Source organism: Reichenbachiella sp. (assembly GCF_039969095.1).
In the GTDB taxonomy this organism is placed as follows: Bacteria; Bacteroidota; Bacteroidia; order Cytophagales; family Cyclobacteriaceae; genus Reichenbachiella.
In genome coordinates, this window is sequence record NZ_JBDVOL010000015.1 from 230686 (window position 1) to 346028 (window position 115343).

Annotated in this window: 99 protein-coding genes and 1 tRNA gene (2 of these 100 only partly in view); 48 read left to right on the forward strand and 52 right to left on the reverse strand. The window is 38.6% G+C overall.

All coding sequences use genetic code 11. The features are described 5' to 3' along the window. Positions 1-509, forward strand: partial view of a phosphatidylserine decarboxylase family protein gene (locus tag ABJH98_RS16360; RefSeq protein WP_348308779.1) — the 3' portion only. Its footprint begins 151 nt before the window's first position; only the last 509 of its 660 coding nucleotides appear in the window; the start codon falls outside the window, past its left edge; it ends in the stop codon at positions 507-509. A 510-nt stretch (positions 510-1019) separates the two neighbouring features. On the opposite strand, the gene ABJH98_RS16365 is transcribed toward ABJH98_RS16360, so the two are convergent. From ABJH98_RS16365 to ABJH98_RS16375, 3 genes are all read right to left on the reverse strand, one after another. Then, positions 1020-1793 carry a pseudouridine synthase gene (locus ABJH98_RS16365; RefSeq protein WP_348308780.1) on the reverse strand — a complete coding sequence of 258 codons (774 nt, stop codon included), beginning with the start codon at positions 1791-1793 and terminating at the stop codon, positions 1020-1022. Positions 1794-2020: 227 nt separating this feature from the next. Further along, complete coding sequence (gene scpB / locus ABJH98_RS16370; RefSeq protein WP_348308781.1) at positions 2021-2581, reverse strand: SMC-Scp complex subunit ScpB; 561 nt, start codon at positions 2579-2581, stop codon at positions 2021-2023. Then, positions 2582-2968 carry a TraR/DksA C4-type zinc finger protein gene (locus ABJH98_RS16375; RefSeq protein WP_348308782.1) on the reverse strand — a complete coding sequence of 129 codons (387 nt, stop codon included), beginning with the start codon at positions 2966-2968 and terminating at the stop codon, positions 2582-2584. A gap of 145 nt (positions 2969-3113) precedes the next feature. Here ABJH98_RS16375 and ABJH98_RS16380 point away from each other — a divergent pair, with 145 nt between their 5' ends. Beyond that, positions 3114-4139, forward strand: coding sequence for an isoaspartyl peptidase/L-asparaginase (locus ABJH98_RS16380; protein ID WP_348309100.1), 1026 nt, complete (start codon positions 3114-3116; stop codon positions 4137-4139). Here the strand turns inward: ABJH98_RS16380 and ABJH98_RS16385 are convergent. Then, positions 4136-5674, reverse strand: coding sequence for a YifB family Mg chelatase-like AAA ATPase (locus ABJH98_RS16385; protein WP_348308783.1), 1539 nt, complete (start codon positions 5672-5674; stop codon positions 4136-4138). The genes ABJH98_RS16380 and ABJH98_RS16385 overlap by 4 nt on opposite strands. Positions 5675-5712: 38 nt before the next feature. Then, positions 5713-6084: a hypothetical protein gene (locus ABJH98_RS16390; protein ID WP_348308784.1), complete on the reverse strand. Its 372-nt coding sequence runs from the start codon at positions 6082-6084 to the stop codon at positions 5713-5715. Positions 6085-6421: 337 nt separating this feature from the next. On the opposite strand from ABJH98_RS16390, the gene ABJH98_RS16395 reads away from it, so the two are divergent. After that, a complete protein-coding gene (locus ABJH98_RS16395; RefSeq protein ID WP_348308785.1) occupies positions 6422-7927 on the forward strand; it encodes a hypothetical protein in 1506 nt (501 codons plus the stop codon). On the opposite strand, the gene nth is transcribed toward ABJH98_RS16395, so the two are convergent. The 3 genes from nth to ABJH98_RS16410 are packed head-to-tail and all read right to left on the reverse strand — an operon-like array spanning position 7917 to position 9431. After that, the gene (gene nth / locus ABJH98_RS16400) at positions 7917-8570 is read right to left on the reverse strand and encodes an endonuclease III (RefSeq protein WP_348308786.1); all 654 of its coding nucleotides are present in this window, start codon (positions 8568-8570) and stop codon (positions 7917-7919) included. The genes ABJH98_RS16395 and nth overlap by 11 nt on opposite strands. A 56-nt stretch (positions 8571-8626) precedes the next feature. Continuing rightward, the gene (locus ABJH98_RS16405; protein WP_348308787.1) at positions 8627-8857 is read right to left on the reverse strand and encodes a hypothetical protein; all 231 of its coding nucleotides are present in this window, start codon (positions 8855-8857) and stop codon (positions 8627-8629) included. Next, on the reverse strand, positions 8832-9431 hold the full coding sequence (locus tag ABJH98_RS16410) for a sigma-70 family RNA polymerase sigma factor (protein WP_084372589.1): 600 nt from the start codon (positions 9429-9431) through the stop codon (positions 8832-8834). The genes ABJH98_RS16405 and ABJH98_RS16410 overlap by 26 nt, the downstream gene beginning before the upstream one ends. A 260-nt stretch (positions 9432-9691) precedes the next feature. Here ABJH98_RS16410 and ABJH98_RS16415 point away from each other — a divergent pair, with 260 nt between their 5' ends. The 3 genes from ABJH98_RS16415 to ABJH98_RS16425 all read left to right on the forward strand — a co-directional run bounded on the left by ABJH98_RS16415 (position 9692) and on the right by ABJH98_RS16425 (position 11756). Next, positions 9692-9973 (forward strand): DUF427 domain-containing protein, encoded by a 282-nt coding sequence (locus ABJH98_RS16415; protein ID WP_348308788.1) that lies wholly within the window; start codon positions 9692-9694, stop codon positions 9971-9973. A gap of 176 nt (positions 9974-10149) precedes the next feature. Beyond that, the gene (locus ABJH98_RS16420; protein WP_348308789.1) at positions 10150-11262 is read left to right on the forward strand and encodes a DEAD/DEAH box helicase; all 1113 of its coding nucleotides are present in this window, start codon (positions 10150-10152) and stop codon (positions 11260-11262) included. After that, positions 11262-11756 (forward strand): cupin domain-containing protein, encoded by a 495-nt coding sequence (locus ABJH98_RS16425; protein ID WP_348308790.1) that lies wholly within the window; start codon positions 11262-11264, stop codon positions 11754-11756. The genes ABJH98_RS16420 and ABJH98_RS16425 overlap by 1 nt, the downstream gene beginning before the upstream one ends. Before the next feature lie 227 nt (positions 11757-11983). Here the strand turns inward: ABJH98_RS16425 and ABJH98_RS16430 are convergent, their stop codons facing one another. After that, positions 11984-12673: a DUF2461 domain-containing protein gene (locus ABJH98_RS16430; protein ID WP_348308791.1), complete on the reverse strand. Its 690-nt coding sequence runs from the start codon at positions 12671-12673 to the stop codon at positions 11984-11986. A gap of 216 nt (positions 12674-12889) precedes the next feature. Here ABJH98_RS16430 and ABJH98_RS16435 point away from each other — a divergent pair, with 216 nt between their 5' ends. From ABJH98_RS16435 to ABJH98_RS16445, 3 genes are all read left to right on the forward strand, one after another. Beyond that, entirely contained in the window at positions 12890-13231 is a 342-nt protein-coding gene (locus ABJH98_RS16435; RefSeq protein WP_348308792.1) for a UBP-type zinc finger domain-containing protein, read from the forward strand. Positions 13232-13381: 150 nt separating this feature from the next. Then, positions 13382-13747, forward strand: coding sequence for a hypothetical protein (locus ABJH98_RS16440; protein ID WP_348308793.1), 366 nt, complete (start codon positions 13382-13384; stop codon positions 13745-13747). Further along, positions 13747-15654, forward strand: a complete 1908-nt coding sequence (locus tag ABJH98_RS16445; RefSeq protein ID WP_348308794.1) for a tetratricopeptide repeat-containing sensor histidine kinase — start codon at positions 13747-13749, stop codon at positions 15652-15654. The genes ABJH98_RS16440 and ABJH98_RS16445 overlap by 1 nt, the downstream gene beginning before the upstream one ends. Before the next feature lie 42 nt (positions 15655-15696). Here ABJH98_RS16445 and ABJH98_RS16450 read toward each other — a convergent pair. The 7 genes from ABJH98_RS16450 to ABJH98_RS16480 all read right to left on the reverse strand — a co-directional run bounded on the left by ABJH98_RS16450 (position 15697) and on the right by ABJH98_RS16480 (position 23707). Continuing rightward, positions 15697-15770 (reverse strand) — tRNA-Ala (locus ABJH98_RS16450). Between the two features lie 64 nt (positions 15771-15834). Continuing rightward, on the reverse strand, positions 15835-17355 hold the full coding sequence (gene gpmI / locus ABJH98_RS16455; protein ID WP_348308795.1) for a 2,3-bisphosphoglycerate-independent phosphoglycerate mutase: 1521 nt from the start codon (positions 17353-17355) through the stop codon (positions 15835-15837). Positions 17356-17505: 150 nt separating this feature from the next. Then, positions 17506-18714 carry a peptidoglycan DD-metalloendopeptidase family protein gene (locus ABJH98_RS16460; protein ID WP_348308796.1) on the reverse strand — a complete coding sequence of 403 codons (1209 nt, stop codon included), beginning with the start codon at positions 18712-18714 and terminating at the stop codon, positions 17506-17508. Beyond that, positions 18701-19450 carry a DUF4292 domain-containing protein gene (locus ABJH98_RS16465; protein ID WP_348308797.1) on the reverse strand — a complete coding sequence of 250 codons (750 nt, stop codon included), beginning with the start codon at positions 19448-19450 and terminating at the stop codon, positions 18701-18703. The genes ABJH98_RS16460 and ABJH98_RS16465 overlap by 14 nt, the downstream gene beginning before the upstream one ends. After that, on the reverse strand, positions 19443-21188 hold the full coding sequence (locus ABJH98_RS16470; protein WP_348308798.1) for a tetratricopeptide repeat protein: 1746 nt from the start codon (positions 21186-21188) through the stop codon (positions 19443-19445). The genes ABJH98_RS16465 and ABJH98_RS16470 overlap by 8 nt, the downstream gene beginning before the upstream one ends. 175 nt (positions 21189-21363) lie before the next feature. Further along, positions 21364-22884 (reverse strand): polysaccharide biosynthesis C-terminal domain-containing protein, encoded by a 1521-nt coding sequence (locus ABJH98_RS16475; protein WP_348308799.1) that lies wholly within the window; start codon positions 22882-22884, stop codon positions 21364-21366. A gap of 37 nt (positions 22885-22921) precedes the next feature. Next, entirely contained in the window at positions 22922-23707 is a 786-nt protein-coding gene (locus ABJH98_RS16480; protein WP_348308800.1) for an enoyl-CoA hydratase-related protein, read from the reverse strand. Between the two features lie 78 nt (positions 23708-23785). On the opposite strand from ABJH98_RS16480, the gene ABJH98_RS16485 reads away from it, so the two are divergent. The 5 genes from ABJH98_RS16485 to ABJH98_RS16505 are packed head-to-tail and all read left to right on the forward strand — an operon-like array spanning position 23786 to position 28364. Further along, the gene (locus ABJH98_RS16485; RefSeq protein ID WP_348308801.1) at positions 23786-24118 is read left to right on the forward strand and encodes a hypothetical protein; all 333 of its coding nucleotides are present in this window, start codon (positions 23786-23788) and stop codon (positions 24116-24118) included. Between the two features lie 6 nt (positions 24119-24124). After that, entirely contained in the window at positions 24125-25312 is a 1188-nt protein-coding gene (gene kbl / locus ABJH98_RS16490) for a glycine C-acetyltransferase (protein ID WP_348308802.1), read from the forward strand. 6 nt (positions 25313-25318) lie between these two features. Beyond that, positions 25319-26062 carry a tRNA pseudouridine(38-40) synthase TruA gene (gene truA, locus ABJH98_RS16495; RefSeq protein ID WP_348308803.1) on the forward strand — a complete coding sequence of 248 codons (744 nt, stop codon included), beginning with the start codon at positions 25319-25321 and terminating at the stop codon, positions 26060-26062. A 17-nt stretch (positions 26063-26079) separates the two neighbouring features. Continuing rightward, the gene (locus ABJH98_RS16500; RefSeq protein WP_348309101.1) at positions 26080-27858 is read left to right on the forward strand and encodes an ABC transporter ATP-binding protein; all 1779 of its coding nucleotides are present in this window, start codon (positions 26080-26082) and stop codon (positions 27856-27858) included. Beyond that, a complete protein-coding gene (locus ABJH98_RS16505; RefSeq protein ID WP_348308804.1) occupies positions 27855-28364 on the forward strand; it encodes a shikimate kinase in 510 nt (169 codons plus the stop codon). Before ABJH98_RS16500 ends, ABJH98_RS16505 begins: the two co-directional genes overlap by 4 nt. Here the strand turns inward: ABJH98_RS16505 and ABJH98_RS16510 are convergent. Then, on the reverse strand, positions 28361-29944 hold the full coding sequence (locus tag ABJH98_RS16510) for a hypothetical protein (RefSeq protein WP_348308805.1): 1584 nt from the start codon (positions 29942-29944) through the stop codon (positions 28361-28363). The two genes, ABJH98_RS16505 and ABJH98_RS16510, sit on opposite strands and share 4 nt — an antisense overlap. 17 nt (positions 29945-29961) lie before the next feature. After that, entirely contained in the window at positions 29962-31284 is a 1323-nt protein-coding gene (locus ABJH98_RS16515) for a hypothetical protein (protein WP_348308806.1), read from the reverse strand. Between the two features lie 117 nt (positions 31285-31401). On the opposite strand from ABJH98_RS16515, the gene proS reads away from it, so the two are divergent. From proS to ABJH98_RS16535, 4 genes are all read left to right on the forward strand, one after another. After that, positions 31402-32886, forward strand: a complete 1485-nt coding sequence (proS, locus tag ABJH98_RS16520; RefSeq protein ID WP_348308807.1) for a proline--tRNA ligase — start codon at positions 31402-31404, stop codon at positions 32884-32886. 70 nt (positions 32887-32956) lie between these two features. Then, positions 32957-33427, forward strand: coding sequence for an NfeD family protein (locus ABJH98_RS16525; protein ID WP_348308808.1), 471 nt, complete (start codon positions 32957-32959; stop codon positions 33425-33427). Positions 33428-33435: 8 nt separating this feature from the next. Beyond that, the gene (gene floA / locus ABJH98_RS16530) at positions 33436-34425 is read left to right on the forward strand and encodes a flotillin-like protein FloA (RefSeq protein ID WP_348308809.1); all 990 of its coding nucleotides are present in this window, start codon (positions 33436-33438) and stop codon (positions 34423-34425) included. 101 nt (positions 34426-34526) lie between these two features. Continuing rightward, positions 34527-35282: a carboxypeptidase-like regulatory domain-containing protein gene (locus ABJH98_RS16535; protein WP_348308810.1), complete on the forward strand. Its 756-nt coding sequence runs from the start codon at positions 34527-34529 to the stop codon at positions 35280-35282. Between the two features lie 54 nt (positions 35283-35336). Here the strand turns inward: ABJH98_RS16535 and ABJH98_RS16540 are convergent, their stop codons facing one another. From ABJH98_RS16540 to ABJH98_RS16550, 3 genes are all read right to left on the reverse strand, one after another. Beyond that, positions 35337-35486 (reverse strand): hypothetical protein, encoded by a 150-nt coding sequence (locus ABJH98_RS16540; RefSeq protein ID WP_348308811.1) that lies wholly within the window; start codon positions 35484-35486, stop codon positions 35337-35339. Between the two features lie 131 nt (positions 35487-35617). Next, a complete protein-coding gene (locus tag ABJH98_RS16545; protein WP_348308812.1) occupies positions 35618-40954 on the reverse strand; it encodes a lamin tail domain-containing protein in 5337 nt (1778 codons plus the stop codon). A gap of 77 nt (positions 40955-41031) precedes the next feature. Beyond that, a complete protein-coding gene (locus ABJH98_RS16550; protein ID WP_348308813.1) occupies positions 41032-41460 on the reverse strand; it encodes a DUF1801 domain-containing protein in 429 nt (142 codons plus the stop codon). Positions 41461-41478: 18 nt separating this feature from the next. Here ABJH98_RS16550 and ABJH98_RS16555 point away from each other — a divergent pair, with 18 nt between their 5' ends. From ABJH98_RS16555 to ABJH98_RS16575, 5 genes are all read left to right on the forward strand, one after another. Continuing rightward, positions 41479-43884: an ABC transporter permease gene (locus ABJH98_RS16555; RefSeq protein WP_348308814.1), complete on the forward strand. Its 2406-nt coding sequence runs from the start codon at positions 41479-41481 to the stop codon at positions 43882-43884. Positions 43885-43950: 66 nt separating this feature from the next. Further along, positions 43951-45978 carry a choice-of-anchor B family protein gene (locus ABJH98_RS16560; protein WP_348308815.1) on the forward strand — a complete coding sequence of 676 codons (2028 nt, stop codon included), beginning with the start codon at positions 43951-43953 and terminating at the stop codon, positions 45976-45978. Positions 45979-46140: 162 nt separating this feature from the next. After that, positions 46141-47133, forward strand: coding sequence for an aspartate-semialdehyde dehydrogenase (locus ABJH98_RS16565; RefSeq protein WP_348308816.1), 993 nt, complete (start codon positions 46141-46143; stop codon positions 47131-47133). A gap of 91 nt (positions 47134-47224) precedes the next feature. After that, positions 47225-48424, forward strand: a complete 1200-nt coding sequence (locus ABJH98_RS16570) for an SAM-dependent methyltransferase (protein ID WP_348308817.1) — start codon at positions 47225-47227, stop codon at positions 48422-48424. Positions 48425-48742: 318 nt separating this feature from the next. Then, positions 48743-52477 (forward strand): M4 family metallopeptidase, encoded by a 3735-nt coding sequence (locus ABJH98_RS16575; protein ID WP_348308818.1) that lies wholly within the window; start codon positions 48743-48745, stop codon positions 52475-52477. A 90-nt stretch (positions 52478-52567) separates the two neighbouring features. On the opposite strand, the gene ABJH98_RS16580 is transcribed toward ABJH98_RS16575, so the two are convergent. Continuing rightward, positions 52568-53332: a hypothetical protein gene (locus ABJH98_RS16580; RefSeq protein ID WP_348308819.1), complete on the reverse strand. Its 765-nt coding sequence runs from the start codon at positions 53330-53332 to the stop codon at positions 52568-52570. A gap of 173 nt (positions 53333-53505) precedes the next feature. Here ABJH98_RS16580 and ABJH98_RS16585 point away from each other — a divergent pair, with 173 nt between their 5' ends. After that, positions 53506-54567, forward strand: coding sequence for a histidine kinase (locus ABJH98_RS16585; RefSeq protein WP_348308820.1), 1062 nt, complete (start codon positions 53506-53508; stop codon positions 54565-54567). Further along, complete coding sequence (locus tag ABJH98_RS16590) at positions 54564-55265, forward strand: LytTR family DNA-binding domain-containing protein (protein ID WP_348308821.1); 702 nt, start codon at positions 54564-54566, stop codon at positions 55263-55265. Before ABJH98_RS16585 ends, ABJH98_RS16590 begins: the two co-directional genes overlap by 4 nt. Here the strand turns inward: ABJH98_RS16590 and lipB are convergent. Then, positions 55262-55984, reverse strand: a complete 723-nt coding sequence (lipB, locus tag ABJH98_RS16595) for a lipoyl(octanoyl) transferase LipB (protein ID WP_348309102.1) — start codon at positions 55982-55984, stop codon at positions 55262-55264. The genes ABJH98_RS16590 and lipB overlap by 4 nt on opposite strands. 42 nt (positions 55985-56026) lie before the next feature. Then, positions 56027-57709 (reverse strand): AMP-binding protein, encoded by a 1683-nt coding sequence (locus ABJH98_RS16600; protein WP_348308822.1) that lies wholly within the window; start codon positions 57707-57709, stop codon positions 56027-56029. A gap of 262 nt (positions 57710-57971) precedes the next feature. Here ABJH98_RS16600 and ABJH98_RS16605 point away from each other — a divergent pair, with 262 nt between their 5' ends. Continuing rightward, positions 57972-58298, forward strand: a complete 327-nt coding sequence (locus ABJH98_RS16605; protein ID WP_348308823.1) for a hypothetical protein — start codon at positions 57972-57974, stop codon at positions 58296-58298. 55 nt (positions 58299-58353) lie between these two features. Here ABJH98_RS16605 and ABJH98_RS16610 read toward each other — a convergent pair whose 3' ends face one another. Then, on the reverse strand, positions 58354-58980 hold the full coding sequence (locus ABJH98_RS16610; RefSeq protein WP_348308824.1) for a carboxypeptidase-like regulatory domain-containing protein: 627 nt from the start codon (positions 58978-58980) through the stop codon (positions 58354-58356). 126 nt (positions 58981-59106) lie between these two features. Here ABJH98_RS16610 and ABJH98_RS16615 point away from each other — a divergent pair, with 126 nt between their 5' ends. From ABJH98_RS16615 to ABJH98_RS16635, 5 genes are all read left to right on the forward strand, one after another. Next, the gene (locus ABJH98_RS16615) at positions 59107-59481 is read left to right on the forward strand and encodes a metalloregulator ArsR/SmtB family transcription factor (protein ID WP_348308825.1); all 375 of its coding nucleotides are present in this window, start codon (positions 59107-59109) and stop codon (positions 59479-59481) included. Beyond that, on the forward strand, positions 59478-60197 hold the full coding sequence (locus ABJH98_RS16620) for a YjjG family noncanonical pyrimidine nucleotidase (RefSeq protein WP_348308826.1): 720 nt from the start codon (positions 59478-59480) through the stop codon (positions 60195-60197). The genes ABJH98_RS16615 and ABJH98_RS16620 overlap by 4 nt, the downstream gene beginning before the upstream one ends. A 62-nt stretch (positions 60198-60259) precedes the next feature. Further along, positions 60260-61864, forward strand: a complete 1605-nt coding sequence (locus ABJH98_RS16625) for a HAMP domain-containing sensor histidine kinase (RefSeq protein ID WP_348308827.1) — start codon at positions 60260-60262, stop codon at positions 61862-61864. 4 nt (positions 61865-61868) lie between these two features. Further along, entirely contained in the window at positions 61869-62561 is a 693-nt protein-coding gene (locus ABJH98_RS16630) for a response regulator transcription factor (protein WP_348308828.1), read from the forward strand. 150 nt (positions 62562-62711) lie between these two features. After that, entirely contained in the window at positions 62712-63440 is a 729-nt protein-coding gene (locus tag ABJH98_RS16635; RefSeq protein WP_348308829.1) for a 1-(5-phosphoribosyl)-5-[(5-phosphoribosylamino)methylideneamino] imidazole-4-carboxamide isomerase, read from the forward strand. On the opposite strand, the gene ABJH98_RS16640 is transcribed toward ABJH98_RS16635, so the two are convergent. From ABJH98_RS16640 to ABJH98_RS16670, 7 genes are all read right to left on the reverse strand, one after another. Next, positions 63437-64915: a DUF5723 family protein gene (locus ABJH98_RS16640; protein WP_348308830.1), complete on the reverse strand. Its 1479-nt coding sequence runs from the start codon at positions 64913-64915 to the stop codon at positions 63437-63439. The two genes, ABJH98_RS16635 and ABJH98_RS16640, sit on opposite strands and share 4 nt — an antisense overlap. Beyond that, positions 64905-66533, reverse strand: coding sequence for a hypothetical protein (locus ABJH98_RS16645; RefSeq protein WP_348308831.1), 1629 nt, complete (start codon positions 66531-66533; stop codon positions 64905-64907). Before ABJH98_RS16645 ends, ABJH98_RS16640 begins: the two co-directional genes overlap by 11 nt. A gap of 151 nt (positions 66534-66684) precedes the next feature. Further along, entirely contained in the window at positions 66685-67167 is a 483-nt protein-coding gene (gene purE / locus ABJH98_RS16650; RefSeq protein WP_348308832.1) for a 5-(carboxyamino)imidazole ribonucleotide mutase, read from the reverse strand. Beyond that, positions 67168-68304: a 5-(carboxyamino)imidazole ribonucleotide synthase gene (locus ABJH98_RS16655; RefSeq protein WP_348308833.1), complete on the reverse strand. Its 1137-nt coding sequence runs from the start codon at positions 68302-68304 to the stop codon at positions 67168-67170. Between the two features lie 61 nt (positions 68305-68365). Next, the gene (locus ABJH98_RS16660; RefSeq protein WP_348308834.1) at positions 68366-70174 is read right to left on the reverse strand and encodes a hypothetical protein; all 1809 of its coding nucleotides are present in this window, start codon (positions 70172-70174) and stop codon (positions 68366-68368) included. Positions 70175-70177: 3 nt separating this feature from the next. After that, positions 70178-72289 (reverse strand): ferrous iron transport protein B, encoded by a 2112-nt coding sequence (gene feoB / locus ABJH98_RS16665; protein ID WP_348308836.1) that lies wholly within the window; start codon positions 72287-72289, stop codon positions 70178-70180. A gap of 6 nt (positions 72290-72295) precedes the next feature. After that, positions 72296-72514, reverse strand: coding sequence for a FeoA family protein (locus ABJH98_RS16670; protein ID WP_348308837.1), 219 nt, complete (start codon positions 72512-72514; stop codon positions 72296-72298). Between the two features lie 153 nt (positions 72515-72667). Here ABJH98_RS16670 and radA point away from each other — a divergent pair, with 153 nt between their 5' ends. Further along, positions 72668-74041: a DNA repair protein RadA gene (radA, locus tag ABJH98_RS16675; protein ID WP_348308839.1), complete on the forward strand. Its 1374-nt coding sequence runs from the start codon at positions 72668-72670 to the stop codon at positions 74039-74041. Positions 74042-74523: 482 nt separating this feature from the next. Here radA and ABJH98_RS16680 read toward each other — a convergent pair whose 3' ends face one another. The 5 genes from ABJH98_RS16680 to ABJH98_RS16700 form a co-directional block, all read right to left on the reverse strand. Further along, positions 74524-74949 carry a DUF1987 domain-containing protein gene (locus ABJH98_RS16680; RefSeq protein ID WP_348308841.1) on the reverse strand — a complete coding sequence of 142 codons (426 nt, stop codon included), beginning with the start codon at positions 74947-74949 and terminating at the stop codon, positions 74524-74526. A 351-nt stretch (positions 74950-75300) separates the two neighbouring features. Continuing rightward, positions 75301-77289, reverse strand: coding sequence for an OmpA family protein (locus ABJH98_RS16685; protein ID WP_348308842.1), 1989 nt, complete (start codon positions 77287-77289; stop codon positions 75301-75303). A gap of 53 nt (positions 77290-77342) precedes the next feature. After that, positions 77343-77828, reverse strand: coding sequence for a hypothetical protein (locus tag ABJH98_RS16690; RefSeq protein WP_348308844.1), 486 nt, complete (start codon positions 77826-77828; stop codon positions 77343-77345). Positions 77829-77889: 61 nt separating this feature from the next. Beyond that, on the reverse strand, positions 77890-78906 hold the full coding sequence (locus tag ABJH98_RS16695) for a TerC family protein (protein WP_348308846.1): 1017 nt from the start codon (positions 78904-78906) through the stop codon (positions 77890-77892). 112 nt (positions 78907-79018) lie between these two features. After that, positions 79019-80806, reverse strand: a complete 1788-nt coding sequence (locus ABJH98_RS16700; RefSeq protein ID WP_348309103.1) for an ABC transporter transmembrane domain-containing protein — start codon at positions 80804-80806, stop codon at positions 79019-79021. 127 nt (positions 80807-80933) lie between these two features. Between ABJH98_RS16700 and ABJH98_RS16705 the strand changes: the two genes are divergently transcribed. The 10 genes from ABJH98_RS16705 to ABJH98_RS16750 all read left to right on the forward strand — a co-directional run bounded on the left by ABJH98_RS16705 (position 80934) and on the right by ABJH98_RS16750 (position 90748). Next, complete coding sequence (locus ABJH98_RS16705; RefSeq protein WP_348308847.1) at positions 80934-81515, forward strand: TIGR00730 family Rossman fold protein; 582 nt, start codon at positions 80934-80936, stop codon at positions 81513-81515. A 72-nt stretch (positions 81516-81587) separates the two neighbouring features. Then, positions 81588-82862, forward strand: a complete 1275-nt coding sequence (locus tag ABJH98_RS16710; protein WP_348308849.1) for a DUF2851 family protein — start codon at positions 81588-81590, stop codon at positions 82860-82862. Between the two features lie 3 nt (positions 82863-82865). Then, positions 82866-84113, forward strand: a complete 1248-nt coding sequence (locus ABJH98_RS16715) for a hypothetical protein (protein ID WP_348308850.1) — start codon at positions 82866-82868, stop codon at positions 84111-84113. 9 nt (positions 84114-84122) lie between these two features. Further along, the gene (locus ABJH98_RS16720) at positions 84123-84761 is read left to right on the forward strand and encodes an acetyltransferase (RefSeq protein WP_348308852.1); all 639 of its coding nucleotides are present in this window, start codon (positions 84123-84125) and stop codon (positions 84759-84761) included. Between the two features lie 69 nt (positions 84762-84830). After that, positions 84831-85688 (forward strand): nucleoside phosphorylase, encoded by an 858-nt coding sequence (locus ABJH98_RS16725; RefSeq protein WP_348308853.1) that lies wholly within the window; start codon positions 84831-84833, stop codon positions 85686-85688. Then, the gene (locus ABJH98_RS16730; RefSeq protein WP_348308855.1) at positions 85685-86029 is read left to right on the forward strand and encodes a tRNA-binding protein; all 345 of its coding nucleotides are present in this window, start codon (positions 85685-85687) and stop codon (positions 86027-86029) included. Before ABJH98_RS16725 ends, ABJH98_RS16730 begins: the two co-directional genes overlap by 4 nt. Positions 86030-86055: 26 nt before the next feature. After that, positions 86056-86901, forward strand: a complete 846-nt coding sequence (locus ABJH98_RS16735) for a GNAT family N-acetyltransferase (protein ID WP_348308856.1) — start codon at positions 86056-86058, stop codon at positions 86899-86901. Then, positions 86894-87664, forward strand: coding sequence for an EcsC family protein (locus ABJH98_RS16740; RefSeq protein WP_348308858.1), 771 nt, complete (start codon positions 86894-86896; stop codon positions 87662-87664). The genes ABJH98_RS16735 and ABJH98_RS16740 overlap by 8 nt, the downstream gene beginning before the upstream one ends. A 29-nt stretch (positions 87665-87693) precedes the next feature. Continuing rightward, entirely contained in the window at positions 87694-89463 is a 1770-nt protein-coding gene (locus ABJH98_RS16745; RefSeq protein ID WP_348308859.1) for a long-chain fatty acid--CoA ligase, read from the forward strand. Positions 89464-89656: 193 nt separating this feature from the next. After that, positions 89657-90748: a hypothetical protein gene (locus ABJH98_RS16750; RefSeq protein ID WP_348308861.1), complete on the forward strand. Its 1092-nt coding sequence runs from the start codon at positions 89657-89659 to the stop codon at positions 90746-90748. 31 nt (positions 90749-90779) lie between these two features. On the opposite strand, the gene ABJH98_RS16755 is transcribed toward ABJH98_RS16750, so the two are convergent. Genes ABJH98_RS16755 through ABJH98_RS16765 form a run of 3 tightly spaced genes read right to left on the reverse strand, consistent with a single transcriptional unit; the run spans position 90780 to position 93906 of the window. After that, complete coding sequence (locus tag ABJH98_RS16755; RefSeq protein ID WP_348308863.1) at positions 90780-91241, reverse strand: doxx family protein; 462 nt, start codon at positions 91239-91241, stop codon at positions 90780-90782. 12 nt (positions 91242-91253) lie between these two features. Further along, positions 91254-92726: a vanadium-dependent haloperoxidase gene (locus tag ABJH98_RS16760; protein WP_348308864.1), complete on the reverse strand. Its 1473-nt coding sequence runs from the start codon at positions 92724-92726 to the stop codon at positions 91254-91256. A gap of 28 nt (positions 92727-92754) precedes the next feature. Next, the gene (locus ABJH98_RS16765) at positions 92755-93906 is read right to left on the reverse strand and encodes a transporter (RefSeq protein WP_348308866.1); all 1152 of its coding nucleotides are present in this window, start codon (positions 93904-93906) and stop codon (positions 92755-92757) included. 147 nt (positions 93907-94053) lie between these two features. Here ABJH98_RS16765 and ABJH98_RS16770 point away from each other — a divergent pair, with 147 nt between their 5' ends. Then, entirely contained in the window at positions 94054-94734 is a 681-nt protein-coding gene (locus tag ABJH98_RS16770) for a LytTR family DNA-binding domain-containing protein (protein WP_348308867.1), read from the forward strand. On the opposite strand, the gene ABJH98_RS16775 is transcribed toward ABJH98_RS16770, so the two are convergent. The 4 genes from ABJH98_RS16775 to ABJH98_RS16790 form a co-directional block, all read right to left on the reverse strand. Beyond that, positions 94723-97359, reverse strand: coding sequence for an ATP-binding protein (locus ABJH98_RS16775; protein ID WP_348308869.1), 2637 nt, complete (start codon positions 97357-97359; stop codon positions 94723-94725). The two genes, ABJH98_RS16770 and ABJH98_RS16775, sit on opposite strands and share 12 nt — an antisense overlap. A 54-nt stretch (positions 97360-97413) precedes the next feature. Further along, positions 97414-97935: an NAD(P)H-dependent oxidoreductase gene (locus ABJH98_RS16780; protein WP_348308870.1), complete on the reverse strand. Its 522-nt coding sequence runs from the start codon at positions 97933-97935 to the stop codon at positions 97414-97416. Continuing rightward, on the reverse strand, positions 97935-98411 hold the full coding sequence (locus tag ABJH98_RS16785) for a DUF3291 domain-containing protein (RefSeq protein ID WP_348308872.1): 477 nt from the start codon (positions 98409-98411) through the stop codon (positions 97935-97937). Before ABJH98_RS16785 ends, ABJH98_RS16780 begins: the two co-directional genes overlap by 1 nt. Positions 98412-98511: 100 nt before the next feature. Next, on the reverse strand, positions 98512-98859 hold the full coding sequence (locus ABJH98_RS16790; RefSeq protein ID WP_348308874.1) for a YraN family protein: 348 nt from the start codon (positions 98857-98859) through the stop codon (positions 98512-98514). A gap of 486 nt (positions 98860-99345) precedes the next feature. Between ABJH98_RS16790 and amt the strand changes: the two genes are divergently transcribed. The 3 genes from amt (at position 99346) to ABJH98_RS16805 (ending at position 103011) form a co-directional block, all read left to right on the forward strand. Beyond that, positions 99346-100686 (forward strand): ammonium transporter, encoded by a 1341-nt coding sequence (gene amt, locus ABJH98_RS16795; protein ID WP_348308876.1) that lies wholly within the window; start codon positions 99346-99348, stop codon positions 100684-100686. Positions 100687-100785: 99 nt separating this feature from the next. Next, positions 100786-101838: an outer membrane beta-barrel protein gene (locus tag ABJH98_RS16800; RefSeq protein ID WP_348308878.1), complete on the forward strand. Its 1053-nt coding sequence runs from the start codon at positions 100786-100788 to the stop codon at positions 101836-101838. Between the two features lie 144 nt (positions 101839-101982). Continuing rightward, positions 101983-103011 carry a glutamine synthetase beta-grasp domain-containing protein gene (locus ABJH98_RS16805; protein WP_348308879.1) on the forward strand — a complete coding sequence of 343 codons (1029 nt, stop codon included), beginning with the start codon at positions 101983-101985 and terminating at the stop codon, positions 103009-103011. 81 nt (positions 103012-103092) lie between these two features. Here ABJH98_RS16805 and ABJH98_RS16810 read toward each other — a convergent pair whose 3' ends face one another. From ABJH98_RS16810 to panD, 8 genes are all read right to left on the reverse strand, one after another. Beyond that, positions 103093-103371 carry a hypothetical protein gene (locus ABJH98_RS16810; RefSeq protein ID WP_348308881.1) on the reverse strand — a complete coding sequence of 93 codons (279 nt, stop codon included), beginning with the start codon at positions 103369-103371 and terminating at the stop codon, positions 103093-103095. A 170-nt stretch (positions 103372-103541) separates the two neighbouring features. Then, the gene (locus ABJH98_RS16815) at positions 103542-103832 is read right to left on the reverse strand and encodes a HigA family addiction module antitoxin (RefSeq protein WP_348308882.1); all 291 of its coding nucleotides are present in this window, start codon (positions 103830-103832) and stop codon (positions 103542-103544) included. Position 103833: 1 nt separating this feature from the next. Beyond that, entirely contained in the window at positions 103834-104115 is a 282-nt protein-coding gene (locus tag ABJH98_RS16820) for a type II toxin-antitoxin system RelE/ParE family toxin (RefSeq protein ID WP_348308884.1), read from the reverse strand. A 272-nt stretch (positions 104116-104387) separates the two neighbouring features. Beyond that, positions 104388-107840 (reverse strand): starch-binding protein, encoded by a 3453-nt coding sequence (locus tag ABJH98_RS16825; protein ID WP_348308886.1) that lies wholly within the window; start codon positions 107838-107840, stop codon positions 104388-104390. A gap of 338 nt (positions 107841-108178) precedes the next feature. Then, the gene (locus ABJH98_RS16830) at positions 108179-109963 is read right to left on the reverse strand and encodes a helix-turn-helix domain-containing protein (RefSeq protein ID WP_348308887.1); all 1785 of its coding nucleotides are present in this window, start codon (positions 109961-109963) and stop codon (positions 108179-108181) included. A 356-nt stretch (positions 109964-110319) separates the two neighbouring features. Next, entirely contained in the window at positions 110320-112881 is a 2562-nt protein-coding gene (locus ABJH98_RS16835; protein ID WP_348308888.1) for an FtsX-like permease family protein, read from the reverse strand. Position 112882: 1 nt separating this feature from the next. Next, positions 112883-113578, reverse strand: a complete 696-nt coding sequence (locus ABJH98_RS16840; RefSeq protein ID WP_348308889.1) for an ABC transporter ATP-binding protein — start codon at positions 113576-113578, stop codon at positions 112883-112885. Positions 113579-113767: 189 nt separating this feature from the next. Next, positions 113768-114136, reverse strand: coding sequence for an aspartate 1-decarboxylase (panD, locus tag ABJH98_RS16845; protein WP_348308891.1), 369 nt, complete (start codon positions 114134-114136; stop codon positions 113768-113770). A gap of 300 nt (positions 114137-114436) precedes the next feature. Between panD and ABJH98_RS16850 the strand changes: the two genes are divergently transcribed. Together ABJH98_RS16850 and ABJH98_RS16855 are read left to right on the forward strand one after the other, a co-directional pair. Beyond that, positions 114437-114844 carry a YciI family protein gene (locus tag ABJH98_RS16850; RefSeq protein ID WP_348308892.1) on the forward strand — a complete coding sequence of 136 codons (408 nt, stop codon included), beginning with the start codon at positions 114437-114439 and terminating at the stop codon, positions 114842-114844. Positions 114845-114880: 36 nt separating this feature from the next. Beyond that, positions 114881-115343: the 5' portion of an arylesterase gene (locus ABJH98_RS16855; protein ID WP_348308894.1), read on the forward strand. 209 nt of this gene lie beyond the right edge of the window; 463 of the gene's 672 nt are visible here — the first part of the coding sequence; it begins with the start codon at positions 114881-114883; the stop codon falls past the right edge of the window.

Genomic DNA, 115343 nt, shown 5'->3' on the forward strand with positions numbered 1-115343 from the left:
TACAATTTTTTAGAAACCCAAGGATTTCAGTTGAGCAGAACGAAAATGTGATCCTGGCACCCGCTGACGGCAAGGTAGTAGTGATTGAAAACACAGAGGAAGGGGAGTATTTCAAATCTGAGCGTAAGCAAATTTCGATTTTTATGTCTCCCCTCAATGTACACGTTTGTCGAACGCCTGCAGCTGGACTCGTGAAATTTTTCAAATACCACGCAGGTAAATATCTGGTGGCCTGGCATCCCAAGTCAAGCACCGAGAATGAGCGAACCACTATGGTAGTGGAACTAGCCAATGGAGTAGAAATTTTAGTGCGCCAAATCGCTGGAGCTGTTGCCCGAAGAATCAAATGGTACGTGTCTGAAGATCAAAAACTACAGCAAGGCCAAGAATACGGTTTCATCAAATTCGGTTCCAGGTTAGACGTTTTTCTTCCAGTAGACGCTGAGATCAATGTGAAGATCAATGATGTGACCAAAGGAGGAAAGACTGTGATTGCTACGCTGAAGTAGAAGTTCAGATTCCAAGTTTTGAAAAACCTACGAACCTATCTTGAATTCCAATTGAGTAAGCTTCGAAAGTCAGAAAGTTGGGTGTACTTAATAATCTTAATAGCTGGATTTTTAGCTGCATTGAGTAAGTACGGATTGATTTCCACATTACAAACGTTGTTTATATTCGTGTCTGCACTTGTATTAGCTATTGTAATTTCAGATTTGGCAATTAAAATATTCTGGAAGAGGAGGAGGCAAAGTAGCGACCTGGATATTGGGAAAAGAATGTTTTCAAATATATTATTATTTGCAATGACACTTACTCATATTGTACTGAATAACTTGTGGATCACCAAATATTCATTATCTATTGGGGTGTTTTTTGGAGCACTAATTGTGTTTTTATCAACTGTCATTTCGCAAGGAATTCGACGATAGTCGGATGACTGGAGAAATCTTATTAGTTTCTGGCAGTCTGCAAGTCGGTGAGGAGATTCCTTCGCAGAGCTACGGAATGACTTTTTTCCTTTAAGACATATTCTTCAAATTCACCACTTCCTTCGGAGTCAAGTTTCTCCATTTGCCTTTAGGTAGTTCTTTTTTGGTGAGTTGACCATACATGGTTCTGTCCAGCTTTACTACTTCGTATTCGAAGTGCTCAAATATTCTTCTCACGATTCTGTTTTTCCCAACATGGATTTGTACGCCGATCGATTTTTTGTCTGGCGTAAGGATGGCGATGTCATCCACTTTCACTTCTCCGTCTTCTAGTTTGATACCTTTGGCGATTTGCTCAAAATGATAAGCAGTGATAGGCTTGTCGAGTTCTACCTGGTAGATTTTTTTGATCTTATAAGAAGGATGCGTAAGTTTCTGCGAAAGATCACCATCGTTGGTGAAAAGGAGCAGACCTGTTGTATTTCTATCCAATCTACCCACAGGATAAATTCTAGACTCAGTCGAGCCTTTGATCAGCTGCATCACCGTCTTGCGATTTTCGGGATCATCCATAGTGGTGATGTAGTCCTTTGGCTTATTCAATAGAATGTAAGCGTAGTTCTGAGGTTTGATCACTTTGCCGTTGAATTTCACTTCGTCACCATGCTCTACTTTAGTGCCAAGCTCGGTCACTACTTTATCGTTGATTTTTATTTTGCCTTCTGCTATTAGGAGGTCAGCATCTCGTCGAGAGCAAATGCCTGCATTGGATATGAATTTATTTAACCTGGCTGGATAGCTAAGTGTTTCCGTTTTTGGTTCAGGTTTGTTTGGTCGGCCTTTGGGATTTGTTCTCTTTCGCATGATGATAATTCTTGGTGCAAAAGTAGGCAAAAGGGTTTAGAAAGGGTTCTTAGATTTCGGCGCAATCATTTCAACATTTCCAATGTTGCTGTTCTCTTAGCCGAAAGCGGCTGTGGACTTTGCTGCATTTTGAATTAAAACTTTGGAAAAGTTATATCCCCGTTGACCTGGCTTGAGACAACTCCATTAAAATTCTAAATTAGTAGACTATAATAGAAGGTGAAATGCTACTCTTTTTCGTCTCCGATTTCGTTTTCTTTATTTTCGAAATCCTTAAGTGTGGGTAATTCGCTTAGGTCATTGATGCCGAAATAATCAATGAAGTTTTGGCTGGTGCCATAAATGAGTGGTCGACCGACTGCATCTGACTTGCCCTTGATCTCAATCAATTCTTTTTCCAAAAGCTTATGCACAGAATAATCGCAGTTGACTCCGCGAATCTGCTCCATCTCCCCTTTTGTTATGGGCTGGCGATAAGCAATGATGGACAAAGTTTCGAGCGCAGAATTGGATAAACGTTTCTTGGATTGTTGTTTAAGGAGAATTCCAATGCTGGCTTGATAGGCTGGTTTGGTTAGAAATTGAAAACCACCGCCACTTTGTACAGGTTCGAAGGCATACTCATCACTTTTATACTTCTCTTGCAGTTTGGCTATCGCATCATGAATGTCTTTCAACGGCACCTCCGCTTCAAACATTTCAGTTAGGCAATCTTTTACTTCTTTGTCCGTAATGGGTTTCTGCGAACAAAAAATAAGTGCCTCGATATGATTAGCTAAAAAATCCAATTAACTGCTTTGCTTCAGTTTAGAATCTATTGACAAAGTGGTATGAGGGACTGCACGCAATCTCTCCTTGCTGATCAATTTTCCACTTTCTTTGCAGATCCCGTAAGTTCCATTTTTGATGCGAATCAAAGCATTTTCTAAGTTGGTCATGAATTTTTGCTGTCTTGCAGCTAATTGGTTCAGACTTTCTTTTTCTGCGGTATCTGCACCGTCTTCCAGTGTTTTGACATTGCCGAATGTACTGTCAGTACCTGAGTCTCCACTTCTAGTCAAAGACTCTTTGATGTATTTCAATTCGCTTTTTGCTTTGTCAAGTTTTCCAACGATCAGCTCTTCGAATTCAGCTAGTTCCTCTTTGGAATATCTTGTTTTCTCTCCATTGCTCATAGTTATAGCATTTTAATCCAAGGGTATTTTGCGCAATCTACTAGAACGTAATTAAAAACAAAAGGAAAAAATGTAGTCACTCAAAATAATTAATTCAGTGCCATTTTGGTTAGCTTAGCTCTTGGCTATTAAACGCAACCAAATGATGAAAAAGTGTATTTTATTTTTCTTATTACTATTAATTACAATCAGTGAATACTCCCACTTGATTGCTCAGAATGTTAGAGGTTCAGAGATGCCTACACTTGTTATCCATGGAGGCGCTGGCACTATCCTGAAAGAAAACTTAACATCTCAAGAAGAGCAGGCATACCATGACAAATTGAAAGAGGCATTAAATGCAGGCTATGAAATCCTGAACGTAGGGGGCACATCAGAGGAGGCCGTGATTACTGCTATCATGATTATGGAGGATTCTCCTTTGTTTAATGCGGGAAAAGGTGCGGTTTTCACCAATGAAGGTACCAACGAAATGGATGCTTCCATCATGAATGGTGGAAATGGCTCTGCGGGGGCTATTGCAGGTGTGAAAACAATCAAGAATCCTATTTTAGCAGCACAGGCTGTAAAGAACAATTCGGATCATGTGATGCTGTCTGGTGCAGGTGCTGAAAAATTTGCGAAAGATCAGAATCTTGACTTGGTTGATCCATCTTATTTTTTCACAGAAAGCAGAAAGCAACAATTAAAAAAACTACAAAAGGCCGAAAAATCTAAAGAAGAAGGAAGTATTCAAAAATGGAATGACTACAAGTATGGTACAGTGGGAGCTGTAGCCTTGGATAAAAATGGTAATATCTGTGCTGCAACTTCTACAGGAGGCATGACCAATAAAAAATATGGAAGAATTGGAGATTCTCCTGTCATTGGTGCAGGTACATTTGCCAATAAAATCTGTGGTGTTTCTGCTACAGGTCATGGCGAATATTTCATCAGAAATGTGGTAGCATATGATATTGCAGCCAAAATGGAGTATAAGAAAGTATCATTGGGAGCTGCTGCTGAGGAAGTAATTTTGGATAAACTAAAGGCCATAGGTGGCAGTGGAGGAGTGATCGCACTTGATGCCAAAGGCAATATATCAATGACCTTTAACACACCAGGTATGTATCGTGGTTATATTCAGAAAGAATCAAAACCTATGACATTTATCTACAAGCAAGAATACTAAGCTGCCCAGCCCTCACGGTCGAGGCTTCTATATTGTATAGCTTCCGCCAAATGCTCAATTTGGATTTCTTCTTTGCCAGCTAAGTCCGCAATAGTACGAGCTACTTTTAGAATTCGATCATAGGCACGAGCGGAGAGTCCCAATTTTTCCATGGCTGTTTTAAGTAAGTTTTTTCCAGCAGCATTGATTTGGCAAATCGACTTTACCATTTGTGAATTCATCATGGCATTGTTGAAGATTTCAGGATGCTCTTTGAAACGTTCCTGCTGAATCTTTCGAGCCTCAATCACTCTTTGGCGTATGACTTCACTGCTCTCCGTTTTGCGATCTTCAGTCAATTGATCAAAGGAAACTGGTGTGACTTCAACATGCAGATCAATTCGATCCAGCAAAGGGCCACTCACTTTGTTGAGATATTTTTGAACTACGCCAGGCGCGCAAACACATTCTTTTTCGGGATGATTGTAGTAGCCACATGGGCAAGGATTCATACTTGCTATGAGCATAAAGTTGGCTGGAAATTCAATAGAAATTTTTGCACGGGAAATAGTCACTTTCCGCTCTTCTAATGGCTGGCGCATCACTTCCAATACGGTTCGTTTGAATTCTGGCAATTCGTCCAAAAACAGTACGCCATTGTTAGCAAGAGAAATTTCTCCTGGCTGGGGAATTCCGCCACCGCCGACTAAAGCGACATCTGAAATGGTGTGGTGCGGAGACCTGAAAGGTCGAGTAGCAATCAACGAAGAGTTTTCTTGTAAGTGGCCTGAGACTGAATGAATTTTAGTTGTTTCCAGTGATTCTTGTAAAGACAGCGGAGGCAAAATAGACGGTAAGCGTTTGGCTAGCATGGTCTTGCCTGCTCCGGGAGGGCCGATCATGATGACGTTGTGACCTCCGGCTGCTGCTATTTCCAGTGACCTTTTGATGTTTTCTTGTCCTTGTACATTGGCAAAATCAGCTGCATATTCATTCACCTGTGCCTGGAACATATCTCGGGTGTCATACTGAAGCGCTTCAATAACTTTACTCCCAGATAGATGATCTATGGCCTCTTGCAAAGATTCGACGCCAATTATATCAAGGTTATCGACAATAGCCGCTTCAGATGCATTGTCTTTTGGTAATATGAATGATTTAAATCCTCTCTTACGAGCTTCTATTGCAATTGGCAGGGCTCCTTTAATTGGTCGAATAGTTCCATCAAGGGATAATTCTCCCATGATGATGTATTGGTCCAAATCATTCAGTTCTGTTTGACCCGATGCATTGAGAATGCCGATGGCGATCGGTAAGTCATAAGAAGAGCCTTCCTTCTTGATATCAGCTGGTGCCAGATTGACAATGACCTTTTGACGAGGCATGAAAAAGCCATTTTGCTTCAATGCAGATTCAACTCTATGCTCACTTTCTTTAACCGCAGAGTCAGGTAAGCCCACCATGAAAAATTTGGTGCCGGCTATGACATTGGCTTCTATCGTAATAATGTGAGCATCCACTCCATATACTGCACTCCCGAAAGTTTTGGCTAACATTTAGATTGGTTGTCCTGTAAAATTGATGTGTTAAATTCTTACTCCTCCGATGGCTTTTGTTGCTCTTCTTTTTTCTCTTCAGCTTTTGGAGTCTCCTCAATGCTTGGAGAAGAGGGTTGAGCGTTTGATTTGTCGTATAATTTGGCTTTCAGGTCTGTCACCTCATTTTCTAAAGCTTTGATCTTACTTCGCTTCGAAACCAAATGGATGTTTTCAACAATAATTTCCGTAATAAATAAAATAGTTCCAACTCCTCCCATTTGTAATACCAATCGAATTAGACCAGTCCAAGTACTAATCCAATCCCAATCCCAATGCAATACGATTTTTTCATAATTAAACGCAATAAAGGCTGAAAAGGCAAAATATAAGATGTAAATGCCGTAGAAAAAGGTTTTGAATTTTTTCATGCGTTTTTATGTTGTATAAACTATAGCTGATTAATAATTATTGCAAAATAACTTTTGTCACATGTGACAATGCCGTAATAGAGAGACTAATTTAAATATTAAATTAATTTATATCTATCAATGCGTCCTATTCCTTAAGGAGTTTTGAATTATTCTTTGATTTAATGACAACCTATTGATCTTATGTGGTAATTAATGCAAAAAGCGTAAAAAAAAGTAGTCAATAATTTATATTGCATATTGAGAAAAATAATATCCATTTGGTAAAGCCAATTAGTGTAAGGTGTCAGCAGCCGAAGACTAAGTTGGGAAGACCAAATCTAAACGTAATAGCAGCATGAAAGAGATTAATAAGTTAGTCGATCTAGTGACCTATGGCCTAAAAAGTAACTACGATGTAATCAACTTGACAGGTGATGTAGATAACCCTGGAAAGGAACAGTTACTCTACAATGGAGTTTTAAATGGTCAGTATCCGACAGATGAGAGTGCAGCTGAAGGGATGTATCAATCCGACATCTATGATCAGCGCTTTAGAATGCTCAAGTCAAGATTGAGACATAAACTTTACGACTTACTCTATCATATCAATTTTGAAGACCCAGGCTTTACTCATACCACCAAAGTGGAACTTGAATGTAAAGAATATCTTCACAAAGCTCATATACTTTTCAAGCTTGGTGAACATGCCATGTCTGATAAACAACTGAATAAGTGTATTACGCTGGCTGAAGAAAATCAAATCACTCAGGCATTGCTGGAGGCTCATGAATTAAAGAGTGACATATTATCACATGAATGCAAACCCACAGACTTTGAAATAACTCTCAAAGTAATAGATGGCTTGAGAATTTTGAATCAGCAGGAAAAGGAAAATCAGGATCTCTTTTTAAGAATTAGGATGTTGATGTCCAAATCTATTCATTCAAGAAATACTTGCCAGGATCACTTGAAGAAAGCCATTGTAAAAACCGAAAAGCTGTGGAATTCCATTAATTCCATCAATGTTTTTCTCAACTATTATCAATTGAAAACCTGGCTGTTTTTACTGGACCAGGATTATAACGGCTTGTATAAATTCACTGTAGAAGCAGCAAAAGTAGTTTCAAAGGCTAAAGTAGAGTCCGAGCGATTTGACCATGGTTATAATGGCTATCTAGCCAGTAGGGCATTGCTAGCGTCTGAAAAGTATAAGGAAGGATATGCTGAAGCAAAGGCTGCTTATAAATTCATGGATAAATCAACTGAAAGGTGGTTTGACCATTCAGAGACGTATTTCTTGCTTGCCATGCACAACCAAGACTACAAGTTGGCCAAGAAAATATTAGAAGATGTAATTAAAAATCCTAATTATTCAAGAGCACCAGAGATAACAGTTGGTCGATGGAAGATCTTCAGGATCTATCTCAATTTCGCCACACCTGGAAAGGATATGCTAAAGCGAGTTCGTTTTAGCGATGTGTTTGAGGCTGCTGAGCATTATTATGTAGAATCCAGCGGTTATTACTTCACATTACCGTTATTGGAATTTATCCATCATGTAAATAAGGATAGGCTGGATTTGGCAATGAACAAATTGGATGAAGTAGAACATTATTTCTTCAAGCACCTGAATGAGCCAGGAAAAAACCCAAGAGAAAAGCAGTTTTACAAAATGCTTAAAACTCTCAAAGCTTTAGACTTTGATGTAGAAAAGACGAAGCCAAAAACTGAAAAGTATTTATCTAAAATGATAGAAAAGCGCAGCTACGCTCCATTTTCTGACTTTGAAATAATACCTTATGAGCACTTGTGGGAAGTGGTGTTGGTCACTGTAAAGAAATTGAAATTGGCTACTTCATAGCTAATACGTTTTTATCGTAGTATCTACACATCAACGAGATTTTACATTGATCACATTTAGGTTTTCTGGCCAAACAGATGTATCTGCCATGTAAAATGAGCCAATGATGAGCCTTTGGAATATGTTCTTCGGGGATGTATTTGACTAATTGTTTTTCAACTTCTAACGGCGTTTTAGCAGTTTGAGTGACGAGTCCTAGTCGTTTCGAAACTCTGAATACATGAGTATCTACAGCCATCGTGGGTTGATTGAATACAACCGACGCGATGACGTTGGCTGTTTTTCTGCCTACTCCAGGTAACTTTTGTAAGTCTTTTAGGTCTTCAGGCACTTCCGAATTAAAATCTTCAACAAGCATCTTAGCCATACCAAGTAGATGTTTGGTCTTGTTGTTCGGGTAGGAAATACTACGGATATAAGGAAAAAGTTCATCAAAATTTGAGGCTGCAAGTGCTTCAGGAGTTGGGAAACTCTCAAAAATCGCTGGCGTTACCATGTTCACTCGCTTGTCCGTACATTGAGCACTTAATGCTACGGCAACGATGAGTTGGAATGGGTTTTCGTAATGAAGCTCTGTTTCAGCTTCAGGCTGGTGCTGACTGAAATACTCTATGAAAAATTGATAACGCTCTTTTTTGTTCATGATTCGAATCTACAAAAAGCAGCGACAATTTTTGTCTTTTTTAACCAATGGTCTACTTAAGAAGTAGATGGGTAATTGGATGAATAGTTAAAAATTTTATCAAGCGAAAAATCTGCAGGATCAAAAAGCAATCCATCAAGCAAAGTGCTATCTAATTTTAAATCAATAAATCTGGCTTCGAGTTCAGAGTCGCAAACTAATGCGTTTTCAATGTCGGTTTTTTCATTATCACTTGATTCGTTGTACAAATAACGGAGCAAGTCATTTTCGGTAAAAGTGGTGATCATAAGCGATGTTCAATTTTTGCATTTTTTTACGCAAATTAATCAAGGCATATCTCATCCGACCTAAAGCTGTATTGATACTGACGTTAGTGGACTCTGCAATGTCTTGAAAACTCATTTGCATATAGTGTCTCATTATTAAAACTTCCTTTTGTACTTCGGGTAATTCCTGTACAAGTTTTTTTAACAACGCATTAGTATCTTGTTTGATCTGGACTGATTCTACTGAATCCTCCGCAAAAGCCAGCGTATTAAATACACCGCTTCCATCTTCCATTACAATAGTCGGGTAACGTTTGTCTTTTCTGAAAAAGTCAATCGCCAAGTTGTGCGCTATGCGCAAAACCCAAGGCAGAAATTTGCCTTCCTCATTGTATTTACCTGATTTGACCGTCTTCACGACTTTGATAAATGTTTCCTGAAGGAGATCTTCAGCCACATATTTATCTTTTACAATCAAATAAATAGTAGTGAAAACACGAGACTTATGTCGAGCCACCAACTCTTCAAACGCCTCTTCGCTACCGTTTTTGTAATGTGATACTAATAAGCTATCACTAACACCAAAATTATTCATCTGTTTAACACTTTTGTTTAACGTACTTGTCTAATCCATATTGTCGAGTTTGGTTAAAGAATTGAGTTTTATTTGAAAGGCAGCATCTCAAATGTACCCAAACTCTGACGACTTACAAAAATTAAATCTTTTGAAAGTTCTATTTTATATAAGCATACTGCTATAAAATTCGATCAAAGTAGGAGTACTTTCGATTAATAAGACAATATTGGAACTGTACCACCCCTAATGTGGTTACTATCAAAAAATAAAAAAGAGATATGAAAGCAATCTGGAACGGACAAATAGTGGCTGAGAGTGAGGATACGTTGGTGGTAGAAAACAATCACTATTTCCCTGCCTCTTCAATCAAAAAGGAATTTTTTAAAACAAGTGATACGCACACGAACTGCCCTTGGAAGGGTGTGGCTAGTTATTACACCATAGAAGTAAATGGGGAAAGCAACAAAGATGCGGCTTGGTATTACCCTTCAGCTTCGGATCTTGCCAAAAATATTGAAGGTTTTGTGGCCTTTTGGAAAGGTGTAGAAGTAGTGAAGTAGAGCCATCCTGTTTAAAGAGCTTTTCCAAAGTTTTAGTTGGGAGTTCCCATGCTGAGAGACATCAACCTTGGAAAAGTTGAATAGTAGTTCGCCGATCACATAGAACTAACAGCTATTTTCGTGCTTGATCTGACATGAGCAACCTATCTTTGTCGCTCACATAAATTCAGCAAACCGTGTCTACATTTTCCGATTTAGGTATTTCCAAATCATTGATCAAGGGATTGAATGAAATGGGTATTAAAACACCTTCAGAGATTCAAGAAAGAACCATCCCTGTCCTTGTTCAAGGCCAAACAGACTTTGTGGGTCAAGCCCAAACCGGTACTGGAAAAACGGCTGCTTTTGGATTACCGCTTTTAGAAATTGTAGATCCAAATGAAAAACACATTCAGGCTTTGGTGCTAGCCCCAACGCGGGAGTTATGTCAGCAGATTGCCAAACAACTCTTTAAGTTCACGAAGTATTCTGAAAAAATATTTACTGAAGCTGTATTCGGTGGAGCTAAGATTGACGAGCAAATTAGTCGATTGCAACGCCCCACCCAGATATTAGTCGCAACGCCTGGTCGTTTGGTTGATCTGATTCAACGAAAAGCAGTGTCTCTTGATCATGTACAAACCGTAGTGCTGGATGAAGCAGATGAAATGCTAAGCATGGGGTTCAAACAAGATTTGAATAAAATATTGGATGAGACAGCTACCAAAAGCAATAAATGGTTGTTTTCTGCAACTATGCCTGAAGGTGTAAAAAAAATGATCCGAACCTACCTTTCACAAAATGCTCAACGGGTGGAGCTAAAGAAGAAAGGTGCAAATGAAAATATTGAGTACCAATATGTGGTTTGTAATCCTAAAGATAAAGTGAAAGTACTCTTGTCATTCCTTCAGTCTCAAAAGGAAAAAAGGGGGTTGATTTTTTGTAATACTAAAGCAGCTGCCCAAACATTGAGCAAACAGTTGCAATCCAAGAACATTGCTACTGATGCACTGGAAGGTGATATGAAGCAAAAGGAACGTGACAAGGTGATGCGAGCTTTTAAAAATGAAAGTTTGCAAATTTTGGTATCTACGGATGTAGCCGCTCGCGGCATTGATGTAAAAGGATTGTCCTATGTGGTGCACTATCAAGTTCCTGAGCATTTGGAATACTTCACACATCGTAGTGGAAGAACTGGGCGGGCAGGACTGAATGGATTGTCGCTATGTTTGGTTTCTGAAGCGGAGGTAAAACGCATAAGGTTTTATGAGCAAAACCTTAAAATCAAAATGACCAGAATAAAGGATTGATGAACAGGTCTGTGGAATACTGGGTCGATCGTTTGGCATTAGAACCACATCCTGAAGGCGGCTTCTTCAAAGAAACTTATCGCTCACCCATCAGCACCTCTTTCGAAGGGTTTTCATCAGACCGAAATGTATCTACTGGCATTTATTTTTTACTTACATCTGAAAATTTTTCTGCATTCCACAAAATCAAATCTGACGAAATGTGGCACTTCTATGCTGGAGATTCTCTTAGCATTTTCACTATTCATGCGGATGGTCGTTTAGAAGAAATCAGGCTTGGTCTTGACTTGGGTAATGGTGAGAAACCTCAAGCAGTGGTGCCGGCCAATTGTTGGTTTGCCTCTAAAGTAAGAGAAGGAGGAAGCTATGGGCTAGCCGGATGTACAGTAGCTCCTGGATTTGATTTCGAAGATTTTGAAATGGCTGAGCGAGAGCAACTGATCAAGCAATTTCCACAGCATAATGACCTAATTGCAGCACTCACTAGGGTATAAGGCACTTTTCTTCTAGGTATAATACCCATTTTAATTCACAGATTCCAGTTTTGGCACAGGAGTTGAATAATGTTTTCCGAGTTTAGATTTTGATTAATCACCACGATGAGTGGTACTGTTCAGACCAACAGCCTTGTTGGTGAGCAGCCTGGCAGAAGGCCAGGAGCAGATTAGTTGATTGGTTATGTTTTGAGTTTATCCCAGGGGTGGTTCCCTGGGATTTTTTGTTAAATAATGGACTCTCCATTCAAATCAGTCGTCAGTATTTCACTCATGTAATCAAAAAATGGTCGCATGTGATGGAATTGTTTGATGATACTCAAATGAAAATTTGGTTTCATTACGTCCTTCATATCAAATTCATGCCGCACCCAATATTGTTTATACCTTAATAAATCTATTGCTGGGTCATCTACATCAAATCCTTTAGGGGCACGCTTGAGTCGTTCGCCTCTCAATGATCCAAAATTCTTTTTGAAATCATTACTTTGAATAATTTCTCTTAACCTCTCAGGTTCTTGCTGCAGATGCTTTCGAATATGCATCATGTCTTGAGAATTGGGTCCCCAAAATCCACCACCAACATAGGTATTGCCAGGTTCTAAATGGAAATAGTAACCTCCTCTTCTTTCAGCTGTAGCTCGTCGATATCCTCCTCCAAAATAAAGACTGTATGGTGTTTTGTCTTTTGAGAATCTAACATCTCTGTAAATTCGATAGAGACTTTTTTTGCCTGTAGGAGTTTCTATTACATCTGTTTTGTTGAGTTCACTCAATAGCAAATCGGCAAATTCTATAATCTGCTGGTGTGCTTCGAGGTAGAGACCCTTGTTTTTGTTGAACCATTCCCGGTTGTTATTGTCTTCGAGTTTGTTTAGAAATTGGAATGGTTGATTGAGTAAAGATTGAGAAGACATAAGAGTGGTTTACATATAATAGCACCCATCCTTCGTGGGCAAAGAAGGGGGTGTTCAAGATATTGAAATATTCTTACTTCACTAGCTTTTTGTTTTTAATAAGGTTAAAAAAACAAGCCTGATATCAACGAGAAGCGCTTCAAGTATCCATCAGGCTTTAGGAAATAAGATTTTTGATTAGTTGTATCAAAGACTTAAATATCAAATGATGGTTGCATGGCAAGCGCATATGGATATTCAGAATTATTTGCTAACTTAAATCTAACACTCGCAAACTCAACTATGAACCCAAAGTCCTGTAATCATCTAGAAGCTCTTGATCAGATCAAATCTGGGGCAGGGGTATGCGAGGAATGTGTCAAAACTGGAGATGAGTGGGTACATTTGCGAACATGCCAAACTTGTGGAGTGACACTTTGCTGCGATTCGTCTAGGCACAAACATGCGCGTGCACATCATGAAAAAACTAAACATCCGGTCATTGCCTCTGCCGAACCCAACGAGTACTGGGCTTACTGTTACAATGATAATTTGTACAAGAAATTCAAGCCCGAATAGTGCTATTTTTTTCCTTTTATGTCATATATGAAAGGTCTATAATAATACTTTTGGGGTACTGATCAGGAATATTTTTCCATAATCCAATCGCTTTTAGTAATATTAATGTTTCACCTGTAGATATATATTTAATAATCTAAACATTGAATAATGAGCGTAAAAGAAAATGCTGTAGTAACGGTTTCTTTTAAAAATGGAGAAATAGTACTATGCGACAATGAGGGTAGCCACTTTGACCCAAAAAAACCTGAGTCATTTACAACTAAAGTAAGGGCGAATGGAAAAATAGGATGGGTGCCTGGAGAAGGAATTTCTGAGATAAAGTATATCAGGGTTGATTCTGGGTATGATATGTTTAAAAGAATGCCAAGAGAAAAAGATGGTCTCTGGTTCGCTAAAATCGATAGACGAAAATCTAATGATGCTAAATACACCATTGTGTATAAAGTGGATGGAGAGGATAAATTATTATCTTTAGACCCAGTTTTAAAAATTGAACCACCAACTGGAGGTTAATGAAAACAAAGAATAAGTTATTATTGGCCTATTTAATTATAGGCCTTTGTTTTTCTCTTAGTGCACAAAATAAATTGGCCAAAGATAGTTTGGTTAGCGTCTTGAATCAGACAGCCATGAATGATTCTGCGAAGTACAAATTGTTGATGAAGATTTCCTACTTATCTAGTAGTCCCGATGAGACTATTCATTATGGAAATAAAGCTCTTGAACTTGCAAATGCACTTAATAACTACAGGTGGAAAGCAGCTAGTCTTTTGAGTTTAGGTGATGGGTTTCGCTTAAAAGGGGATTTGTCTCAATCTACATCTTGCTACCTAGAATCGGCTAAGGTATATGAGTCCATTAATAATGTATTAGGTGTATCTACTGCTTATACAAATCTTGGAAATGTTTATCTAGCGCAAGGTAACTTTGAGAATTCGAATATTTATTTCCGAAAAGCAATTGAAATTTTCAGGCAAGAAAAAGACTCAACTCGTCTGGCAACTACACTTCTGAATACAGGCGAACTTTACAGAGAATACCAAATACTCGATTCTGCTTTAATTTTCTTTCAACGCTCAAAAGTAATTTTTAAAGAATTGGATTACCCGATCGGAACGGCTTATAACCTAGGAAATATAGGTCTAGTACTGGCGGAGAAAGGCCAGCATATACTGGCTGAGGAAAACATGAATAGGGCCATTTCCATTCTGGAAGAGCTTGGAGATCGTTATCCAATAGCAGTGTATCAAACTTCTTTAGCAGATATTTATGCACAGCGGGGAGACTATGATCGTGCGATAAAATACGCAGAAAGTGGTTTGAATATTGGCATCGAAGAGGGTCTGAAAGAACAAGTAAGAGACGCCAGTCTCAAACTTTCAGAAATACATAAATCAGCAAATCATTCAGATCGAGCCTATACTTATCTCAAACAATATATTACTTATAGAGATAGTATAAATAATGAGGAAACCATAAGAAAAATGGCTGATTTAAGGACTGAGTATGAAGTAAACAAAAAACAAATAGAAGTTGACCTGTTGAGCGAGCAGGCTAAACTCAATCGGATAGTTGCTTGGAGTGCAGTCTTTATTATTGCTTTGCTTTTAGTACTCACTATTTCTTTATTGAAAATTTATAGAATTAAGGATCGTGCTGTTCGCATCGTTCGTCAGCGCAGGCGTGTGATTGCCGCACAACGAAATAAGTTGGATGAAGTGAATAAAACAAAAGATCGGTTCTTCTCCATCATCTCTCATGACATCCGTGGCCCGATTAGCAACTTTCAAGGAATATCCGGGCTGATCAATATGTTGGCCGATAGCAATGATGCTGATGGATTAAAACAGCTTGGTAGTATGATGGAATCTTCAGCAAAAGAAGTTTCTGTATTGCTAGATAATTTGTTGGAATGGGCTTTGAGTCAAGAGGGTAGAATACCTAATAACCCTGAGGTGATTTCGCTAAAAGAAATCTGTCAATCCAATCTTAATATTATGCTCAATCTTGCTATAGCTAAAAAGATAGATTTGGAAGGCAAGTTGCCAAATGAAGTTATGATAATGGCAGACAAAAACAGTGTCTCTACTATTATTAGAAACTTAATCAGTAACGCGATTAAATTTACTCCAGAAGAAGGCCGTGTATCATTGAGTATTGATAAAGAAGGGGAGCTGGGAGTCATTGAGGTCAAAGATAGTGGCATTGGGATATCAAAAGAAAAACTAGAAAATCTCTTTTCTCTTAAAGGGACTCGAAGCCAATGGGGAACCAAAGGTGAAAAAGGAATAGGATTAGGTCTACTCCTAGTCCATGAGTTTGTGGAATTGAACAATGGCCGAATTGAAGTAGAAAGTGAAGAAGGGAAGGGAACTACCTTCAAGGTGTACTTACCATTGAATGGACCAACTAAATCATAAAGACTTCAAATAAAAAAAGGAAGCCAGATTGACTTCCTTTCGTGGAGCATATCGGATTCGAACCGATGACCCCCACGCTGCCAGCGTGGTGCTCTAGCCAGCTGAGCTAATGCCCCATTTTTATGAGGTGGGCAAATATATAAAAATAGCTCAGGGAACAAGCCCTGAGTGATCATAATTTTATACCAGAATGTTACCTGTCATATCTTCAGGAATAGCTATTCCCATAAGTGTAAGAATCGTAGGGGCAAGGTCTCCCAATTTCCCATCTTTCACAGGGTCTTTGATGTCTTCGTCAGCAAATATGCATGGTACCAAGTTGGTAGTGTGAGCAGTATTAGGTGATCCATCAGGATTCATCATAATGTCAGAGTTGCCATGATCTGCGATAATAATTGCAGTGTATCCGTTGGCTCTAGCTGCTTCTACCACAGACTGCGCACAACTATCTACAGTCTCACAGGCTTTTACAGCTGCTTCGAATACTCCGGTATGACCAACCATGTCAGGGTTCGCAAAATTTAAACACACAAAATCAACATCTCCGTTTTGAAGTTCAGGAATGATCGCATCGCGTATGTCTCCGGCACTCATTTCAGGTTGGAGATCATAAGTAGCCACTTTTGGTGATGGGCAAAGCAATCTTTTTTCACCTACAAACTCTTTTTCTCTTCCTCCAGAGAAAAAGAAAGTTACGTGTGGGTATTTCTCTGTTTCAGCAATTCTAATTTGGTTTTTCCCAGCAGATTCTAATACTTCGCCAAGTGTATTTCTCAGATTGTCTTTGTCGTACATGACTTTCACTCCTTTGAAAGTATTATCGTAGTTAGTCATGGTTACGTAGTTGAGTGCTAGTTTTTGCATCCCGTCTTCAGGGAAATCAAACTGCGTAAGTGCTTCTGTGATTTGTCTTCCACGATCTGTTCTGAAATTGAAACAAACGACTACGTCATTTTCTTTGATGGTGCCTAGTGGTTGTCCAGCGTCATCAGTTTGTACGATAGGCATAATGAATTCGTCAGTTACTTTTTCAGCATAAGATGATTCTATTGCACCAATGATGTCAGTAGTTTTTTTACCTTCTCCTTTGGTCATGGCGTCATAAGCAAGTTTTACTCTAGCCCATCGTTTGTCCCTGTCCATGGCATAATATCTACCTGTCACCGAAGCAATTTTACCAGTGGTTTGATCTAAATGATTTTGAAGATCTTCTAGGTATTTTTTACCTGCTTTTGGATCAGTATCACGGCCATCAGTGAAAGCATGGATCATAACGTCTTCAAGCCCTTGTGAGGCAGCTCCGTCACAAAGTGCCTTTAAGTGATTGATGTGAGAATGGATACCCCCATCAGAAACCAACCCTATGAAGTGAACCGTTTTATTATTTGATTTGGCATAGTCGAAGGCTTCAAGGAGTGTTTCGTTTTTAGCCAAAGTACCATCAGCAGCAGCGTTATTAAGTTTTACAAGATCTTGGTATACTACTCTTCCAGCTCCGATATTCATATGCCCCACCTCGGAATTTCCCATTTGACCTTCAGGAAGGCCTACTGCTAAACCAGAGGCTTCGAGCTTGCTGTGTGCATACTTTGTATAGCAAGAATCTACGAATGGAGTTTTAGCTGCTTTGATTGCAGAAACTTCAGGGTTGGTGCCGATACCCCACCCATCCAATATCATTAGTATTACCTTTTTATCCATAACGCAAATATAGTTTTACTATATAGCGGATTGAAATTTATCTGTAAAAAATGATTGTATTTTCAACTAATGGATTAAAATATTGAATTGTATCCAATAAAATGATTGATAATTGAAAATTTTATAAAATGAAAACAAGAAAGATTAAGCTTATTTGTTTGCCAACCATTTTTCAGGATCCATCTTTACATTATTCTTCCAAACCTGGAATTGTAACTCAGAAATTCCATCCGAATTGGTGAATACTTCTCCTACGTTCTCATTGGCTTTGAGAATTTGGCCCTTCTTCACATTTACACTTTTTAGTTTTGCGTAAAGTGTATAGTAATCTCCGTGTTGCACGATGACTACTCGATTCATGCCAGGTACAAAAGCTGTAGTAGCTACTTTGCCTTCAAAAATGGTTTTTACTTGCGCATTTTTCTGTGTTTGAATATCAACGCCCTGATTTTCAACCCATATATTTTTCAATACTGGATGTGGGTGTTTACCATATTTTTCAGATACAAATCCTGATTGCACTGGCCAGGGAAGCTGATTTCTTTTACCTTCAAATGCGCTAGAAATCTTAGCCATTTCAACAGTTAAATTGATCGTATTAGCATTTTTATCAGCGTTGGATTTTTCTATTTCAGCCTTGATTATTTTTGCTAATAAATTATCCAATCTGGTTACCGCTTTTTTGGTTTCAGCTACTTCCGCCTTCAATTCTTTTTCTCTTTTACTCAGTTCCTGAACGACTTTATTTTGTTTGGATTTCAACGATAACAGATTCCTGTTCTCTTTAATTTTTGATTTGAGTAGCTCATCTTGTTCTTCTTTTTTCACAACTAATACGCCCATTTGTTGATTAAGCGCATCTCGAACTTTTTCAATTTGTTCCACCTGAACTTCTCTAGCTTTGGTGTATTGTTCTAAATATTTCAACCTTAAAAACAATTGATTAAAAGTCTGGGCTGAAAAAAGAAAGGTGAGTTTACTGTATCCTTGATTTGCTTTGTAGGCATCATAGATCATCCGTCCATATTCTTCCTTCAGATGTTCAAGGTCAGATTGTAACGAATTTACCACGATAGAAAGGTCGCTGATTTCTCCACTGATCAGTTCTATTTGCTGTGTGATTGAAGAAATTAATGATCGCCTAGCCTCTATTTGTTTATTAAGCGCTTGTAATTGGCCAATGGAAACCTTCTTTTCTGTTTCCGTTTCTTTTAAGATTTTTTGGACCTCTGAAATTTTCGCAAGACTTTCCTTCTTCTCTTTTTCTATTTGAGACTTACTTTTTTGGGCAAAACTTGCGGGAGCACAAAGAAAGGTTGCAATCAAAAACAACCATACAAATATTTTACATTGGGTCATACTTGTCAGGAATGCTAAATGAAAAATTCAAATCTTCTTTGTTGATGTTGATTTTTGAATGCTTGATTTGAACTTTTGAAACTTTTTTAGCTTTATTTCTTTTAGAACGATAATTGATTTGAACGTTGATTTCTGATGGTATAATCTTATTCTCAACTTTTAAAAATTCAGAATAATTGATGAACATGGCATTTCTACTTGTATCACTTACAGCTTGAATTTTTTCTAGTTTCATTGAATTTGTGCCAATGAAATTCATCACCATTAAGTCTCCTTCAGTTTTTTGAACTTTAAAATAACCCTCTTCTTTTTTAATGACATCATTTGACGTAATTGGCCAAATCAAATTTCCAATGATTATGGATTCAAGAAGTTTGAGGTCGAAATCAAAATGATATTTTTCCGATAGATCCGACACTTTCAAGACTTGATATTCCTTATGGATTTTGTCGATTATAATAATAGAATCTTTGGTGACAATACCTCTGGCGGCTTCTATTCCAAGCCCGGGAGTAAGTGAAAACCAAATGATGCTATCTTTTCTTACTCTAATATTGGCGGTAGCCTTTAGATCCCTGTTTTCGTCTTTGTATTTAATTTTAGACTTCATTGAAAGGTTTTCATAATCTAAATTATTCAGGTTGAGCTGAGATGATTTAGAAGAAAAGATGGCCAACTTTTTATTACAGGCCGTAAATACCAATAAACCTGCCAGACATAGGATTAATCTATTCATAGAGTTGCTTGTCAGCTATTTTTTTGTCTAAAGTAGTAGGGTCTTCCGCCATATTTCGTGCATTTTTCCACTGAATTATAGCCTCATCAATCTTGCCTAGCTGGTAGAGTGCGTCACCATAATGTTCGATAATTGTTGCACTAGGTTCATATAATAGCGCCTGCTTAAGATTTTTAGCAGCTCCTTCAAAATCGCCCATCATATACAAAACCCATGCATGTGTATCCAAATATGTGGAATTTTCGGGGTAATCTTTGACTAGTTTAGAAGACATCTCAAATGCCTTGTCTAGGTCTTTTTTTCTTAGAGATAGGAAATAGCTGTAATTGTTTAGAACGTGATCATTGTCTGGCTTAGCAGACAAGGCGATTTCATAAGCTTCATCAGATTTGCTGTGGTCTCCAATACTATTGTAAGCATCTCCAATTTGCCCATGAAATAAGCTTTTCATATTCGAGTCTCGAGCAGCATAGGATTTGCCAGTATTGAAAATTTTCAGAGCATTTTCGTAATCCTTTTTGATCAAATAGGCCGTTCCTTCAAAATAATAAAGAGTGGCTTGATTTGGGAAATTTTCAATGGCCATTTTGGAGTGCTCGATGACAGCATCATAATCTTCTAGCTCCAAATCCAAAGACAATATGTTTTGCCAGATATTGTAGTTTGATCCGTCGATTTTTACTGCTTGGAGATAGTACTCTCTTCCTTTTGGCCTATTATTTAAATTGTAATACAAGTCTCCGGTCATAGCCAAAACTTGGTAGGAATCAGGGTGAGTTTCTACCAATTTTTCAGACAGCTTGAGAAGTGGTTCGTTGAGGTCATCATTGGGCAACATGGCTAAATACCCTGCCATGGTTCTAATTTTCCTCGTCAGATCGAGCGTAGTGCTTGCAAATGGAACCTCCAAAACCTCAATAGCTTGCACATATTTCTTTTGCTTTCCATAAGCCTCTGAAAGAAAAATATAAAGCCTTTCATTGTTTTGATAGTGGTCAATTTTGGATAGAATAAACTGTTCAGCTTCTTCATACTTGTCATTGGAGAGCATCATTTGAGCTAATGATAAGGCATGTGACGGCTCATTTGGATATAGTTCTACGAGTTGCTTTCCTTCTTCAATAGCCAGATCTAACCGATTCATTTTTAAGTAAATCTGCTGCTTTTGGATAGTGATTTCTTCCATCGGTCCAAAATGATCTTGAGCTTTTTGATAAGTTACAAGAGCATCATTATACTTTTTTTGATACAATTGAACAGCAGCCAACTCAAATAAATAGTTTTCAGCTCCAGTGACATTAGCGAGCATCTCAATATAGGTTTTTTCTGCTGCATTCAAATCACCAAGACTTGTTTGTATATGAGTGACAAGTAGGTAGTAATATTTATTTTTTGGGTTAAAATTCTTAGCAAATATAGCATGTGGCAAAGCCTTATTCATGTCATTATTTTCGCTATAAATCTGACCAATTTTATAATGAGCTGCGGCATTTTTTTGATCTAGCTCCAGTACTTTTTGAAACGCACCCATTGCCTTTGAAAGGTCTTGAAGAAGAAAATATTTTTCCCCTTCCAAGAAGTAATGGTCTACTTCAGCTTTTTCCTCATCAGTAAGAAATTGAACCCTTTCTATCTTGACTTGAGATTTGTTTTTTTTCTTTTTCTTTTGTGAAAAAGAAGCTTGACTACTGGCCACCAATAGCACTAAAAAGAATATGATCCGAAGTTTTGTTATCATGGTATTGGTCAAACGATCAGTCGTATTTATTGTTTGGGTTGACAAATTTAACGAAATCCTCTGTACGTTATTGGTTTTCATTTCATTCATTTGGTTAGCAAACCTCATCTTATTCCAATGAATAGACACCTTTTAAATAGTCTCAATCAAATAAAAGACCAAACGAGTTAATAATTTAAGGAATTTTAAAACCGAAAACTACTCTGCCCGAAATATGCTTACGTTCTGCAAAGTATGTTCCGATCACAAAGATCAATACACCCAAGTTTCTGACGAAAAAATTAACAAGCCAATTTTCTGAGTTGAACTGGTAAAAACCATATACAAGCAGAGAGGCAATTGTGATGTATTTGAAAATTTGAAACACTTGATAGGGAACTTGATAATACTTTTGGCCAAAGAAATAGCTCGTTGCAGCCATGAGAAAATACGAAATGAGCGTAACTATAGAACTGCCAAAATATCCCATTATGGGTATTAATAGGTAATTAAGGGCCATTGTCACTAAAGCACCGCATATTGTGATCCAGGCGCCATAAATGGTTTTGTCTGTTACTTTATACCAGACAGAAAGATTATAATAGATGCCGTTGAATAGGTAAGCCATAAGTAAAAACGGGACTACATAGAGGCCTTCTCTGTAGGCGGGGTTAGAGAAAAATATTAACCCTATGATTTCCAGATTCAACGATATAGCGACAAAAACAAAGACGCAGAAAATGACAAAACCTGTCATAACATTGGCAAAAAGCTTGGGAGAATCTTTGTTTTCGGCATTTGAGAAGAAAAAGGGTTCCGCAGCATACCTGAAAGCCTGAATACCTAACATCATGAAAACAGAAAGCTTATAACAGGCACCAAAAACCCCTAAAGCGTCTAGGCTTGTTTGGTCAGGGTAGAAGCCATCTGGCAACCATATTTTCAGCAATGCTCTTGAAAGCATTTCATTTGTTACGCCTGCCAAACCCATAAATAAAAGTGGTGCAGCGTAAAGCAAAATGGGAGTAATTTTTTTCCAATTGAATGAAGGTCTGAACCCATCGTATTCTTTAAATAAAAGTACAATCAGCAATGAATTTGATATCAAGTTAGAAAGAAAGACATATTTGGCTTTAAACTCAAAATCGTAATGATCTAGCATAAACTGCTGCCATCCTATAAACCAGCTCCCTTCGTATATTTTTAAACAAAAAACCAGGAATAATAAATTTAGGAACACCGCAAAAGTGATGTTGAAAAAGCGAATCATCGCGAATTTTTTTGGGCGATTTCGAAACCGTAAACGTGCAAATGGAAGAACCACAATAGCATCTACACCCAAAACAATGGCTAACCAATAAAATACTATTTCCTTTCCTGCATAATCAAGCCAAATGGCGATATCTGTTCCAAACCATAGCAATATTCCAACAAGAATAGAACTAGTTATGATTATCACGGTATTAAGTAAATTGAATAGAGCCGGCTCCTCTTCAGGTTTTTTATTGGCGTATCTAAAGTAGGCAGTTTCCATTCCATAAGTGAAAAGAGGATAGAGAAACGCGATATAGGCATACAGCTCAGTCACGATACCATATTCTCCAGGTAAAAATACTGCAGTATATAGAGGTACGAGCAAATATGAGATCATGCGGCCGATGATGCTACTTAGCCCATACCACATAGTATCTCCAGCTAATCCTTTGATAGAACTCATGTATTAGCTAGGATTTTTATGATCATATTGTAATTGATTATTCGCCTTTGAAGCTTGGCTTTCTTTTTTCTAGAAATGCGGAAGTGCCTTCCTTAAAATCTTCTGTGCCACAGCATCTTGAAAAGGAATTGGCTTCGGTTTGATAACCATTTATTCCAGTCGTATATACCGCTTTTACACAGTCTATCACCATTCCAATAGCCAGAGGTGCCTTCTTTTGAATCTTAGATAAGATCTCTTCCGCTTTGGCAATCATATCTGCCTTAGATTCGGCTTTATAGTTAATAAGTCCTAAAGACAACGCTTCATCTGTACCAATCATATCACCAGTCAACATCAGTTCTAGCGCTTTACCTTTTCCTACCAACTGTGTCAGACGTTGTGTTCCTCCATAGCCTGGAATAACGCCTAAATTGACTTCAGGTTGGCCAAATTTAGCATTGGGAGTAGCAATTCTCATATGGCAAGCCATGGCTAATTCACAACCTCCACCTAATGCAAATCCGTTGACTGCGGCAATTACAGGTTTGGCTGAGCTTTCGATTAGGTCAAAAATTTCTTGTCCTTTTTCAGAGAAATTTCTACCATTTACCTCTGTCATCTGAGCCAGTTCCGTGATGTCGGCCCCCGCAACAAAAGCCTTTTCTCCGGAGCCAGTAAGTATGATTCCTGATATCTCTTTATTATCCAGAGCCTCTTCAAATGTGCTTTTTAGCTCATTAAACGTTTGATCGTTCAACGCGTTAAGTGCTGATTCACGGATGAAGGTAATCGTAAGAATGCCGTCAGAGGCTTGAAGTGCTAATGTTTCTAATTGAGCCATAGTGGTGAATAATGGTTTTTTCAAAAGTATTTAATGCAGGCAATTAATACCACAAATGCCAGTCTTTTTTACTTATTCATGAAATATATAAAATATGATTTCATAAGTATTTCGACTGAAAATTCCACTCGTCACTTTACTAACAAACCGTATATTTGCTTGGTGATGGAAAATACAATTGATTTTATAACCTACCTGACATCAAAAAAAATTGACGCTGGAAAATTTAAAGGTGTAGAGCCTGAATTATATCAAAAATTAGAAGGAATTTTTAGTCAGACGAACCCTGATAGTTTTACGGCACAAAAATTATTTTTGATCAATCCAATTAGGAGAAAATACTTGTTAGAGAGTCAGGTTGAAACCGCGCCATCCAAACCAAAAATGAAGTTTAAACCCAAAATGAAATAATTTCAGATGTATAAGTCTTTAGAAGCTAAGCTTAAAATAGAGCTCGAAGAGATCAAAGAGGCAGGTCTTTTCAAATCAGAACGAATTATCACTACCCCTCAGGGAGCAGATATAAAAACAAGCGAAGGCAAAGAAGTAATCAACTTTTGTGCAAATAATTATTTGGGGTTGTCGTCTCACCCGAAAGTGATTGAAGCTGCAAAGGCTACCATAGACACGCATGGTTTTGGAATGTCTTCAGTGAGATTTATTTGCGGTACTCAGGATATCCATAAAGAACTGGAACATAAAATTTCTGAATTTTTAGGTACAGAAGACACCATACTTTATGCTGCAGCTTTTGATGCCAATGGTGGAGTTTTTGAACCGCTTTTTGGCTCTGAGGATGCTATTATTTCAGATTCATTAAATCACGCTTCAATTATAGATGGCGTAAGACTATGCAAGGCTCAGCGTTTCAGATACAACAATAATGACATGGCCGATTTGGAGGCTAAGTTGATAGAAGCGAAAGATGCCAAATGCAAAATCATTGTGACTGATGGAGCTTTCTCGATGGATGGTACAGTGGCTCAAATGGACAAAATCTGTGATCTAGCAGACAAATATGATGCATTGGTTATGACTGATGAATGTCATTCTACTGGATTTATGGGCAAAACTGGCAGAGGCGTACATGAGCTTTGTGGAGTGATGGATCGAGTGGATATCATTACAGGAACTTTAGGTAAAGCATTGGGAGGTGCTTCTGGAGGGTTTACTTCAGGAAAGAAAGAGATCATCGAAATGCTTCGACAGAAATCAAGACCCTATTTATTCTCCAATACCTTAGCACCGTCTATTGTCGGCGCATCCATTGCTGTGATAGACATGCTCAGTGAGACTACAGAGCTTAGAGATAAATTAGAAGATAATACCAAATACTTCCGTGAGAAAATGACAGCCGCTGGGTTTGATATTAAGCCTGGGTTCCACCCAATTGTACCTATTATGCTATATGATGCGGTACTTTCTCAAAAATTTGCTGCACGGTTACTTGAAGAAGGAATTTATGTGATTGGGTTTTATTTTCCAGTGGTGCCTAAAGGACAGGCGAGAATTCGAGTTCAGCTATCTGCAGTGCATGATCGATCACACTTAGATAAAGCCATCGCTGCATTTACCAAAGTAGGAAAAGAGTTAGAAGTGATATAAGCTTGCATGCGATACTTCCTTGATATTTCATATAATGGATCCGCTTACCATGGATGGCAAATTCAGAATAATGCCAAGACGGTACAAGGAGTTCTCAACGAAGCATTATCAACCATCTTAAGATCGGAGATTTCTACCATTGGAAGTGGACGAACTGATACCGGTGTTCATGCCATGATGCAGATGGTGCATTTCGATTGCGAAGATGAAATGGATATCATTTTGATGGTTGGAAAGCTAAATAGTTTGTTGCCTCAAGATATTTCAGTTAATGAAATAAAAAAAGTGAAAGATGATGTAAGCGCAAGATTCGAAGCAGGTTCTCGTGCTTACATTTACAAAATACATCAGCACAAAAACCCATTCAAGCAGGGCTTGTCGTATCTTTTTCATCAAACTTTGAACCTTGACCAAATGAATGCTTGCTGCGAAGTGATCAAAAGCTGGAAAGATTTTGAATCGATGAGCAAGGTCAAGACGGAAGTCAACAATTTCAATTGTGAAATTTTTTCAGCTTTTTGGGAAAAGCAAAACGACGAGATACATTTTCACGTAAGTGCCAATAGATTTTTGAGGGGAATGGTTCGTGCCTTAGTAGGCACCATGTTGGAAGTGGGTCAGGAACGTATGACCTTAGCAGAATTTGAACAAATATTAAAAAGTAAAGACCGAAAAAAAGCAGGTCGATCTGTACCGGCACATGGTCTATATTTGCGAGACATTACCTACCCAAAAGACATTTATCTTTAGTTTCAAGTCACAGTTAGATTAGATTGGAAAAAGAAAAACCCGACGGTAAAATACTGGATTTCAAGGTTCTGAAAAGAATATTTGTATTCGTAAAGCCATACATGACGCAGTTTTGGTTATTGGTATTGCTTACGATAGCACTCGCTATCCTGGTGCCAATCAGACCTTATTTAATACAAGTCACCATAGACAACGAAGTGGCTAATGGAGACTATAATGGATTGGTTTTCATGATCGGTCTTCTAATTGTATTATTGGTTGCACAAGCTTTTGTGCAATATGCTCATACGTATTTATCAAGTTGGCTTGGTCAGTACATCATTCGAGATATTCGAACCAGCTTATATGAGCATATTCAGAAACTGAAGCTCAAATTTTTTGACAAAACTCCGATTGGAAGATTGGTGACAAGAAACATTTCTGATATAGAAACACTAGCGGATGTTTTTAGTCAGGGAATAGCGATGATGATTGGTGACTTGCTCCAATTAATTGTGATATTGATCTTCATGTTTTATACAGACTGGAAATTGACTCTGGTCAGTTTGTCAACTTTGCCAGTTCTAATTTTTGCCACCTACATTTTCAAGGAAAAAATTAAAGTTTCTTTCAATAGTGTCCGAACTGCAGTATCCAACTTGAATTCATTTGTTCAAGAGCATATTACGGGGATGAGTATTGTACAAATCTTTAATAGTGAGGAACGAGAATTAGAAAAGTTCAAAGACATTAACAAAGAGCACAAGAGAGCAAATATCAAATCTGTGATGTACTACTCTGTGTATTTTCCGGTGGCGGAAGTTATCCAAGCTATAGGTATCGGGTTGGTTGTCTGGTATGGTGCAGTTAAAATGATAGATGCGGAATATCAACCCGGTGTCTTGATTGCTTTTATCATGTACATTCAGATGTTCTTCCGTCCTATTCGAATGATTGCCGATAGATTCAATACGCTACAGATGGGAATTGTAAGTTCGAATCGATTGATAGATTTGCTTGAGAATGCAGAGCACATTCCAAATGAAGGCTCAATGAACCCTGAAGATCTAGAAGGCAGTGTGAAATTTGATGAGGTATGGTTTGCCTACAACGACGAAGATTATGTCTTAAAGAATATCAGCTTCGATGTAGACGCTGGCCAAACGATTGCATTGGTAGGGGCGACAGGCGCTGGTAAATCTTCTGTTATTAATCTGCTCAGTCGATTTTATGAAATCAACAAAGGTTCGATATTGGTAGATGGCTATGATATTGATGATTATGAACTCAATGCCTTACGTCGAAATATTGGGGTAGTTCTTCAGGATGTTTTTCTGTTTTCAGACACCATCGAAAAAAATATTACACTTGGGAATGACGATATAACGAGAGAGCAAGTAATGAAAGCAGCTGAACTCGTAGGCGCTAGGGAATTTATTGAGCGATTACCAGGGGGATTGGATTACAATGTGATGGAAAGAGGAGCGACTTTGTCCGTTGGTCAGCGGCAACTGATTTCTTTCGTAAGAGCAATGGTCTATGATCCTAAAATCATAGTATTGGATGAGGCTACTTCGAGTGTAGATACAGAGACCGAAGAGCTAATTCAACAAGCTATCGATCGCATGATGAAGGGTAGAACTTCTATAGTGATTGCGCATCGATTGTCAACCATTCAACATGCTGATAAAATTCTGGTTTTAGAGCAAGGAGAAATAAAAGAATCAGGCTCACACGATGAATTACTTGCAAAAGATGGTTATTATGCACAACTTCATAAAATGCAATACAAAGAAGTAACTCATAAGATCGCTTGAAATACCCTCAGAAAATATTTTTAATTGGTATGCCTGGGTCAGGTAAGTCCACCTTAGGAAAGGAATTGGCTGAAAAGTTGGGCAGAAACTTTTTTGATCTTGATGCAGAAATAGAGCGAATGGCTGGTTGGGTCATTCCAGATATATTTGCTCAGGTGGGAGAAGATTACTTCCGTGAGTTGGAAAACAGTGTATTGCTGATGCTCATTCGCTTGAATGAACCAGCTGTGATTGCCACAGGAGGTGGTGCGCCTTGCTTCTATGACAACATAGATCAAATGAATTTGGCGGGTTCGACCATTTTTTTGGACACACCGATGGACGTGCTTATAGAGCGAGTGAAACAAGAAAAAAGCTCAAGACCTTTGGTGAATCAAATGGAAGACGAATCCTTGGCTCAGGATATGGAAGCATTATATAAAAAAAGACTTCCTCAATATGAGAAAGCCTCTTTCACTACCAATTCGAATCTTCAGGATATTATCCAATATTTTGAATCTATTTAAAAGTTGACTCCAAACGTCACCGAGACATTCAAATTTTTATTCTCTGTATAAGCAACCGGACTGATGTTTTCGCTAGGGTCGTTGTAGGAATAGATGGTATAAGGACTTCTCACTGAATTCCATTTGGTATGGACAGCGGAAATATCTACAAAAAATTCACGGTTTCGATAGCCAATTCCACCAGATATCTTCGAGATACTATTATCGATTCCACTGTTTTTATAGGGATCTCCTTCATAGCTATAGCCACCTCTTACCCTAAAGGACGACACTCTGAATTCACTTCCTATCCTCCAGTTTATAGCATTTTGGTATAGTGATTGGATACTTTGATTGTCTCCAGAAGCGTCAAAATCACTTGATTTTAGTTTAGCTTTTGAATAGTTTATGAAATCAACATCAGCCGAAATGAATCCTAGTTTTCCTAAAAAGAAGGCCGCTCCGGTCGTCAGTTTGAAAGGAGTTGTCACATTGTAATTGGATTCGCTGAATTCTTCGTAGTAATAATCTTCAAGGATTATAGAAGACCCATCCCCATCTACGAATTCGAAATTGTTGTATGATACAAAAACATCTCTTGAGCTTTCTTCACGCATCCAGTAATACTTTGGGGTGGTAGCAGAAATACCGACTCTCAACAGATCTAATGGTCTAGCAATTATTCCAAATGTGCCTCCTACGCCAGTACCTCTAACGTCTAAAGTATTTCGAGTACTTACTTCGTTGATTGCATCATCAGGCTGATTATTAAATAAAAATTCAGTTTCATATAGCGTGCTGGTAGTTTGGTAATTGATAGTATTCAAGTTGAAGCTAGCTCCAAAATATAGTATGTCGTTATAATTGGCTCCAGCGGCAAAATCCCATCGATATTGACCGCCTTTGTTAGTAGTCTCTTCTACTTGTCTGGGAAAGTCACCAATGAATTTTTCGTAGTCAACCAAAAAGTCATTTCCATTGCCATCAGTAGCATAAATGGGGTTGATTAGATAAGATTCGAAAAGGCCATAATATTCAAAGTCAGTCAGTTGATCCAGCGAATAAGGAATTGGAGGGTCTACAGAATAGTCATATACATTGTCCAACCAATAATCCACTATGGATGATCTACTGATGCCATTTTCATAATCGGTAGAATTGTAACCATCATAAGTGATGTCACTATGAAAATTATTTTCTCGCGTCATCGTGATAGCAAAAGAACCTCCTTTGAATTTGCTGTCTTCATAATCACTTTTAGCAAAATCGAATATCACACCCAAATTCGCAATATTAAAATTGGCTTTTGAATCTTTTGTGTTTTGACCAAAATACTCTGAATCACTATTATAAAAATTAAGAGAAGGAGTGAAAGTAACCACCGAACTTCTGTTGAATCCTAGTCCTGCAGGATTGGCATAAGCCGAATTCATGTCACCGCCTAGAGCCACTTGTGCGTTCCCAATGGCCTGTGTTCTTGCCGTACCAATGGATTGGGTTCTGCTATAATTAAGTATATCATTGAAGTAACCATATTGAGCACGGGCTGAAAAAGAACATACCACAAGTATTGTCCCAAGAAGGATTGGCCTAATTGTCATTCTCAAATATTCCAAAATTATCTGTTACCTCGTGATGATTTTCTTGTCGATCCAGAAGATCTACCTGAACTGCTTGTTCTGCTAGGAGAACTTCGCATCGTATTTCCACTTGATCTAGAAGGAGCTGTATAGGATCTACTTTGAGTATTTGACCTGCTTCTTGAATAGGAAGTGGATGACTGTGGTATACTGTACCTTCTTTGTGTGTTATTGCCACTTGAATATGATCTGGTTCCAGTACTTCTGGTATTTCTCGAAGTGGAACTGATCGAATTACTGTAATTGTTTCGACTCTCTGAAGTCACACTATTTCTTCCTGAATAAGGAGTCCTTGAGCTAACAGATGTACGAGAGTTAGTTCTGTTCGATACGTCTGATAATCGTGATCGTGAAGTACTCACGTTCGCACTTCTGACATATTCGTTTTGAGAACTTCGACTTGTGGATGTAGCGACTCTAGCTCTACTGCTAGATGTAGTAGCTACTTGTGACACCCCACCTGATCGACCATTGGAAGCTACAGCTTCAGATCTAGAAAAACTTCTAGTAGGCCTTGTAGAGGACATCCGTGAGATATTTTCATTTCTTGAAATGGTAGAGCCTCTACTGTATCTGGCACCTCGGCTCACATTTTTATAATACTTTTCATTATTTCCGCCACCTGCCATATAATAGCCATAGTTGTATCCATTATAAAAACCGCTGTTATAGGCGTAATAAGGATTATACCATCGGTACATATTGTAACTATACATTGGGCAATAAAAAGGGTCATAGAAATAAGGATCGTAATAAGCTGGGTTACTGCCCCAGCCAAAACTCATCCCATAAGACCATCCACCCCAGTTGTTGTAGCTCATCATCATGTTAGTACCCCAAAAACTGGATCCTTGGTTGTAAGGATTGCTATTACTGCCACCAGAATAATTGTTTGATGTTGTTGATTCGTTGGGTCTGTTGTATTTGGAGTCGTTATAAAAGGCCTCATCGTCCTGCTCTCCACTAAAATCTTCAACAAAATAATCTTGGCTACTGTAGGTTGCATTTGTCTCAGCTGCCTTTTCATCAGCTACTGACTCACGTGCTTGCTGTTTGTATTTATCTATGTACTCAGGGTTTACTTCTTTGGCTGAGTAGGAAGCATTGTTGTACGTATTGTTAGAGTATGATTCGAAAGTAATATTTGCGTCTGTATTTTCTTCAGCCTTCTTTATCTTCTTTCTATCCTTAGCCGAAAAATACATATCATCGTATTCGTCTTGTGCGAATCCAGATTGAATAAGTCCTACCGTTAGTATCAAAGCTGAAAGAACAGTTAGTTTAAAGTTTATCCGTATCATATCGACCTCCGAGTTTTATGGTAAGACATTCATTTTAATTACTGGACAACCTATTTATATTTGTGTCCAATTTTGCATGTAAGAAAGCAATATCCATACCAAATTTAAGAAATCAAGATGAGTAAAGGATTACCAAAGCGGAGCGAAGACTATTCTTTGTGGTATAACGAATTAGTAAAAAAAGCGGATTTAGCAGAGAACTCTGACGTAAGGGGTTGTATGGTAATCAAACCCTATGGATTTGCCATATGGGAAAAAATGCAAGCCACACTGGATGGTATGTTTAAGGATACCGGCCATTCAAATGCTTATTTCCCATTATTTATTCCTAAATCCTACCTCAGTAAAGAGGCAGATCATGTAGAAGGATTTGCCAAGGAATGTGCAGTGGTTACTCACTATCGTTTGAAAAATGATGAAAATGGAAAAGGAGTAGTTGTTGATCCAGATGCAAAGCTAGAGGAGGAGCTGATTGTGAGACCTACATCAGAAACCATCATTTGGAATTCTTATAAAAACTGGATTCAATCTTACAGAGACTTACCTCTATTGATTAATCAGTGGGCCAATGTAGTGCGATGGGAAATGAGAACCAGACTGTTTTTGAGAACAGCTGAATTTTTATGGCAGGAAGGCCATACTGCTCATGCAACAAAGCAAGAAGCGATTGATGAGACCGTACAAATGATGAATGTTTATGCCGATTTTGCTGAGAATTTCTTAGCACTGCCTGTATTGAGAGGTGTGAAATCAGAAAGTGAAAGATTCGCTGGAGCTGAGGACACTTATTGTATTGAGGCATTGATGCAAGACGGCAAGGCGCTCCAGGCAGGTACTTCGCATTTCTTGGGTCAAAATTTTGCCAAAGCATTTGACGTAAAATTTGCCAATGCTGAAGGCGGAGCCATGGAATATGTGTGGGGAACGTCATGGGGAGTGAGTACCCGATTGATGGGAGCGCTGATTATGGCGCATTCTGACGATCAAGGATTGGTATTGCCTCCTAAGTTAGCTCCATTCCAGGTGGTCATAGTGCCGATATTCAAGAGCGATGAACAGCTGGCCGAAATCTCTGAAGTGGCGTTGAAAATACAAGCGGACTTGAAGAAGCTAGGCATCACTGTGAAGTTCGATAACAGAAAGACACATAAGCCAGGTTGGAAATTCGCTGAATACGAATTGAAAGGTACGCCTGTGCGAATAGCCATCGGACCAAAAGATCTGGAAAATGGAACGGTGGAAGTAGCACGAAGAGACTTGCTAGAGAAAAATGTGATGCCACTAGACGATGGGTTCGCTTCGAGTATCTCCGACTTGCTAGACAATATTCAAGAAACGATCTATAAAAAGGCACTTGACTATCGTACCTCTCATACTTTCGAAGTAGATTCTTATGAAGAATTCAAAAAGATTATCAACAGCGAAGAAGGAGGATTTATATATGCTCATTGGGATGGCACAGCTGAAACGGAAGAAAAAATCAAAAATGAAACAAAGGCTACGATTCGTTGTATTCCGATAGATCAAAAACAAGAGGACGGAAAATGCGTTTATTCAGGTCAACCTTCAAAACGGCGAGTAGTATTCGCCAAAGCGTATTAAAATAGCTTGGGGTTTGTTTTAAAGCCAACCCTAATTTGTATATTCGAAGGCAGATTTTAAACCACCAAGATTGTTAGATTATTTTCTCATATCGTTTTTGATCCTTGCAGGAATCTCATTGATTATTGTTGAGATTATTTTTGTGCCTGGGACAACTGTAGTAGGGGTTTTGGGCTTTGTTGTGGGTATCTATGGTGTATATAGAAGTTATGAACTTTATGGTACAGACACTGGGCATATTGTATTGACGGTTTCATTGGCGGCAGGCTTAGGTGCTGTGTTGCTAAGTTTTAAATCTGGAGCTTGGAATAAATTTTCCAATAAAAGCGTAATGAAAACGCCCGTCAATGAGGGCTTAACTTCAGCACTTGAAATAGGTCAAGAAGGGAAATGTATTTCTTCTTTGAAACCTGTAGGCAAGGCCGAATTTGATAATAAAGAGTATGAAGTGACTTCACTTGGTTCGTTTGTGTTAGAAAACACAGTAGTAAAAATCATCAAGCTGGAGCGAAATAAAATAATTGTTGAACCAATAAAATAATACCTACAATGAGTAGTATGATGATGATAATTTCGCTCTTTGGAGCCATTATCCTATTTTTTACCTTTCTGTATTTTGTTCCGGTAAACCTTTGGATTACAGCTGTTTTTTCAAATGTCAAAGTTGGACTTGCAGAGTTAGTTTTTATGCGAATCAGAAAAGTGCCACCATCGTTGGTAGTGAATTCTTTGATTACTGCTACAAAAGCTGGTCTTACAGTTTCATCCAACGAATTAGAAACACACTATCTAGCCGGAGGAAATGTACCTACTGTCATCAAAGCTTTGATATCTGCAGATAAAGCTAATATTGCTTTGGAATTCAACCAAGCAGCCGCTATCGATTTGGCTGGTAGAGATGTATTTGAGGCCGTACAGATTTCGGTAAATCCGAAAGTGATCACAACGCCTAGAGTGGCTGCTGTAGCTTCTGATGGTATCCAACTGATTGCAGTAGCCAGAGTAACAGTAAGAGCGAATTTGGCTCAGTTAGTCGGAGGTGCTGGAGAAGACACGATTCTTGCTCGAGTTGGAGAAGGTATTGTAACTTCAATTGGATCCGCAGTAACGCACAAAGAGGTGTTAGAAAATCCGGACAAAATATCTAAGTTGGTTTTGAGTCGTGGGTTGGATGCAGGAACTGCATTCGAAATCCTTTCGATCGATATCGCTGACGTAGACGTAGGGAAAAACATTGGAGCAGATCTTCAAACAGATCAAGCAGCTGCAGACTTGAAAGTTGCTGAAGCTAAAGCCGAAGAAAGAAGAGCGATGGCTGTTGCGGTAGAGCAAGAAATGAAAGCTAAGGCTCAAGAAGCGAGAGCTAAAGTGATCGAGGCGGAAGCTGAAATTCCAAAAGCTATGGCTCAGGCATTTATTGATGGCAATTTGGGCATCATGGATTATTATAAAATGGACAATATCAAAGCAGATACTGAAATGAGAGAGTCTATTTCTAAACCAAAAAATTCTGGTTCAGGGAAAAAACCTTCTAAATAAATAGGTAACAATTTTATTAGACGGGCATCCTTGAATACTCCTTTGGCATTAGTTGTTTGATGCAATCAATGTTTTGGAATTCGAGGATGCCCGTTTTTTTTATGTTCAAATCAGTAGGTGTCGTCCTAGCTATCTTTTGTTTGATTCAGAGTTCGAGCGCTCAGAAAGTTACTATCCACGGACAAGTTATTGATGGAATGAGTCTCGAAGAGCTCGCTAATGTTCATGTTTATCTCTCGGAGCATTTAGGAACTATCACTACGCATGAAGGGCGATTTGAATTCGAAGTAAATCACCTGGATACATTACATTTCAGGCTTGTTGGATACGATTCTTTGTCCATGGCAGTTACCAATGTGGATGAGGTGCAAAAAGTGATTTTGGCCATGCATAGGAGTACAATTATTTTGGAAGATGTGGAAATTTCTTCCGACTTTCAAGCCAACACCATCATCAAACAGCCAGAGCGTGAAGTGTATTACGTGCCAGGTGTTAAATATTCTAACAAACCAGCGACTAAGGATTACCATATGGGCTTGGCGGCTGTAGGCAGCCCTATGACAGCACTTTATCGAGCCTTTAGTAAACAGTATAAAGAAGAAAAGAAAAATTTCTTGTACCTAAAAGAAAAGCAAGCTGAAGATCTAGTTTTCAATCAAGCCAAAGCGAATTTGGATGATGCCTTTGACCAAATGGGTCAATATTTTGACGAATACTATTACAGGGATTTTATGTTGTATTCTGGATTGAGTTTTAGTCGAGTGGCTGAGGCGTCAGTGTATGAACTGATACAAATATTGCCCGATGCACTAGAGCAATATTACGAGTATCTTGATGCCCGAGAGGAGGAAAAATAAAAAGCACGAGCCTCGCGACCCATGCTTTTTCTAAGCGAACAAATTCAACTTCTCTTAGTTCTTAAGATTTCTCAAAAACTCCTGACACTCTTGCTCGCCGCCAAGATATTTTTTTCGCTCTCCTATGACGGCGTACCAAATGTTTTCTTCTTTGCTGAAAAGCAACCTAATTCCCATTGATACTAACGATTGCGAAATACTCATAGCTGGTGAGTTTTTAAACTGATCTTGTGAATAGCAAAATTGTGGTATTCCCTTCAAAGCTGAAATAGAGTAAAAGCGTAAATGTGAACTAGGGGATTCTCCTAAAAATTAAATTTCATGTCGCTAAAATCCTAAAAACGAGCGCCAAGTACGACAGTCTCTTTTTGGATTGATTTATTGCCTAATCCATCAAATATCTCGAAAATAACCATGTAGTAACCGACAGAAGCTTGAGAACCATTGTTGGTGGTGCCATCCCAGGTGAAAAAACCTGTGGTAGATAGCAATTCGCCTTCTGCCAACGTTTTGATCAAGACTCCATTGACAGAATAAATGTGAACATTTGCGAAATTTCCTGATTGATCCAATTGGTAGTTGATCGTAGTGTAATCATCCATGCCGGAGTTGTCAGGAATAAATACTCTTGGATCGATAGAAACGGTAGCTGTGGATTGATTTTCAGATTTGAACTGTGAGTTGACGTTTCCAGGTGTGGCATACCCGACTGTACTAGCAGCAGACTTCCAGCTGTCAGGATTGAAACTTTCTGCTTCGAAGGATACTCTTTCTAGCGATACACCATCGTCATCATCAAGTAGGTTGAAATGATAATCGTCTTCATATTTCATTTCGTCGATAATGAGCCCTTCGTTACTAATCAACAAAACGGAGTCTTCCGTATCTGACAGGCCAGGGAAAGCATTCATGGCAATCATTTTCGATGCCTCTCCTTTTGGATATTCTGTGATTAGAATGGCTGGGTTAGGGGTAAATGCTAAATATTCGAAAGGATCGAGAACTAAGTTTTCATTGGTTATAATTTTTTGGTCACTTATTTTGTCAGCCAATGCCCAATTTTTGAGGTTTATTGCTTTTTCTGAGTTGTTGTATATTTCTACAAAATCAACCCCTCCGACGTTGGGATTGAAGAGCACTTCGTTGATTACTATATCATTGGGGTTTGCCAATTCAGGAAGTCTGAAACTCACAGCGTTTTGTTCATCATTTATTGCATTGTATAAGCAATCTGAAACGTTGGACAGCTCAATTTCATAAGACTGTCCCGTTTCTAAATCCTCTTCTAAACTGAGCTCTATTTGAGTATTTTTTGGTTCTAGTAGCATTGACGATGACAAGTTTCTAGCAGGCGTAAGTAGAATATTTGCATTTAAAAATGAAACTGGATGCAACTTTTCATTTACAGTTAATTGAATAGAATTATCTGAAGTAGCAACTGCTGAAACGAGTTCAGGACCAAAATTATCTGGGTTTGATGCTTCGACTGAATTTGCAAGCCCAGGTGTTCCTCCTTGTGCATCACTGGATGCTGTCCAGTTGCTATACTCACCACATGGATTACCAACGTCGATCATTTCTAACGACCAGCCGCCTTCTTCTTTTTCACTGTTTTTGTACCAATCTGTTGAATAAGTAGTGCTGAAAATGAGTTGTTCTCCAGCATAGAGCGAAATAGTCTCCCCAGAATTGTTCAATGAAGGAAAGCTAGTGATTGCTAATGCCTTCACATCAAGAAACTCAGTTGCACCTGATGTGGAGGTTAGAACTATATAGTGTCCGCTTTCGATTTCTCCAGATACAATAGTTGTTGTCCCCCCTTCATCTACAATGCTTATTCCAACCAATGAAATGGTTTTGTCTGAAGTATTGTAAACTTCTATATATTCTTTGTCCGAGAGTCCCACCTCAGGTGTTGGGTCAGCCATAATTTCTGTTATGATTAGATCTCCAAAATCAGGAGTTTCAACCGCCTCATAATTAAATTCGATCATGTGATCAAAGAGTGCGTTGTCAGCAAGGTCTTCTATATTGTCAATGCTTAAAGTATAATTGGTCACTTCTGAAAATGACGATGAAAATTCTAGTAGAACAGAGGAGTCCGTAGCTGCATATTTTGCTTCTGTCGGATGGCCTATGGAAGGAGCTATAGAATAATTGAGTAAAAATTCCGCAGACCCCTCATTAAGTGGCTCACTATATTTTATCCAGATCATATTATCATTCAATATGAGATGTTGGTCAACCGAAGGAGCAGTTTGATCATTGATAGCCGTTGTAGAATAGTTGGGTAAATTGTTCCCATATTCATTGATCAAGTTTTGCCAAGAAATGGAGTAAAGCACATCTGCATCTATGGCATTTTCAAACGTTAGTCTAAGGATTTCGGGTTGTTCATTATCAATGATCGCGGCTCCACAATTTCCTAGAGAGGGTGAAGCATTGAAATCTGACAGAGTTAAATCTTGATCTATATCTAAGGCAACTTCAAATTCTAAGGCCACTGTTCGATCACCAATGGTTGAGCTACTCAAAATTCGGCTATCAAATCCTAATGTGTAGGTATTAATGGAAAGGTTATTTGAATTTTGATCGGTGATATTTTCAACTTGCAATTGATTTTCAGAATTGTCTTCCATAGCAGAAGAAAAAGTAATGATGGCTTTTCGATCCTCTGAAAATTCAATGTCAGTAGCGAATTCTTCATTCAAAGAATAATTAGCAAGTGTATTTTTTGTATTGAGATCTGGAACCTTGTTGAACTCTATTTCGATACTATTTTGGCTGACAGCCGATAGATTTCCAATATAAAAAACATCATAATCGAATGTAGCCGAGATAGTTGATGAAATGGGATTTAGTCTTTGGTCCTCCATGGCAATAATAGCCAAATCTATATTTGACTCTTCTGGTAAGTCAGTATCAAGCGTTAAGTAAACTAAATATTGATATTCCAGATCCAGTGTGGCATTGTTTGGCTGATCTTCACTTGCACCTATGGCGTAGTTGGATACATTTTCCGCAACAGTTTGGTTTACATTTTCATTGAACCATAGTACCAATTCATTAGCAGATCTAACAATAATACTGTCCAATTGTGGTTCAAAGATGTCATAGACGAATGCTTGTTTGATTCTTGTTTTGATCCCATTTTTATAAAGATCTTTGACCTCATCAATATAAAGTTCGAAAACGACTTCCCTTTCAAATTCTTCTGCAAATTCAAGAAGTACGGTCTTCTGATCCTCTTCTAAGGTAGCGGCAATAGGGTAAATTTCATCATATTCATAGTTTTCTTTGGATTGAGCAGATTGAGATTCTACTTTTTCAGCAAATACCACTTCCAAGGTCGAGGATGATGTGACATAGATCGTGTCAAGCTTGGGAGGAGAAGTATCATAGACAAAGCTTATTTCTGGAGTGGTCAAGTAATCATCATCATCATTTTTCACATCCCTGATGGATAAAGTCAGATCTTTATTATCATCAAAATTATTGGCGAAAGCCAAATGAACCAGACGTTCATTGCTGCTATCAATGAACGCGGATGAAGGAGTGCCAACTTCATCATCCACTACATAGTTGTTTGTATTTAGTGCACTGGATTCATCCAAGTCTTGATCAAAATAGATGTCCAATAAATTAATACCAATTACAAACACGCTATCCACATCTTGTGTATAAGTGAATGTAGGAGTCAGGGTCGAAGCTAAAGCGTTTCCTTGAGTATCCTCTAGGTTATCAATAGTCAAAGTATGTTCAACGCCTAGTTCAAATTCCAGGTCAAAAGTTAGACTTACAATGGCGAAGTTAGATTCGTCAAGTTCTGCTGAAGATGGATTGGCTCCTGAGTGGTCTGAAGAATAGTTGGATTCTGTTTCGGCAATACTTTGGTCTAGTGCTTCGTCAAAAAGTAAATCAATTCGAGTTGTGTTTTTGACTATGATACGGGATAGCTCAGGTGGGCTGGTGTCGTAAGTAAAGGCGAAAGTGTTGTTTTGAATTGCATTTCCTGCACAATCAGTAGCGTTAGTCACAGTTACTGTATAAGTGGTGCCACTTATTAAATCAGGAGTCACTTCAATAGAAGTTGAAAGGTAACCTGGACTAATCGGCGTCACTCCATTTTCTGAAATACCATTATCAAAGCCGTAGGTAGCTACTGTCAAGGATGATTCATCCATGGGCTCGTCAAAGGTGAGCAAGAACGTATTGGCACTGGTAGCCACCAAGTCGATCAGGTTCGGGCCGTCCGTATCTGGCGTATCATCGTACACGGAATTTTGTGAGCTTGGAGTTCCTCCATCAGTATCATTGGAGGCAGTCCAATTATTTTCATAACTACAAGCTAGCTCAGGGTTGATTTGTTCTAGCGAGTAACCGCCGTCGTCTTTGTCTGCATTTTCGTACCAGTCGTCACTATAAGAAACGCTATCTACCAAATTGCCTAGGTTGTCAAACAATTCGAGCACTTTACCTGAATTGGTCAGGGATAGATTGAGACCAAGCACATTACCTGAAAACAATCCGGTATTGACGTCATCGGTTAGTATAACAAAATCATGGGATGGTAGTACAAAATCATCTAAGATTTCACCATCAAATTCGAAGTCTCCAATATTTATATCTTGATCGGAAGTATTATAAAGTTCCAGGTATTCGGCATCTGGGAGACTTACTACAGGCGTTGGATCTGCCATGATTTCGTTGATCACGATATCTCTAAAAGGTGTTTGTATTTCTACATTAAATATCTGATCATCGTCAGATATAGTCTCGTCTTGCGCCTCATTTTGAACCTGATCAATATTGAGCGTATAATCGTTGTTGACAAAATCTTCTGAAAAGGTGAGTAGTACCTCGTCTAAGTTGGTCATGTCTTGTACTGCAGAAGTGGGATTGCCAAATCCGTAATTGAGCGAGTAATTGGCCAATGTTTCTGCGGTCGTTTCATCCACATTTTGGTTGAAGGTGACTCTTATGGCGTTGGTACCTTCTATGGAAAGAGAGGTAATGCCGAAATTGGCTACCACTGGTGTGGTGGATACTGATATGTCATCGAATATGAAACCATCAACGTTATCCGTAGAATAGTCGCAAAGAACACCATAAAAAAGAGTAGAATTATAAGTATTGTCAAGTGCCGCTCCTTCTGATGTGAATGAAGTACCACCTGATAAGTCTCTAAACAATTCCCAGTTTCCAAGAGCATCGCGAGTTACCCTGATTCGTACTTCTGTTGGAGGAGTCATAACTGTGGCATCTACTCCGTCAATAATTTCAACTGAAGTAGTTGTGGCGTCTTGCCTGTAGAGACTGATTTCGTCTGAAGTATTCCCAATCAATACGTAGTATCCATTGACGTCTCCATCCAGATCACTAATGTCTGACACCAAATAAATATAAGCTCTGTTTTGGCTTGAAGTTGCAAAATCCAACTTGACCAAAAATTCCCATACGGCATTGTCAATGTCTGTATTTGATGTTGTGAGATATGATTCGCCTGGGCTTGCAGCGTCAAGATGAAGTTCCTCAGAGTCGATAGTAAAATCCCCATCATCCCCACTCCAAGTTGGATTATTAGTAAAATCACCATCCGAAAAGTCATCACTAATTTGAGCGATTGATAGCTGAAATTGAATCAGGCAGAGCAATGTGATTAGGTGTTTCATAAATCTAAATTCGAACATCTAATTTAATGATAAATGATCAATCACTCCTTGATGAATTCAATACAAGAAATAGTGGTTTATTTTTTCTTTCGCTTAGATCCATATTGGATAGATTCATCCAAAATCAGTGCCTCCTGTAGTATTTGATTTAGGGCAGTTTCATTGATATCTTTTACAGAATTGTATGTAATTCCCGCCACTTGTTTTCGGTCTTTAAAATCCAACCAACCAATTTCATTGGAGAGTTCATTGGCACGAAGAAAACACAATTCGACTCCACCTTTTTTGAGCGGATTCAAATAACAAATCCAACTCTTGTTGTAGTAAAAAGGGATGCGATACCTGATTTTAGCTTGTAAGTCAAATTGGTTTAAAACGAGTCCGTGTAGTACACGTAATAATTGTCTCTGAGAACTATCAAAGGTTGCTATGTATGCGTCGACATCTGTCATCCGTTCTAAGCTCATGGTATTTTTCGGCCAGATGTGATAATTTAACAAAGGCATTTTTCTAAAGTTACCACTATGATAAAATTCTTCCTACGAAACGCCCGTCGCAATAAGCTTTATTATGCGATTAATCTTATCGGTCTGGTTTTAGGCACTACTTCTACCATTTTCATATTTCTTTACTTGCAAAGTGAACTGACCTATGACAATCATTACACAGATTCTGATCGCATATATAGAGTCGCGCTCAATCGTGTTTACCCTAATAATGAAGTTGGATGGGCCTCCATTCCAGCTCCAGTCGGACCGGCCATTGCGAGTCATTTCCCAGAAGTGGATGAGGCCACACGATTTGCTGATGGAGATCTAGAAGTAGTAATCGGTCAGGAGCGTTTTGTAGAAGAAAAAGGATTGTATGCTGACCCTAATTTTTTTAAAGTTTTCGATTGCCAAGTGATAAGTGGTGCTATCGAAACATCGTTGTCTCAGCCAAGACAAGTGGTGCTTACAGAAAAGCTGGCGCGAAAATATTTTAATAGTACTGAAGTTGTGGGTCAACAAGTAATAATTAGAGACAGTATCATCTATCAGATCAGTGCAGTCATCAAAAACCTATCGGATAATTCGCATTTTGAAGCGGATTTGATCCTACCTATGCAAGACTCAAGAGAACCGCGCTATCGGAATGAATGGGGTACGGCGTTTTTTTATTTCACCTATCTCAAGCTTCATGAAGGTACAGATTTGGTTCAGTTTGAACTCAAAATGCGACAATTTTTACTTCAGCAAATGGCCATGAATACTAGCGGAATGGATTTTGAAAAATGGCTGGAAGAAGGCAATAGTTATGATTATTTTCTTCAGCCACTCACTGATATTCATTTGACTTCCAATCTCAGGTGGGAGTTTATGCCTAATGGCAACAAAAGTAATGTTCAATTGTTCCTAGCTGTAGGGATATTTATTTTAATCATTTCGTGCATTAATTATGTGAACCTTTCTACTGCCAAAGCAGGTAAGCGAATGAAGGAACTTGGGTTGAAGAAAATAATGGGTGCAACGAGAATAGAATTGACCAAGCAATTGCTATCTGAGTCCGTAGCAGTAACTTTTTTATCTGCGGTATTAGCACTGATATTGTCCTTTCAGCTACTTCCATTTTTCAATGAATTATCAGGGAAAGCCTGGACAGTAGATGTCTTGTTGGCACCTTCTTTTTTGGCGATATTTTTTGCTTTTGCTGTTACACTTGGGTTGATGGCGGGTATTTATCCAGCACTCAAGCTTTCTGGCGTTTATCCCACCGAGATTATAAGCTCCAATTCCAAAAGCAGCACAGAATCTGCTCAAGAAAGATGGGTTAGAAATATATTGGTAGGGCTACAGTTTGGTGTTTCTTTAGTGGTCATAGTAGCTACGTTAGTCGTTATCAAGCAAAATAAATACTTGAAATCCGTTGATTTAGGATATGACAAAGAGAACCTTTTGATCATCGACAATGCAGATGAGCTTGGTGATAGAGATGAAATTTTCAGAAATGAATTGGTGAAGTCTCCTCATGTTTTGCAAGGTACTAGCGCATCGTCAGTGCCTGGTTTTGTAAATGGAGCGACTACTTATACTACTACAGAGAATGAAGGAAGCCCTGTGAATGTTTCTTTTTTCTTTACTAAAGATGAGCACTGTGTAGATATTTATGATTTGTCGCTGATAGCAGGTCGGAACTACCGAAAAAGTGATTTCACAGACACCGCTCGTTATGTTTTGATTAATGAAGAAGCCATGAGACAATTTGGCTGGGTTAGCGCGGACCAGGCTGTGAACTCATTTATTAAAAACACCGTAAGAACAGCACAATTGAAAGTAATTGGTGTGGTGCGGGATTTTCATATTCACTCTTTGCATGAGCCCATACGTCCTTTGGTCATATCCAATGGCATGAGATTTTCTCAAAAGATAGTATTCAAAGTCAAAGAAAGCCAGACCCAAACGGCTGTCCAAGAAATGCAGAATCTGTGGAATGAATTTTTGCCTGCCAAAACAGTTTCTTATTCTTTTTTAGATTCCAATCTGGAAAAGCTATACGAAAGTGAAGCGAATGCACAAGAACTGTTTTCTATTTTCACTTTATTGGCAATATTTCTGGCAGGTTTCGGCATGTATGGCTTATCTGCGTACCTGACAGGTCTCAAGAGGAAAGAAGTAGCTATAAGGAAAACACTAGGAGCTTCTGAATGGTGGATTTTAAAGTATTTCACTTTCAAACAACTTTCAGTCATAGGCTTTGCTGTTTTGATAGGATTACCTCTTGCCTATTATTTGAGCAATGAATGGCTAAATAACTTTGCCTATCGAATTGAAATAGGATTTAGCCTTTTGATAATTTCGGTAGGATCTATTGTTGCCGTTGGACTAGTATCAATCGGTTGGTATTCCATACGAGCTGCATTAGAGAATCCTGTAAATATGCTTCGAGAGTAAACGAATTCTTATCAAGTCTATTCATATTTGTGCGTTAAACAACACAAAAACATGACCCTTTTTGATATGAATAAATTAATAGCGCTTGCGCTTGTGATAAGCAATTCTGCCATTTTGATGGCTCAGACTACTCCTTGCGTGGATGGTATGGCCGGCGATTACCCTTGCCAAAATGTTTCCCTATTGGGCCATTTGTCTGTTAGTGATTTGCTGGCTGAGCAGGATGGGGGTGTATATCTCAATGACATTTGGGGATGGGCTGATTCTGAAACAGGGAACGAATACGCGATAGTTGGCATGGCCAATGGAACATCCTTTGTCGACATTACTGACCCAACAGACCCAATTATGTTGGGATATTTGCCAGAGCATCATGCTGCGGAGTCTACGGAGGCAAATTCATCTCGAGTTAATCAAAGAGGAGGAAATTCAGTTTGGCGTGATGTGAAAGTTTACAGCAACCATGCCTACATCGTAAGTGAAGATGCCAGTCATGGGATGCAGGTATTTGATCTGACTGAACTTCGGGAATTAGGTAGACCAGAAGAGCCTATTACTTTTACAGAAGCAGGACATTACGATGGAGTTGGAAATGCACACAATGTGGTGATCAATGAAGAAACAGGATTTGCTTATGTAGTAGGTGCTACTGGTGCTTCTACTTGTGGTTCGGGTGGTTTGCATATTGTAAACATTCAAGATCCAAAAAACCCAATCTATGAGGCGTGTTTTGATAACGATGGCTATACTCATGATGCGCAGTGCGTGATTTACAACGGACCAGATGCTGATTATTCAGGAAAGGAAATCTGTTTTAATTCTAATGAAGAGACAGTTACCATCGTTGATGTTGATGACAAGGAAAGTATAACTATGATCTCAAGTGTGAGCTATGATGGTGTTAAATACATTCATCAGGGTTGGTTAACCGAGGATCACAAATATTTTATATCCAATGATGAATTAGATGAAAGTAGTGGCGTTACAAATACTACAAAAACTTTTATTTGGGATGTGCAGGATTTAGATAATCCAGTGTTGCTTGAAGTTTATGATCATACCACATCATCGATAGATCATAATTTGTACATTGTAGGTGATATGATGTATCAATCCAATTATGTGAGTGGGTTAAGAGTTTTCGATATTTCACAAGTGGCCAAAGGATTTATAAGAGAAACAGGATATTTTGATACTTATCCCGATCTTGAAGGTGTCGATTGGTCTGGGAATTGGAGTAATTATCCCTTTTTTGAAAGTGGAACCATTGCAGTTTCTGATCAGACTAACGGTCTGTTTTTAGTGAAAGTAGATTACAGTTCTTCCTATGTGGTGCATCAGCCAGAAAATTTCGAGGGGTGTGAAGAAGAAGAGATTTATGTGTGGTTTGAAGTTGCTGGTGACGGTTTGACTTATCAATGGCAATATGATTTGGGATCAGGCTTCGTTGATATCGAAGACACAGAGAATTATTCCAACATAAATAGCAATATGCTCATCATCAAAGATGGTCAGACAGCACATGATGGCATTAGTTTCAGATGTGTGGCTTCCGATTCGGACAACGAATATACAAGTGAAAGTGCCATGCTCACTCTCAACGTAAAACCAACTCCCGACTTTGATTATGATTTCTTTAATAATAGGGTGGTTTTTTCCAACCTTACGGTCAATGGAGATTCTTATGAATGGGATTTTGGAGACGGCTCTTCGAAGACAATTATTGAATCGCCTACTCACGAGTATAGTACATCAGGAAACTATACGGTAATTCTAGCCGCAACCAATGATTGTGGCACACGAGAGATTGAAAGCGATATTACATTGATCATCACAGCTGTAGATAGTTTAGAGAACGATATAGTAGTCTATCCAAACCCTGGAGAATCTTTTATTCAATTGAAAGGAGGTAGAAAAGGAGAGCAGCTTTCCTATTCTATTTTTAACGCAAGTGGTCAAAAGGTTTTACATGGTTTAGTGATTTCAGGACAGCAGCAATCGATCAATGCCGGAAGTTTATATGCTGGTTTATATTTTCTGGAAATAGAAGATAGTCAGGGCAACAGGATACGAGAAAAGCTACTGATGAAGTAATAACATTTTGAATGTGTTAGTTTTTTTTAATGGGACATTTAATTGGTTAATAATTTAACAATTAGCGGTTTTAATTAACGCATTCGAAATTTTTCATCATTTCGTAGCGCAGGTTCTCAATAGAATTATACTAATTTTGAAATCTCATTAAAAGTACAAAAAGTGAAGTTAGCTGTAGTAGGAGCCACGGGCTTGGTAGGATCGGAAATTCTAGAAGTCCTCAAGGAAAGAAATTTTGAATACGACGAACTGATGTTAGTTGCCTCTGCTAGATCAGTGGGAAAGGTAATTGAATATAAAGGAGAAGCTCATACTGTGATTGGTCTGGAGGATGCTGTAGCTGCCAAGCCAGACATCGCCATTTTTTCAGCAGGTGGAAGTACCTCTTTAGATTGGGCACCAAAGTTTGCCGAAGTGGGCACCATAGTCATTGACAATTCCTCAGCATGGAGAATGGATCCAACAAAAAAATTGATCGTTCCAGAGATCAATGGTTCGGCTATTATGATTGATGATCGAATCATAGCCAATCCTAACTGTTCTACTATCCAAATGGTGTTGGTTCTTGGGCCATTGCACGAGAGATATGGAATCAATCGCGTGATCGTATCGACTTATCAATCAGTGACGGGTTCTGGAAAAGGAGCAGTAGATCAGATGATGGCCGAGCGTAATGGTGAAACACCTAACATGGTGTACCCGCATAAAATTGATATGAATGTATTGCCTCATATTGATGTATTCCAAGACAATGGATACACCAAAGAGGAAATGAAAATGACCAATGAGACGGTTAAAATTCTGGGAGATTCAAACGTCAAAGTGTCTGCCACCTGTGTGAGAATCCCAACCATGGGAGGTCACTCAGAAGCCGTAAATATCGAATTCGACAAGCCGTATGACTTGGCCGAAGTGAAAGAAATATTGTCCAAAGTCCCAGGTTTAGTCATTCAAGACGACGTAGTCAACAATGTATATCCTATGCCCTTGACGGCTCATAAAAAAGATGAAGTTTTTGTAGGGCGAATCAGAAAAGATGAGTCTAAGGCAAATGCTTTGAACCTATGGATCGTGGCAGACAACTTGAGAAAAGGAGCAGCCACCAATGCAGTGCAAATTGCGCAGTATGTGACTGAGCATAACTTGGTGCTCTAACAAGAAACCTATTTTAGTATGTTGTGCAAATTTGCCAACTGCACAAAGAAGATGACTGGCTCGAATGTTTTACATTTGAGCCAGTTTTTTTATGTCCCATTCACTCATAGATATACTAAGCCGAGCAGATGTTCTAGAATTTATTCAGACACATCTTAATGATGATCCTGTGGCTTTGGTGCTGCAATCAAAAAAAATTCCTGACCTGCCTATCAGAGAGATAGCTGCTCAAATCCAATCCAGAAAGAAAGCTCAGCTTAAGCTGCCAGAATGGTTTGCGAATCAAGAAATCATTTTTCCTCATGGTGTGTCTATGGAGCAGTGTTCTTCAGAAGAGACTGCGAAGTACAAGGCTTCATTAGTTGAAGGGAAATCCCTTGCAGATTTGACTGGAGGATTTGGAATTGATCTATTCTATTTGTCTCGCCAATTCAAAAAGGCAAATTATATCGAAAGGTCTGAAGAGCTAGTAGCACTGGCCAAGCATAATTTTGGTCAATTAGGAAAAGACAACGTATCTTTTTTTAATCAAACTGCGGAAGAATATCTAGCGGAAGAAAAGGAGCCAGCCAGCTTATATTTCATTGACCCTGCAAGACGAGATGAGTCGAATCAAAAGGTCTTTCAAATTGAGGACTGTACGCCAGATTTGAATCTGATTGTTCCTATGCTACTTGAGCGCAAGGCTGAAGTCCTCATCAAGCTTTCTCCTCTTTTAGATATTCATTTGGCTCTTGAAGTATTGCCAAATGTGAAAGAAGTGCATATAGTGTCGGTCAAAAATGACTGCAAGGAATTACTTTTTAGAATAGTACCCAATTATAGTGGGCCTGTCAATCGCATAGCAGCAAATCTTACAAAAGATGAAATGGATGTCTTTGAATTTTCTGAAGCTCAAGAAAATGAGAGCCCAGTATTTAGTCAGCCATTAAATTTTCTTTACGAACCCAACGCCTCAATCATGAAAGCAGGTGGCTTCAATGCCGTTTCAAATGCCTATTCAGTAAATAAATTGCATCGCAATTCTCATCTGTACACCTCAGAAAAATTCGTCGAAGATTTTCCTGGAAGGTCATTTAGAATTATTGATCAAACGGTTCTAAATAAGAAAAAGCTCAAGCCATTTTTACCTCAAGGCAAGGCAAACATTACGGTGCGCAATTATCCAATGACTGTCAAAGAAATTCGTAAAAAAACAGGTATCAATGAAGGGGGAGAAATTTACCTCTTTGCTACCACTTTGATGGATGGAAGTTTGACTGTTTTGGTGTGTAAGAAAGTTCGAAGCTAAATTGATTTACGAACATTTGTTCGTATAAAATCAGAGTTTAATTCAAATAAACGCACGTTTTTGCATAATTGAGTTTTAGATATTAAATTGGGAAATTATTCTCCAGACAGAATAATATTTTATACCCAACCTAACTCAATTATGAAACAGAACATTTGTCCTGTTTTCTCGAACTATTATACGTTTGGCACTCGCCAGATATATACCGATTCCTACGGTCAAAATTCAACTCAATTCTTATTGATTCATCTCATTTCGAATTTCTTCGGAATGCTTGAATATACAACTAACTCTATTATTAAACTAAAACTAATTATTATGAAAAAAGTGTTATCTACACTTTTGGTGGCAGCATGTGTCTGCTATCAAGGATTTGCACAAGGCAATTCCAAATCTTTCATCCAGCTAGAACCTAGCCAAGGACGAATATCCAAAACAAAATTGCTCAGGCAAGAGCTAAGAATGAACGATTCCGAAGAGATGCGAACGCTCAAAACGGAAGACGATCGATTAGGTTATCGCCATGAGAAATTCGAACACTTCTACAAGGGAATTAAAGTAGAAGGATCGACTTACACCATTCACTCTAAGAATGGAGTGGCTACGCACATGACTGGTAATTATAAGCCAGTCGATAATGTAAATTTGAGTCCATCCTTGTCTGATGATGCAGCTCTTAGCAGAGCAAAATCAGCCACAGAGGCCACTGAATTTGCGTGGGAATCTTCTTCCAATGGAAGAAGTAACGAACAACGACCAACTGGGGAGCTAGTGATTATTCAAAACACTGCGAATGGTTACAAGTCTAGATTGGCTTATAAGTATCACATTGTAGGAGGTAAGCCTTTTGTAAATGCTTATGTCTATATCGATGCTGAAACTGGTGAGGTAGTGAGATACAACAGTAAGATTCATCAGGCTGATGCAGTTGGTTCTGCAGCTACTAGATATAGTGGAACACAGTCTATTACTACAGATAGCAACTCAGGATCTTATAGATTAAGAGACTATTCTCGAGGAAATGGAGTACTGACTTACGATGCTACTACAGCAACAAGTGCTAACAACATCACGGGTCGTCCAAATGGATCATCAGAGTACACAGACAGCAATAACAGCTGGACATCTGCAGAATATGACAATGCTGATAAAGACAATGCTGCACTTGATGCACATTTTGCTGCAGAAGCTACTTATGATTTTTTCATGTCAAATTATGGCAGAGATAGTTATGATGGTAGCGGCGCAGCTATAGAAAGTCATGTAAATACAGATATAGAGTCTGTTTTTGGTTACCCATCTGGATATAACGACAATGCATTTTGGACTGGATATGTGATGGTATATGGAAAAGGCAATAGCTTGGACCCATTGACCACAGTTGATATCACAGCACACGAAATAGGCCATGCATTTTGTACTGGTACCGCTGACTTAGTTTATGAAAAAGAATCTGGTGCAATGAATGAAGGCCTTAGTGATATCTGGGGTGCTTGTGTGGAATACTACGTCAACCAAAACTATGGATTGAACAAGGACATTTGGAATCTAGGTACTGAGATTGGTCAAACTTTCAGATCTATGTCAAATCCTAAGGCTTATGGAGATCCAGATACTTATGGAGGTACTTACTGGGTGAGCCAAAATTGTACGCCAAGTAGTGGTAATGATTATTGTGGAGTGCATACCAATAGCGGTGTGACCAACCACTGGTTTTATGTACTAGCTGCGGGTGAATCTGGCACAAACGATGTAAGTGATACTTACAGCGTAACTGGTATTGGGGTAGACGATGCAGCTGCTATTACTTGGAGAACAGAATCAGTTTATTTGAATTCTACATCTGATTATGCGGATTTCAGAACTTATTCTATCCAATCGGCTGTAGAACTTTTCGGTTCTGGATCAGCTCAAGAAATCGCAGTTACGAATTCATGGTATGCTGTAGGCGTAGGTTCTGAATATGTTCAGACTTGTGCTTTGGCTGCACCAGGCAACTTCAGTTCTTCTAGTATAGGAGACAATGGCTTTACACTTTCGTGGAATAGTGTTTCAGGAGCAAGTGACTATACCGTAACTGTCGGTGGATCATCTTCTACTGTTTCAGGAACGAGCTATGTAGCTTCCGGGCTTATCGAAGGCACTCAGTATGCTTGTTCAGTGGTAGCCAATTGTTCTACAGGTGGTAGTGGCGCTTCATCTAACTTGAATGTAACTACTACGGGAACACCTCCAGTCAACTACTGTGCTTCTAATGGTAACAACACTTCTGACGAATACATCAGCCGTGTGCAGTTGAATACAATAGACAATAGTACTGGTGCTTCTTCTGGTGGATATGGAGATTACACCACACAATCTACTAGTTTGACTAAAGGTGATTCTTATACTGTCACGATTACTCCTACATGGACAGGATCAGTATACAACGAGGCTTATTCTGTATGGGTAGATTATAACCAAGATGGAGATTTTACTGATTCTGGAGAACAAGTGTATACACAATCAGCTACACAAACTTCTCCTGTGAGTGGTTCTTTCACAGTTCCTACTGGCGCGAGCAATGGCAACACGAGGATGAGAGTTTCTATGAAATACAACGGAATTCCAACGTCTTGCGAATCTTTCCAATATGGAGAAGTAGAAGATTACACTATTCAAGTGGTAACTGGTACAGCAGATACCGAAGCTCCTTCAACTCCAACGGGATTGGCAGCTTCAGCGGTTACTCAAACTACTTTGACTTTGAACTGGAACGCTTCAACGGACAATGTAGGAGTAACTGGGTATGATGTATATCAAGGGGCAACTAATGTAGGCACGGTAACAGCTACATCTGCAAATATTACAGGTTTGACGGCTGGAACAGCTTATACATTTAGTGTTAGAGCAAAAGACCTCGCCGGAAATATTTCCGCTGCAAGCAACACAGTAAATGTTACCACTCAAAGTGCAGGCATGAGTTGTTCATCAACTACTACAATTCCATATGCTGAAGGTTTTGAATCTGGTTTTGGTGCTTGGACTAATCAAAGTGGCGACGATTTAGATTGGACCAGAAGAACAGGGTCTACTCCATCGAGTTCGACAGGGCCAAGCAGTGCATCTGAAGGTAGCTACTATATGTATGTGGAAGCCTCTAGCCCAAATTACCCAAGTAAAGTGACTAGAATTGAAAGTCCATGTTACGACTTGTCTGGAGAGACTGCTGCTAATTTCTCATTTAAATATCACATGTATGGTTCCAATATGGGAAGTTTGACACTTGAAGCTACTACAGATGGAAACAACTGGTCTTCTGTTTGGTCACAATCAGGAAACAAGGGCAACAGTTGGCTGACTGCGGATGTGAATATGGATTCATATGCAGGACAAACTGTAAAATTGAGATTTGTGGGAGTGACAGGATCAAGTTACAGAGGAGATATGGCTGTGGATGATATCTCGTTTTCTACAGGAACAACGGGAGGTACTAACGGTGTGACTCTTTCTATCACCTTCGACAATTACCCAGAAGAGACTAGCTGGTCAATTATGAATGGAAGTACAACAGTAGCTTCTGGAGGAACTTACGGTTCTCAGCCTGATGGATCTACAATCAATGTAAATGTTGATTTGGCAGACGGCTGCTATAGCCTGGTCATGAATGACTCTTATGGAGACGGTATTTGCTGTAGCTATGGAAGTGGTTCTTATACATTGACTGATGGAAGTTCAACTTTGGCCTCAGGTGGGTCATTTGGCTCAAGTGAGACTACTGCTTTCTGCGTAGGTGGTTCATCCTTTAGTGGATTTGCTTCTTCAGTTATATCAGAAGGCACACCTGTAAGTGTTGATATGTATCCAAATCCAGTCGTGGGGTATTTCTTAAATATTGTTACTACGAGAGAGGAAGTAGAATACGCGATCACTGACTTAATGGGTAAGAATGTTGCAGCCGGAGAATTGGTTAATAGTAAAGTGGATGTGAGCAGATTGAAATCTGGAATCTATCTGATTCACCTTATTGATCAAGGCGGAAAATCTGTAATTAAGAAGTTCTCAAAAGAATAAATGAAGTAATGGAGCGTTAAGCAATTGCAACCTTTTATTATTTAATATAAATACGAGCCGGAGAGGGTAACCTTTCCGGTTTTTTTGTGGCTAGTTTTCTAACAATGCAGAAAATTTAGATTTTAATTCTACATCATCGCCGAGCTGTTCTAATACGGCTTGTTGCAAATATTTCGGCACCTCCTGCTGGTTCAGCAATTTTTGATTAATATCATTGATCATCATGGATAAGTCGCCTTGATACAGCTCCTTGGCCTTCAATTCTGAAATAAAAGCTTCTATATCATTTGAAATAGGGAGTGGTTTTTGAACCGTCTGATCTCGATTATTTTTCTCGTCGATACAGCTATCAAATTCAGCAAAAATTTTGTCCAACTCACGTTTTTTAAATTCTCCAGACAATATTTTTTCACTTACAGACTCACATGCTTCAAAAAATGTCGCATATTTTTTACGAGAAGTAAGATTGCTCACTTTGTATTGTTGACCTTCCCAATTCACTAATATTTTTAATGCATAATTTGTTGAACTAGTGGAGGAAGGGTCTAGATAATAATACTGTGAAAAATATTTTCCTTTCAAATCAACTAGAACAAATTGATACCTCTCATCAATCTTCAAAACTTCATATTCTTTATTTTCTGCTAAATGAACAGATCGAATATGATATGACTTAAATATATTTTTGTCCTTTCCGTCCTTTATTTTTACCTCATCAGCTTTATATTGATCACCAGTCTGCAGAGTGATATCCCCATATATGGTATCCAATTTTGCAGTGACAAGCCATTGATCCTGGCCGTAAGAGAGATGTGCAAATAATAGTAGAGTGGCTGATAAAATAAATTTGTGCATATAATAGAAGTTTCTAATGCGCAAATAAACCAAAATTTCTCATTTTCTTAAAAAATTGACTGATATCATAGGCAATTGACAGTATTGACCTGATTTGGTGATTTCGTAGGCTGCAATTGGTCGTATGTGGCCTTTTGGAATTTTTAAAGGTTCGAAAATGTATATTTGTTGAGATGGGAAATCTAGAAATCAGAATTAGAAGATTGTTTAAAAACAGGCTGTTTTGTCATGTACTGTTTTGGCTGAGCTATGTGGTTTTCCATGCTACTCTTTGGGGGAGTTATAAGGGTGAGTGGAAACTGGCTTTTTTAGATCAAGCCATTTATTTACCCGTCAAAATTGTGATAACCTACTACACCATTTACGTTCTACTTCCCAAATATGTACTAAAAGGTAAGTGGGTCTCGTTTGCTTTTTTGCTCATTGCTTCTGCTCTGACAGGTGGTTCTATTTACCGTTTGATTACCTACTATGTAGAATATCCACTGTTTTATCCCAAGTACTTAAACGAACCCGTCTTGCAGGTTTTCAAAATCTTTAAAGGGATCGTTCAGATCTATCCAGTGGTATTTTTAGCCACTACTATCAAGATTCTAAAGCATTGGTATGTCAATCAGCAGGACAAGCAGATCTTGGCTCACGAAAAATTGGATGCGGAACTTAAATTTCTAAAAACTCAAATACATCCTCATTTTCTGTTCAACACTTTAAATAACCTTTATGCGCTTACGCTTAAAAAATCAGATCATGCCCCGGAGATGGTATTGAAACTTTCTGAATTGATCAATTACATGCTTTACGAATGCAACGCTCCTAAAGTGCCATTGGACAATGAGTTGAATTTCATTAAAAATTACATTGAAATTGAACGGATGCGACATGGTGACAACCTAGATATAAGAGCTATGATCACTGGCGAGACTAGTGGTGTATATGTGGCCCCTATGATTATATTGCCATTCTTGGAGAATAGTTTTAAGCATGGAGTAAATGAAGAGTTGGATAAATCTTGGGTATACCTGGACTTATCAATAATTGAAAACACACTCAAGGTAAGCATCGAGAATAGTAAGAGTGAAACACAAAGACTAGATGATCACGAACATGGCATAGGTTTGAAAAATGTGAAGCGGAGACTTGATTTGCTTTATCGCAACGACTATCGATTGGACATTGTAGATGGAACTAAAACTTTTACTGTATTAATGGAAATTAATTTTAAGAAAACGGCATGAAGTGTATAATAGTCGATGATGAGCCGCTGGCAATCGAAGTGATTGAATCGTATGTAGAACGCATTGAATCATTGGAGTTGGTAGGCAAGTTTAGAAATGCAATTAAAGCTTTTGAATATATCCAATCTGGAGAACAAGTTGATTTGATTTTTCTTGACATTCAAATGCCAAAATTGACTGGGATTGAATTTTTGAATACTTTAACCAATCCGCCAAAAGTAATTTTTACTACCGCCTATCGTGAATATGCGCTTGAAGGGTTTGAATTGGAGGTATTGGATTATTTGCTAAAACCCATCTCTTTTGATCGATTCATGAAAGCAGTGTCAAAAGCTTTGAATCATTCGAAGGAAATAGAAGTTTCTACCAGTGCGGAAGGAGATGACTTTATATTTTTCAAGTGCGACAAAAAAATGATTCGAGTGTGCCTAAAGGATATTTTGTATATCGAAAGCATCAAGGACTACGTGAAAATCAAAACAGCAGAAAAAGAGGTAGTGACCCATCAGAAAATCAGCGTGTTGGAAACCAAATTACCAGCCAATCATTTCATCCGAGTCCACAGATCTTTTATCATCAACATACCCAAAATTGAAAGCTACTCAGCCAGTGAAGTAGAGCTTAATAATGAAAGCATTCCTGTAGGTAGAAACTACAAAGCAGAGGTTATGGATCGTCTGGGTAAGATTGTGCTTTAGTCCTGAATCAATTCTAATTCGAAAAGATGTGCCAAGTGTCCCTTAAGCCTTTCCTGCACTTCTAGCATGTCAGGTTTCTTTCCCAATTCAAATTCCAATGAAGTCACGGCTTTGTCATCAATTCCGCACGGGATGATATTTTGAAAGTAGTTCAAGTCGGTCATTACATTAAATGCGAAACCATGCATGGTCACCCATCGACTAGATTTTACACCCATGGCGCAAATTTTTCTGGCTTTTGCCGGGTTGTCGATGTCAATCCATACACCAGTTAGTCCGTCAATTCTCCCAGCTTTGATTTTATAATCAGACAAGGTGAGAATGATCGCTTCTTCGAGTAACCTGAGATACTTATGAATGTCAGTAAAAAAATTGTCTAAATCTAAGATAGGATAACCTACAATTTGTCCTGGCCCATGATAGGTGATGTCACCCCCTCGATTGATCTTATAGAAAGTGGCTTGTTTCTCCTTCAGTCCTTTTTCATCTAGTAGCAAGTTGGCTTGGTCACCAGATTTACCGAGGGTATAAACATGAGGATGAGAGCAGAAGATCAAATAATTAGGTGTGGCAATTTGCTTATCAGACTCTTTTTTTCGATTCTCTATTTTGAGTGCCACAGACTTATCAAATAGATCCGTCTGATAATCCCAGGCTTCTTGATAATCAATCAAACCCAGATCAATAAATTTTGTTTTTTTGTTCAGCACTGCATTCATCTCTCCTATTATTTCCAGCAAAACTACAAAGAACCAATGAGATCAAACAGCAGAAATACGCTCCCAAATAACGGTATCTGGTTGTTCGTACCATGCTTCCAATTTATCTCTATATCGTTTTTCAAGAATGTTTCTTTTGATCTTCATAGTAGGCGTGAGTATCCCATTTTCTATGCTCCATGGTTCTTCTACGATGATGGCTTTTTTGAGTTTTTCATAGTCCATCAAATTTTGAACTACCTGTGAAATGGTCTCTTTTAGTCCGTCAAGGACTTCTTCTGGAGATTTGTTTAGACCAATTTCAGATAGGACGATAAGTGCAATGGGTTGGGGTAAATTTCTTCCTAAAACACAAATTTGTTCCACATCGTTATTAAGTGCAAAACCCCATTCGATTGGCCCAGGCACTACAAATTTTCCTTTAGCTGTTTTGAAAGTATCTTTTATTCTGCCTGTAATGGTGAGGAAACCATTTGCATCGAGCTGTCCCATATCACCTGTGTGCAGATAGCCATCTGCCAATACTTGAGCAGAAAGTTCAGGTTCTTTGAAGTACCCAGACATTAACCAATCCGATTTCATCAATATTTCACCAGATTCTGCGTCAATTCTCAAATCCATGTCAGGATAGACTGATCCTACTGATCCTATCTTCATATTGTCCAGAGGCATAATGGTACAGATGCCATGGTTTTCGGTCATGCCATATAGCTCCAAAAGCGAGAGTCCTATTTGATGATACCAATCGTGCAAAGATTTTGGGCATGGCGCCGCTGCTGTCACTACTATTTCAGCTCTACTCAGACCCAACCCTTTTTTAATCTTATTCCTGATCAGAGTTTTAATTATTGGCAGCTTAAGTAATAGGTTTAATTTATTTTGTGAAAGTTTAGCTAGTACGCCCAATTGGAACTTGGTCCATATTCTTGGAACGCCGAAGAAGATTGTCGGTTGGGTATCTTGCAAATTTTGGACGAAGGTGTCCAAAGATTCTACAAATGAAATGCTCCCGCCAGAGTATATGCTACAGGTTTCAACCACTCCTCGCTCGGCCACATGACACAGGGGGAGGTAAGAGAAAAATCGATGAGGTTTATCAATTACTGACAACACTTTTTGTACAGCTCGAACTGCCAACTGATAATTGTAATGATGCAACATCACTCCTTTGGGCGTGCCCGTAGTGCCAGAAGTGTACAATATGGCAACCTTATCATCCCTATTAGGAATTGGATTTTCCGCCAAAGGATCGGTGCATTCCATCAGTTCATCCCATTGGGCATATTGAGTTTCATTGCTCAGCGGAAGAGCGATGCCATGAATTGATTCAGGTACTCCAGCTTTCATGGTGTTCCAGTCATCAAGTTTACCTGTAAATAGAACTTGAGATTCAGAATGAATTAATATTTCATTGAGCTGTTGAGCGGTCAGATTGGGGTACAATGGAACCGAAACATGACCAGCCATAGTGATGGCCTGATCTGCCAATATCCAATGTGCACAATTCTTAGATACGATGGCAATTTTACTTAAAGGAGCTAGTTTGAGACCAAGAAGGTAATTGGCCATTCTTCGAATTTGATTAACAGATTCTGCCCAAGTATAAGTAGTCCATTGTGCTCCAAAGGGCTGCCGGAGAAAAACTTCATCGGACTTTGTTTGCTCCCATTGGTAAAGCATTTCGGTGAGGGTAGGCAGGTTATCAATGTTAAGTTTTCCATGCATGAAGAAGAGCTTCTTGTTGTACCCAACAAGATAATTGAAAGCTCAAAACCATCCCAGCGTCAAAATGAAAAATTAACTACGAGGGTAGATAATAAAATGTTTTATGTACAGGATTGACCTATTTTATGTACAGATGCGAACAGTTGAGCTTTGTATTAAAGATTAAATATAGTTATAAGTATCTGATATACAAATAGTTAAAATGTTTGGCACTAGATTAGCAATAAATCTGGCAAGGTCAATTACTCAAAATATATTACTCATGAAAACCCACACTATAATACTCGCACTATCCCTGGTGGCTTTCAGCTTCAATCTCCAAGCCAATTCAGAGGAAAAGAAGGAAAACGAAGAATCAAGCACCGAGATAGAAATCTTGGAAATCGTAGACACAGAAGATTTGAAAGCAGATGAATGCGTGGCTTGTCCCGTACCTGTTCAAATATTTGATCAAGAATTTAATTTAATTCTGACTGGCGAAATGACGCCCATGGAGGAGATAAGTAGTCAGGAATTAAGAGTGCTCATCGGGCAAAGTAATTTGATAATGGAATCGAGTGCTGCAATTATTTATCAGCTCGAAGAATAAAGATAATAGTTTACGGTTGGTTGATGAAAAGGGGCAAAATTTGCCCCTTTTCTCTTTACTTCTTTTTATTTCTCTTTAGCGATTTGATAAACTCACCCCAAGCGAATGGATTCAGCAAAGGAACAGAAGTTGTTTGGAATCGGGCATTGTAGGTGACCATTTGCTGGTTCACATAGTAGTTGTGATTGTTACCAGCATTCATGGGTAAATTTCTGTACATTTTATTGAGCATGGCTTGATCTAGGCTTTGCTGCATATTTTTATACTGATATTGATAAGGTACTTCCATGGCCAAAATGGCTTCTTTCAACAATTCTTCAGTAGGAAAAGGATAGATCTCAACTTCAGGTAAGAAGGTCGTGTCTGGCAATAATTCGATGATGACTGTATAGTTCTCATTGGCACCTTCTGGAATGATCAGATGCATTTTTTCATAACCGACTGCGCTTATAATCAGGCTATCTTTTTCCAAGACAGGCATAGAGAAATAGCCGTATGGATTAGATGTAGTTCCTCGGCCTCCCTTAGGGACAAAAATGTGCACTCCTGGTACGCCCGATGTACTATCCTCTCCTAATACAATTCCAGAAAATTGTATGATTTTTTGATCCGTCTGCCCTTGGGAAACAAAAGCGTAAAAAATGAATATGATTCCGAAGAGAACTGCTAAAATGTGCTTCACCGATTCTTTTTCTTTAATTAATGCTAATTTGCACTTGTTGGTTTTCTAAGCATACAAAGCTACACAATTATTAAGCAATTATATTCTGGTGGTTTCGATGCTTTTAATTTATAAACTACCGAATCCATGCAACTAAAGCATTTTAATCTTCAATTTGGTTCACAAATTTTTAAGTCTTTTTCAGAGGAAGCACGTGTTAGAATTATGTTCCTATTGTTCAATGAAAATGAGTTAAGTATTTCAGATATCGAACATGTTTTGGATTTTACACAAACCAAAACCTCAAGGCATATTACGTACCTCAAACATGCAGGATTACTAAAATCTAGAAAAAAGGACCAATGGGTTTTTTACCAAATAAAAGAAGAAGTAATGGGTATGGTATCACAAATTTTCAAATTTTTGAATAAAGATCAACAGCTGCAAAAAGATTTGGAAACACTTAAAGTGCTCCATTCGAATCGAGAGTTATCCATCAATAAACATCCATTACAAAATTGAAATCATACAAGTATTTATTTTTTGATCTTGACCATACGCTTTGGGATTGGGATGCCAATGCTTCTGAGACACTGATCGATCTTTATGAAAGATTTGACCTTGGCAAGTATGAGGTAAAGGATGCGCTTGCATTTCGAGATATTTTCTTTCATGAGAATACCAAGCTCTGGACTGATCTGGATGCTGGTAGAATTGATAAGTTTTTTCTTAGAAACAACCGGTTCAGAATTGTTTTGGAAGCTGCCAATGCCAATATGAATGGCATTAAAGATGACATGCTCAAGGAATTAAATGCTAGTTTTCTCAATGAATGTTCGAAAAAAAAGAAAGTGATTGACGGGGCATTTGATGTATTGAATTATTGCAGAGACCAGTTTGATCTCCATATCATTACCAATGGCTTTGAGGAAGTACAATCTATCAAAATGGAATATTCAGGATTGGATCGATATTTTGATAGAATTATTACTTCAGAAAAAGCAGGACATAAAAAGCCAAGTCCAGGAATTTACAAATATGCATTAAAGCATACTGGAGCAACTCTAAGTGACTCACTCATGATTGGAGACAATTTGATGACTGACATAAAAGGAGCTCGAGATTTTGGAATGGATCAAGTGTACTTTAATCCAGCTAAAAATAATCATACAGAGCAAGTCACCTTAGAGATTCGTCAATTAAATGAGCTCATTGATTTTTTGAGTATTAGACCTTAGTTAAAAATGGTTAAATACAAATCGTTACTATCCCAAAAACGTAAATTTGGAGCATGAATCAAATGGCTATTCGAGGATTAATTGTAGCTATGGGTCTCTCATTAGTGGGTCTCGTGGTCTTTCAAGTTTACTGGATCGAAAGTATTATAGGGGCAAATGAAGAAGCATTCAAAAGAGATGTGCAAGATGCATTGACTACTGTAGCGCAAAAACTTGAAAAGAAAGAGGCTATGAAAGTTGCTGTTGACAACTTTCACACAAATTTTGCTTTCAAAAGCCCATCAGAGGATGATTCGACTCAATTCGAATTGATTGAGAGTACTTTTGAAAAAAAGGTGATCCAGGTTCAGGATTATGCAAAGGATACCAGCAAGCGACCAGAGTGGTTAAGTTTTTATTTTGATTCGGAAAAGGATAACCCAAATCTGAGAAACGTATCAATTAAGCTCACTGAAACTCCATCCGACAACCCAGAAGAACAGATCTTTATACAGGAGGGCGAAGTGGACTCAATCATTACCAATAACGTTGAATACCAAAAGAGGCTCAAGCGAATTGCAAAAAAGAGCGAATATGTGCAACTGGCGATGCATGAATTGTTTGCTGGAGTGAAATCTTTGGAAAGTAGAATGGACGTAGCGGAAGCAGATTCGTTGCTAAGAAATAGTTTGTTAGATCGAGGAATTGAATTGCCCTATGATTTTGGAATTTTTGACCCTATTGAGGATCAATTTACCATTGAGCAGATTAAAGACAGTAAAAAGAAACTTCAATCTTCTGATTTAAGAGCGAGTTTGTTTCCAAATGATATTATGGGAGCTGCGGGATATTTAGTGGTCCGATTTCCTGATCAACAAAATTATTTGTTAGGAAAAATATGGGTCACGCTATTGTCCTCACTCATTTTTATTGTGATTATTTTGGTTTGTTTCTCGTATGCCATACATACGATCTTTAAACAAAAGAAATTGTCTGAAATCAAAAATGATTTCATCAATAATATGACTCATGAGTTCAAAACCCCAATATCAACGGTTTCACTAGCCTGTGAAGCTTTACGAGACGAACAGATTAGGAACACTGAGGGGTTAAACGAAAGATATCTGGGTATCATTCATGATGAAAATAAGCGACTGGGTCTGCAGGTCGAAAAAGTACTGCAAATGGCGGTAATTGAAAGAAACGATTTCAAATTGAAACTAGAAGAAGTCAATGTACATGAGATCATAGAAAATGCGATGGCTAACATTCAGATCCAAGTAATTAATAAAGGGGGTGTGATTTCGAAGGACTTACAAGCCATCAATCAAAAGATTACAGCAGATCAAATGCACTTGACTAATATTGTTTACAACCTATTGGATAATGCAAATAAATATTCGGCCGATCACCCTTCAATTCAGATAAAGACGATTGATCACGCAAAGGGAATTATGATTAAAATAGTCGATAAAGGTATTGGGATGTCAAAGGATGTCATGCACAAAATCTTTGAAAAATTCTATAGAATTCCAACCGGTAACTTGCATGATGTAAAAGGATTTGGCCTAGGGCTATCTTATGTGAAAAATATGGTGGAGGCGCATGGTGGAAATATTCAGGTCCGGAGTGAGCCTAAAAAAGGAAGTGAGTTTACTGTCTTTCTTCCTTACCAACTAAATAATTGATGCTATGAGCAAAATAAAAATTTTATTAGTTGAAGACGATTCTAATCTGGGTCAGATTTTGAATGAGTATCTACAACTCAAAGGATACGAAACCGTTTTGTGCCAAGATGGTGAAGCAGGCTTCAAATCTTATCAAAATGGGTCGTTTGATTTTTGTATTTTGGATGTGATGATGCCAAAGAAGGATGGATTTTCATTAGCTAGGGATATTCGAGCGATAGACAAAAAGATTCCGATCATCTTCTTGACCGCAAAGTCCATGAAAGAAGATACCATTGAAGGCCTAAAATTGGGGGCAGACGATTATTTAACAAAACCTTTTAGTATGGAGGAATTGCTTCTTCGCATACAGGTGATTTTGAAACGAACCAATGGTGGAAGTAGTAAGTCAACCGTAACTTCTTATCAGTTGGGTAGCCTACTCTTCAGATACGACAAAAGCGTCCTTGAAAGACCCTCAGGAGAAGTTAAGTTAACATCACGAGAAAATGAGTTGCTGAAACTCTTTTGTGATCACTTGAATGAAACCCTTGATCGTAGTGTGGCACTGATGTCCATCTGGAAAGACGATAGCTATTTCAATGCCAGAAGTATGGACGTATACATAGCCAAGCTGAGAAAATACCTAAAAGAAGAAGAATCTGTTCATATTTTGACCGTTCATGGGCAAGGATTTAAGCTTGTAAAAATGGACTAAATTATTTATATTGTGTATCCGCCCATTTCCTAAATTGGGTGGATTTTGTAACTCGTTTCATTATCTGTAGAATTAACAATTCTTTAAAGCCAGAAATGCGCTGATACAATTCTACTTTAGTTTTATTTGTTTACCTGTAACACAATCTATATGCTGCTAGTACCTTCAATTTCAATCAAAGACGGCAAAGTGACCAGACTCACCAGAGGAGATTATTCTTCTGGAAAAATCTACAATAAGAGTCCAGTTGATCTTGCTCGTCAATTCGAGGATCATGGGATCAATCGAATACACTTGGTTGACTTGGATGGGGCAAAAAAAGGAACTCCAGTGAATTATCACATATTGGAAATGATGTCGGGCTATTCTGACATTTCTATCAATTTTTCAGGGGGAATTCATACAGATGGAGATGTGACAAAGTCATTTGAATACGGTGCGGAAAGCATCACTTCAGCAACCATCGCAGTATATAATGCCGAGCTTTTCAATTCATGGATGATGTCTTATGGCCGTGAAAAAATTGCATTAGGTGCCGATACACTCGACGGCCTAATTCGCGTAGGGGGCTGGCAGAAGGGCACTAAAGTTGACATTTTTGAACACATAGATTATTTCTATTCTAGAGGTCTTAAATATCTAAAAACAACTGAAATATCCAAAGAAGGTGCTATGGAAGGCCCTGCTTTTGATTTGTATGAGAGCCTTATTGAGCGATTTCCCAATCTTTGCCTATTTGCCAGTGGAGGGATCAGAAATGTAGATGATATCAGAAGACTACAAGACTTAGGCGTCTACGGTGTGATTTTCGGAAAAGCTTTCTATGAAGGAAAGATTACTTTAGATGACATAGACCAATTTGCTGTTGGTGTAAATTAATAATCCTTGAAATTGGTTTTTTCATAAACTGGACGGCGTTTTTGCTTTCTAATAATCCAGTATATACCATCACTTTTTTCTACTTTTTCTTTCTTGCTGTATGGTGATGGATGCATGAGGTCACTATTATCGTCTTTAGGGGACTTTCCTTTTCCATTAAAAACTAGATTAAACCCAAATCTGAAATCAAGGGCATCAATTTTAGTTGCGTCCCAAATCCTCAATAATTTATCAGAGGCCATATAAATTTGGCATGAGCCAAAGTTGACAGCAGCAGCAAGTCCAAGATCAATACCCTGTTGTGGAATTCTGGATACGTTGGCCGATACATCTAGTACTCTCCCAACTTTTCTGGTGTAAGCTGCGGAGTAAATCATTCTAAAGTTGCCTCGAACAATATGAGCTGAAATAGAGCCAGTAAAACGATCATTTGGAGTCAGTTGATACATTAAACTCGCATAAGAGGTCGTATTTAAACCTGTAGTATATGATTTGTATAAGGTAGTATCTTGAAGCCCGTTTTTAAGGGAATCAAGATAAGCTTCTTCGAAATTTCCTACATCTGATAACTCAATACCTGCAAATTGAAAGGTAGTGTCAGCTAGTTGATTATTTTCAGGGTCAACTTTCCAATGGATAAAGCCTAAATCATTAACAGAAACTGCTGCCGATATTTCTCTTGTAATTTTCCAATGGGCACCAATATCAATACCAGCCCCTAAATTACCGTTACTAATCATGTGTGAAGTTAACTCATCACTATCCAAAAGATTGAGACCTGAAGTGTTTACTGTGGCACCCTGAAGGTCAAAATTCGCTTGATAGGTATTTTCTTCAAAACCCACTGTTCCATCGAATTTGTTGTCTGTTACTGCACTGATCATTCCATTAAGAAACTTCACTCTTACTCCAATGTTAATGCCTCGGTTTGGGATACTTTTCCAAATGCCAAAGCCATATTCTCTATAATAGCGGACATCAAGTGCCGTTCTGCTTAAGTCAATTTCATCACCTACGATCTCAGAATTTCCATGCCAAGCTGTGTTTACCAGGTTTTCTCCATAAAACCCGCGTGCTCCTATTCGCTCTCGAATAAAAATAGAATAGCCTTGAGTGTCAGATTTTCTCCATCCTATGTGCAGCGTGGATATTTCAGCTTCTAAGCTGACATAATTTTTCTTTTTCGACAAATCTACGAAGTTGTCGATATCCCATTCCCGATCACCATTTTCATTGGTGGTCACTAAGTCGCTATAACTCGCGCGACTGTTGACATCAATCATGACTCCAGAAAGGACTGGAAGCCCAATGAAGGTTTTTCCTTCTGGGAAAAACGCAGGATTGAAATTATTACCTTGATAGGTGCTATTAGTTAGATGATATAGAGATATGCCAGACTGTGCTGAAGCCTGATTAAGCCCTAAACATCCGGCAAAGAGCAATAATAGAAGAAGAGTTTTCAGATTAAAATTCATAATAGATGCTTACCTCAGTGCCCACATTTATAATCAGTTCGTAATCTGAAAATATTTTAACAAAATTATCTTCATCAGCTTTGTAGCTTGTAGCGTATACAATCAAATTCAGTACGCTGGCGTCAAGCAATTCTTGATATCCCTGACCTCTGAATACTTTGACGTAAGATGTTTTTTCTTCTGGTATTTCGATTTTACCCGAGGCAGGGATGTCGGCAGATTCGAAAAAATCAATTTCTTTAAATTCAAACAAAACAGAAGAGTCTGCTGCTAAAAACTGCATATCTATTATTCCGTCCATAGGTAATTGATTAATGGTATTAAGAACTAGAATGATCGTATCTGCTTCTTCGAATTCAAATCCTTCTATCCCAGTAGGGAAGTCTCTTGAAACATTGGTAAGTTGGATGTTTAAGGGTAAATTGATTTCTGTTATTACTTCTACAGTGCTAAGCGAAGAAACGAAGTTTCGGTCTGCATCGCCTAAATCGTTGTCATTATTGAAATTGCCTTCAGCTGTTAAATTGATGTTGAACAAATTCGGAGAGATATCAAATAGGTCTCGCAAATTAGAGTTGGTTTCATTTACCTTGATGATAGATTGTTCTGTGTCACCAACGTTTTCTACACCAGGGGCACGCACAAACTGAGGAGAATCTGTAATGGTACCTGATAAGTTGGCAGTGTTTCCATTGGCATTAGTTGCTGATACATCATCAAAGTTCAACCCCATCGGAACCCCAAAGCCATTGTCGAGATAAAAATTAAGCTGAGGGTTGTTGATTATAAATCCATTTTCTGAAATCCCTTCGAAGAAATCAATTTCAATAGACTTACTCTCAATATCTACAGTCTTGTCTCCAAACCAGCCAAAGATTTCACTAAATTCGGCTCCTGTAATTGTGAGCGTATAAGTGATTAATTCAGTTCCATTGATAAAGTCATCAGTCATGACATTTATATCTCCATCGAAGGTCCCACTGAAAATATTGGTATTCGAAACCTGTGTAATGATTGTTTTGTGGTTTGTAAGCTGCTGGGAGACATTATCTGTTCCACTTGCTGGGAGTGTGCCGCTTAAAACCATAGGGTCACCAGTATCTAAGCTCACAATATCGTCGAGAATTAAATTGTAATCAATTGATGAAGAATAACCGTTTTGTATTTCTAATGTAATGGTACCTGCAGTGTATTTTACGGAATCCAATTCTTCATTATTTGGAGATGTATATTCAAACGACAGTTCTTGATCTGGAATTTCCACTACTTGATTCCCAGGTGATCCAGGTATTGGATCTAGACCAGCGTCGATCACTCCTGGGTTCGTGACATCTTCCAATTCAATTAGCGATTCATAATCGTCAAAAATTGTAGTATCTCTATAGGATATAGATAGCAGCTTATTATTGTCCTCTGTGATTTCAATATTTGGATCATCTAATTTGTCCAACAATTCTGGTATGGTATAGGTCGTTGTACCAATTGGCGCTACAGCCGCAGGAGTATATGGTGGTAATTCGATATCGTTGAAATCCAACTCACCTACATTGCACATGGAAAACAACATGGCAATCAGTCCGTAAAACACGGTATTGAAATACTGATTATTCTTAGTCAAGACAAATCTGATAAGTTGCACAAATTTTATTTATTCTACACTTTTCACCACGCTGAATGGCAATATACTAATATTTCTAATTTTAGAAATACTAAAAGCTAAACGGTTAAGGTCAGCTTTATTGTTTCTTTTTCAAAAATATGTAGAGATTTTATAAAGAGCGAATGGAATCTTCTACTTTTTCCCTCATTTCAACTTTGTATTGTACTAATTTGTCAGCTACTGCTTCGTCATGGCTGCCGATGATTTGAGCAGCTAATATTCCAGCATTTTTTGCACCATCGAGTGCAACAGTGGCTACAGGCACGCCTCCTGGCATTTGGAGTATGGATAGAACAGAATCCCAACCATCTATAGAATTACTGGATTTTACTGGTACACCGATGACAGGTAAGGTAGTAATGGAAGCTACCATGCCAGGTAAGTGAGCGGCTCCCCCAGCACCCGCAATAATTACTTTTAGGCCATTAGAACGAGCATTTTCAGCATATTCTACCATTCTATGGGGTGTGCGATGGGCAGATACAATGGTCAATTCATAAGCGACACCTAGTTGATCAAGTATTTCGGCAGCCTGATTCATAATGTTCAGGTCACTTTTACTTCCCATGATAATTCCTACTAATGGCTTCATTTATGCTTTGATTTTGATTGATTCTTTTACTGAGCGTGCAATGGTCTTTAGATTTTCCAAATCATGTCCAACCAAAGTCACGTGCCCCATTTTTCTAAATGGTTTTGTTATTTTTTTACCATACAAATGTACATGAAGGCCCTCAATCTGCAAGGCTTCATCTAATCCATCGTATTTGGCGATTCCTGTATATCCTTCTTCACCCAATAGGTTGATCATTACAGAAGCACCTTTAATTGATGTATCTCCTAAGGGAAGGTTAAGAATGGCTCTTAGATGTTGTTCGAATTGAGAGGTAACATTTCCTTCTATGGTTTGATGCCCACTATTGTGTGTTCTTGGGGCACATTCGTTGACAATTACGTCCCCGTCTTTGGTAGCGAACATCTCCACTGCCAATAAACCCACCATATCGAGCGAGGAAATAACTTTTTTAGCTAATTCTCGCGCTTTGATTTTAATGTCTTCGGATAGACTCGACGGAGCAAATAAAAATTCAACCAGATTGGCTTCAGGGTGATATTCCAATTCTACAACTGGGTAGGTGGTCATTTCGCCTTTCGCATTTCTAGCTACGATCACAGATATTTCCTTGTCATAGTCTACAAATTTTTCAATCAAAGAAGGTTTTTTGAATCCTTTGTTAATATCAGATTCATTTTTAATGACTTGTACACCTCTGCCATCATAGCCTTCTGTTCTGAGTTTGTGTACGCCAGGCAATAAGTGCGTGTGCTGATGTAAATCTTCAAAAGAATTAGTCAATACAAACTCAGATGTAGGGATATCATGATCTAGGTAAAACTGCTTTTGTATGCCTTTATCTTTGATCGTTCTAAGTGCATGGGGCTGTGGATACACTTTCTTTCCTTGTTTTTCTAATGCTTCAAGGGCTTCGATGTTTACATTCTCAATTTCAACTGTGATAATGTCACAATCCTTTCCAAAAGCCATCACTTCATCGAAATCTCGGATATCTCCAAGCACAAATTCAGAAGCAAGTGATTTGCATGGAGCATTTGGGTCAGGATCCATCGATTTAATCTCAAGATTAAAATCAACGGCCGATTGGATCATCATTCGGCCCAGTTGCCCACCTCCCAGTACGCCTACAATTACATTTGGATCAAAACTCATCTATTGCTTTTCTTGTTTTGCTGCAAAGCTAAACACCACTGTTCAATCCTTGAAGGGAATCTTATTTTTTGATGATTCCCATTTTTTCCATCAGTTTGCTAGCATTAAAACTTTTACAAGGTTCGAGCGATAGTTTGTAATCAAAAATGATTTCATCTGCTATGATCGAACTATTAAAGCTCATATTTTGAATATTGGAGTGCTTTTTCGAAAGGGTAGATAATTGAATGTCATGTGTAGAAATGAGACCTCTACAGTTTTGCGTGATAAGTTGATCAATTAATGACATGGCTCCTTTGTGTCGGTCATCCGAATTGGTGCCTTTTAAGATTTCGTCTAGCATGTAGAACACAGGCTCACCTTCTTCCAACAGATTGAGCAATTTCCTCAAGCGTTTCAGTTCTGCATAGAAGGAGCTTACATTTTCTTCTAAGTTATCTTGGGTTCTCATACTTGTAAAAATTTGAATCAAAGAGAACTCAAATTTATTGGCACATACGGGAGCTCCCATTTGAGCTAGCACCAGATTGACACCTATGGTGCGCAGAAAGGTGCTTTTACCAGACATGTTGGATCCAGTCACAAGCCCTAGTTTGCCTTTTTCTGATAAATGAAAATCATTGCTAACCCTTTGGTTGGCTTTGATTAGTGGATGACCCATTCCTTCAGCTTCTAGCAAATGGTTTTCATTTGAAACAGTTGGATAAGTATAATCAGGGTTTGAAAAAGCGTATGAGCTGAGGTCATTTAATGCATCAATCTGATGAACTGCATCGAACCATTTTTCGACTTTATCAATATTTTTCTTCTTCCAGTTGATGGCCATGAGTAGCCAATTGGCATCAAGTAAGAATAATATATTGAAGGGTGCGTACAATAAATTTTCTCGATTGATCAAAAACATCCATACTCGTCGAAGAGATTTGATAGCTGTGGAGGCCTTATGCTGCTTCGTATTTAACTGTTGGCTAAGTCTAATTAAAAGAGGAGATTGAAATGTTTTGTTTTCTATTTCGATGATGACTTGTTCATACCCTCTTAGGAATTGTACGATATTCCCAAATTCCTTTTTCATTTTTTGAAGTGGTTTGTGGACCAATGAAAGTAAGGACATGTTGATTATCAATGGTAAATAAATCCACTGATAAGGCCATTCAAAATAAGCAATTCCTGTTAGAATGGTTATAGACAAGGCAGGCATCACTAACCTCATCACTTCCCAAAAAGTATGGTTAACTACGTTAAGCTTGTCATCAATCCATTGAATTAAGGACAATACAACATTTACATATTTCTTATCTAGTTGATCTCCGTGATAGCCATAAGCAGTTAGGTTTTGCCCCCATACAATATCTCTTCCAAGTTCTTGAATGGCAGCTTGTCTTTCTTCTATTTCGGATTTTGAAGATTTGTTTAATATCCAGTTCTTAATGTGTTCCCTGGTGCCAGACAGTTTACTTCTTACGAGCAGCTGAAATAAGGAATTGGAACCAAATAGATCTAAATCTGGCGCATAGTTGTGATGAGTATCTAAGCATTCAATGCCATCGTCCAAGTCCGAAAATGTTCCCTTAACTCTTTTGATTTCGTTTTCATTTATTGTAATCAAGAAAAGGTGCTGAGCAAGGTCAAACTTGGCTTTGTTGTGTTTTCGAACTATGATACCAAATAGAGGTGTAAAACCAATTAGCGTCAGAATTACCATTTGTTCTTCTCGAGCATTGGCAAAGTAGACAGCACCCACTAAGAAAATACAAAATGTGATGACTCTAATCCAAGAAAGTTTACTCACCTGCTGCTTCAGATGTCTAGAATTTTCTTGTAGTTCCTTCAGTCTTGATTCAAAGTAATTTTGGGTACTTTCAGGCATAATTTATTTCAACAATTGATAAGCAATAAGCGCAAAAATATAGGCAACTGCTGACATATAAACCAATTGGAGAATGGGCCATTTCCAAGACTTAGTTTCCCTGTACACCACTGCCAAAGTACTCATGCATTGCATGGCAAACGCATAGAAGAGCATTAGGGATACGCCAAGGGCGATTGAATACATGGGTTGGCCAGTATATGGATTGATTTCTGCTCTGAGTTTGTCTTTGATGGTTGATTCATCTTCGGCATCTGATCCTACACTATATATGGTGGCAATCGTGCCAACAAAAACTTCTCTGGCAGCAAAAGAAGTAATCAAAGCAATTCCAATTTTCCAGTCGTATCCTAATGGTTTAATGGCTGGTTCAATAGATTTACCCAATATTCCAGCATAGGAGTGTTCCAATTTGTGAGCACTCACAAGATCATCGAATTCTGGTGATGCTTGGCTGAGCTGAGGATATTCATTTGAAATAAACTGTTCAGCCTTATCAAAATTCTCACCAGGGCCATAGGAAGCCAATACCCAAAGAATAATTGAAATCGCCAATATGATTTTCCCAGCTTCAAAGACAAATGTTTTGCTTTTAGAGAATATAGTAATCCAAACATTTTTCCATTTAGGCCATCTATAAATAGGAAGTTCCATGATGAAGTAACTCTGCTCTTTTACCTTCAAGATTTTCTTCATCAGCAGAGCTGAAAAAATGGCTCCAAGGAAACCGATAAGGTATAGTGACATTAAGGCTAAACCTTGCACACTTAATATGCCAAATAGGTAGTCGTTTGGGATCACTAAAGCAATCAAAATGGCATAAACAGGAAGTCGAGCTGAGCAGCTCATAAAAGGAGTTACAAATATGGTAATGATTCTGTCTTTCCAGCTCTCAATATTTCTTGCGGCCATAATCGCTGGAATAGCACATGCCACACCAGAAATGAGTGGTACAACGCTCTTTCCGTTCAATCCAAATTTCCTCATAATTTTGTCCATCAGGAAAACTACTCTAGCCATATAACCAGATTCTTCCAAAATGGCGATGAAACAGAAGAGTAAAGCAATTTGAGGAATAAAAATGACCACGCCTCCCAATCCTGGAATGATACCTTCTGCTATTAGATCTGTGAATACTCCCGATGGCAGATATGTTTTTGCCCAACTACTCAATTTGGCAAAACCAAAATCTATATAATCCATGAAGGGTTCGGCCCAAGCAAAAATGGATTGGAATAGAGCAAATAGGACAACAAAAAATATGAGATAACCATAAATCTTGTGAGTCAGTATTTTGTCAATTTTATGATTTCGTGTAGCTGTGGTTTCTATATCTGTTTTGGTAACAATCCTTGTTAATTTTTCACGAATGATTTTATATCGCTCTACGGTTTCTGTGGTTTGGAATTGACGATCACAGAAATTGTATTCCACTTTTTTATCAGCTATGAAATGTTTCTCGTCGTTGGTAAGAAATGTTTTACTATAAGTTTGTTGGGCATACTGATAGGCTACGTAATCGTTGTCAAGACCAAATTTTTCTTTGATAACAGGGATGATCTCTGGCGACAATTCATTGATGTTGTAAAACAATTCTGACGTGCCTGATATATCCTCAAGTAGTGTCGACTTTAGTTCTGATATTCCCTCTCCTGTGCGACCATTGATAGTTAATACGGTTGTGTTAAACTCTTCTTCTAGTGCTCTTAGGTCAATGTTTAATCCACTTCTATTGGCCACGTCTAACATGGATAGTACCAAAACTGTCGGAAGCCCTAAATCCTGAATTTCCGAAAAGAGAAGAAGGTTCCTTTCTAAATTCGATGCGTCAGCAATGACAACAATTTTATCGGGAAAATCATGTGCTTGTTGATCACTTAGTACATCAAATACCACCCTTTCGTCCATGGAGCGAGGATATATACTATAAGTGCCAGGCAAGTCAATCACATTGGCAATCGTGTCTTTTGCTCGGAAAGTTCCACTGACCTTGTCCATAGTGACACCAGGGAAATTTCCGACTTTTTGGTTCATCCCTGTGAGTAGATTGAATATAGACGTTTTGCCAGCATTTGGATTGCCAACAAGGGCCACGTTGATAGAAGCGTTGCTCATTTGTGATTATGATAATGTGATGGTTGCTGCTTCTTCTAGTCTTAGTGATAAGTCGTACCCAGAAACTCTGATACAGATTGGGCAACCGAGTGGTGCCACAAATCTCATTTGAACTTCAGTGCCTGGCAGCACTCCCATTTCTAATAATTTCAATGAGATGTATTCATTCGTAAAATTGTTCACTATTCCTTTTTCGCCGGGGTTTAGCTGTGCTACTGATCGCATGAAGCTCTTATTTAGAATTATTAAAAATAAGAGCAAAAGTATGTGATTTGACCTAAGGCAGCAAGTCTTATTTTATGAGAAAAGTCATTGGCTAAAAAAGCTCAATTGTTTTTAAAATTCAATTTAAATTGTCACTTCAAATTTGAGTATCTCATGGCTAAAACAAAAACTGCTTTCTTCTGTCAAAACTGTGGGGCACAGTCACCCAAATGGGTTGGAAAGTGCCCATCTTGTCAGGAATGGAATTCTTATGTGGAGGAAGTAGTTTCTCAGCCAACCAGCAACACCAAAATCTGGACAGAAGGTGAAAAAAACGTCAGGCCAAATCAAGCGGTATCTATCCAAGAAATTAAAGCGGAAGATAGTGTCAGGTTTAAAACCATAGACAATGAGTTGAACCGTGTACTTGGAGGAGGCATAGTCCCTGGGTCATTGGTATTGATTGGTGGCGAACCAGGTATTGGCAAGTCCACGCTGTTTCTTCAGGTGGCATTAGGTCTGCCAGACAAAAAGATATTATATGTATCTGGTGAAGAGAGTCCCCAGCAAATTAAGATGAGAGCTGAGCGGATGCAAGCAAAATCGGCGAATTGCTTGTTGCTTTCAGAAACTTCTCTGAGTAACATTTTTCAGCAGATCAAACAGAATAACCCTGAAATTCTAATTATAGACTCGATTCAGACTTTGTTCTCTTCCAAAGTAGATAGTTCTGCAGGGAGTGTAAGCCAGGTGAGGGAGTGTACCGCAGAACTGCTTCAGTTTGCTAAAACATCCAACGTACCTGTTTTTTTGATTGGGCATATTACTAAAGAAGGTACCATAGCCGGGCCAAAAGTATTGGAACACATGGTAGATACGGTGTTGCAATTTGAAGGTGATAGACATTTGAGCTACCGGATACTTCGGACTATCAAGAATAGGTTTGGTTCGACATCGGAATTGGGTATTTATGAAATGTCTGGATCTGGTATGCGTCAGGTATCTAATCCATCTGAAATATTAATTGCGCATAAGGACAGTGAACTGAGCGGTGTAACAATAGGAGCTTCAATAGAAGGCAATCGCCCATTGCTCATCGAAACTCAGGCTTTGGTCAGTGCTTCGGCTTATGGTACCCCGCAAAGAAGCACGACAGGCTATGATGCCAAAAGATTGAATATGCTTTTGGCTGTTCTGGAAAAAAGAGGAGGCCTAAGGTTAGGCAACCAAGATGTCTTTCTTAATATCGCCGGAGGTTTGAAAATTGATGACCCTGCGCTGGATTTGAGTATTGCCGTGTCTATTGTATCTTCTTACGAAGAAAAAGTGGTGAGCTCTGACATTTGTTTTGCAGGAGAGATTGGATTGGGAGGAGAGGTGCGAGCGGTCAACCGAATCGAAAGTCGAATCAGCGAAGCGGAAAAATTGGGATTCAAGAAAATGTTTGTTTCTAAGAACAATTCTAAAGCAGTAGCAGCAGCTAATTTCAAAATAGATGTGGTGCTGGTTCAGAATATTGCTGAAGTTTTTAAGAAGCTTTCCTCCTAAAAAAATATCCCGCACCATAAAGGCGCGGGACAGCTCAGGAATCGAAGCGATCAAGACCACTCCGAAATTCTTACCATAGCGGTAAATCTTTCACTTTTTTAGCTGACTATAGCGAGTAAAATCAAGCCAATAAAGTAGAGCAACAAATATTTATATTCTCGATCCATAGCTGTAATATTTATAGGATTATAAAAATATTAAGTTGACATATACAACTGATTATTTATCATTTTATTACTATTATTAGAATCAATTATATAAAACAAAGTTTACAAGATTGAAGGAGTAATTGATGAGTTTTACGATTTAATTGCATTTGTGTAGGCATGTTTTAGATGATTAAAAGCTGATCATCGATGAATCCAAGGAATCAATAGATTGAAATTATTGGTGTGTAGGGTGAGATTTTGCTCAAAAGGGTGAGAAACAAAAAAAGTCTCGTGATATCACGAGACTTTAAATGCTTTTGGTTGATCTGAATTTTAGTTCTCTGAAGACTCTTCTTTCATTTCTCCCAAGATTTTTATCTCAGGAATTTCTACATAGTTGAATTCGTAATTGAAAAATGAGCTCAAGTCTTCACCTGCTTCGAGCATGTCCTCATCACCTTCCTCATAGTACCAATTGATATGGATTTCTTTACCACGCTCAACTTTTAGGTCGTTCAGTTTTTTGAAAATGATATAGATACACTTGGAAGAACTCGTGTTGAAATATTCAAATGCTGCATTGAGAGTAATGGCAGCTTTGTCTGACTTTCCAAAATTATCTATTGAGTCATTGATATATCTATAAAACACCAATGGGTTTTCAGGACTAGATTTACCTCTAATGTCTAATAACCCCTTTCCCGGATCGAAATAAATCGATGGTGTCACTCTTGTCGCTCTGATAAAAAAACCTTTCATACTTTGCCATTTAATGCACTTAGCATTTTTTCAGATGTCGTGAGACTCTGTGATTTCAAATATTCATCAACCACTTATTAGTCATTATGAGAAAATGAACTCTATGAAGTTGAACTTTTAGCTGGTCAATTACAATTAATTCAACTTCAAAGATCAACTGTTTTGAAAATATAAAGAATACAGGATTCTCCTAAAAATTGTATTCTCTTCTTAAAAGGTACGATAATGACTAGAATTGGCAAAAAAAATGTTGTAAAAGACAAAATATTTAAGAATTATAATGCTCAAATGGAAGCATGGAACATTTTTAACTAGCTGGTTAGGTAATTCCCCTAAACAGAAAATCAGTAGTTACTGCGAATCTTCGACATCGTCAAAAAACCTATCCGATTCGTCGTAATCCTCAGCATGATCTTGGGCAAACTTTTTATTGTACTTGGTAACTTTGAATTCTGTACGTCTGTTCACTTGATGTTGCTCTTCAGTTTTTGCATTTTTAATGATCAATATGGTTTCACCATATCCTTTGGCTACCATTCGTCTGCTTTCAATGCCTTGAGAGGCGATATAATTTACAGCACTTTGGGCACGTCTTTGAGAAAGGTTCATATTGTATTCATGACTGGATCGCACATCCGTATGTGAGCTCAATTCAATATTGATACTGGGGTTGTCCTTCATTAGAACTACCAATTTATCTAATTCACTTGCAGCTTCTGGTTTGATGTCAGCCTTGTCTAGGTCATAGTAAATATTATTTAATACAATCGGTTTGTCAACTACGATTTTATCTAATGGTAGGTCTACTTCGAATTCAATATTGGTAACCATCTTTTCTAGTGTGGCTTTGTCCGCAGATTTCCCAACAGTAGAGAAATCGATTCGAGTCGTGAAATACTCTTCTTTTTCAGCCACTAGATTGTAGCTTTCTTCTGAAAATACTCTAAATCTATATTTACCATCTACTTGAGTAAATTTTTCATCAACGATATTGTCTTCCATGTCTCTGAGAACCACCTTAGTATTTGAAAGTGGTACGAGTTCATCATTTTCATCATGTGTTAGGGTAGTGCCCGACAACCAGTAATTCACAATACGAAGTTCAGGGTCATCATTCACAAATGTGTAAATATCATCATCACCTTTACCTCCTTTTCTATTGGAAGTAAAAAATCCACGAGAAGGGTTAAAAAGAAATAACCCAAAATCGTCAGCATTTGAATTGATGGGAGATCCAAGGTTTTCTAATTTCATTTGACCGCTCTCTCTGGTAGCTTCAAAGATGTCTAATCCACCAAAACCTGGCCATCCATCTGATGAAAAATAAAGCTTCCCAGTACCTCCTACATAAGGGAATATTTCATTACCAGGCGTATTCACATTTTCGCCCATATTCCGTACATCCACCCATCGACCTCTGCGATTTAGAGAAGCTGTATAAATATCCAATCCTCCAAAACCACCTTCACGATTGGATGAAAAGAAGAGTGTTTTTCCATCCGGGCTTAGTGCAGGCGTTGAGTCCCAAGTGTCTTGTCCATTGATACTCAATGGGCGTGGTGTTTGCCATTTGCCATTTCTATAACGGGTAAAATATAAATTGACTTCATTGGCGCCAGATGATTTACCAGAATTACCTTTTGCGAAGACGACGGTATTGCCATCTTTTGACATGGAAATAGAACCTAAGTTTACATTTGGTTCATTGATGATGGGGCTTAGTTCCTCCAGAGTAGCGAGGTCTACATTGGCTCCACGAGTACTTACTACATAAATATCCGTGAAAGGTGTGCCAGTACCTTTATATATTTTTCCACCATGTCTATTGGAGGTGAAATAAAGTTTTCCTGCACTATAAAAAGGTGAATATTCGGCAAACTCTGTGTTAATTGCTTCCAGGTTCTTAACCCTAAAATGATTGACTCTGGTTTCTATTTCAGGCAGTTTATTGAGGTTGTTCAATTCCCGTTCGGCCAAGGCCACGACAGCGTCATTCTGACCTTTTTTCAAATAATCGTTCAGAACCTTGTTTGCTCTCTTGGTATCGTCATTAGCTTTTAATGCAACTGCGTAGTAGTAATATGCACTTTCGTCTTCAATTCCAGCATCTATAGCCGCGAGGTAATAAGGTTCGGCTTCTTGAATCCGATTTGATTTTCTATAGGCTTCTGCCAATTGAAAATTTGACTCAGGATTATCAGGTTTCAATGCCTTTTCGTATTGATAAATGGCATCACTGTATTCTCCAGCTTCAAAACTCTTGTTCGCTTTTTTTGTTGCACTGCAAGAAACGAGAGTTATGATAAAAAAGAATTTGAAAATATTGCTAAGCTGGGTCATAAAATACAATTATTGTTTACCTAAAGATAAAACACATTCCTAATATACGCCCCTTACTGGAAATAGCGTTTCAACCAACTGTTTTTTGCTTCAACTTTCCACTCCTTCTGGAAAGATTTGATGTCAGTAACTAAGTTATTGAATGTAACTGTATCAGATTTGATATTACCGCTTTTTACCTCTGATTGGATATTGCTCATCGGTATTTCGATAATTTGATCATCTATCAAGAAACACACTTGTGTTCGATCGAAGAAACTGATATCCATTTCTTTTTCTAAACTCTTGATAAGAGCGACTGATGCATCAATGGAACACCCACTGGCTTGATTAAATGACTCATCTACACTTAGGACCAAAAATTTATTATGAATAATCTGATAGGAACTCTTCAATGACTGGCCATGTGCTGCCCATTGTTGTAAAAAGGAATTACACTTTACTTCAATAAGTGTTTGATCTGAGCGTGACAAGTGCCTATTGGCTTGGTATATCCAAACTCGTGAGGTATCTACCATTTCATCAAATGGAATGTACATAGCATTAACTTTTTATAAATGGCTAACGAAAATTAGACCTCAAAAGTAATGATTATGGCAATTAATTTTTTGTGGTTTCTACAGGTTCTACAATTTCCTCTTCTTGAGGAAACATAATAGAAAGGACTATTGATAGAGTAAGAGCAGCCATAATTACTATAAATGACCAAATGATTGGAATATGTGCATGTTCAATGCCAAAAGCCATTTGAAAGCCCTGCTGAACTATGCTCATCTCCATCAACATTTTTACACCAATAAAAATGAGTACAATAGAAAGTCCTTTTTGCAAAAGATAGAAACGATCCAAGATATTGGCTAAAAGAAAGAACATGGCTCTCAGTCCCATTACAGCAAAAATGTTTGAAGTATAGATGACAAACTCATTTTGAGTAATGGCAAATGCTGCGGGTATAGAATCGACTGCGAAAATCAAATCAGTAGATTCGATCAAAAGAATTACCAAGAATAATGGAGTGAACCAAAGTTTCCCTTTTTCAATAAATGCAAATCTTCCACCACGATCGTCTGTTGATATTGGCAGTACTTTTTTAGCCCATCTGGTGAGTACATTTTTTTCAGGTTCAATTTCCATATCATCATCTTCGTTGAAGATTTTGATACCTGAATAGACAAGAAAAACACCGAAAATGTAAAGAATCCAATGAAATTCTCCAATTAGAAGAGCACCTAGGAATATGAATACTGCCCTAAATACAATTGCTCCTAGTATGCCCCAAAATAAAATGTCGTGGTAATATTCATCTTTGATCTTAAAGTATCTTAAAATCAATAGGATCACAAAAATGTTGTCAACCGAAAGTGCTTTCTCCGTAACGTATGCAGAGAAGTACTCAAGCGCATCTTGAGAGCCACCACCAAAATAGTAAATCAGCCCACCGAAAATACATGAGACTACTACCCAAAATATGGTCTGCAACAAAGCATCTTTTTGAGTGATTTTTGCTGGGCCTTTATGCACAAGGCCAAGGTCTACAGCTAGGAAGAGAATGATCACAATTCCGAAGACGCCGAAAAGCAGGGCTTCGTTAGTGCCCGAAAACAAATTGAGAATCATGAATATGTTTATCTTGGTGGTTTTTACTCTTGTTAGCTGATATTTTCAATTAACAAAGCGCAAAGGAAATGATAATCAGGGAGATAATGAAATTTATTGCAGATTACTATGCTTAATTAACAAGTTGCAAATTGACCAGATGATGGTATGTTCCTTTAACATTGTCTATCAATTCTTTATGTGCACCAGATTCTTTGATCTTACCGTTTTCGATAACGTAGATTCTATCCACTTCTTTTATGGTTGCCAGACGATGCGCGATGATCAATGTTGTCCTTCCTTTCATCAGTTCATTGAGTGCCAATTGCACTTGCTGTTCAGACTCAGCATCTAATGAGCTTGTGGCTTCATCTAGGATTAAAATAGCAGGATCTTTCAAAATTGTACGTGCAATTGCTATTCGCTGACGCTGTCCACCAGAAAGTTTGACGCCTCTTTCCCCCACTATGGTATCCATTCCTTCTGGAAATGAATTGATAAACTCCAGCGCATGAGCTTTTTGTGCTGCGGCATCTATTTCTTCTTGTGTGGCGTTAGGTTTGCCGTAAGCGATGTTCTCTCTGATGGAACCTCCAAAAAGAATGACTTCTTGTGGAACAATACCTATGTTCTTTCTGAAAGCCGAGAGGTCATAGGATTGGATGTCTTGTCCATCCACTTTGATGTGGCCATTGAACTCGTTGTACAGCCGCATAAGTAAATGAACGATTGTGGATTTGCCAGCACCACTTTTGCCCACGATAGCCACTTTTTCACCAGGTTCAATGTGCATAGTTAAACCACTTAGTACTGGCATGTCTTTTCGACTAGGGTATTGAAATTCTACTTCATTGAATGAAAGGTCTCCCTTAAATCTCTCTAAGTCTTGGCTTTCAGTTCCTTCTGTTTCGGAAGATTCATCATGTATTTCCAAAATTCTTTCTGATGCACCTATTGCTCGTTGTACTTGGCCGAATAAGTCTCCGATCCCAGCAATAGAACCACCGATAAAGGCCGTATAAAAAGCAAACGAGGTTAAGTCTCCTAATGTCATTTCTCCACGTTGTAAAAGGAGTGCACCGTACCATAAGATGGCTACCATCCCACCAAATAAAGCGAAAATGATAAATGAAATAAACCCTGCTCTAAAGGCGGCAGTTTTAAGCGCAAGGGCTACTACTCGTTTGAGTGATTTATGATACCTGGCTTTTTCAAATAATTCATTCGTAAAGGATTTTACTGCTAAGATAGATTGTAGTGTTTCCTCTACGATGGTTGATGAGTTGGCCAATTCATCCTGTGATTGACGGGATAACCCTCTTATTTTCTTGCCAAAAATCATCGCTGCAATGATGATCAATGGCAAAGTCATAATCATAAATGTGCTTAATGCAGGTGTAATGACGAAAATGATAATGATACCTGCAACTAAAGTCACAATTTGTCTGATCACTTCCGCCAAGGTGGTTGAGAAGGTGGTTTGTAAAAGAGTGACATCCGAAGACATTCGGCTCATTAAGTCTCCCGTGCGATGACGATCATAAAATGTAATCGGAAGGAAAAGTAGTTTTTTATAAAGATCGAATCGTACATCGGCCATCGCATTTTCACTCACCTGAGCAAAGAGGTAGACTCGAAAAAACGATATAACGCCTTGCAGAAAAAGGATGACAACCAAACTCAAAGCTATGCTGTTGATGTCATTGAGGAACCAGCTACCTTCTCCAGAGGCTACATCTATCAATTTGCCAGCAATAAATGGAAATGCGAGCAATAGGAAACTTCCCAACACCAAAAAAACCAACCCAATGACAAACTTGGTTTTATACGGTATTAAGTACTTAAATATCCCGTAGAGCTTACCAAAATTCTCCTTATTGAGAGCCCTTTTTTCTTCCACCTTGATTTTTTCCTTGGCCATTGCTGTACTTAAAATTTGCGCAAATTTATCTTTATCCATTCACACGTCCAACCTTTTTTGGAAAGAGGGTCTTTGAAATGGTATCTATCAGTAGTGGAAAGTTACAACCAACAACTATATTAGTTGAATGAAAAGTATTTGTGTGTATTGTGGATCGTCGTTGGGCAAAGATGTGCGCTATGTGGAAATAGCTACAGAACTAGGGACAGCCCTTGCAGATAGAAATATTCGACTGGTTTATGGCGGGGCTAGAATTGGCATCATGGGTGCGGTAGCGCAAGCTTGCATGAGTAATGGTGGGTCAGTTACAGGCATTATACCCGAATTCTTGGATCAGGTGGAAATTACCAATACAGATGTAACAGAATTGATTCAGACCAAAAATATGCATGAAAGAAAGACTGCTATGGTTGAGAATTCTGACGGCTTTATTGCCTTGCCAGGTGGTTTTGGAACGCTAGAAGAACTTGCAGAAATATTGACATGGGCACAATTGGGTTTAGTACAAAAACCAATTGGCATTCTAAATATTAATGGGTTTTATGATCAATTACTTGGGCTATTCAATCATATGCTCAACGAAGGTTTTGTGAAATTTTCTAATCTAAACTTATTTGTATCTGATCATACTGTCAGTGGCTTACTTAAAAAAATGGAAGACTTTGATACTGGAGATGCATCATTTCAGCAAAAGTTGGGACTGACTTGATTTTGAGTTTAAGGTTTCAAAAACTAAATTAGAATCTGTACTTTGAGAATTGACCAACCAAATTGACCAACCTTGCGAGAATCATTTTTACATTTTATCTGGCAATTTCAAAAATTTAATGCCACTCTATTGACTACCTCAGACGGACTTCCCATTCAGGTATATTCAATTGGGAATTATAACACTGATGCTGGTCCAGACTTCTTGAATGCCAAATTACTCATTGGGGATATTACATGGTACGGGCATATTGAAATACATCTAAAATCGTCTGATTGGAATAGACATAAACATCAACATGATGAAGCTTATAATAACGTAGTGCTCCATGTGGTTTGGGAGCATGATGAAGAAGTGCAAATGGCCAACGGACAAATACTACCAGTGCTGGAACTTCAAAACCGAATCAAACCAGAACTGCTCAAAAAGTGCAATCAACTCATCAAAAGTCCTGATAAGATACCATGTGCTACACAGTTTGATCAGGTGAAAAACATCGATAAATGGTCTATGCTTGAGCAGGTAGGAGTGATGAGGCTAAAACAAAAATCTGAGTACATCCATCACCTTTTGGAGAAGAATAACGGAAATTGGGAAGAAACTACTTATCAACTACTGGCCAAAAATTTTGGTTTCAAGGCCAATGAAGAGCCATTTCTGAAATTGGCACAAAGCCTAAATCATAAGATACTCATCAAGCATGCAGAGAAACTTGAGCAGGTAGAAGCACTAATTTTCGGCATGGCTGGATTTCTACCAGGAGCGAATGAAGACTATGGATTGGAACTTGGTAAAGAGTTTGATTATTTGTCTAAAAAATATAGACTTGATAATCTAGTTTTAATGAAAGCCGAATGGAAATTTCTGAGGCTAAGGCCAGGTAATTTTCCCACAGTACGTTTGGCACAGTTTGCTTCATTTCTTTCTAAAAATGTGAAATGTTTCGATCAGTTCATCCATTTCGCTGATCAAAAAGAACTTAGAATGATGTTTGAGTTTGAAGTCTCATCTTACTGGCTGAAACATTATGATTTTGGTAAGGAAGGAAATCGAAGCACAAAGACAATTGGAAAATCAAGTATTGATTTAATTATGATTAATTCAGTAGCTCCTTTGTTGGCGGCTTATGCTCAGTACACAGATGAAGGCGGCTACATGGACAAAGCAGTTGGGTTGCTTCAAAGCTTATCCCCAGAGAAAAATCATATCACTAAAACATGGCAAGAATTGGGAATGAAATCGAAGGATGCATTCGACACCCAGGCACTGATCGGACTAAGAAATGACTTTTGTTTGAAAAAGAAGTGTCTATCCTGTAAAATTGGGGTCAGCTTGATCAATAGTTAGCCCTTGTCCAAATTCCTAATTTATATTATCAATATTGTAATTCTCCTTGGAGCTGGTTATTGGTATTATCAGAGATACAAGAATGGAATTTTAAGCAAGCATTTTTGGCCTGCTTTAGTTTACAAAGTGTGTTGTGGGATATTACTTGGTTTGCTCTTTCATACCTTTTACGAAGGAGGGGATACGATTCGATTTTACGAAGATGCTGAAAGATTGTCAAAATTGGGATTTCCCCAATTTTATGAAGCTATTACAAGAGATCTTGACGATAGTTGGCAGGTTAGAGCCATTTATTTTGTCAGAATGGTGGCTGTTCTTAAGCTGGTGACTCAGGCTGATTACTGGTTACTATCAGCGTATTTTTCAATGTTTAGTTTTTTTGGTTCATTTTACTTAGTGGACAAACTTGTGCTTTGGAAAAGCTATCTTAAAACTCCTGCATTGTTGTCCTTTCTTTATTTTCCATCCATCATGTTTTGGTCTTCTGGATTGCTCAAAGAGAGTCTGGTATTTGGAGCACTTACATTTTTACTTGGTGTTTATCTGTCCTGGCTTTCTCAAAGAAAGTTTCACTTCGGTCATTTTACCATAGGAATTCTTTCACTCATTATAATCGTCATTTTCAAGTATTATATCGCTGCGGTACTCCTTCCTTTACTCGTATATCTGATCGGGTTTCATCTTCCGATTTGGAAAAAGTGGGAGATTTCAGGATTTTGGAAAAAGAGTAGTATAATATTCGCTTCTTTGTCTGTTCCAGTATTTTTATTTTTTAGTTGGCTTAGTCCCAATTTGACTTATGGTAAGATTTGGCAAGTCATGCAAGAAAATCATGAGGCCTTTATGAAATTAGCGCCTGAAGGTGCTGTCTATACGTTTAATTGGTTTGGTAATGGTTTGGATGTTTTGGTCAATGTACCTTATCTATGGTTTTCAGGATTGTTTCGCCCTGTTATTGGTGAAGTATTAACTTTCCCGGCAGTACTTTCAAGTTTAGAAAATTTCCTCCTTTTAGCTGGGATGACCTTGGCAGGGTATACACTTGTAAAACACAAGATAAAATGGACTCCTGAACTTTTGGCCATACTGATTTATGTCAGTGCCCTTTCAGTTTTTCTCACCTATTCCGCCCCCAATTTTGGCACTTTGGCTCGATTTAAAATTTATTACGTTCCTCTATTACTGATGTTAATTGTACCCAAGTGCACTCTCTTTACATTTTTAGAAAGAATTAATTCTACTTTTCTCTAACTTTGCGGCATGGAAAATCCCGTAATCATTTTTGGAACTGGTGGCCTAGGTAGAGCTGCACTTGAAATATTTGAATCTAATGGAAACGTAGTATACGGATTCCTTGATGATGATAAAAAACTGCATGACACGGAAATAGATAATATTCCTGTACTGGGTAAAACTAATGATCAGGGATTTCTCAAACTGATCGGCCAAAAATGCGAGGCCTTTGTGGCCACGGACGATAGCAAGGAGAAGCAGACTATTGCAAAAACATTGATCGAAAAGCGTAAAGTAATGCCCACCAATGCGATTCACGCTTCGGCACATATTGCCAAGTCAGCTGTGCTCGGCCATGGTAATTTCATCAATGCCAATGTGACCTTAGGTGCTGGCTCCGATTTGGCTAATCACTGTATCTTGCACAGCGGATGCACCGTAGATCATGATGCCAAGCTTGGTGATTTTGTTCAAATAGGAGCCGGAGCTACGGTGAGTGCCAATGTTGAGCTTGGCGAAAATGCTTTTATTGGAGCTGGTTCTGTCATAGTGAGCAGCGTCAAAATAGGCAAAAATGCTCGGGTAGGAGCTGGATCTGTAGTGATTGCAGACGTAGCTGATGGTGATACAGTCTTTGGGAATCCAGCACAGAAGGTAGACGCATAACCTGTCTTTGTTTCTTTTGATCTTTTAGTTTTTGCTATCTTTTCAGGAATAAATTGTTCTTGAAGTAGCATGACCCAAATTTCCGAAACAGATCTAATATTAAATCCTGACGGCAGTGTTTATCATCTGAATTTAAAACCAGAAGATATATCGAATACGATCTTAACAGTTGGTGACCCTGACCGTGTAGAAAAGATCACTGAGTTGTTTGAAAGCGTAGATTTCAAAACAAAACATAGAGAGTTTGTCACTCACCGAGGGGTATATAAGGGAAAAGTGCTCACTGTGATGAGTACCGGTATGGGTACTGATAACATAGAGATATTCCTAAACGAATTGGATGCATTGGTCAATGTAAATTTGACTACTCGCACCATCAAGGAGAAAAAAACAAGCTTAAATATCATAAGAATTGGGACCTCTGGTAGTATGCAAAAGGATATTCCAGTAGGGTCACTTTTAGCTTCTGAAATGGCTGTAGGACTGGATACACTCATGTGCTATTACCATTTGGAACAAACCAAAGAAGAACAAGCCATTTCAAAAGCGCTTCAATCAGCAACTGGTCTGCCGTTCGAGCCGTATGCAGTAACTGGTTCCAAAATTTTGAAAGGCCGGTTAGCTTTTGATATGATTCATGGTAACACGGTGACCTGCCCAGGGTTTTATGGACCACAAGGTAGAACTTTGAGAGCAAAGAATAAATTACCAGGATTTATGGATGTCCTGAATGAGTTTCGGCAGGATGATTTTAGGTTAACGAATTTTGAAATGGAAACCGCTGGTTATTATGCCTTAGGTAGAATGCTGGGTCATGAGGTTTTAAGTTTGAACGCCATTCTTGCCAATCGGGTGACTCACGAATTTGCTAAAGAGCCAGCAAAAGTTGTGGATGATTTAATCAAAAAGGTTTTAGATAGAATATGAATCACGAATTAATCAGTTGGGATGATTTTGAAAAGGTAGACTTGAGAGTAGGTACTATCCTATCCGCCGAACCTTATCCAGAAGCAAGAAAACCAGCCTACAAATTGACTGTTGATTTTGGAGAAAAAATAGGCGTAAAGAAATCAAGTGCACAAATCACAGTCCATTATTCGTTAGATGAATTGATAGGCAAGCAAGTCATTGGCGTAATCAATTTTCCACCAAGACAAATAGGCAAATTTATGTCGGAAGTATTGGTTACAGGTTTTGCGGATGAAAATGGAGATATCGTTCTCTCTTCTGTAGAAAGAAAACTACCCAACGGTGCCAGACTCTGCTGATGGAATCAGACTTGAAATATAGGACTTTGTCCAAAGAAGACCTTGGTCAAATGCACCGGTCATTTATAGAAGCATTTTCTAAGTACCAAGTCAATATGAAGATGACCAGAGAAGCATTTGAAGATCGGATGTTGTTTAAATTGAACATCAATTTCGACTTGTCACCTGGTGTTTTTTCTGGAGATAAATTAGTTGGCTTTATTTTTCAAACCACTAACGAATATGAGGGTCAATGGGCAGCCTACAATGGAGGAACTGGTGTAATACCTGGCTACTTGGGTCTCGGTCTGACGTCTAAAATGTATGATTATATCAAGCCTGCTTTGTTGGAAGAAGGAGTCAAAAAATGTGTACTTGAAGTTTTGGTTGAGAATGAAGTGGCAATTAAAGCTTATGAAAAAGCAGGATTCGGAAAAGTTAAAACATTCCAATGTTTGATGTTGAAAGATGCCAGACTAAAACGTGAGGCTCGTTCGTCAGTTGAGATTAAGACCGTTAGAGCATCCTCGATAGAGGAATACCAAACCTTGGGAGAGATACAATCCAGTATGCTCGATCAATTGAATCAGGTAAAGTATCACCTACCCCACGAGATCATTTTGGAAACAAGAAATAATCGAATGCTCATAGGTTATATGATTTTTCAACCCCGGAATGGAAGAATTACTCAGCTGGCCGTACATCCAGCCCATAGGAAACAAGGTATAGGCACGGCATTGATCTGTCGCGCACATGCGCTGAGCGTGAACAAAAAAATGTCCATATTGAATATAGAATCTAAAGAGACAGGTATTATTAGCTTCTTAGAAAAATTGGGATTCAATCGTGATCTTCAGCAATTTGAAATGCAAAAACAATTGACGAATGTCTAGCTACGAGGAAAAAATAGCGCATGAATTAGCAGAATGGCAAGTAACTATGCAACGTACGCCATCTATCTCCAATGCGGCGATTCGAAAATTGCAAACGAAGATCAATAGTTTGTGGCCAGAGCGACTGCACCGAATCATGACAAAAGTAATCAAGGAGTTGACCCGGGCGGTATTGTTTGGCGCCGATTTTACTACTAAGCCTAATACTGATGTGAGATCGTTGATGGATATTGAAGAGCAGGTCAAGGACAAAATAAACAAGTATACGTCTACAGCTACCGCGGAAGGGGCTATCACTGGTTTTGGTGGGTTTGTAAGTGGGCTAGCCGACTTTCCACTTTGGCTATCCATCAAAATGAAGATGCTTTTCGATATTGCGGCTTCTTATGGCATCGACACTAAAGATTACAAAGAACGACTTTTTATATTGTATGTTTTTCAATTGGCCTTTTCGAGCCAGAAAAGAAGAAATGAAATCTATCTGATCTTAAGTAACTGGGAAGTACAAAAAAATAAACTACCAAAAGATATCAATGCTTTCGATTGGCGTTCTTTCCAACAAGAGTATCGAGATCATTTGGATTTGGCCAAATTACTTCAGCTGATTCCAGGGGTCGGAGCCGTAGTAGGTGCTTACATCAATCACAAATTGACTAATCGATTAGGTAAAACCGCAATGAATGCTTATCGCCTGAGACGCTTAAATGTTCAGGATTTTGATTTAGAAAAACTCAAAAAAGGGCAGCCGAAACTACCAGAATAAGTATCTTAGAAGATTACTACAGAAACAATATGACGGCCACACGAGTATTTGACTTCCTATATTATCAGAAAGAAAAAAACCCACTAGACAAAGCACTTAATTTTAAGGAATCTGGTCAATGGAAAGGGTATAGCACAGATGAAGTAGTTGAAATTGTAAACCAGCTGAGTCTTGGTTTGCTGGCCATAGGATTGAAGCCAGAGGATAAAGTAGCGATTGTTTCCCCCAATAGACCAGAGTGGAACTTTGTGGATTTTGCCTGTCAGCAGATTGGCGTAGTCACAGTGCCCATGTATCCTACCATTACAGTTGAAGACTATGAGTATATTTTTCAACATGCCGAGGTCAAAATGGTATTTGCTTCCGATCAGGAGCTGATTGAAAAAGTAAAAACTGCCACTGCTTCTTTGGATATTAAATACATCTTTTCATTTGACGAAGTAGAAGGAGTAAACCATTGGAAGGAGGTAAAAGAAAAAGATCCTCAAGGTGATCTGAAAAACGTCGAAGCATTGAAAGATCAAGTAAAACCTTCCGATCTTTTGACCATTATATATACTTCAGGGACAACTGGCAGACCAAAAGGTGTGATGCTGAGTCACAATAACATTGTCACGAATACGCTTGGAGTCTCTCAGCGGATCATGGGTACTATGATACCCGGAGAGGATAGTACATTGAGTTTTCTGCCGATGTGCCATATCTATGAGCGAACTGCGTTGTACGTCTATATCTACAACAGTTTGTCGGTGTACTATGCAGAAAGCATGGATAAGATTGGAGATAACATTAAGGAGGTTCATCCAAATATGTTTACCTGTGTGCCTCGATTGTTGGAGAAGGTGTATGACAAAATAGTATCCAAAGGGTATGAGTTGCCGTTGATCAAACGAAAATTGTTCTTTTGGGCCATTGATTTAGGATTGAAGTACGACCCGAATGGCGATTTCAGCGGTTGGTATCTGTTCAAACTAAAAATTGCTCGCAAACTAATTTTTTCTAAATGGAAAGAAGCATTAGGCGGGCAGCTGAAATTGATTTCATCTGGAGCTGCAGCACTTCAGCCGCGGCTGGCAAGAATTTTTTGGGCGGCTGAAATCCCAGTGTGTGAAGGTTATGGATTAACTGAAACATCTCCTGTGATCACGGCAACGGCTGCTTTTCCAGAACATGTTAGAATAGGTGCAGTAGGTAAGTTGATTGATCATGTAGAGGTGAAAATAGCGCCAGATGGTGAAATCCTCTGTAAAGGACCTAATGTCATGATGGGGTATTACAAAGCACCTGAACTTACAGCTGAAGTGATCCAAGATGGTTGGTTTCATACAGGTGATATCGGTGTGGTAGAAGAAGGTTTTCTTCGAATCACAGATCGAAAAAAGGAAATGTTCAAAACCTCTGGTGGGAAATATATTGCTCCTCAGATGATGGAGAATAAATTCAAAGAAAGTACATACATTGAGCAAATCATGGTAGTGGGAGAAGGGCGTAAATTTCCTTCAGCACTTATTGTCCCTAACTTCGATACACTCAAAGATTGGCAAGCAGATCATGGAATCACTTCTTTAGATAATAAGTCTTTGATTGCACATCCAAAAGTGATAAAATTATTTCAGTCTGAAATTTCTCGTTTTAATGAGGAATTTGGCAACTGGGAGCAAATCAAAAAGTTCGAGTTGATGGAGACTGTTTGGGGCATCGACACCGGAGAGCTTACACCGACGCTTAAATTGAAGCGTCGAATCATCAAGGACAAATTCAAAGAGTTGATCGAGCGAATTTATATGATGTCTAATTAAATTTGTTAGATAGAAATCATCGAATATAGAAAATCACAATGATCGGAGAAGGTTGGTATGGCTCTTGGATTCTTATTATTTATCTGGTGATTTGCGTCATTTGGACTATAGATAAGAGCAGTCGAGCTACGTTAATTTTATTATGTCCAGATCAATTATCTTATTGAAATTAGTATCTAAATATGACATTCATATGAAAATAAAACTCATACTCATTTTTACTTTTATCGCTTCTGTAGGTATGGCGCAGAATATTGACAGTACTCAAATTGGGAAAAAGTATCCTTATTTGTTTCCGCTCTTAGGTAAAAAGGCCTACGCTAAAGGTTATGAGTTGCAATTACCTCACGGGTTGATGGTGAATACTTTATTCAACAGGCAAGATATTGTTCTTGAAAATATGTCATTGGCTTTTACCCAACCAGGAGAAGATCCAGATTTTGATAAGTTACAAGGGGTTAGTGATCAGATAGAATTTGGACCTTCATCGGGAAGAATCAATACATTGTGTTTTAGAGCTGACACCTGGGTCTTTCCATTTTTGGCTGTTTCAGGATATTATGGAAAGATATGGGGTGAGCAGGTGGTGAGCCTAACGGCACCTATAGAGATAGAAAGTGTAACTGAGTTGAGAGGACAATATTATGGCTTTAACCTGATTGCTATGGTGCCCTTAGGCCCAGTCGTGTTGGCGGCTGATTATAGCTGGTCTTGGACTACCAACGAACGGTTAGATAAACCAGTCTTAGTGGAAGTGAGTGGTATGCGGTTAATCAAAAGAGTTCCTACTAAAACACCAGGACGTTTTTGGGCTTTTTATGGTGGAGCACAGTTCCAAAAGCTCGAAAGCCAAACCTCTGGTAAGATAAGCTTGGAAGAAGCCTTGAGCTTGGATGGCGCCGCTTTGGATGCCTTGGACCAAAGGATAGATGAGGCCAATAGTACCATTGCCGATTTGGAAAACGAATGGGTAGATTATACCAGTAGTTCCGAATGGAATGACCTTTCAAGAATCGAACAAGCCAAACAGGAGGCTACTTATAATACGGTGCATGGTGTAGCCACTGCTATTGTAGGAGCTGGCGAAAGTGCTAGTGAATTATTGAGTGGAATCGGTACATCTACTGTGCACTACAAATTCGACAAGAGATTATTGTACGAATGGAACATGCTATTGGGAGCTAATTTTCAGCTCAATCCTATTTGGCAGTTTAGAGCTGAATATGGATTTCTTAAATCCAAACAACAGCTCATGCTATCTGCAAATTATCGTTTCGGGTTGTAAAAAGAACTCAGCATAAGGTTCAACCATATATTCAACCCAGGCTTCTGATATTTTTGGTGTAGATCACTAAAGCAGCACTGATAATCACTATATTTTTCATTATGTATTGGCCTACCATACTAAATCCAAAGGGTGGATGTGTAAAGACTTGCTCAGGAAAGAAAAAAATGGGAGAGAACGTCCCTCCCATATGAACAAGTAATCCCCAAATCACATATTTGGATTTGAGTTTTAGTATCAGCGCCAAGCCAATTAAAAGCTCTCCAAAAGCGAGAACCCATATCAAAATTTTCTTGTCAAAAAAATGTAGCGTTAGGAGGTCTAGGGTATCGGCTGCCAAAACTTCAGCGGGGCTATAGTTTGGGAAAAACTTAAGTATCCCAAACCACATATAGATCAATCCAATTGATAGTTCTAGCAATACAATGCCGTATTTGTCTGCTAGGGCAAAAAGCCCATTATCTATTTTTTCTGATATTTCCTTGACGCTCATGCCGCTATGTTTTTAGATGGCTTCTTTTTCGTCACCCACTAGCTTGAGATATTTTTTATAGATGTCTCTGGCTACATTTCTACCCAGATTCAAACCTTCGATATTATCGGCTTGAATGTGATAACCTCCCATCACTCTAGAGATTCCTGCCATTTCCGCCGCCTTGGTGAAGGTTGGAAAATTCAATGTAACCGTGTCACCCAAATTATTCGGTTCCGTCATAATGCCTGGAACTAAATCTACAGAAGCTCCAAAATTGTCGTCACCCTTGAATAATCTTAGTGCTTCGGCGCATCCACCGCTAATAGTACTATGGCCTGACACATAACTAGGGAATGGAGGGCAAAGGAAGGTTTCTGGAGAATAGGGCCTCCATTGTTCCCCTTTCATTTCGGTCATGCCGACCTCTGGTCCACCCCAAGCTTTGATCACCTGATCTTGGTAGTAGTCATGGACTAATGCATAGGGTCTGGCGTAGTCATAAAACATTTTGGAATCCCAGCAAGCGATAAACCCATCCATGGCAACAGCTTCCACAAGAAAGTACATTTTAACATCATCATCCAAAGTATGATTATCTCTGATCGAAACATTTTGTGCAAAGATCAGCCAATGACCCGCCTGCTGTACGGACTTAGGGCCGTCTCTCATGAATTCAACTAGGGCACGATTTTCATCTGTAAGTCCTGCCTGTAAGTCAATGACTTCTTTTACTTCTTGTTCTAGTTGCTCTGAACCTACCATCGGTGGAGGGCCTGGGCGGAATTGGCTGGAGGAATCGAGCATCAATGGTTTTACTAATTGCCAGTATGGTGTCAGACAGCTTGGAGCAAATTTTCCTCCCTTGCCATCAGCAAAATATTTTGGTTGCCACCTGTTGATGTCTATGTTTTCATTAACGGAATTTACTGGAGCATATTCCGTGTAGTCATAATATGGTTTTCCCATTTCGCCTGATAGTTCTCCATACTGATTCGATCCGTCGCCTTTACGTCCTTCTATTACGGCTTTGGCGGCCAAATTCCCAATACCTACTGGAGTAGAAGGATCCAATGACATATCATCTGGATCGAGTCCCAGTTTGACCATGAAATTCCGGTACATGGTAGAGTCCGAATAGTAATACTCTGACATGGCCCGATAAGCGGCGTAACTGATGGCTATTTCTTTGTTGCGAGTGGTAAGCTCGTTGGCAGGGCGTCTTTCTACTCCAGATAGATACACAGGCGTAGCTTTTTCATCGTAGCGCGTCCATGCATCAAATATGGAAGTGAAAATCAACCCCAAAAATCTACTGGTAATGGTAGGTCTGGGCTTAAACATGTCCGTATCGTTCGCCGTAGCTTCCAGGGCTATTTTACCCCATTGATAGGCCACATTTTCGGCGCCTGTTGGTTCTTCTTTAGTTTCAACTGTATTTTGACTTGGGCTACAGGCCGTAGTCAAAAAAGCGATTAGTATCGCAAAATGTATTAATCTGTTCATATTACTAGTTTTACTTGTTCGTTCAGTTTTAATCTTGATAAGCATCTTCATTCCAACTAGGCACAAAATCCATTAGCATGTCCTCGCCGTGTTTCCCCCCAATTCGATAGGTGAAAGTGAAGCTCAACAAGTAGTCGGCAAATGCCGCATCTCCATTTTTGTATTCGCCTGTTGTCTCCGTCCATTGTTTGTCTGAGTAGCTTTGCACACGATTTCTAAATACGGCAATTGGAACACTTACATTCACGGCGAAATTATTTTTACTGTAGGCCAATCCTGGCTCTATAGAAATGGCATATCCAGGTCGTCGATACCCTGCACTACCGCCTACTAAATCATTGGAAGGCACACCTTCTACTCGCCCTCCAGTATAAAGGCTGAGTCCTTGAATTTTAGAATTGTAGAATGTCCCGATTCGAAAAGCATATTGATCAGGACAAGAAAATTCGCTTGTACCAGATCTGGTAAGTATGCCATTGGTTTCTTTAGGATTGAGTAGATAGAAAAGGTTGGAGGTGAGAACAAATTTATCCGAAAGGATGTGGAAACCCTGCACGTCCACGGTAATGCCAGTGCCTCCATCTCCAGGTTGGATGGATTGATCAACTACTTGATATCGAGTCTCGTCTCTGTTTTCTCCTTGATTGTAAAAATTATCCTTGTATTCGTAGTTGCCAGTGGGCAATTTCAATCCAAGCCCTAAGGCATAATTATATTTTTTGCCTTTGTTTGGATCTACCAACCAATAACCCACACCCATTCGAATATCTGACAAGCCACGAGCTGAAGTTTCGTGTCTTTCGCCAAGACCGCTTGGGGGATTGCCGCCATGCTCATACATAGACGATCGATTGTGATGAGTGAGAGGAACTGTCAGCGTACCATACAGGCGATCAGTAATGCCGTAGGTCAGTGAAATGTCCATGAAGTAGCTTTTATTGATTACTTCGGTGCCATTTTCTATGCGCTCTGTTTCTTCATGACTGCCACGAAAATGTCGGAAGGACTTGAAATAGCGAAATCCAGTATTAACGAAAAGTTCGCCTTTTGAACTACCAAAAGTGTTGGATAGCCCTGTAGAGCATCCACTAAAACCTCTGATGGCTACACATCCTTGTGCTGAGGTTATTAAAGTGCCTAGTGATAGAATGACGGAAAAGACAATACTTTTAGCGTTCATGCTTTTGTTTATTTTTAGATCGGAAGTAATGTTTAGTTTTGGTTAATTATTGTAAAATCAATGATAATTCATTCCTATATCCATTTATTGACTAAAGGACGAAATGGCTATCTTGGTGGATGAAACTATCGGATGAATTGATAAAACATGCACTGCCTCATTGTAGATGATGACCCCCTGATTTGTGACCTTTTGGAGCATTTTTGTTCGAAGGTGGACTTTGTATCAAATGTCACTGTGACGAATAGTGGCTTTGAATCCATCAATTTGATTAGCCAGAATAATTTTGATGTCATTCTTTTGGACTATAACCTCCCAGATATTACCGGAAAAGAAATATTACAGACTGTAGATTCTGGCACATCAGTGATTATGATTACAGCCAATCGGGATTTTGCTTCTGAGTCATACGATTATGAGCAAATAGTGGACTTTTTAGTGAAGCCAATTGATTTTGCTCGTTTTTTTAAAGGAATGCAAAAAGTGAAAAGTCTACAGGGTACATCGGTTTCTATGTCTGATCAGATCTTCGTAAAAGATGGAAACAAATTGGTGAAAGTAGATTTGAAGGAAGTGAAATACGTAAAATCTGCAGCTAATTATGCAGAATTGGTTTTCGAAAACAAAAAACTGCTTACGTTGATGACATTGACGGAATTGGCTGCAAAATTACCAGATTACTTTCAGCGCATTCAAAGGTCATACATTGTGAATGTCAATCATATCGACAGCATAGCCAGTGGGGATGTACAGGTGGGATCTGAAGAAATTTCTATTAGTGACCTATATGAAAAAGAATTGCTAAACAAAATCAGGTTATTGAAGTAACCGAGATTCATTCCTGAAATAGCTCAGATTATAGCTCAATAATTTTTTGATCACGGACAATTTCTGATTACTTAAATCAGCCAATTGAACGGGAAGTTGCTCATTCAAATTATTCAATTCAAGACTTCTGATGTGAGTGATGAGTTTGTGTCGAATGGCTATCCATTCTGATTCATCTTGATTTTCAAAAGCTTGATCTATTCTTTCAATATAAGTTTCAAATTCAGAAATTAACAGCGTCATGAATTTTTCAATTTTGACCTTATCGTGGTCGTATTGTTCATAGCTGTTGGACAATTTGGGTTGATCACATTTGTCCTTGTTTAGAATAATAAAACACAAGTCTAGGAATTGTTCGATGTCAAAAGGTTTTTGCAAATAGTAATTGCTGATCTTTTGCATTTGTATTTCCTCCAGCGCAGAGACGACAATGATGGGGATACTTGGCTTTTTGCTTATGGTAGTAAGCATTTCACTCATATCAAAATTCTCTATCATCAAGTCGCTTATGATCAGGTCAGGGTTTTGCTTTTCAATACATTGTTTAGCAAACGCCCAGTTGTTGGTTTGAATGAGCTCAATTTTAGGAGATTGAATCAATTGATGAATGAGGAGCCGTGCTGATTCATCATCTTCTAGATGCAGAATAGTTTTGTTTTCTTCAAGGTCATCAAAAGAAAGGCGTTGCATAGAATCGCTATTCTTGTTGGTACGATAATCAGTTACTTGTAGAGGTAGTTTTACTGTAAATGTGGAACCAACACCAATTTCAGATTTTATGATTAATTCTCCAGAAAACAGATCTATCAATTGCTTCACAATAGATAGTCCCAGGCCAAATCCATCTGACGACGAAGAGTTGTGCTTTTCTTGATAGAACCGTTCTCTGATTTTCTCTAAATTTTCAGATAAAATACCCCTTCCTGTATCTATAATGTTTATTGTCAATGATTCATCTGCATCAACAGTAGCTTCAAGTATCACCTTCCCGGCGTCAGTAAATTTGATAGCATTGACGATTAGGTTGGAAATGATTTGAGTAAAACGTAAGGCATCAGTTTGATGGTAAATGCCTTGTAAAGATGGATCAATATTTAGTTCAAAACCAAGGCCTTTGTTGATGGCTTCAAACCTGTAGCTTGAGTGAATATCAGAAAGTAATTCAGAGATGTTTGCGGGTTTGAATTTCAACTGAACTTGTCCTTCTATGAGTTTATGATGATCTAGTATGTCATACATCAGTCCTGCTAATGACTGTGCACTTCTATGTATGGCATTGACAATCGGTTCTTGCTCAGGCGTTGGATTGTTTTTTTTGATAAGTTGTGTCAAACCCAAAATTGCATTTAGAGGAGTTCTCAATTCGTGACTCATGTTTTGCAAGAACTGGTCTTTTTCCACAACAGCTTTTTGTTCTTTGTCCAACGCACTTCTTAGGTCTTCTACTTGTTGGATAATTCGTGCCTTCATTTTTATAAAGGTTCTGGCAAGTACTCCCAATTCGTCTTTTCGATTCTCGGAGACCTTGATAACAGGCGGGGATTCTTGTTCATAATCGCCCATGGCTTGCGTGATTGATCCAATTCTTAGCGCTAATATTCTTATGAATATCATAGCAATGATGAGTGCCGCCAATGACACAATCGGGATAATTTGATAACTATACTGTTTGATATAGTACACACTCCTCAAAGCAATGCTTTCTTTCATATAAGCGAGAATAAAAATTTGATGTTTGTTTTGCGAATAGAAAAGTGATTTGATCTGAGACAAAAGCAAAGTGCCTTTTTTGCTTTTTAAGGACTCAAAACGAATAGAATCTGTTTTTATGTCAGAAAAAGGAACGGTGAAATCAACATCAAATTTTTCATAGCTTTTAAGCTGCTTGCTGAAACATTTAGTCATGTTTGAAGCAAATAAATATTGCCCTGAATGATCTACAAGCATTAATTCTATGCCCGACGTCATTATATTTCTTAGGCCTTGATAGAATTTACTAAGGTCCAAATTGATCACCAACATGTTAGTCGGCTTTTGATCCTTGTCATAGATCAAACTTACAGCCCTTATGGTAGGTGTAAGTGATGGACTTACCACACCAAATTCCTCATTTAAGCTGATATGGGAGAAATAAAATTCTTCAGGATTTAGTTGCAAAGCTTCCTTGAAATAGGGCCTTCCACTTTTGTTTTGAAGTAGATCAGTACTAGTTGAAAGAACTTCTTTTCCTTTTTTGTCGAGTCTGATGATTTCTTGACCGAAGTCGTTTAGGCTTATGAGTCTGATTTGAAAATAGTTGGGCTTATTTTTTAATGTGACATAGAAAAGGTGCTCGATTTCATTTTTCAAATCTGGATTGGGTGTATGTGCATATTCTTGCAGCTTGGCGTTTTCGGACATGACTGAAATATCATTTTCAACCTCTGCTAACAAAGAATAAAAAGATTGTTCGGCTAAAAGAGAGCTATGGCTGATGCGTTCTTTGCTGAATGCACCAATAATATTTGAAGCTCTTTGATAGATTAAATATCCAGAGGTAAAAATGGCTAATAGAATAAGCCCTATAAAAAATAGACCAAATTTAGTGACAAGTGAATGCCAAAATTTTATTTCCCCTGACTCCATAGATCAAACAATCAGCGCTAAAGCTAGATAAATTTTATTTTGAATATGAAATAGTCAGCTCAAAGAAGAAAGAAATGACTTCATGTTATGTTCAATTTTATTTTTAGTATCTACATCATTAAGTTGACCTTCAGAATTGATTTTTCCTTTAACTCCTTGAATAAGCAATTTGCAATCCGCTGGAATATTAGCTTCTAATGTGGTCATAATTAAATCTAGCGACTCTAAAGCTTTATGTCCAGAAGCAGCAGCTACGATAAGAGCAACAGGTTTGCCTGATAGAGCCGTTGTTGAAACCAGCCACTCAATGGCATTTTTCAGACTTCCAGGAAGACTAAAAACGTATTCAGGTGTACAGATGATAATGCCATCGGCTGATTCTATCTTTTTTCTAAACTCTACGACCTCGGCTGATGGTTCCTTGTCATAGTCTGGATTAAAATGTGGTAGCTGATCGATACCTTGATACAATTCCATATCTATTTCGTTACAGAATTTTTCACCTATATACTGAAGGACAACATGGTTGGATGAATTTTGTCTAATGCTCCCTGAGATGGCCAAAATATTTTTCATTATGATTCAATTAATTTTCCTTTTTCTGAATAGAGTTCTCTCAAGCTAAATGCATTTGGGGAAGAGCCATTGTGTTTTAGCAATTCTAACTTTTGCTTAGCTTCTTCCAAATTAGGAAGATGGCCATTTTCAACCCACCAAAGCACCACTTGATGGCTGTCCATTTTTTCAGACCATTTCTTTCTGCTTTTTAGAAAGTAGTTATGCACGGTGTCATAGGTGTATGATCTGAGAGATTCATAATTTTCCCATACTGACATGTTTACAAAAATCAAGGGATCATCAAATGGTGTTTCCACCTCTATAGCTGCATCACCATTTTCATCTTTGAGTCGCCAGACAAATCCAGGACTTTCTTCTGCTAGTAGATTGACAGGGGCTAGAAAGTCTTTAAACTCCTTCATGATAGGGTCGTCTAAATTTGCTTTCAGTTTGGTGATGTTGAATTGGGCCAGTTGATCTTGGGAACTATTCATGTGCTACATATTTTTTAAACTTCAATTTACAATGATCAAAGTAGCATGTTTGGAAAAATAGATGAGCATTGCTCATATAGATCATGAGCACAATTGCTAATTAATAAAACGCATCTTCGAAGTGCTCGATATTGAATTGTCCATCAATAGCGATGATGTCAAAGCGAATGTTCTCTTGCCAATTGGTTTCTGAGATGAAATGTTCAGCGCCAGACACGATGGATCTTTTTTGGTTATCAGAAACAAATTCTTCCGGATGTCCAAATTTGGTGGTTTTACGAAACTTCACCTCCACAAATACAATCGTATTGCCTTTCTGGACAATTATATCTATTTCCGATCTTTTATAGCGATAATTTCTTTTTTGTAGCGTGTAGCCGAGTTCAATCAAAAACTTTAACGCCCGCTCTTCGGCTTCTTTTCCGATGTCTTTTGTTGATTGGTTCAATCCAAAGGGTTTGTTTTAGCTAATCTATCAATAACTACTGATTCATCATCACTGAATTGAATACGAATGAAACAGTGCATAATGAATATCGCAATTTATCAATAGGCCAATTTATTCGCTTGAATGTATTAATCCCATCTATTTAAATACATGGATGATAATTTTTCGTAAAAATTATACGTCGTTTAGGCTAAATTTTGTGAATTAGTTAAAAACAGGGTAGAAAAATAACGAAATATGTAATAATTCACGTAAATAGTTAAAAACCAGAGTAAAAATTTACGTAGTAATACGTAAAAATATTACTTTAGCATCTCAACAGCATTAAAACACCCCCAATTAGATTGAATTTGCAGCTTAACAGCTATAATCGGTTATTTTTTGAGCCGGTTTTTGTAAAGTATGCAATATTCTGTGAAAAAAGCTTGAAAATCCTACGTTGGGATTTTCCTGAGGAAAATAATTTAGAACTAAAAATTACATGCTATGATTAATCTGTTGACGAATGTAGTGCAAGATTCAGTGGCGGTAGCGGAAGCTCCGGTTGCTGTAGTTGCTGAAGTTCCTGTTGAAGTAACAGCCGCCGTGGCGGATGCTGCTGCTGCAGGTGCTACTGCATTATTTACTGCCAACAACATCTGGATGATGTTGGCAACAGCTTTAGTGTTTATTATGCACTTAGGCTTCGCGGGCGTTGAAGCTGGTTTTGGCCAGTCAAAAAACACCGTTAATATCCTTTTCAAAAATACTATTACACCCATCATTGGTTTGATTACCTATATGATTTGTGGATTCAATTTGATGTACCCAGGTGATTTCGGAATCATCGATGGTGTACTTGGGTTCGCTGGGTTTGGTTTAGATGCTGGCGACGGTGCTTCTATCGACTACGCAGGTGGTGGATACACGTACTGGACAGATTTCTTATTCCAAGGCATGTTTGCTGCTACTGCTGCTACGATTGTATCAGGAGCTATTGCGGAAAGAGTGAAGCTTTCTAGTTATATGATCTTCACTGTCCTTTATGTGGGTATTGTTTACCCAATATTAGGTAGCTGGAAATGGGGAGCAGGTTTTCTTGATGCTGCTGGCTTCTATGATTTCGCAGGATCTACACTGGTTCACTCTGTAGGTGGATGGGGCGCATTGGCCGGTATTATCGTGATAGGGCCAAGACTTGGAAAATATGTGGATGGTAAAGTCATCGACAAGCCAGGTACTTCTGTGCCGTTAGCCGTGATAGGTGTATTTCTACTATGGTTAGGTTGGTTTGGATTCAACGGCGGTTCAGTACTTTCAGCTGATCCAGATTTAGTTTCATTTGTATTGGTAACTACATGTATGGCTGCTTGTACTGGTGGATTATTTGGATTCTTAACTGCTTATGTAGTCTTCAAGAGAATGGACTTAGGTATGGTGCTAAATGGCATCTTGGCTGGTCTAGTGGGTATCACCGCTGGTGCAGATGTGATCTCTGTAAACAACTCATTAATCGTTGGAGCAGTTGCAGGTATCATCGTAGTGCTTTCTGCTATTTTACTTGACAAGCTTAAGCTAGATGACGTTGTTGGAGCTGTATCAGTTCACTTGTCATGTGGTATCTGGGGAACGTTAGCCGTTGGTATCTTCGGTGGATCTGATTTCTCTTTCATGACACAACTTTATGGAGTAGTGATGTATGCCATCGCTGCCTTCCCAATTGCTTTCATCTTATTCTTTATTCTTAAGAAAACTGTTGGAGTAAGAGTGTCAGAACAACACGAAACAGAAGGACTCGACACGCACGAACACGGTATCAGAGGATATACGATCGTTTACGACGAGTAAAAAATATTGCCTGCTGGACATGTCTGCCAACATGTTCCAGCAGGACTTAATATCACAAATCTGTAAAACAAATTTATGAACCAAAACACAAATTTAATCATGAAGAAATTTCTATCCATAATTATGGTAACATTATTGAGTTTATCATATTCTGCTTTCGCACAAGAGGAAGAATCAAGTAAGCCTGAACTGTCAATTTCAGGAAGTATAGATGCTTATTATAGAGCCGTTTTAAGCGGAGGAACAAATGACGCAAGTGATGGATCTTCACTAGCACCATCTACTTCATTTGCTAACCAGACAGGATTTGCACTAGGTATGGCCAATGTAATTGTTGGTATGGACGGTGAAAAGACGGGCTTTGTAGCTGATTTGGCTTTTGGTCCTAGAGGAACTGATGCAGTATTTCTTGCTACTACGGCTTCTTCAAGTATTGTTAATCAATTGTATGCTTACTGGAACGTAAGTGAGACCGTGACTTTGACGGTAGGTAACTTCAACACTTTCTTAGGATATGAAGTGATCTCTCCGACAGGCAATTATAACTACTCCACCTCTTATATGTTCTCTTTTGGTCCTTTCTCACACACAGGTTTAAAAGCTGACATTGCTTTGGGTGAAGCCTCATTGATGTTGGCAGTATTAAACCCAACAGATGCTACTGATTTCAACCCTACTGGCGATTACGCTTTTGGGGCACAAGTAGGATATGGAGGAGCTTATTTGAACACAATTCTTTCAGACGACTTCTATCAAGTGGATTTGACTGCTGGGTGGGATTTGACAGATGCGATTTATTTAGGTGTAAATGCGACTAAGGCTAAAGATAGTTTCACTGGTGCAGCACTTTATCTACAAAATTCTTTCTCGGATGATTTCTCAATGGGAATCAGAGGGGAGTATTTCAAAGACGAAGGAGTTGGTGCAATTGCAATGGACGAAAACGTGATTGATTTGACATTGTCTGCTAACTACTCTGTAGGTGCATTGACAATCATCCCAGAATTCAGAATAGACATGTTGTCTTACGATGGGTTTATTGATGATAATGATGGATTTGATTTCAGTGATGAGGAAAACCCTATATGGGTAAACCCAACATTGAGTAAAAGCATGTCATCGTTTACGTTGGCAGCAGTATATGCGTTCTAAGAAATTTTAGAATTTAGCTTTTGCCGGGGTACTCTCGAGGGTGCCTTGGCAAAACTTTTAAACTAGTGCTGAGTCATCTGGTTTTTAGGAACGCAAAGTGAAATAGAATAAAAGTAAAACAGTAAAAGCTAAAATTTAAGTAAAATGGCAAAAGCAAAGTTAGAGTACATTTGGTTGGATGGATATAAGCCAACACAAAGTCTAAGAAGCAAAACTAAAATCGTTGGAGATTTCGATGGCAAGCTGGAAAGTTGCCCAATGTGGTCATTCGACGGAAGTTCAACTGAGCAAGCGGAAGGTGGATCTTCTGATTGTTTGTTGAAGCCTGTTGCGATCTTCCCGGATCCTGACAGAAAAAATGGATATCTCGTAATGACTGAGGTATTGGATGCAGACGGTGCTGCACATGAAAGTAACGGTCGCGCAACTATCGACGACGATGACAATGATTTTTGGTTCGGGTTCGAGCAAGAATATTTCTTGATCGACAATAGTACTGGTAAACCATTAGGTTTCCCAGAAGCTGGTTACCCAAGACCGCAAGGGCCATACTATTGTTCTGTAGGGGCAAGCAATGCATACGGAAGAGAAATTGTTGAAGAACATTTAGACCTCTGCTTAGATGCAGGTATAAATGTAGAAGGTATTAATGGTGAAGTAGCTGCCGGACAGTGGGAATTCCAGTGTTTCTCTAAAGGTGCTGCTGAAGCAGGTGATCAAATTTGGGTGAGTAGATACTTGCTCGAAAGAACTGCTGAAAAGTACGGTGTTTCTATCGATTGGAGTCCTAAGCCAATTAAGGGTGACTGGAATGGATCTGGTATGCATGCTAACTTCTCAAACTCAGTATTGAGAACATGTGGATCTAAAGAGGTTTATTCTACGATATGCGAAGCATTCGCTCCTTTCGTAAAAGAGCACATCGAAGTATATGGTGCTGACAATGATCAAAGATTGACTGGTGCGCACGAGACACAGTCTATTGACAAATTTAGCTTTGGTGTATCTGATAGAGGAGCTTCTATCCGTATTCCTATCGCTACGGTAGAAAACGGCTGGAAAGGCTGGTTAGAAGACAGAAGACCTGCTTCTAACGGAGATCCTTATAAAATTGCTGCAAGAATTATCAAAACTGTAAAGACGGCAAAAGTTCCTGACGCAGTGACTGCATAAGAAAGTTTATTTCAAATTGACAAAAGGGAGACTCGGTCAAGGGTTTCCCTTTTTTTAGATCATTTTATAGTTCTAATTATTCTAGTCTTCTAGATAATCTCGCAACTGTTGTTGTATTTGAACTAGTTTCGAAACGTGCTTAGAAAGAGTTCTTTTTTTGCGTCCATATAAATAACCTTGAATAGAATCCATTTGGACAACTCCTTCTCCATTTTTTAATTCTAAACCACTTGTCATGGTTTTTTTTAGTTTCATCCAATCATTTCGTAAAAACTCTGGAAAGCTATTCTCTGAAAATGTAAAAAATATCATTCTTACAGATAAAAGTCTTTGCTTAATATTTCCTTCACCTATTGTCAAGTGATAGATTGCGTTTGATAACTTTTCATTGGTGTATCTATAAGTTGATCTTTGCCCCATCCTATTCCTGCTACTTGTAAAATACAAATTTTGATACTCGAACTTGTTGGTCTTTTGACCAATCAAGTCTACTGCTGATGATTTGACATCGTGTTTTCCATGGCAGCAATTTAGCCATTCGCAAACGGTTTAATATGCTGAAAATTCTCTTTGTGCTTCATTTGTTCCATGAGATCATATCGGCTCTGGGCATTCAGCCAAAACTCTGCTGACATATTGAATATTTTGGAAAAGCGAATGGCAGTATCAGCTGTAATGCTACGCTTGCCTTTTATCAATTGACTAATACGAGTTTGATCTACACCAATAGCTTTAGCTAAGGCATAAGCTGTTAATTCCATAGGTTCCAGAAAGTCTTTTTCTAAGATTTCTCCAGGATGTACGTTGTCTAACTTGTCCATATCAATGATAGTCTACAATTTTTACTTCTTGGGCATTTCCGTCTTTCCATATAAAAATGATTCGCCATTGTTGATTGATTCGAATACTATGATAAAACGCTAAATCTCCTTTTAGTTTTTCTAGCCGATTGCCAGGAGGTGTTCGTAAGTCACCGATTTCAATGGCTGAATTAACATGCACTAACTTTCGTCGGGCAGTTTGTTGGATGTCTCTGGGAAATTTTTTTGAAACGAATCCATTCCAGATCTTCTCACTCTCTTTGCAACTGAATGTTAATATCACAGGAACCTCCTAGTCTATTGAGTACTAACGTAATATACTACTAGTGTGTTGTACTAGCAAATCGAATTCTGAATTAAACAATAATAAAGTCGAAAGAAAGCACGAAAGATCAACTAAACCATCATAAAAGTGGCAGAACAACTAAACAGTATAATCATCAATATTACTTCGAAAAAATAGATTAAAAGGAAACCCCAATTCGGTTTCCTTTTAATATTTACACCCAGTTATTGGTGTGACCTAGATGGTAAGAAAGGTTAGGTTGGTTTAGCTTAATTGTTCACAAACAATTTCTTTTTAACTGTACGACTATCGCTATTGAATTGTACCATATACAGTCCACTAGTTAGGTGTGTTGTATTTATTTCAATTTCATGATAGCCTATTTCTGCCTTTTTAATGATTTCAATAATCGCTGCACCACTGAGATCTATGAGTTTTATGGATATATCCTGCGCCACACTCAAGCTGAAATTAAGTTTTAGCATTCCATGGTTTACTGGATTAGGGTAAATAGACCAAGTTTGGTTGTCTGTTAGCAAAGGCTCATTTATGTCTTTCGTATCGCCTGTGGTTCTACTTGTACTACTGGTCCATACACCATTTTCGTACCATCCGTCTCCACATCGATAGAGGTCAGCCGTTTGGCTATTTCCATTGTTACTGAATATCAGATTGCCGCAAGTATCATCATTAAATGTGTATGAATACCATCCGCTCCCGGCATTTGTCATTGATTCTCCAGGCCAATTTGTTGAAACAGACATTCCCCAGAAGTAAATTTCAGGATTAGTATAAGTATTAGGTTTGAAATACACTGTAAACCCACCAGAATCTGGTTTTTGATCATACCAGGTGCCATCTTGATACCAACCATCTCCGCATCGGTACAAGTCGGCTGTTTGACTACCTCCATTGTTGCTAAATATCACATTGGTACAATCTGCTCCTGCTAAGGTATAGCTGTACCAACCATCACCCTCGTCGCTCATTGGCATGCCTGGCCAGTTTGTAGTTTCACCGGAAGGGGTTACATTCCAATAGTATAGGGTAGGATTAGAATATCCTGTAGGCTTGAAATGCATGGTCATTCCTGCTGGTTGTGGATTGAAACTAAGTGTACTTGACACAACAGTTGAAATCGCACTCTGGTTGTCGATCGCAATTGCCTTGACGGTAATGTCATCGGTGATATTGAAAGACCCACTGTATGTTGCAGATCCGCTGGTAGGTGTGCTACCATCCAAAGTATAATAAATGGTTGGATTTGGATCGTTGTCATCGTTAGCAGTAATCGTTAGTGCGACCACATCTCCATCAAAAAATTCTCCACCTGATGGACTGATACTTAATGTGGGTGGCTGATTGACAACTACTCTAGGGTCGGTATCTGACCAATTTCCATTTTCAAACCATCCATCTTTGTCTCTGTACAAATCTGCGGTTTTAGCAGACCCGTTATCATTGAATAGTAAATTGGTGCTGGTGACACCAGAAAAATCATATCTAAACCAGCCGTTTCCTTCATCAATCATAAAAGGGCCAGGCCAATTGCTGTCATTCAAAGTGCCAGCTGGTTGTGCATTCCAATGATGTACGTTGGCAGAATTTCCACCGCTGGTTTGTTTGTAGTACACCGAAAAACTACCTACTTCACCGATAGTATAGGAGTTTGAAGCAATAGCTGAGTGATTGCCCTGATCATCAATTGCCAAGGCTTTTATTGTTGTATTTGCAGCCACATTAATGGGGCTAGTGTATTGGGAACTATTACTATTGGGATTGCTTCCATCAATAGTATAATAAATACTTGTCGGGTCATTTTGTGAGGATGCTGATAGCGTTACATTTATTGGGTCAGCATATACACCACTGGCGGGACTAATACTTACTGTAGGATTGGTTCCACCGACGCCAGGTTGAAAATAACCTACTCCATTTCCACCGATCATGCCTGGTCCATTGAGCACATAAAGACCTGCAGATCCAGATTCAACATAAAAGCTAATTGATCCATTGCTTACATTTATTTCATTTCCTGTTACGGCATCTCGATAAATTCCATTTGTCATGCCATTAAAAGAAAAATTAGAGCCACCGTCTTTAGCAAGGCCAACAGCTACTTCACTGTCATTGAATTGGCGAACATAACCCACTGCATTTCCGCCATGATTACCATCCCATCTCCAACTACCTTTTTGCAATGCCGGAACAGCTCTCCTCATAGCATTCAATTTTTTGATATGTTGGTAGATTTTGTGATTGGGTGCATTGGCAAACTGATCTCCATAGTAAGCCCGTCCCGTCAGATCTATAGATTGAGTAATCCCTGAGGCATCATGAATATCAGCATATTCCCCTTTCTTAAACTGGATTTCGGTGCCATAATAAACTACCGGAATACCCCTCCAAGTAAACATGAAGTTCATGCAAGCCGCCAGGTTTTCTTCACTACCACCATATCGTCTGTTCCAGTCGTTGTTCGGTCCGAAGTCATGGTTATCCAACCACAGCAAATTTGTAGAAGGATCCGCATATAAATGGTCATACCTTGCTGCAGCTGTAACACCAGAAAACCCACCACCTTCTTCGAAAATGTTATGAAAGGTAGCTTCAGCATAGAAATCCAAAACGGCAATATCTGAATTAGCAGAATTGTTGACCGCTCCCCTCCAAGTATACCAATGGGGATTGATCTCTTCAACATTGTGCAATTCATGTCGCAATTGAGCAACTTCACCAAAAATGAATAAGTCCGGATTTACTGTATGAAATGCATCTTTAAACGCCAACACATCTTCCTTGCTCATGTGTTTCATGGTATCCCAACGAAATGCGTCCACTCCCATATTAATGAAAGTAGTGTAAGCAGCGATTAGATAATCTCTGACTGTTTGACTTCCTGTATTTAGATCAGGTGTATCTCCGGCCAGTGCCCGATTATATAAATTCTCGGTATCATCCCAACCTTGCGCAAACCCATTGCCTGAGTGGTGGTACCAATCGGGATCGGTGGTATCTACATAGGATTGAGTAGAAGGCCAGTTATAAGCAGCTAAATCGTTGCTATAAGGTGGTGGCATAGTTGGAAGGTTGGCTCGACTCCAAATCTTACCATCGTCTGGGTTGGGAGTCAGTCCGTCGTAGGACCAGTTTGAATTAGGTTGTAAAGCGCTTCCATTGCTGTCCTGACCCCAAGGTTGTGTAGGGTCCGTATTATATTTGATCTCAGCTAACCCTTTGATTCCAAAACGTCCAGCATGGTTAGTCACAATGTCGAGGACAATTTTCATACCTCTGGCATGTACAGCATCGATCAAATCCTGAAACGTGGCTCCCGGAGATTCCAGCCTTGGGTCGACTTTTGTAAAATCATAAGCATGGTAGCCATGATAGTCTAATGGACTCCAATTTTGAACAATAGGAGTAATCCAAATAGCTGTAAAGCCCAAATCCTGGATATAGTCCAGTTTTTCTATCAAACCTTTGAAATCTCCTTTCCAGGTTACGTCATTGGGGTCAGTTATATCTGAATTGATGTTAGGGTCTGAATTGTACGAACTCCATTCATTGGGAACATTATTTGATGGATCCCCATCAAAAAATCGCGTGGTGAGCAGGAAGTATATGGTCTCCTCTCTGAAATCATTTTGTGCTAAAGACACAAATGAAATTGGTTGTAGGCTGGCTAAAACCAATAAAAAGTAAATAATTGTTCTGATCATACTCGTAAAAGTTTAGATTTTTTTAAAATAATCTTCCAAACTAGAGCATCTGATTATGGAATTCGTTTCACCTTATAAGAGGGGATATATTTGAAAAAATATATTCGTGTTATTTTATAAAATGAGACGTTTGTGCTTCTTGTATATGATTGATAAACAGCTGTTTGTGTAATATCATAAGTTTGGTGAAGCTTGAAAAACTGACTTGCCAAACACAAAAAAATGTATTGGTAGTTGGCTAATAATATAAAGTGGTACTATTTTCAATAGCTGCTAGATAGCATTTGAGAATCTGAAAAAAGGCAGATGAAGAGATGCGTAAAGTCAATTACAGAAAATCAAATTGTATTTTCCTGTTGATTTTGATATTCACGAGGAGTTAATCCAGTGGTTTTTTTAAAAGCACGATTAAATGTGGTTTTTGAGCTAAAGCCAGATTCAAAGGCTATTGCCAAAAAAGTGTGATTTTTGTAGACAGGATCTGATACCTTTGACTTGAATTCTTCAATCCGGTAGATATTTACAAAATCGAAAAAATTCATTCCATACCCTTCGTTGATAGCGTAGGAAAGATCATGGGTACTGGTTTTCAATAATTCTGCCAATTCCGATAATGTCAATTTTGGACTTAGGTATGGTTTACTAACTTTCATCAATTCAACTAATTCATTTTTCAATTCTTTTGAAACGATTTTTTGAGTGGACTGAGATTTAGTATGATTTTTCTGCCATTCCTGTTTGAACAAATGCGGATAACCAATCATAAAATAGACTATGAGTAGTGCATAGGATGAGAATACCACCCACAGGATATCTGTACCAATCAAAGTAAACCAAGTGGTATTTACAGGTGTAAAAAAGCCAAATGCAGTTACTATTAACGTAACCGAAGCTATGATAATCATTATCAATAATAAAACAACTAGTCCGTTGACATAACTGATGGATCCTTCGTAATCCTCATAAGACTGATTGTCTGACAATCCGATATTCCTTGTATTGATCAGTTTAATTATAGAGGCTAGATAAGCCAAATTATAAAAAACAGCTGCCAAAGAGAGGTAAATATAAAACTGATCCATTTTTCTATTAACCACCAATATTGAAAATTCAACATCTGATTGGGCTAAATATGGAACATAAAATAGGAATTGTACAAAGGCAGGTACAAATAGCCAAAGCGTCCAAATACCCACATGAGAGAATGGTCTGATCAGTTTTCGAATATATAAATAGAGCACAGGTGCGAGCAGCAGAATAAAAAAGTCTTGAGCTAAAATTAATTTTGGCATGATTGAAAATAAATCACCAAAGCGCATCAACAACTTGGAGGAAAGTGCCAATATCAATATCAATAAAAACAATGAGAAAAAGATATTTGGTCGGAATTGAGCTGTGGTCTCACTGTTAATAATGATCAGTATCATAAACCCTAAAAAAATACTCACAGTGAGCATGAGCCCAAAAAAATCGAAATACCTGATAGATAGATCCTTCCAGTTTTCAATTTTATTTTCAATCACCCGATTAGGATGTTGGGATAAAAGAACGCGCCTGTCAGGCACGGCTCGGCCATTTGAATAAGATTCTACTGATTCCCAATTTCCTCGGGTAAATTTGTACATCAATGTATCTTTTTGTGGATGGATAGAAATGGCGAATTGACCGTTTTCTATGAGACCAAGTTTGTATCTTGGATCAGCTGGTAACCAGTTATTAAAATTGCCAGAGATATAAATCGATGCATCTTTGGGTGTATTTTCAGGGATAGAAGACAAAACGATGAGGTAAGTTTCCAAATCTTCCCAAGATTTGATTTTGACCATGTCAATTGCCTTTCCGTCTTTATCTTTATTTAATATCCTGTTGGCCAGCGGCGAACCATCATTTCCTCCTTCCACATTTGACCAACTGCCTCTGGTAAATTTATATTCTATTTGACTTCCCTCCAGGTTGAATTTTATGTAATAACTTCCATCTGCACGAGGAGTCAGAAAATAGCTATGATCCAGTGGGTTCCAGTTGTTGAAACTTCCAACGATAAAAATAGTATCGTGCTTTGGGGTATTGAATGGCACCTTCTCCACAACTATTTCTATCTGCCCATATGCAAACAAGGGCATTATTGATAAGACAACAAGGTAGATTAGCTGTTTCAATTAATTTCTCTCCAGAATAAAACCTATAAATCTAAAACCGTTTGTACGACTTTAATAGCTGATTGGAAATTATTTGCTTTTTAATATGTAATATTCAAATAGCGTGTTTATAAAAGGCTCCAACCTGTTTATTGAACCCATAAAGCTGAATGGATCAATCTACCTCTAGGTATGAGTATCGTTGTGAAAGCGCGAAAGATCAACTAAACCATCAAAAAAGTGGCAGAACAACTAAGCAGTATAATCATCAATATTACTACGAAATGTTTCATTATTTCTTGAATTAGTTACATATAAGACAAGCCATAATGATGCCCCCCTCAAATTTCTTTTCGCAAAATTTCAAGAGGACTCTTTTTTAACACGGGTCTAATGTTGAATAATCCGATGGTCACAGTGCCAAAAGTGACAGCAAAGAAGATAAAAACAGTATGATATATGCTGAATAAAAAGTCATTTTCAAATACGAATTCCGCAAGTAAGTAGCTGAATGTATGTGCTAGTAACAAACCAGCTATAGATGCAATGGCACCTAGTGCCAGATATTCCAAAAATGTAATCCAGAAGATTTGATACGAACGTGCACCAATAGTTCTGAGTAATACACTTTCTTGCACACGTTGGGTTTTGCTCAATACCACTGATCCCGCTAAGACGATGAGGCCGGTGAGCACACTGAATCCAGCCATAAAATTGATGGCAAAGGAGACTTTATTGAGTACTTCTTCCACGGTTTTAATGATCAATTCTAAATCAATAATTGACACATTCGGAAATAGCCGGACGACAGCTTGTTGAAATCTTGCAGAAATATCTGATTGATCCACCTTAGTCACCAGCACATGAAATTGTGGGGCTTGTTCTAAAACTCCAGTGGGGAAGACAATTAAAAAATTGGTCTGAACCCTGCGCCAATCTACTTTTCTGAAACTGCCGATATAGGTTTTGATAAGCGCTCCCTGTACATTGAAAAGCAATTCATCTCCAATTTTCCATTTACGCCCTTCCGCAAAACCTTCGGAGACAGAGACGAATATTGAATCGTCAGGGGATTCAACTTTCGATTGCCATTTACCTTCAGCCAGTGTTTCAGAATTGACCAATGAATCTCTAAAGGTCACTCGATATTCCCTGTTGAAGAGCCAATTTGGAATCTCTAAAGTGGAATCTTTTTCTGCTGCTTTTTTATTGATGCCATTAATTTCCTTCAAACGTATAGTGACAATAGGAACATCTTGCACTACTGGCAAATCATAATCAATCACTAAGGTTTTCAACTCTTCTTTTTGATGAGTTTGGATATCGAAAAGCACCATATTCGGACGTTCATTAGCACCTGTGAGGGTGATCTGTTCTACCAGGATGTATCTTGAAAAAAGCAGGGTGGAAATTAATACAGCACAAATGCCAATCGTTAATAACAAAATGGTACTTTGGTTGTTAGGACGATGTAGATTGGCAATTCCTTGCTTGACTAAAAAGGAAGATGTTTTCGAAGAAATTCGCCGTGCCACTGACATCAGTCCCTTGGCTAAAAGGATGAGAAGACCAAAGGTGACAGCCAAACCGCCAACAAACATCAGCGATTGTTTCCATTCACCAATTTGGATATAGGCAAATCCAACAAGGAATAGAACCAAGGTGGTGAATATAATGATGGAAGCTCTGCTAATTTTAGATTCATTCGCTTCAAAAGCAGCGCGGATCGATTGTAATGGTGAAATTTTACCCAATCGAATCAATGGCAAGAGGGCAAATAAAACAGCTATAATTAATCCCAGAAAAACACCTTCAATGATTACCGCACCAAATATTTTCGCTTCAAAGGAAAAAGGTAAGATCTCACCCAAAAGTTTTGGCAAATAATACTGTAGAGCCAGCCCAAGTCCAGTGCCAATTAGCGATCCAATCAAGCCCATGAACAATACCTGAATGAGATATATATAAAAGGCTTGCTTGCTTTTCACACCTAAGCAGCGCAAAATGGCTACAGATTGATTTTTTTCTTTGAGATAGATATGTACAGCTCCAGCAACTCCTATGCTGCCTAATAAAAGTGCGATGAACGCAGCCAGATTCAAAAAGATAGACATATTGGCGAATGCTTCACTGGTGTCTTTCTTTCGTTCTTCTACTGTTTCTTTGCCTAATTCTAGCTCTTTTATCCGATCACCATATGTAGCAATGACATCATCTGCCATGGATTCTATAGGATATTTATAAAATTTGGAGAACGTAACCCTACTACCTTTCTTGATCAGTCCCGAGGCAAATGCATTGCCTTCGGATATATAAACCACAGGTGCTATAGAGGTGGAAATACCACTTTGTCCTGGTACATTCTTGAGTTTTCCACGAATCTCTAAGCTCAAATTTCCGATTCGAACCTCATCGCCTAATTCAACATTGAATTGAAGCATAAGTTTCTCATCAACTAAGGCATAAGGGCCATTGGTCAAGTCACCTGCAGCCCAGTGAGGTTCGGTTTCTATCTTTCCATAATAAGGATAAAAGCCGCTAATTCCTCGAACTTGAACCAACCTTGTGCCGTCAGTTCTTGGAAAATAGACCATGGATCCAAATCGAGTTTGACTTGACCTTTCATCTCCAAGTGAATCCAGCAGACTATATTGTTCCCTAGTAAACGGTTTTTTGCTGTAAATTTCCAGATCTGCGCCCAAAAGCGTTTTGGCTTGGAGTTGAATCTCTTCGTCCAGATTTCTTTTGAAAGAATTGATAGCCACCAGAGCAGCTATACCAATTGCTATAGAAGTGGTGAATAGGAAAAGTTTTGATCTACTTCTTCTACTGTCCCTCCAGGCCATTTTAAACAGCCAACTACGAGAATAATTATTAGATTTCACTGAAATTTTAGAATCCATATCAGCTAGCAATAGAGGCTTTCAACGAAGATTCTACCATTTTTCCGCCCTTAAGATGGATGACCTGATCGGTTTTTTGAGCCAATTCAGTATCATGTGTAACGAGCACCAAAGCAGTGCCTTTTTCTTTATTCAAAGTAAAAAGTAAGTCCTCAATTTTTTGACCAGTTTCTTCATCTAAATTTCCAGTGGGTTCATCTGCAAAAAGTATTTTAGGTTCATTAGAAAAAGCTCTGGCAATGGCTACACGTTGCTGCTCCCCGCCTGACAATTGGGAAGGATAGTGATCTGCACGATCAGCTAGCCCTACTTGCTCTAGTAAATGAGTAGCGACATTTTTGGCACTTTCATCACCCCGTAGCTCCAAAGGTACCATCACGTTTTCAATTGCTGATAACGTAGGGATTAACTGAAAATTCTGAAAGATAAACCCAACAAGTTCATTACGAACTTGAGCACGGTCATCTTCATTAAGGTTATTTAGTTTGATTTGATCGATTTCTACAACGCCTTCATCGGATTGATCCAATCCGGCAGCTAGTCCTAGCAGTGTAGTTTTTCCACTGCCTGATGGCCCAACTATAGCCAATGATTCTCCAGCTTGAATGGAAAAGCTGATGTCATGTAGCACTTGTAGCGATTTAGATCCGCTTTGATAAGTTTTTGATAGTCCCTCGACTTTAAGAATTGTAGACATGTAATCTGATGTTTCCGAATTTTACGGAAAGTAATACCAGAAGTTTATGAATGCAAGTATGAGGAGCAAGTAGGTCAACTTTTCTAAAGTTCTAAACTTTAGAAAAGTTCGAGTCAACTATAATTGAAATTCACCACCTCTGTTGGTATTGTCCCGACGGGATACCTTCGGCATGACCAACAAATCCAATTAATTAAAATTCATGTCGCGATTGAGCTCGTAGGATTCTTCCAGCCACTGCACGAACTTGTTTTTTTCGTCTACTAGAATGGTCTGTGGTTTGATTTCTTGGTCAGTCAATTCATAGCCCATAATGATGATTTCTTCTCCCTCTTTGATCAGGTGGGCTGCTGCACCATTCATGCAAATGGCTCCTGAACCTCTCGGCCCTTCGATCACGTAAGTTTCCAATCGTGAGCCGGAAGTGTTACTTACAATTTGTACTTTCTCACCTTTTCTCAGCCCGACCAAATCGATAAGGTCTCTGTCAATAGTGATACTGCCCACATAGTTGAGATTCGCTTCAGTTACTACTGCTTTGTGAATCTTCGATCTCATGATCCATCTCATACGCTTCTTGCCTTTAATGTTGCACCGCGAAATTAAATAAATTTCGAGGCACTTGTATCTTGCCCTGCAATATTAGGGGTTTTTACCTAAACTAGAATAATCTCAAAAAGGTTTGGTTTAGGAGGAGTTCTTAAATCACTCCATAAGTCCGTGGAATCATTTATGTGTCGTAGCCTTATTGGCGTAGCTCTTTATTAACGAATTATTCATGTGCTTCTATCGTCTTACAGCCCAATCAGAAGAATGAGATTTTAAGTATCTTGGTTTTTCAAATAGAGTTTACTGACGATGAAGAACATAATCATACTTTTCCTTTTGCTACTTACTGCCCAACTAGCACATAGTCAAACCCCACGTGAATTTGAATACAAAGATGGGGACACCACATACGTGATGAAACAGTATTTTATGGGTTTTTTAATGCGAGTTCCTGATAAGCCTGAATTGGATTCCGCAAAAGTGGCTGAAATCCAGCAAGAGCACCTCGACTACATGAGTGCCAATGGAAAATCAGGTGCATTACTCATTGCTGGACCTTTTGGTGATGATGGGGATATGAGAGGTATTGTAATCTATGATGTGGCTACTAAGGCGGAAGCCGATAGCATCATTAGCAATGACCCAGCTGTGAAGGCCGGTCGGTTAGCCATAGACGTCAAACCTTGGTGGGCAGCAAAAGGGAGTGTGTTGAAATGATCACAACCATTACGAATAAATTCCTATCTTCGGCGAATGAATAGGTCGATTGTACTCATTTGTTTAGTGGCGTTGTGGGGCTGCCAGTCCGACAAGAAAAGAGCTCAAGAACCCTTGGAAGTAGTTGAAAACTCAAAGGAAGATGTAAGGGAGCCCAATAAGAAAACCATTCTCTTTTTTGGTAACAGTATAACTGCAGGTTATCAGCTGGATTTGTCTGAGGCTTTTCCCGCTTTGATTCAGGAGCGACTCGATTCCTTGGGGCTGGAATACCGTACGGTCAATGCCGGCCTGAGTGGCGAAACCACTGCCAGTGGCAACTCTCGTGTAGAATGGGTGATGAAAAATAAAATGGACATTTTCGTACTTGAACTAGGCGCTAATGATGGATTACGAGGTATAAGTACTCAAGAGACAAGAAAAAATCTAGAAGTTATTATTGAAAAAGTTCAAGAAAAATATCCTGCCTGCAAGATATTATTAGCAGGCATGAAGATTC

Bases quoted from the DNA above. Each gene is read 5' to 3' on its own strand.
- ABJH98_RS16740 (WP_348308858.1), top strand. From the start codon at position 86,894: ATGTCTAGCTACGAGGAAAAAATAGCGCATGAATTAGCAGAATGGCAA.
- ABJH98_RS16600 (WP_348308822.1), bottom strand. From the start codon at position 57,709: ATGCATGGAAAACTTAACATTGATAACCTGCCTACCCTCACCGAAATG.
- ABJH98_RS16655 (WP_348308833.1), bottom strand. From the start codon at position 68,304: ATGAGTTTTGATCCAAATGTAATTGTAGGCGTACTGGGAGGTGGGCAA.
- ABJH98_RS16755 (WP_348308863.1), bottom strand. From the start codon at position 91,241: ATGAGCGTCAAGGAAATATCAGAAAAAATAGATAATGGGCTTTTTGCC.
- ABJH98_RS16415 (WP_348308788.1), top strand. From the start codon at position 9,692: ATGAAAGCAATCTGGAACGGACAAATAGTGGCTGAGAGTGAGGATACG.
- radA (WP_348308839.1), top strand. From the start codon at position 72,668: ATGGCTAAAACAAAAACTGCTTTCTTCTGTCAAAACTGTGGGGCACAG.
- ABJH98_RS16635 (WP_348308829.1), top strand. From the start codon at position 62,712: ATGCTGCTAGTACCTTCAATTTCAATCAAAGACGGCAAAGTGACCAGA.
- ABJH98_RS16800 (WP_348308878.1), top strand. From the start codon at position 100,786: ATGAAGAAATTTCTATCCATAATTATGGTAACATTATTGAGTTTATCA.
- ABJH98_RS16430 (WP_348308791.1), bottom strand. From the start codon at position 12,673: ATGTCTTCTCAATCTTTACTCAATCAACCATTCCAATTTCTAAACAAA.
- ABJH98_RS16375 (WP_348308782.1), bottom strand. From the start codon at position 2,968: ATGAGCAATGGAGAGAAAACAAGATATTCCAAAGAGGAACTAGCTGAA.
- ABJH98_RS16550 (WP_348308813.1), bottom strand. From the start codon at position 41,460: ATGCCTTTGTTAAATTATCACATCTGGCCGAAAAATACCATGAGCTTA.
- feoB (WP_348308836.1), bottom strand. From the start codon at position 72,289: ATGAGCAACGCTTCTATCAACGTGGCCCTTGTTGGCAATCCAAATGCT.
- ABJH98_RS16590 (WP_348308821.1), top strand. From the start codon at position 54,564: ATGAAGTGTATAATAGTCGATGATGAGCCGCTGGCAATCGAAGTGATT.
- ABJH98_RS16460 (WP_348308796.1), bottom strand. From the start codon at position 18,714: ATGACCCAATGTAAAATATTTGTATGGTTGTTTTTGATTGCAACCTTT.
- ABJH98_RS16815 (WP_348308882.1), bottom strand. From the start codon at position 103,832: ATGGACAAGTTAGACAACGTACATCCTGGAGAAATCTTAGAAAAAGAC.
- ABJH98_RS16850 (WP_348308892.1), top strand. From the start codon at position 114,437: ATGAAGAACATAATCATACTTTTCCTTTTGCTACTTACTGCCCAACTA.
- ABJH98_RS16470 (WP_348308798.1), bottom strand. From the start codon at position 21,188: ATGATAACAAAACTTCGGATCATATTCTTTTTAGTGCTATTGGTGGCC.
- ABJH98_RS16445 (WP_348308794.1), top strand. From the start codon at position 13,747: ATGAAAACAAAGAATAAGTTATTATTGGCCTATTTAATTATAGGCCTT.
- ABJH98_RS16515 (WP_348308806.1), bottom strand. From the start codon at position 31,284: ATGATACGGATAAACTTTAAACTAACTGTTCTTTCAGCTTTGATACTA.
- ABJH98_RS16390 (WP_348308784.1), bottom strand. From the start codon at position 6,084: ATGAAAAAATTCAAAACCTTTTTCTACGGCATTTACATCTTATATTTT.
- ABJH98_RS16580 (WP_348308819.1), bottom strand. From the start codon at position 53,332: ATGCACAAATTTATTTTATCAGCCACTCTACTATTATTTGCACATCTC.
- ABJH98_RS16745 (WP_348308859.1), top strand. From the start codon at position 87,694: ATGACGGCCACACGAGTATTTGACTTCCTATATTATCAGAAAGAAAAA.
- ABJH98_RS16555 (WP_348308814.1), top strand. From the start codon at position 41,479: ATGATAAAATTCTTCCTACGAAACGCCCGTCGCAATAAGCTTTATTAT.
- kbl (WP_348308802.1), top strand. From the start codon at position 24,125: ATGTATAAGTCTTTAGAAGCTAAGCTTAAAATAGAGCTCGAAGAGATC.
- nth (WP_348308786.1), bottom strand. From the start codon at position 8,570: ATGAACAAAAAAGAGCGTTATCAATTTTTCATAGAGTATTTCAGTCAG.
- ABJH98_RS16510 (WP_348308805.1), bottom strand. From the start codon at position 29,944: ATGACAATTAGGCCAATCCTTCTTGGGACAATACTTGTGGTATGTTCT.
- ABJH98_RS16365 (WP_348308780.1), bottom strand. From the start codon at position 1,793: ATGCGAAAGAGAACAAATCCCAAAGGCCGACCAAACAAACCTGAACCA.
- ABJH98_RS16770 (WP_348308867.1), top strand. From the start codon at position 94,054: ATGCACTGCCTCATTGTAGATGATGACCCCCTGATTTGTGACCTTTTG.
- ABJH98_RS16660 (WP_348308834.1), bottom strand. From the start codon at position 70,174: ATGCCTGAAAGTACCCAAAATTACTTTGAATCAAGACTGAAGGAACTA.
- ABJH98_RS16480 (WP_348308800.1), bottom strand. From the start codon at position 23,707: ATGGCTCAATTAGAAACATTAGCACTTCAAGCCTCTGACGGCATTCTT.
- ABJH98_RS16705 (WP_348308847.1), top strand. From the start codon at position 80,934: ATGAAAAGTATTTGTGTGTATTGTGGATCGTCGTTGGGCAAAGATGTG.
- ABJH98_RS16825 (WP_348308886.1), bottom strand. From the start codon at position 107,840: ATGATCAGAACAATTATTTACTTTTTATTGGTTTTAGCCAGCCTACAA.
- panD (WP_348308891.1), bottom strand. From the start codon at position 114,136: ATGAGATCGAAGATTCACAAAGCAGTAGTAACTGAAGCGAATCTCAAC.
- ABJH98_RS16700 (WP_348309103.1), bottom strand. From the start codon at position 80,806: ATGGCCAAGGAAAAAATCAAGGTGGAAGAAAAAAGGGCTCTCAATAAG.
- ABJH98_RS16560 (WP_348308815.1), top strand. From the start codon at position 43,951: ATGAATAAATTAATAGCGCTTGCGCTTGTGATAAGCAATTCTGCCATT.
- ABJH98_RS16670 (WP_348308837.1), bottom strand. From the start codon at position 72,514: ATGCGATCAGTAGCACAGCTAAACCCCGGCGAAAAAGGAATAGTGAAC.
- ABJH98_RS16425 (WP_348308790.1), top strand. From the start codon at position 11,262: ATGAACAGGTCTGTGGAATACTGGGTCGATCGTTTGGCATTAGAACCA.
- ABJH98_RS16405 (WP_348308787.1), bottom strand. From the start codon at position 8,857: ATGATCACCACTTTTACCGAAAATGACTTGCTCCGTTATTTGTACAAC.
- ABJH98_RS16775 (WP_348308869.1), bottom strand. From the start codon at position 97,359: ATGGAGTCAGGGGAAATAAAATTTTGGCATTCACTTGTCACTAAATTT.
- purE (WP_348308832.1), bottom strand. From the start codon at position 67,167: ATGAAGCCATTAGTAGGAATTATCATGGGAAGTAAAAGTGACCTGAAC.
- floA (WP_348308809.1), top strand. From the start codon at position 33,436: ATGAGTAGTATGATGATGATAATTTCGCTCTTTGGAGCCATTATCCTA.
- ABJH98_RS16835 (WP_348308888.1), bottom strand. From the start codon at position 112,881: ATGGATTCTAAAATTTCAGTGAAATCTAATAATTATTCTCGTAGTTGG.
- ABJH98_RS16535 (WP_348308810.1), top strand. From the start codon at position 34,527: ATGTTCAAATCAGTAGGTGTCGTCCTAGCTATCTTTTGTTTGATTCAG.
- ABJH98_RS16630 (WP_348308828.1), top strand. From the start codon at position 61,869: ATGAGCAAAATAAAAATTTTATTAGTTGAAGACGATTCTAATCTGGGT.
- ABJH98_RS16410 (WP_084372589.1), bottom strand. From the start codon at position 9,431: ATGAATAATTTTGGTGTTAGTGATAGCTTATTAGTATCACATTACAAA.
- ABJH98_RS16785 (WP_348308872.1), bottom strand. From the start codon at position 98,411: ATGAATAGTTCCCAAGATCAACTGGCCCAATTCAACATCACCAAACTG.
- ABJH98_RS16585 (WP_348308820.1), top strand. From the start codon at position 53,506: ATGGGAAATCTAGAAATCAGAATTAGAAGATTGTTTAAAAACAGGCTG.
- ABJH98_RS16750 (WP_348308861.1), top strand. From the start codon at position 89,657: ATGAAAATAAAACTCATACTCATTTTTACTTTTATCGCTTCTGTAGGT.
- ABJH98_RS16385 (WP_348308783.1), bottom strand. From the start codon at position 5,674: ATGTTAGCCAAAACTTTCGGGAGTGCAGTATATGGAGTGGATGCTCAC.
- ABJH98_RS16780 (WP_348308870.1), bottom strand. From the start codon at position 97,935: ATGAAAAATATTTTGGCCATCTCAGGGAGCATTAGACAAAATTCATCC.
- ABJH98_RS16540 (WP_348308811.1), bottom strand. From the start codon at position 35,486: ATGAGTATTTCGCAATCGTTAGTATCAATGGGAATTAGGTTGCTTTTC.
- ABJH98_RS16465 (WP_348308797.1), bottom strand. From the start codon at position 19,450: ATGAATAGATTAATCCTATGTCTGGCAGGTTTATTGGTATTTACGGCC.
- ABJH98_RS16435 (WP_348308792.1), top strand. From the start codon at position 12,890: ATGGCAAGCGCATATGGATATTCAGAATTATTTGCTAACTTAAATCTA.
- truA (WP_348308803.1), top strand. From the start codon at position 25,319: ATGCGATACTTCCTTGATATTTCATATAATGGATCCGCTTACCATGGA.
- ABJH98_RS16640 (WP_348308830.1), bottom strand. From the start codon at position 64,915: ATGAATTTTAATCTGAAAACTCTTCTTCTATTATTGCTCTTTGCCGGA.
- ABJH98_RS16720 (WP_348308852.1), top strand. From the start codon at position 84,123: ATGGAAAATCCCGTAATCATTTTTGGAACTGGTGGCCTAGGTAGAGCT.
- ABJH98_RS16730 (WP_348308855.1), top strand. From the start codon at position 85,685: ATGAATCACGAATTAATCAGTTGGGATGATTTTGAAAAGGTAGACTTG.
- ABJH98_RS16685 (WP_348308842.1), bottom strand. From the start codon at position 77,289: ATGACCCAGCTTAGCAATATTTTCAAATTCTTTTTTATCATAACTCTC.
- ABJH98_RS16570 (WP_348308817.1), top strand. From the start codon at position 47,225: ATGTCCCATTCACTCATAGATATACTAAGCCGAGCAGATGTTCTAGAA.
- ABJH98_RS16615 (WP_348308825.1), top strand. From the start codon at position 59,107: ATGCAACTAAAGCATTTTAATCTTCAATTTGGTTCACAAATTTTTAAG.
- gpmI (WP_348308795.1), bottom strand. From the start codon at position 17,355: ATGGATAAAAAGGTAATACTAATGATATTGGATGGGTGGGGTATCGGC.
- ABJH98_RS16680 (WP_348308841.1), bottom strand. From the start codon at position 74,949: ATGAAAGGTTTTTTTATCAGAGCGACAAGAGTGACACCATCGATTTAT.
- ABJH98_RS16545 (WP_348308812.1), bottom strand. From the start codon at position 40,954: ATGAAACACCTAATCACATTGCTCTGCCTGATTCAATTTCAGCTATCA.
- ABJH98_RS16840 (WP_348308889.1), bottom strand. From the start codon at position 113,578: ATGTCTACAATTCTTAAAGTCGAGGGACTATCAAAAACTTATCAAAGC.
- ABJH98_RS16765 (WP_348308866.1), bottom strand. From the start codon at position 93,906: ATGAACGCTAAAAGTATTGTCTTTTCCGTCATTCTATCACTAGGCACT.
- ABJH98_RS16395 (WP_348308785.1), top strand. From the start codon at position 6,422: ATGAAAGAGATTAATAAGTTAGTCGATCTAGTGACCTATGGCCTAAAA.
- ABJH98_RS16575 (WP_348308818.1), top strand. From the start codon at position 48,743: ATGAAAAAAGTGTTATCTACACTTTTGGTGGCAGCATGTGTCTGCTAT.
- ABJH98_RS16440 (WP_348308793.1), top strand. From the start codon at position 13,382: ATGAGCGTAAAAGAAAATGCTGTAGTAACGGTTTCTTTTAAAAATGGA.
- ABJH98_RS16695 (WP_348308846.1), bottom strand. From the start codon at position 78,906: ATGATTCTCAATTTGTTTTCGGGCACTAACGAAGCCCTGCTTTTCGGC.
- ABJH98_RS16605 (WP_348308823.1), top strand. From the start codon at position 57,972: ATGAAAACCCACACTATAATACTCGCACTATCCCTGGTGGCTTTCAGC.
- ABJH98_RS16475 (WP_348308799.1), bottom strand. From the start codon at position 22,884: ATGAGTTCTATCAAAGGATTAGCTGGAGATACTATGTGGTATGGGCTA.
- ABJH98_RS16725 (WP_348308853.1), top strand. From the start codon at position 84,831: ATGACCCAAATTTCCGAAACAGATCTAATATTAAATCCTGACGGCAGT.
- ABJH98_RS16830 (WP_348308887.1), bottom strand. From the start codon at position 109,963: ATGCCCTTGTTTGCATATGGGCAGATAGAAATAGTTGTGGAGAAGGTG.
- lipB (WP_348309102.1), bottom strand. From the start codon at position 55,984: ATGAATGCAGTGCTGAACAAAAAAACAAAATTTATTGATCTGGGTTTG.
- ABJH98_RS16485 (WP_348308801.1), top strand. From the start codon at position 23,786: ATGAAATATATAAAATATGATTTCATAAGTATTTCGACTGAAAATTCC.
- ABJH98_RS16805 (WP_348308879.1), top strand. From the start codon at position 101,983: ATGGCAAAAGCAAAGTTAGAGTACATTTGGTTGGATGGATATAAGCCA.
- ABJH98_RS16380 (WP_348309100.1), top strand. From the start codon at position 3,114: ATGAAAAAGTGTATTTTATTTTTCTTATTACTATTAATTACAATCAGT.
- amt (WP_348308876.1), top strand. From the start codon at position 99,346: ATGATTAATCTGTTGACGAATGTAGTGCAAGATTCAGTGGCGGTAGCG.
- proS (WP_348308807.1), top strand. From the start codon at position 31,402: ATGAGTAAAGGATTACCAAAGCGGAGCGAAGACTATTCTTTGTGGTAT.
- ABJH98_RS16760 (WP_348308864.1), bottom strand. From the start codon at position 92,726: ATGAACAGATTAATACATTTTGCGATACTAATCGCTTTTTTGACTACG.
- ABJH98_RS16625 (WP_348308827.1), top strand. From the start codon at position 60,260: ATGGCTATTCGAGGATTAATTGTAGCTATGGGTCTCTCATTAGTGGGT.
- ABJH98_RS16690 (WP_348308844.1), bottom strand. From the start codon at position 77,828: ATGTACATTCCATTTGATGAAATGGTAGATACCTCACGAGTTTGGATA.